This window comes from Aureibaculum flavum (assembly GCF_016406085.1).
GTDB lineage: Bacteria > Bacteroidota > Bacteroidia > Flavobacteriales > Flavobacteriaceae > Aureibaculum > Aureibaculum flavum.
In genome coordinates this window covers 115,344-230,686 of sequence record NZ_JAEHFJ010000004.1, presented here as the reverse complement: position 1 = coordinate 230,686, position 115,343 = coordinate 115,344, and the positions used below count along the sequence as shown (strand labels likewise).

Here is a 115,343-nt window from a genome sequence, read left to right as displayed (position 1 = left end):
GTGATATTGATTTTAATACGACCAATACAGATTCAAATGTTACATTTAATGGAATGGCAGGTAACACAGATTATTCTTGGAGCAAAGGACATTATGTTCAAGTACTCGATGGTTCTGCTAAAATATTAGGAAGAATACGAAACAACACCGACACCAATTCTGGTTGGGATGTTAATTTATACTTTGATACCGTAATGGGTTATGCATTGTGGATGAATGCAGGTGGACAAGCACCAACTGCAGCGGATAAAGACAGACATAAATATGCTAATGTAGATTTTACAAAAACCAATGATTTTAAAGGATTTGGAGCAAATGCAAATGATAATCTTGCATTAGTAAATAGTGATCCACATTATTTAGATATTGGACCTAGAGATCAATTTGGTTATCCAAGTGTTGCTTTCTATTTAGCTTATTCGGGTAATGCAAACGGACAAGCTATTGCTAGTGGCCAGCATATTGAAATGGATGGAGCCTTTACAAAATGTGTGAGAGCGAGAGATGGAGCTGATTTATGGGTAAGAGAATGGACCGTGACTGATGCGGCAGGTAATACGGCAGTATTTGTTCAACGTGTAGAAGTAGAAGTTTATTAAGCCAGTTTTAATTAAATAATTTAGAAAGATGAAAAAATTAAGTTTTATATATATTTTAGTTTGTGTTGGCTTTATAGCAAACGCTCAGTTGCAACACGAAGATTTTAACTCAACAAGTATGCCTGACGGATGGTCAGCTACTAATTCTGCAAATGGTCATAGTTGGACCTTTGGTGATACAACCCCTCTAAAAGGGAGTGGTATGGAAAACCCTGCTTCTTTTGAATCGGGTGGTGTGGTTTTTAATGATTATAACGCAGGTAGCTTCAACCACAACGTGGTAGGTTTAACAAGTCCTTCAATTAATTTGGTTGAAAAAGGTATTGTGGAAGCTTCTATAGAAATCACCTACAATCTAAGATCTTTTGCCAGTGATGGTTCATTCAAAGTAAATGTTTGGGATGGCGAAATTTGGCAAAACATTTTAAATACGGCTGCTGATTCTGGTGATAAAAATAGTGGTGAGCATACTTCAAGTGTTTTAGATGTTACTCCGTATATCAATAGCGATTTTAAAGTTGAATTCGTTTTTGATGATGAAAACTCTTTAACATGGGGTGTTGGTATAGACGATTATAAATTAATGGGTGTACAAGGATCAAGTATTAAAGGTTTGGAAAGTGTTGGTTTTAGGTACTATCCTAACCCTGTGGTAGAAGGTGAATTAACCTTAGAATCTAGTGAAGAAATCTCATCGATAAATGTATATAATAGTATCGGACAAGTAATAATGACAAAAGAAGCGGTTAATTTAGAATCTAAACTTGACATGCAACATTTGGCATCTGGTGCTTATGTAGTAAAGGTTAATATTGGCGAAAACACTGGTGTTTTTAAGGTGATTAAGCCATAATTAATAATAGTTGGTTAATTGAAAAAGGCTCCGTTTTGGAGCCTTTTTTTCGTTTGATATTGTGATAAAATTATTTTAATAGACCTTAAAACTAATAGGCAGTGTATATTTTACATCTATTTTTTCACCATCTCTTGATCCCGGTATCCAATTTTTCATTAAACTAACAACGCGTATGGCTTCCTTTTTAAAGAGATCGCTTTTACTTTTATTAACTCTAATGTTTTTTAGTGCTCCTTCTTTAGAAATAGTGAACTGAACATATACTTTATCCGAAATACCTTGTTGTTGCATTAATTCTGGGTATCGCATTTGTTTTCTTACGTGACTATAAATAGCGTTAACCCCACCTTCATATTCAGGATGAATAAAATAGTCGAAATGTTCAATTTCGTTACCTTTTTCATCAAAACATTGGCCTTCAACGAAAGTATTATTTTTGAAAATATCTTTTCGTCTTATACTTTTATCTTTGTAATAGGTAACTAATTCGCCATTTAATTTATCGTCTTTGTAATTTTCTATGATTTGAAGATACCCTGACGGATTATAAATTTTACTAGTACCATGTCTCGTCCAACGATCAATACTAGAATTCTTTATATTTAAATTTGAATAATAGGATTCAATAATCAATTTTCCAGATTTATCAAACTTTTTTAATACACCAGCACCAGTGATCGTATCTGAAAAAATATAATGTGAACTGGTGACAGCATTTACACTATCCGTTTTAATTCCTAATTGATCAAAATAGTGTTTTTCAATTTTTTGCTGGGCAAATGTGTTGCTCATAATAAAAAATGAAACACTCAATAGCAATACTTTTTTCATAAATCGTTTTTTAATACTCACTTGTAAAATGTAATTTAACGCTTGGGTATTTACTTTGTGTCATTTGCATGGTAAAAGCAGAATCGGCTAAAAATACCAATTGTCCTTGTTTATCCTTTGCCAAATAACGTTGTTTAACACGTTTAAAATCTGCAAATTCATCATTTTTAGGATCTGTAGGTTCTACCCAACATGCTTTATGAACATTTAAGTTTTCATAAGTACATTTTGCACCATATTCATGTTCTAAACGGTATTGAATTACTTCATATTGTAACGCACCAACCGTTCCTATTACTTTTCTACCATTCATCTCAAGGGTAAACAATTGAGCAACTCCTTCATCCATCAACTGGTCTAAACCTTTAGTCAACTGTTTAGATTTCATAGGATCCGCGTTATTTACATAACGGAAATGCTCCGGAGAAAAACTTGGCACCCCTTTAAAGTGCAATACTTCACCTTCTGTTAAGGTATCTCCAATTTTAAAATGTCCGGTATCATGCAAGCCTACAATATCTCCGGGAAAAGACTCATCTACAATTTCTTTTTTCTCTGCAAAAAACGCATTGGGACTAGAAAACTTTAATTTTTTATTATGACGGACATGCAAGTACGGAGCATTTCGCTTAAAAGTACCTGATACAATCTTTACAAATGCCAAACGATCTCGATGCTTAGGATCCATATTGGCGTGAATTTTAAATACAAACCCCGTTAATGTTTCCTCTTTAGAATCTACCAAACGTTCCTCAGCTTTTTTAGGCTGTGGGGAAGGAGCAATTTCAATAAAACAATCTAACAATTCTTTTACGCCAAAATTATTTAAGGCGGAACCAAAAAACACAGGTTGTTGATGTCCCGCTCTATAGGCTTCCAAATCAAAATCTGGATACACTTCTATGGCCAATTCTAACTCTTCACGTAATACATTGGCTGCTTTTTCGCCAATCATAATATCTAATTCAGGGTTGTTTATATCATCGAATTCAACGCCTTCTGAGACCACTTGTTTTTTATCACCAGAAAATAGGTTTAATTTTTTATCCCAAATATTATAAATACCCTTAAAATCGTAACCCATACCAATAGGGAAACTTAAAGGCGTAACTTTTAATCCTAATTTTTGTTCTACTTCATCTAATAAATCAAAGGCATCTTTACCTTCACGGTCTAACTTATTAATAAAAACGATAATGGGTATGTTACGCATTCTACAAACCTCTACTAATTTCTCGGTTTGTTCTTCTACACCTTTTGCCACATCAATTACCACAATAACACTATCTACAGCCGTTAAAGTTCTAAAGGTATCTTCAGCAAAATCTTTATGTCCAGGTGTATCTAAAATATTAATCTTTTTGTCTTTATAGATAAAAGCCAATACTGATGTTGCTACAGAAATACCACGTTGACGCTCAATTTCCATAAAATCCGACGTAGCACCTTTTTTTATTTTATTATTTTTTACAGCACCGGCTTCTTGTATGGCACCACCAAAAAGTAATAGTTTTTCAGTTAATGTAGTTTTACCCGCATCTGGATGCGATATAATTCCGAAAGTTCTTCGGCGTTCAATTTCTTTTAAAAAGGACATGTTTATTTTTTATGGATGGCAAAGATAGTGTTAAGTTTCAAGATTAAAAATTAAAAAACAAAACATGGTCATATGCTTCATAGTAAACAATTTAATACCACCATTTCATATTCTAATGGAATTCTAACCTGAGAATGAATCCTCTTTCACACAATACTATATCTTTGCAGATTATCTAAATTTTATATAAAATCGTAAAGCAAATATTAGTAATAGAAGACGAACCGAATGTTGCGGCATTTATAAGTCAAGGACTTCAAGAATCTGGCTATAAGGTTTTTTTGGACTATAATGGTTCTAACGGTTTAGATTTATTGCAGCAAATGCAAATAGACTTAGTAGTACTTGATGTTATTTTGCCAAAAATGGATGGGAGAGAAGTTGCAAAAAAAATTAGAGAAATGGGATATACCTATCTTCCTATAATAATGCTAACCGCCTTAGGAACTACTGAAAATATCGTTAAAGGTTTAGATTCTGGTGCAGATGATTATCTTATAAAACCGTTTAAGTTTAAAGAACTTTTGGCTAGAATTCGTGCTCGTACTAGAACTAAAGGTGTACCTGTTGTTAACAACCCAAAATTAACCTTAAAAGATTTAGAATTAGATACAGAGGCTAAATTGGTAACACGAGCAGGCGAGGAGATTAGTTTGACTTCAACAGAGTTTCGATTATTGCAATACTTATTATTAAATAAAAACAGGGTATTAAACCGTGTAGATATACTTGAAAAAGTGTGGGATATTAATTTTAATATGGGTACCAATGTGGTAGATGTATATGTCAATTATTTACGAAATAAAATTGATAAAAATTTTGAAGTAAAACTGATACATACAGTAATCGGAATGGGCTATATACTTAAATAATAAGATGATATAAATGCAGATAAGAACAAAAATAACATCCGTTTTTATAGTATTGACAAGCTTGTTTTTAACGGCCGTTTTTATCATTATTTATTTACTGTCTAAAGATTATACAGAACGTGAATTTTACCTGCGTTTAAGTCAACGAGCAACCATTGCTGCAGAAGGTTATTTGGAAGCAGATGAATTAAACAGTGATATTTATGAAGATATTCGGGTTAAACATTTACAAACATTACCCAACGAAAAAGAAGTTATATATCCTGTAGATGCTAAATTTAAAAAACCATTAAAAGCCCTAGATAATAGTCTTCCAGACAGTTTTTATGATAAAATATTTAAAAATGGATATGCAGAACTAAAGCAAAACGAGTATTATTACACAGGTTTATTATATCACGATAATCAAGGAGATTTTATTGTTGTGTTATCAGCAACTGACCTTTATGGATTTGGTAAACTTGATAATTTAAGAGACACGCTAATTTTTGCATTTCTAATCAGTATTGCTTTTATTTCCATATTTGGTACGTATTACGCAAAACAAGCATTAAGTCCTATTTCAAAAATTATAAAGGAAGTAAACACCATACGAGCCGAAAATTTATCATTACGTTTAAATACGGCAGATGGAAAAGATGAATTGGCAGAGCTTTCAACTACTTTTAATAAGATGTTGGATAGGTTGCAAATATCTTTCGATTTACAAAGTAATTTTATCAATAATGCTTCTCATGAACTTCGTAATCCGCTTACGGCAATATTAGGCCAAATAGAAATCGCACTTTATAAGCCAAGAAGTGCAGTTTATTACCTTAGTATTTTGAACAAAATAGATAGAGAAGCATCGCGACTCGATTTTTTGGTGAACGGATTACTTAAATTGGCGAAAACTGATTTTGATTCTAAGGGTTTTGTCATTGACGCCATTAGAATTGATGAATTGGTATTAGATATAAAAAAGAATCTTGACGTTTCAATTCCTGATAACAAAATAAAAATAGATTTTGAAGGGTTACCAGAAAATGAAGATGCTATAACCGTTTTAGGAAGTGACTCTTTATTAAGAGTAGCTCTAAGTAATATTTTAGAAAATGCGTGTAAGTTTTCTGATTATAAAAAAGTAACCTTAAAATTAATATCAGAGACAGGCAACATTATTGTTCTTATAAATGATGAAGGTGTTGGTATTCCAGACGATGAATTAAAAAATATTTTTGAACCTTTTTTCAGAGCCTCTAATGTAAGAGAAATAGATGGTTTTGGTTTTGGACTTCCTTTAGCATACCGTATTATTAAAATGCATTCAGGTGAAATTAGGGTAGTTTCACAAATAAATAGGGGTACAATGGTTAAAATTACACTTCAAAGTAAATCTACCTATACATATTAAGGGGTTTTAAATTCTAATCTCATTCTAATTTGGTTCTTATACGGTTCTAACTTTAGGCAATTAGTTTTGTCCAAAAGTTAAAAACATGAAAAAAATATTAATTCCAACTGATTTTACAACGGAGTCATTACAGCTTGTAGAATATGTTATTTTAAATTATCCAGATAGTTGCATAGATATTATTTTGCTCGCAGGTTACAAATTACCAGATAACCGCATCACGTTAATGCACTTTAATGGCCGCGAGCAAATTAACAAACAACTTAACGATGACTTTATTTCAGCGAAGAAAAGTCTTGTACATCAACATAAAAAGAATATCAATAGTATAAGTATTCAATTATTTACGGGTGTAAACTCTTATGCATTTAAAAATTTCTTAATCAAGTTAAATGCAAATGATGCTATTGTACCAAAAGAAAAATCGCTCTGTTACCATGGTAAAAGATGGTTTGATCCTACAAAATACCTTAAAAAGAATGTAACTAACATTGTTGAAGTTCCTTATAAAGTTTCGACAGAACTACCACAACAAAAATTTTCATTAATAAACATTTTTAACTAGTAACATTTATAAAAGAGATTCAATAATAAAAAATAAATATGAAAAATTTTTCGACAAAATATTTAAAATCAGATATAAAATCTGGATTAGTAGTTTTTTTAGTGGCCTTACCCTTGTGTTTGGGGATTGCATTGGCAAGTGGAGCCCCATTATTTGCGGGTATTATATCGGGTGTAGTGGCAGGTATTGTGGTAGGTATGCTTAGTGATTCGCAACTGAGTGTTTCTGGTCCAGCAGCTGGGTTAACGGCTATTGTACTTGCAGCTATTGCAAGTTTAGGTTCTTTTGAAGCCTTTTTACTTGCAGGTTTTTTAGCAGGTGCAATGCAAATCATTTTTGGCTTTTTAAAAGCAGGGGTTTTGTCTAATTACCTACCCTCTAACGTAATTGAAGGTATGTTAGCCGCTATCGGTATTATTATCATATTATCTCAATTACCACATGCTGTTGGTTTCGATGAAATGCATGAAGGTGACTATTTTTATATCAATGCAACAGGTGAGCATCAAATCTTTCAAACCCTAAGCAATATGGTTAATTATATACATCCAGGAGCTTTAATTGTCGTATTAGCCTCTTTGGCCATTTTAATAGCTTTTATGAAAGTGCCATTTTTGATGAAAATGAAATCTTTACCCGGTGCTTTGATAGCGGTTTTAGCGGGTATCGCTATCAACGAAGTTTTTAAATTAACAGGTTCTTCATTGGCAATTGGACAAGACCATTTGGTAAGTCTGCCAATACCGGAATCTATGAATCAATTTTGGAGTCAATTTAGTCTTCCTGATTTTTCACAAATAGGGAATTCTGAAATTTGGGTGGTGGCCATTACCATTGCTACTGTTGCAAGTATTGAAACTTTATTATGTATTGAAGCAGCTGATAAAATGGATCCGTTAAAAAGATATACACGAACAAATAGAGAATTAAAAGCACAAGGCATTGGAAATATGATTAGTTCTCTGATTGGAGGAATACCTGTTACTTCAGTAATTGTGAGAACGTCTGCCAATGTTGAGTCTGGTGGTAGAACCAAAATTGCTGCCATTTCACATGGTGTCTTTTTAATGATAGCAGTGATTACTATCCCGTTCTTTTTAAACAAAATTCCGTTAGCGTCATTAGCTGCTGTTCTATTAGTAGTAGGGTATAAGTTGGCGAGTCCTAGAATATTTGTACACATGTGGAAAAATAGTAGAAAATTTCAATTTATACCGTTTGTAATCACAGTAGTTGCCATAGTTATGACCGATTTATTAGTAGGTGTTGGTATTGGTTTAGCGGTTAGTATTTACTTTATTTTACGTGGTAATGTAAAATTAGCTTACTTCTTTAAGAAAGATAAACATACCGCTGGTGAAATTATTAATATGGAATTAGCACAAGAAGTATCATTTTTAAATAAAGCGGCAATCAAACAAACTTTTGCACACTTACCAGAAAATAGTGAAGTAGTAATTGATGCTTCTAATACAATATATATAGACTATGATGTATTGCAATTGATAAAAGAGTTTGCAAACGAAGGTTCTAGAGATAAAAATATTTCTATACAACTTGTAGGGTTTCGAAAAGAATATAAGATAGATAACTCAACAACGCATGTTACATCGGTTGTATCAGATAATGAAGGACCTGTCTCTCCAGATAAAATTGTAAATGGAACCAAAGTTCCGTCTAATATTTTAAATGTTACAGAACTGGCTCTTTCAACAATATAGTGGTTAGCAATTATTGTGAGTTGAAGTACTTTTGTTATATTGAAAACTCCCTTTTCAATGTATTCAAAAGTACTTTTTTGATTTTATAAACAATTAAAATTTAACTCCTGTTTAGCTGTTTTAATCTGGTAATGTTTTTATATAAAAACCATTTAACTGAACCAAATCGATAATTTCATTTTCTGTTAGATTATCAGTAGCTTCAATTCTTAGTACATTATCAATATCCTCTAAATCAACTGACCATTGTAAAATATCAGAATGCTTTTTAAATATTGGTCTTAAAGATTTTACCTTTTTTCTAGATTTTATATCGGTTTTAAATATGAGTAGTTCCATAATCGTATTTTAATGTGATTCTGATTGAGTACTATTATCCTCATTTTGAGAATTTTGTTTGTCAACAAATTGCTTAAAAAAAGCATCGCCTTCTTCTTTCCAAAACTTATCATAATGTTTCCATTTTGAAAAATCGGTTTTAGAATCATCTTTACATTCATTTTTTGAATGCTTAGATGATTTACTACTGCCTCCGGTTCCACATCCACCAATAAGAATTTTAAGTAAAATAAATAACCCAACAGCTTGCCAATAGTTGAGTAGTGGCAGACCAAAAATCAGTGGCATTAACCAATTCCATAACCACATGATTACAAAACCAAATAATATTGCCAGCCCCGTAATGGCAATGGCACCAAAAATGATTATTCCAACAATCTCTAAGGGTGATTTTTTTCTAAATTTATGAGTGAAAAAATTTTTCATGATTTCTATATTTAATAATTGTTAATTTTTATTTCTATTTTTTTATATAATATTCCAATGGCTCTATGCCTTCTAGACATTAAAGTTCCTTCAGGAATTCCTGTTTCTTTTGAAATTTCTTTATACGTATACCCTTCAAAGTCTACCGCAATAATGATATCTCTATAAGCAGGCTTTAATTGTTGAATACATTCTTTTAAAACCAATTTCATTTTTTCTGAAGTATACGTTTCCGCAGTAGTGTTGAATACTTCTGCCAACTCTAAATAATGGCTGTCAACATCAAGAGAATGGCTTGGTTTAGAAGTACGCAATACATCAATTATCTTATTTTTTATGGACCTGTACACAAAACCAGCAACATTATTTATAGGAGCATATCGATCTGCACCAGAAAATAATTTTAAGGCAACATCTTGAATAATATCTTCTGCATTTCTGTTTGCGGTATCACTTATTTTTGTGTTCACAAACCGTTTGAGCGATTGATATTCACTTCCAAAAAAATCCTTAAGTTTTTTGTTATTTTCTGTTTCCAAATTCATTTAAAAAACCAGTTTGAAGGTTCTTTGATAGTAAAGACGACACTTTTTTAATCTATTGCATTTATTTTACAATAATTTAAATAAAGGTAAGAATAAAGTTAAATTACAAGTGTTTATGAGAACCGTCACATTTAAGCAGGCATTTAGAGTATGGAAAGTACAATCATTTAAGGCTTTTCCATTAAATATTTTTTCGACCCTTTTTCTATTCTAGAAGTTCGTGTTTTTGACTGTTTGGCTTGTAAGTAATGTAAGAGATAAGTTAGCCAAAATAAACAGACAGTAAACTCAATACAAACTGTTTTTGCAATTTTAGTAAATAGGGTCGCCAAATAATTAATTCTATTTAATAATTTTTATTTTAGAAAAGATATCGCGGGGAAATACCAACTTTCCTTTTCCTTTTTTATTCGTCTCAAATTTTTAAATATTAATGAAAGATTGTATAAATAAAGAATGCCGATAATGACAATATAAATAAGTTGTTTATCAATATTGAAATTAACCAAAGCTGATAGAATATCAAAAATATTAAAATCAAACTTAATATTAGAACCTTTTGTTGCAATTAAAAAAACGGAATAGATTAACAATGTCCAAGTAATTTGAAAACTAATGATTCTTTTCCCATAATTGTCTACAAACTTTATCTTATCCTTTTTAAGTATCCACATTACTAATGGGATTATTATTCCCAATATAGGATGAAATAATAGCCCTGCCATGGCACTTAAATTCAAAAGAGTTAAATAGCCCTTGTCTTGAAGCTCCGCCCATACTAAAAGTTCGTCTGGAGTAACTCCAAGAGCCTGTGTTAATTTAATTAATGTATCTCCACGGGGTATTGACTCACCTTTTTCAATTCGTTGAATAGTTCTTAGACTTAATTTTGATGCTTCTGATAATTGTTCTTGAGAAAATCCCTTACGATTTCGTAAGTCCTTAATTTTAATTGAGAAGTTCTGATTTTTCATTTTAATATATTTTAATGATTACTCAGCAAAGATATTTCAATATTGTTTTAGTGATTGCGTCATTATTATGTCAATCTTATGACATTTTTGCCATTGTTCGGCACAAATGCCAGAATACGTGTTTTTAATATGTCTAATCAGTTTTCCTTTTCCAATTAAATTTTGTTTTTTTTATCAACTTTAAAACTCGATTAAACCCAAAATGATCATTCTTCTTTATCATCGATCAAAATTTCAACAAATTCTCCAATTACCCTCATTTCGGAAGCATTTTCTTCAGTGATAATAATATTTTTATAAGAATTGTCGAACGAATTTGGCCTTAAAACAATAGATTCATGTCCCCAAGTTTCTTCCAAAACAGATTTCTCACTTGAATACGTCTTTATTGTAAAAGCTGAATTAAAATCTTGGTCTTGAATATCTAGGTTTTCCACTAATACAATTTTACCATTTCTACTACCTCCTGTATAAGGTTTGAACAAACAAATTGAACCATTTGGAATAACTCTATTCATTGATTCTCCAACTATTCTACAAGCGAAATAATTACTGTTGACATTGTGATTTACAGGGCCTTCAATTAAAGTGAAATCTTTTTCCGATTGAATCTCACTAAACGTGCCTGCCGCTGCATAAAAATTATATAATGGGATAGGATTTTTTAGTTCTTCTTCAAAACTAATAGTTTGTTGTGATGGTGATACTATTACTTTCTCTAAAGTTTTGGAAATGGTAGCACCTCCTTTTTCTTGTAGATAGTTATATATACTTGTACGTACTGGACTTGCTAATTTAAAACGGATTTTCACAACCGAAACTTGCTTACCCTTATCATTACTCATCGTGGTTTGTTCAACCTGATTTAATTCTGGTAAAACATCACTCATATAATAGAAATCCTGTCCTTCGTCATTATTCTTTTTAATAAATAATGGAAGTCGAATATTCCCATTTTTACCCAGAATAGATTGAACATCGTTGCTATCAATTTTACGATTAGATTTTGACATCCAATCAAATTCTTTATTATTTACAAATTCATCTTCATATTTCGTCGATTCAGAAATCCCCTCTTCTTTATGATAATTCACAAAAATTGGACAATGAGCGTTGTCGGGATTTACAAGATATCCACCCACGTTTTGTGCTACTGGATTTTGCGAAACATTTAGTATTCTAAAAACATCTTTACGAGAATATTTTCTATACAGTACAAATCCATTATGCCAAAGTTTAGAATCAAATAATTTGTCGAATTTATTTATGGAATAATTGGTTGAATCAAGTAGAAAGCTTTTAAAAGAGTTTTGATTTAAGTATGAAAGAAATACTTCTGAAAAAACAAAACTACCTTTATCAATTTTAATTATATCTAATTTGTATATCTCTTTTGCTGAAATCAATTTACCGTTACTTTTTTCTCTAATGAATTCAAAATTTAAATTTGAAACACATGATTTAATTGTTTCATCAGAAATGTAGTAATGATATTTTTTTAAAACATTTTCTTTCAAAGTATTAATGGACAATGTGCCAGTTTCAATTAATAATTTGATTATTAAGCTTTCCTCAACTCTTTTAGAGTTGTTTATTTCTTTAGAAAAAAGCCCTAAAAGTTTAACCTGTTCTGTAGATAGTTTTTCGTTGAATTCCTTTTCAACTTTTACAATGAAATTATAATATGAATTAGAATAATTTACATATAAATAAGGATCTCTTGAGCCATGTTCTATAAAATCCATCATCATTGGAATTTTACCCAACTTGAATTTCAAGAGGTAATAGTCTTTTTTCAAATCCGACAACAACTGCATTTTCGCAGAATCAATAGATTGAAATATTTTTTCTTTGGTGATTTCATCAAAATTAATAGTTGAGGAGCCAGGAATCATTCTGCTGCCTTCAGTAATTAATTTTCTTATAGAGTCTTTATTATAAGAAGTGTCACCATATAATGCAATAGGAATTAAATAATTATTTTCATAGTTTCCTATAAAGTCTATAACGGTTACATAGCTTTTTCCTTCAATTTTTCGTAATCCTCTGCCTAATTGCTGAATGAAAATAATTGCAGATACCGTAGGGCGTAGCATAATTATTTGATTAATTTTTGGAATATCAATACCTTCATTAAAAATATCAACTGTAAAAATGTAATCGAGTTTTTCACTTAAATTATCCGATTCTAATTTTTCAATTGATTTTGCTCTTTCTTCTTCTGTACTATCACCAGTTAAGGCTATAGTTCTATATCCTTTTAGATTTAATAAATTAGAAAGTTCAATAGCTTCGTTTTTTCTTGAACAAAATATTAAACCTCTAGTAATACCGTTATCACTACCGTAAAAATTTGCCTGCTCAATTATCCTATTAACTCTTTCAATAGAAACTAATAGTTTAAAATCAGATTTATTATCGACCACATTATTATCAATTAATAAATCGGTTACTCCATAATAATGAAACGGACTAAGCATTTCTTCTTCCATTGCTCTGTTTAGTCGAATTTCATAAGCAATATTGTGGTCAAATAGTTTGAAAATATCATTCCCATCTGTTCTTTCTGGAGTGGCTGTCATTCCTAAAAGGAAATTAGGTTCAAAGTAATCAATTAATCGTAAATAAGAATCTGCACCTGACCTATGAGTTTCATCAATAATTATGTAATCAAAATGATTTTTTGAGAAATTTTCTAAGTGAGTGGTCTTTGAAATTGTTTGTATAGTTGAAAACACAAAGTCACAATCCAGTTCTCTTTTTTCACCAGAGTATAATCCCATAGTTACAGACTTTCCAAAAACATTTCTAAATGTATTTAATGAATCTTTTGCAATAGTCAATCTGTGAACTACAAACAATAGTTTTCTTGGATTAAAAGCCTTTGCATCAAAAGCAGATAAATAAGTTTTACCTGTTCCAGTTGCAGAAATTATTAATGCTTTATTCTTTTTCTTCGCCCGTAATATTTTTAGGTTTTCCAGTGCCTCAATTTGCATTGAATTTGGAGTAATAACAGTTTGGGGTTGAATTAAGTTTTCAAGATTATATTTTTTGTTTGAAAAAAATTGCTTCTTATATATTTCTTCATATGAGGCAATATATTTTGCAGTTACTGTTGTTCCTTTTTCAAAATCTGAATGAAATTCATTAAGAACTTTTTCAACCAAACCACTTTCATCTAAGGCTGAGACTTTAATATTCCATTCCTTGTTAGTAGATAATGCTTGAGCCGTTAAATTACTACTCCCAACAATTAAATTATAATGCTCTTTATTTTTAAAAATATAACCTTTAGCATGTGCATTGCCAGTTGTTGCAATTCTTAAGTCTATATTCTTAAACTGCTTTAATCTTTTTAAAGCTTCTGGTTGTGTGAAGTTTAAATATTGAGAGACCAAAATTTCGCCTTTAATTTCGCGGTTTTCGAGTTCTTTCAACTTATTGATTATGGTTGCTACTCCACTCGTTGTTACAAAGGCAACAGAAATAAAAAACTGATTGCAATTTTCAAGCTCATGAATAATAGTGGATAGAACTTTTTTAGGCGGGTTTTTCTGATTTACCAATAATTCAGGTTGATAATCAACATTTGATAAAATAGTTCTATCTACATAACCTGTTTGTAAACTAGTATTAAAAATTTCGGTAATTCTATCCATTGTTTACCAATTTATTCACTATTGGAATGTCCGCGGCTGCCCAATCAAGGTTTTCAAGGTTTCCTAATGTTAACCATTCTTGTGCTATATGTTCATTTAGAGTGAGTTCTTTTGTTTTAACTTCACAAATAAAACTGTGCATTGTTAATTCAAAATCTGGGTATTCATGAATTACTGTAAGAAATAAAGATTTGATATTTGTTGTAATATTTAATTCTTCCAAAAGCTCTCGTTGCAAAGCTTCCTTCTTTGATTCACCTTTTTCTATCTTACCTCCAGGAAATTCAAATTTTTTAGATATATATTCTAATGAATTTTCGGCTCTTTGAACACAAAGAATTTCCTTATTACATTTTATAATAGCGGCAACTACTTCTACTTTTTTCATTGGTACATTTATCTAAATCAAACTTAACAAAAATCTACTAAATTATTATGATTAACATAATCACAATTAACACTCCTAATCATTCAACCCAATACACCTTATCAATATCAAACCTCCCCAGTTTTTTGTTTGCTTTTAGTCTTATCGTATTTCCTTTGAAGCATTTGCCATGTTCTTCTTTGTTAAAAAGCCAAGAAGAAATTATAATAGTATCTTTTTCACCCAAGGTATAGTCAAAGAATGCTTCATTTTCATCTATTAAAGCTCTACATTCAGGTGTGTCATTTAATAAAATTTTATATTTAATTCTACTGAACCAATTTAACATTTTTGTTGGCGTAAGTTTATTGTTTTTATAATTAAAGGTATGTACGGTATTTCCATCACCAACAATATCATCAGTTACCACAAAAAAATCATTTTCTGAAAACTTGTAAATGGCCAATAACCAAACACCATCAACCACTTGAATATTTAAATAATTTGGGGTAATATGTTTTATATTATTAAATGCAGCGGTAGAGTCAATTAAATAATTGTTTTTAGCAATAAAGTCTACCGTTTTAATTCTATCGTCATCAGACCATTCCCAACTATCAAATACGTTTATTGGCAACACTTTTAGAATGTCTAATAGGGTCTTATTATCTTGGTAATTAATAGCAATGGTATCCCTAAATTTGGTTTCAGATTGGGCGTTTATAGTAGTAGATAATATTATAAAGGTGAATAATAATATTGGAATTATTTTATTTTTCATGTATTCATTTTTATTAAATAGTTTTTAAAACTAGTACTCGAGTCCCCGAAATATCAGAATTTATCTAAGCTCTCGTTTTAAAGTAAACACTAGAACTTACGTTTTTTTATGCGAAAAAAAACTGCCAATTGGTACTGAAGACTTATTCTATGACTTCAATCTTTGTAAAAACATCTTTTAAGGGCCATTCATCTCTTCCTGTTTTTAACTTTGCAATTTTGTTTAATACATTAAAACCACTAATTACTTCACCAAAAACGGTATGTTCACCATCTATATGGTGGGCCCCATTTTTAGCTTGTATAAAGTAAAACTCAAACGGATTTGATTTTTTACTGATGTTATTTTCCCATTCTCTAGCCGCAGCTAAGGCACCAAATTTATGTTTATGGTTTTTTCTGAACTCAGGCGGAATGGTGTAGTTTTCGTACTTATTTTTAATTTTCACGGTTGAATAGTTTTCTGAATTACCACCTTGCACTATAAAACCTGGTACCACCCTATGAAAACAAGTGGTATTAAAATATCCTGCATTTACCAAAAACAAAAAACTTGCTCGGTGCAATGGTGTATCGTCATACAATTGAACAATCATATCTCCCAAACGTGTTTTAACACGTAATTTATTTTCTTTATGCTCTTTGCCATACGCTATTAAAAAATCTATGGTGTTATCATGCGTAATAGAGTCCCATGGTTTTTGGGCAATAGCTTTCTCTTTTTTAGGCTTCGTTTGTACCGGTTTTTCAATAGCCTCCGGTTTGCTTATTTCGGTTGGCGTTTCTTTTTTACAATTTATAATGCTAAAAGCAATACAAATAAGAATAAGTAATTGTAAAATTCTTCCCTTCATATCCATAGTTAATCTCTTACAAATATAAAAGTATTCAAGTAAATCTTTGTAAATTTGATTCTTATATCTTTATAAATGTCGTTAAAACACACTATTTTCAGTATTCTTTTTATAATAATTATTGGTTGTGCACAGAAAAGTGAATCTACAGCCGACTTTAAAGATCTTGAAGGTAATTCCGTATTACTTTCTGATTTTAAAGGAAAAAAGATCTTGGTAAATTTTTGGGCTACATGGTGTGTGCCTTGCATAGAAGAAATGCCAGCTATGGCTGAGGCTCAAGAATTGTTAGCCTCAGAAAACTATATTTTCTTATTTGCTACTACAGATGAAATGGCTAAGATTGATAAGTTTAAAGAAAAACATCAATTTCCTTTTCAGTATGTACGCTATCAGTCCTCATTAGATAAATTAAATATTCATGCATTGCCAGCAACCTTTATTTATAATACAAAAGGAGAATTGGTAAAACGATGGGATGGAGCTCAAGAATGGAATTCTAAAGAAATGATAAAACAATTAAAAAGCATAGAATGAGAAGATTCGTTATTATTTGTATAATTACTCTAAGTGTATTTATTTCTTGTAAAAAGGATAAAACAGATATCGTAATAAATGATGTTGACATGCTATTGCCTGAAAACAGTAAACACCCTTTTTTATTTGCTAATGGTGATGAATTATTACTTTCATTTACACATCAAATAAATGATTCATTAGCTTCTGTAAATTATGCGGAATATATTAATGGAAAATGGACAAGCCCAATAAAACTGACCAAGGAATATGATTTATTTGTCAACTGGGCTGATTTTACTGCAATAGCAAAGAACAATGATAACATACTTATTCATTATTTGAAAAAATCAGCACCCGCTACCTATGCCTATGATGTTCATTTAATGGTTTCTAATACCAATGGAGATACCTTTGGTTCTGATTTCTTGCTACACAATGACGATACCGCCACTGAACATGGTTTTGTAACCCTTTTACCTTATAAAGACAATTTCTTTGCAACTTGGTTAGATGGTAGAAATACGAGTGGAGGAGCACATGGTGAGGAGCATGAAAGTAGTGGAGCCATGAATATAAGAGCAGCTACTGTATTGTCAACTGGTGATGTTATAGATGACAACTTATTAGATGCCAAAACTTGTGAATGTTGCCAAACAAGTGCCGCCATTACAAGTAACGGACCTATTGTCGTTTATAGAGACCGAACTGATGACGAAATAAGAGATATTTCTATATCAAGATTTGTAGATGGTAGTTGGACGATTCCAAAAACCATCCATAATGATAATTGGGCCATAAAAGGGTGCCCAGTAAATGGACCAAAAGCCGCAGCAATTGATTCTACATTAGTGGTGGCTTGGTTTACCGCAGCCAATTCAGTGCCTAAAGTAAATTTAATTTTTTCTAGTAATAATGGTCGTAATTTTGATAAACCCATTCAGATTGATAATGGAAAACCGATTGGTAGAGTAGATGTGGCCTTATTAGATAAAGATAATGCCTTGGTCAGTTGGATGGAAACTAAGAAGGATGAAGCTGAGATTAAAATTTTAAAAGTTCATAAAGATGGAACAAAATCTGAGCCTATAACAATAGCAAATATATCAGCTGCAAGAGCAAGTGGCTTTCCTCAATTAGAGGTAGTTAAAGGTATAATATATGTAGCTTGGACTGACCTAAACGGAGAAACTACTTCTATAAAAATAAAAAGTGTTGATTCAACTATTTTTATTTAGTAAATTGCGGCATATATTATGGCAGAAGAACAAGTAATTTTAGTAAATGAAAAGGATGAGCAAATTGGCACTATGGCCAAGATGGAAGCTCATGAAAAAGCCTTATTACACAGAGCTTTTTCAGTATTTGTATTTAATGATAATGATCAGTTATTATTGCAACAGCGTGCAGCTACGAAATACCATTCACCATTGCTATGGACAAATACCTGTTGTAGTCATCAACGGGTAGGCGAAACAAATATTGAAGCAGGTAAACGTCGTTTATTTGAAGAAATGGGTTTTGTTACCGAATTAAAAGATGTGTTGTCTTTTATTTATAAAGCACCTTTTGATAATGGCTTAACAGAACATGAATTGGATCATGTTTTGGTGGGCAGTTTTAATGAGAATCCCAACATTAATGTTGAAGAAGTAGAAGCTTTTAAATGGATGACGTTAGAGGAGGTAAAATCTGATATGCAAAAGCAACCTGAACTATACACGGAATGGTTTAAAATTATTTTTGATCGATTTTATACACATATACATAAAGCAAAAGTATGAAAGTAACTGTAAATAGAAAGGCCCATTTTAATGCCGCACATCGGTTATTTAAACCCGATTGGTCTGATGAAAAGAACTTGGAAGTTTTTGGGTTGTGTAGCAATCCCAACTACCATGGTCATAATTATGATTTAACAGTTGCTGTTACTGGAAAAATTGATCCTGATACAGGTTTTGTAATGGATATGAAGGTATTAAAAGACATCATTAAAATAGAAATTGAAGATGCCTTTGATCATAAAAATCTAAACAAAGAAGTTGCTGAGTTTAATGATATTGACGGATTAAACCCAACTGCCGAAAATATAGTAGTTGTCATTTGGAATAAGTTACGTGCACATATCAATAAGGATCATGAGCTTTCGGTGACATTATACGAAACACCAAGAAATTTTGTGAATTATAGTGGTAATTAATTATCTATTTCCTTTATAATTTTAGCAGGATTTCCACCTACAACAACATTCGCTTTTACATCTTTAGTAACTACAGCACCAGCCGCAATTACGGCACCGTTGCCAATAGTAACTCCTGGACACACAATGGCACCACCACCAATCCATACATCATCACCAATCGTAATAGGTTTAGCAAATTCTAACCATGAAGCTCTGGTTTTAGCATCGAGTGGGTGCGTAGCTGTATAAATTTGAACATTTGGACCAAACATGACTCTATTGCCAATAGTAACTTCTGCAACATCTAAAATACAACAGTTGTAATTCATAAAAACCTGATTTCCAAGTTTTATATTGTAACCATAATCACAGTAAAAAGGAGGTTCAATAAATAAGCCTTTTCCTGTTTTTCCAAAAAGATCACGAAATAAGTTATTCGTTAATTTGGTGTCATTATTTGAAATCGTGTTTATTTTTCTAAATATTAAACGGGCTTCGTGTCTTTCTGCACTTAACTCTTTATCACCAGGATTATAGAGTTCGCCCATCAACATTTTTTCTTTTTCACTTTTCATAACTAAATAGATTGTAAACTATAATTATTGTGCAAAATATTTAAAATTAAGACAAAAAAAAGCCTATCAAATTTTGATAGGCCTTTGTAAGTAAAAATTTTAAAAGATATATATTATAATACTTTTACATTTACTGCGTTCAGTCCTTTTCTACCTTCCTGTAAATCGAATTCAACCTCATCACCTTCGCGTACTTCGTCGATTAATCCAGAAATGTGTACAAAATGTTCTTTGTTAGAGCCTTCTTCTGTTATAAAACCGAATCCTTTAGATTCATTGAAGAATTTTACTGTTCCTTTACTCATGTTTAAAAATTATAAATTAATATTAGTCGCAAAGATAATGAATTTTATTGAATTTTAATAATTTTTTTTATTTTTAATAAAATCACGATTAATCTCTAAAAACACCTGGTTTTTTTAGGTTAATAATATTGGCATCTTCCTCATTAAGCAAGCGTTTAGAGCGTAAATATCTATTGTAATTATAGGCATCATAATTGGCTGCATTTTTATCAACACTACTAATGTGAACTCTTCCGGCAGAATGAATAAATTCATTATTCCCTATCCACATACCTACATGAATTACTCTTTCTTTTGAAGTTTCTGTTGCTGGTTTACCAAAGAATAGTAAATCACCAGGTTCCATATTATCAAAACTTTTATCATCATCAATTAATTTACCAGTATGTATTTGCTGAGAAGCATCACGAGGTATTACCATTCCGTTTAAAAAGAATATTGTTTTCGTAAAACCACTACAGTCAACACCTTTTGAAGATGTGCCACCCCATAAATAGGGAAGTCCCATTAACGTTTTTGCAGTTTCTACCATAGATTCTTGCGTCGGGTTTAAACTTGCCAACCAACTATTGTAATTCATAGCTTTGTTTTTTTCAACATAAGCTATCCGACCATCTGGATATTTCACTTTGAAAAATAAGCCAACTTCATCAAGTACTTCAAAAATATCACCAGCTACTACATCAGATACGACAGGACTAAACTTACTTTCTTTTTCAAAAGATTCACCGTAAGTACCTAAAAATATTATTTTATCTGCTAGTTTCCATGTTGCAAAATCAGATTCTTTCATCAATTCAATTCCTCCACTATCTACCCAAGCTAAATAATTGTCTGGTGTTTGAATTAAGTACCAATTGTCTTTTTTTGTATATACATTTAAAGGCGTTCCTAAAGTAGCTTGTGTCGCTAATTCTGCAGAATGTTTAGGGTTACTTCTTAAATTGGCAACAGATATTTTTACAACTGCTTTTATCTTTCCATCTAAAATAGCATCGGGATACATTTGTATACTATCAATAAATGAAATCTCTTCTTTCTTTAAGTTTTCCTTTAGGGTATTAACGGCTTCGGGTAAGTTTGAAGTCCCTTTAAGAATAATCTGATGGTCTGTTTCAACAGAACTAACATCAAATAAAGCGACACGTTTATCAGGAGCAAACTCGGTTTTAACAAGAGTGATTTGATCCTCCAAAGGATTCTCTTTCGTTTTTTCAACATTACTTTCGCAAGATGTTAAAATGAAAATACTAAATGCTAAAAACGTATAAATATACTTTCTTCCTTTCATAAAATATAATTATAATTTTCTTGAAGCAGCAATTGCAGCACCAACAATACCAGCTTCGTTTTCAAATTGCGAAGGTACAACAGGTACATCTACAGTTAACTCATCTTTAAATTTATCTATTTTTTTACTGGCTCCACCACCCAAAATAATTAAATCAGGAGAGGCTAAGAATTTCACAAAATTCAAAAATTCATTAAATCGTTTTCCCCATTTTTTATAGGATAAATTTTCGCGTTTACGCACAGAATCGGCTGCATATTGCTCAAAATTTAAGTTTTTTCTAAATGGAGCCGTCCCTAGTTCAATATTCGGAATAAGTACACCATCATAAAACATTCCGGAACCAATACCAGTACCGATAGTTATCATTATTACTGTGCCTTTTTTATCTTTTCCTGCCCCAAAAGTCATGGCAGCCAATCCCGCAGCATCAGCATCATTAACGATATGAAACTCTAAACCTGTACGTTTTGAAAATAATTCGTCAGCATGTACCTGTTTCCAACTATCGTGAATATTAGTTGCCGTTAAAACTTGTCCGTGATTAATAATTGCTGGAAAACCACAGCCAACTTCTCCTTTCCATTTAAAATGTGCTACTATTTTTGCGATAACATCAGCAACATCATCTGGTTTAGCTCCTTCAGGTGTTGGGATACGATACTTTTTAGACACCAGTTCTCCAGTTTTAATATTTACTATTGCTCCTTTAATACCAGTACCGCCAACATCTATACCTAATATTTCCATTTATGTGGATTTTGATTTAATTTATAGCTTATAAAATTGCTAATAATTGTTGAGTTATGCAACCCTTCCATTAAAACCTTTTCTTAATTTTGTGAACAGCAAGAAACCGAACCTATCATTTTGGGCTAGCTACCTAAAAGTTAAATAACTAACGGCAATTGACAATTAATATAAATAAGAGAGCACGGATGAAAATAGTATTTGCAACACATAATCTTAATAAATTAAAAGAAGTTCAACAATTAATGCCAGAGAGCATTGAATTATTAAGTCTTTCAGATATTAATTGTAATGAAGAAATCTTAGAGACAGCCAATACCTTATTGGGTAATGCAAAAATTAAAGCAGATTATATTACCAACACTTATGGTTATGATTGCTTTGCCGATGATACAGGTTTAGAGGTGACTGCCTTAAATGGTGAGCCTGGTGTGTATTCTGCAAGATATGCAGGACCAGCAAATGATGCTGTTGCTAATATGGCGAAATTATTATCGAATTTAAAAAGCAAAAAAGATAGATCAGCTCAATTTAAAACGGTTGTTGTGTTGAATTTAAATGGAGAACAACATATTTTTGATGGTATTTGTAAAGGTGAAATACTGAAGGCTCAACAAGGAAAAGATGGTTTTGGGTATGATCCTATTTTTAAACCCAAAGGGTTTGATACTTCTTTTGCCGAAATGTCAATGAAAGAGAAAGGTGCAATTAGTCATAGAGGCAAAGCCATTCAAAAATTAGTCAATTTTTTTAAATAAGCAATACTCATTTATAAAATCAAGATAAATTTCGAACGTAATATATAATGTGAGATTTTTATTTTGTTAGAGATATTTACAGCAATTTAGCATCCTATTGATAAAATAAATTCCCCTTCTTGAGTAAGAAGGGGAATTTTAGTAACGTCTTATATTTTTTGAATAAATCTACTAATCCAAAACCAAATGTTCAATAAAAAACTCCATCATTCTATCCACATTGACACGTGTATGCCCTTTATCTGGACCAATTTGTACTTCAAAACTTTTACCAGCTTTTTGTAATGCCTGAATTAGTTGCAAAGAATTTGCTGGATGTACATTATTATCGCTAGTACCAAAAAATATCATTAATTCACCTTTAAGGTTAGGAGCATACGTCATTAAACTAGCCGCATCATAGCCTGCTTTGTTATCTTCAAGCGTATTCATAAAACGCTCGGTGTAAATATTATCATAATTTCTCCAATCGGTTACTGCCGAGTTTGCAACGGCTGCATGATATACTTCAGGAAAACGTAATAAACTTGCTGCCGCTGTTGTACCACCATATGAAGTACCAAACACACCAACATTGTCTTTATCAAAATAAGGTCTATCATATAACGACTTGATCCCTTCAGCAAAATCATCTTGTTCTACAATAGTTAAATTACCATACAATTGATCTAATAATTTTTTACCACGTCCACGTACATTTCTTCCGTCAATATTCGCAACTAAAAAGCCATATTCCGTTAACGCATCAGGTGTTCTAAAGTTTTCTCTAAATGCATTGGTTGCCGGTCCACCATAATTACTTAATAAAAGCGGATATTTCTTATTTGGATCAAAATTTGAAGGAAAATGCAACATACCATGTAATTGCGTTGTACCATCAGCAGAAGTAAACGTGAAGACTTCTATTTTTTTCAAGCCTAATTTATCAAAATCAGTCATGTCACTTTCATATAACTTCTTAATGATTTTACCTTTTGCATTTAATAAATTAGTAGAAGGAGCAATGTCATGTGTTTCAGCTACATCAACAATATATTTACCATTTGGAGATATACTAACACTATGATTATATGCAGGATTTGTCAAACGAACATCACCTTTACCATTTAACTTCACTTTATGCAATTGCATTTTCATGAAGTTGTCACCACTTCTAGCCATATAATATAACAGACCTTTCTTTTCATCGACGTCAACAATACTTGATACTTCAAAATTATGATTGGTTAACGTTTTTAGAAGTTTTCCGTTAAAGTCATACAGATAGTAATTGTTATAACCATTTCGGACAGAAGCCCAAATAAATCGTTTTCCATCTTTTAAAATATGAAATTCGGGTGAATTCTCCGTAAAACTAGGTAACCATTCTTCACGCACAACAACACGACTTTTACCAGTAGCTGGATCAGCTGCTTTAAGTTCCATTATGTTTTGCTTTCTATTGGTGCTATGGTATAATAATTCTTTACCATCAGGTGACCATGAAATGTCATATAAATAGGTGCCTAAATCACCATCATTAAATGATTTTCCATCGCGAGTGTCAAGCGTAATCATTTTTTTAGTGGTTAAATCGTACATCATCAAATCTACTGGCAAATTTTTAGCTCCAACTTTCGGATAGGCTTCTATTTCAACAGAATCTTGAATTTTAGTTTGATCATATAAGACGTAGTATTTTTTAGCTTCTTTTTCATCAAAACGATAGAATGCTATTTTTTTATTATCAGGAGACCACCACATCGCTGTGTTTTGACTTAATTCTTCACCATATACCCAAGTCGCTATTCCATATTTTATTTGATTATCATCATTTCCTTCAGTGGTTATCGCTACTACATTATTTCCATCAATATCACTGATATACATATTCCTATCTTTGGTATATGCTTTTAATTTTCCATCAGGTGAATCAGTAGAAGCATATTGTCTACCACGTTGTGGTCTGTTAGCATATCTTGCTCTCCAATCTGGAACAACGGCGTTTCCAATTTCATTAGTTTCATCTATGGAAATGTCATATAAAAAACGTTTTCCATCTTTATTGTATTCAAAATTAGTTCCATTCTTATGCCAATCTACGCTTATAGCTCCACTTTTCACCGCACCTCTAATTTGAGGAGCTATTTCAGAGTATCGCTCATAGCCAGGCATGCTTTTAAGTTTATCTTGGGCAAAAATAAAAGATACACTTAGGGTAAATGCAAATAATAATAGTTTTCTAAATTGTTTTATTTGAAACATAGAATAAAAATTTCGTTAAAATATTAATGTATAGAATTGTAAAAATAATCAAATTTTTAAAAGTAAGGGACTAAAGTTTAAGTATCATTTATATAAGTAAATACTTCTATTAAATTTATAAGCAATACTTTTAAAAAAAATAAATAACAAACAAACTAAAATGAAATATTACCAACTGATTGCTATTCTTTCAATTATATATTCTTGTGATAGTGAAACTAAAGTAGATGAACCTGTAGATAGTGATGCCATCCCAATTTATAACCAAGCCTATCAAGAGAATTATGCAGTAGATACTATTGATTATATTAAAAATAATGCAGAAAATGGTTATGTTTTACTGGATCCATTTCAAGATGATGTTACAGAACATATTGACGATATAAAAGCTAAGAACAATCAAGTAGGAGCTTATATTAGTATTGGTACAGGTGAAACTTATAGAGATGATTATAATGAAATGCAAGCTTATTTAGTTTCGACGCCTTGGGGAGAATGGCCTGATGAGTTTTTTGTAAAATCTACTACCTCAGGTATTTTAGAAGTTATGAAAGCAAGAATAGATAAAATTGCTACATGGGGCTTTGATTGGGTAGAGTTTGATAATATGGACTGGTTTTATGATGATGAATTAAGAACCACTTATGGAGTGGAAGTGACAGAAAATGAAGGTGTTGATTACTATCAACAACTGTGTAATTATGTTCATTCTAAAGGTATGAAATGTATGGCAAAAAATAGTGTAGAGAATGCCTCTGATTTTGATGGTGTACTTTATGAATCTTATAATGACGATAAAAATTGGTGGGATCAATCTGGAGCACAAAGCTTCTTAGATGCGGGAAAACTTGTTATTATCAATCATTATAATGAATCCAATTGTGGGCAAGTATATTCTGAATATAAGGGGATTTATAACGAAAACCTTTCTTTTATCTGTGAGGATTCTAATCTTAAAAAGTACGTACATTTTAATGAGTAAAATCAGATCTGAATTCAATCAAAATTCATTTCTGTATTTTTGATTACTTTTACAATTAACTATAACTAAACCTCTCCAAATGATGAAAAAACAAATTCTAAACATTTTATTTCTAGTTTTTTTCTTTGCTGTCGGAACCTTTTTCTTACAGGCACAAGAAGAAAATAGTATCTTAAAAGAACTGGAAGAAATAGCAGTCGTTGATCAAAAAGTGATGATGCCAATGCGTGACGGAATTCGGCTAGCAACAGATATTTATCGGCCTAAAGGTGATGGTAAATACCCGATTATATTTTCACGAACGCCTTACAATTTTAACTCATGGGGTGATGGAGAACAACGCACAAGAACAGCTAATAATGCATTATCTGCAATTAAACGTGGTTACGCTTATGTAGTACAAAATGAACGAGGAAGATATTATTCTGAAGGTGAATGGGATATTTTAGGTGTACCCTTAACAGATGGTTATGATGCCTTTAGCTGGATGAAAGATCAAGAATGGTCTAATGGAAAAATAGGAACTATCGGTTGTTCTTCAACTGCAGAATGGCAAATGGCGGTTGCCGCTTTAGATCATCCTTCACATGCCGCAATGATTCCACAAGGTTATGGAGCAGGAGTTGGTAAAGTGGGGCCATTTAATGAGCAAGGTAATTGGTATAGAGGAGGCGTAGAGCAAATGCTCTTTTTTTCTTGGTTATACGGTGTTGAGCACGATAAATTTAAACCTAGAATACCTGCTGGAGCTACACAGGAAGATTTAATTAGAATTTCTAGATTTTATGATTTAGCTCCTGAAAATCCGAAAGTAGATATGGCAGAAGCATTAAATCATTTACCACTACAAGACATTTTAAAAAACATACATGGTAAAAAGGAAATTTTTGATAAAATGATACGTAGAACCCCTAATCATCCAGATTGGGCTAAAGGTGGTATTTATCAAGCCGATGATAATTTCGGAGTTCCAAGTTTTTGGTTTGCGTCTTGGTATGATGTTTCTGTTGGACCAAATATAGCTCTATTTAATCATGTTAGAGAACATGGTAAAGATGCTGAAGTTAGAGATAATCAATATTTAGTTATTGCTCCCACAATGCATTGCGGGTACACGAGAGCTAAAGAAAATACGGTGGTTGGAGAGCGTTCTGTTGGTGATGCCAGACTAAATTATGAAGAACAGATATATGCTTGGTTCGATTTATGGTTGAAAGGAGAAAAAAATGATTTTAAAGAAAAAACGCCTCGGGTTCAGTATTACACCATGGGTATCAATAAATGGCAATCTTCTGAGACTTTTCCACCACAAGGTACTAAACTTTTCACATATTACCTGAATAGTGCAGGTAAGGCAAATACTTTAAATGGAGATGGCGTCTTAGCCACTAAAAAACCGAGTAGTAAAGATCAGCCTGACGGATTTACATATGATCCAATGAGCCCTGTTAATTCTTATGGTGGTAATGTTTGTTGCACAGGAAATGCTGTAAAAGGAGGAGCATTTGATCAAAGTGAAATGGAAAAAAGAGACGATATCTTAGTATATACCTCTGACCCTTTAAAAAAAGGTATCGAAGTGAGTGGATTTATAGAATCTACACTTTATGTATCTTCTGACGCAAAGGATACTGATTTTACCATCAAAATTATTGATGTGTATCCTGATGGAAAGGCCTATAACTTAGATGAAACAATTCAACGTGTTAGATATAGAGAAGGTTATGATAAAGAAGTGTTTATGGAAAATGGTAAAGTTTACGAAGTAAATTTAAGTCCGATGACCACGAGTAATTATTTTGAAAAAGGACATCGTATTCGTATAGAGATTTCAAGTAGTAATTTTCCTCGTTTTGCAAGAAACTTGAATACAGGTGGTAAAAATTACGATGAAACAGAAGGTGTTGTAGCTCATAATAAGATCCATCATTCTAGACAATACCCGTCTCACATTAAACTACCTATCGTATTAAAATAAAGTCTTCGTTTTTTGAAGTATAAAAGTATAGACTTATAGTATTGATTTGTTATTTTTTAGCAAATTGATTTATTTAATTTAAAAACGTAAAATAGTTTGGCTGTATAGCTATACATGTTTTGCGTTTTTTTATCTTTGATCTCTTCAACGATAATTTTATAATTGCATTAGCTATTGATAATAAAATTTTTGCAATAGAACTAAAACTATAATAAAAGTGCAAAAGAACGATCCTTACGCAGCATTGCGTTTTAAAGAGTTTAATATATTTTTAGTAATGCGTTTTGCGATGGTATTTGCTTGGTCCATGCAATTTGTAGTTATCGAATGGCAGGTATATAGTTTAACTAAAGATCCACTTTCATTAGGGATTATTGGTTTAATGGAAGTGATTCCAGCCGTTTCCTTAGCTCTGTTTGCAGGACATATTGTAGATCAAAAAGAGAAGAAAGGACTGCTACTTAAATGTCTATTGGCTTTTTCGGTTATTAGTTTTGGCTTGTTTTTACTAACATGGCCAGAAGTAGTTTTAGGTTGGTCTTCCAATAAAATTTTGTATTCTATTTATTTTTTAGTCTTTTTAGGTGGATTTATTCGTGCCTTTTTAGGACCAACCATTTTTTCTCTATTTGCGTTAATTGTTCCAAAAAAAATATATCCTAATGCCGCAACATGGAGTAGTTCTGTTTGGCAAATGGGTGTTGTTCTTGGCCCAGCGTTGGCCGGATTTTCTATCAATTGGATTGGTGTACATTGGTCGTTGTGTCTCGTTTTTGCGTTTTCAATAATAGCACTAATCAGTTTGTCTTTTATTTCTAAAAAACCGATATTAAATCCCAAAATTGGTGAAAATGTATTTAAAAGCTTAAAAGAAGGAATCAAGTTTGTGTATTCAACTAAAGTAATTTTAGGTGCCATAACCTTAGATATGATCGCTGTTTTATTTGGAGGTGCCGTAGCTTTATTACCCATTTTTGCACAAGATATTTTGCATGTTGGCTCAGAAGGATTTGGTATTCTAAGAGCGTCTCCGGCAGTAGGAGCATTATTGATCATGTTTACCTCGGCCTATTTTCCTTTAACAAAAAATGCAGGTATGAAATTATTAGCTGCCATATTTGGATTTGGCATTTGTATTATCGTCTTTGGCTTGTCTTCTTGGTTTTGGATTTCAGTTGTAGCCCTCTTTTTAAGTGGCGTAACAGATGGTATTTCTATGATTATTAGACAAACCATTTTACAATTAAAAACACCCGACCATATGCGTGGTAGAGTAGCATCTGTAAATTCAATGTTTGTTGGCTCTTCTAATGAGTTAGGGGCGTTCGAAAGTGGACTTACAGCAAAACTTATGGGTACGGTAACTGCGGTTGTATTTGGAGGAGCCATGACTTTACTTACCGTTGGTATGACTGGGGCTTTCTTTCCTAAATTGAGAAAACTAGACCTTCGTAAAGATATTGAAGAACATGAAAAGGAGTAAAATTTAGTTTTGATCTCATTCATATATTTTTTTGAAATTAGATTTAAATAAGACCTTCAAAATTACTTATATCAGTACCTTTGGCAACCTTAAAATCTTTGATGTCAACTACAAATAAATTCTCCTTCGTAAATCCAAATAAAGTTCCATTTTTTTATGGGTATATCGTTTTGTTTATCGGTACTATTGGTGTTTGGGCGAGTATACCAGGTCAAACAGTTGGTGTATCTGTATTTACAGATCCTGTTAAAGATGCCTTAGGACTTACCAGAAATCAGTTTAGTAATGCCTATATGATAGGTACTTTTATGAGTTCCTTTTTTGTGGCAAGGGCAGGTGTACTTTTTGATAAATATGGGGCTCGGTATGTTGCATTCTTTGCGGCCATAGTCTTAGCTATATCTTTATTATTAGCTTCCGTTTCGGTTTCAATTAGTGAATTCTTTAAGACGTTACTCAACAATACCTCTTGGATTATTCCATTTTCAGTAATTTCTTTATTGTTTTTTATGATAAGGTTTAGTGGACAAGGGGTACTAACCATGGCTTCTAGAAATATGATTATGATATGGTTTGATAAGAACCGAGGTAAAGTTAATGCTTTAAGTAGTGTTGCGGTTTCACTCGGGTTTTCTAGCTCTCCTATACTACTCAATAAGCTTATTGATGATAATGGATGGCAACTCAGTTGGCAACTTATAGCTATTTGTTTGTTGATTTTTAGCTTTTTCATTTTACAATTCTATAGAAATAATCCTGAAGATTTTAACATGATACCCGATGGTTCTAAAATAGTAGAGGATAAGGTAAAAGTAAAAAAAGTAGAACATCAATTTACATTAAAAGAAGCAAAAGAAACACGAGCATTTTGGGTGTTCGGACTTACATTAGCATTTAATAGTTTTTTTATCACAGGATTTACTTTTCATATCGTATCCATATTCGCAAATCATGATTATTCTAAAAGTGAGGCTATTTCCATTTTTTTACCCATATCAATTATAGCTATTTCTGTAGGAACGCTTTTTAATATTTTAAGCGATTATGTGCGTCAAAAACTATTACTTTACCTGATGTTGTTTAGCGGGTTGTTAGCAACTGTTGGGTTGTTGTTACTCGGTAATTCAGTTGGAATTTATGTATTAGTTATAGGTTTAGGAGGTATGGGCGGTATGTTTTCAGTAATCAATGCAGTGTCATGGCCTAGATATTATGGCAGATTACATCTAGGGGCTATTAGTGGTAAAATAATGAGTTTTTTAGTGATTGCAAGTGCCGTTGCTCCGAGCTTGTTTAGCTATAGCTATACCACTTTGGGATCTTACAGTTATATCAGTTATCTTAATATTATTTTTTTGATAACGCTTATCATAGCATCTATAAAAGCTAAAAATCCTCAGTAATATCTGTACTGTTATATTAAATAGCATTATATTTATCATTCAAATTAAAAAAGTAAAACAGTACTATGCAATCATATTCAATAGAAGAAATTAATAATATATTGGACGGAGAGCTTGTAGGAAATACAACTTCTCAAATTACAGGTCCAGAACAACTAGATAAAGCTGAAAATAACCACATAACATTCATAGGGAGTACAAAATATATTAAATTTTGGGATTCATCAAAGGCTTCAGCAGCCATTGTAAATGAAAAGTTCAATGTTGAACCCGGAGAGAATCGTGCCTTAATAAAAGTGAAAAATGCAGATTTGGCCATGGCAAAACTTTTAGAAATTTTTAATCCTCCACCTCCAGTTTTTGATATTGATATCCATCCTACGGCAGTGGTACATGAAACTGCAAAACTGGGCAAAGGTTGTCAAATAGGAGCAGGGTGTTATATAGGTAAAGATGTAGTTCTGGCAGATGGTGTTATTTTATATCCAAATGTTACCATAATGGATGAAACCACTATTGGTGCACATACCATTGTTTGGTCAGGTACAGTTATTAGAGAACGTACAGAAATTGGTGCTTACTGTATCTTTCATACCAATGTGAGTATTGGAGCCGATGGTTTCGGTTACAGACCAAGTGATGATGGTAGAGGGTTGGTAAAAATTCCGCAAATTGGTAATGTAATTATTGGTAATGGTGTTGAAATAGGAGCGAATAGTTGTGTAGATAGAGGTAAATTTAGCTCAACCATCATCGGAGATGGATGTAAAATTGATAATTTAGTACAGATAGCTCATAACTGTGTTATGGGCAGATCATGTATAATGGCTGGCCATAGTGGCTTGGCCGGTTCAGTTACCTTGGGGGATGGTGTTATTATAGGAGGTAGTGCTTCTATTAAAGATCATACTACCATTCATTCAGGTGCAACTATTGGTGCTGGATCTGGTGTTATGGGCGATGTAGCAGCAGGAAAAATAATGCTTGGTTACCCTGCTACAGAATCTAGAGAAATGCTAAAACAATGGGTCGCTTTACGAAAATTAGCAAAGCAATAAGTGAAATCGAAAAAAAATTGCAATAAATTCACTATCTTTGCAGTGTAACAGCTTGAAAAAGCATTAAAACAGTTTGTAGATAAAGAATGGCAAGAGCACAAGAAACCTTTGGAAAAAAAGAACGAGAAAAAAAGAGATTAAAAAAACGCGAAGATAAAAAAAAGCGTAAAGAAGCCCGTAAATCTGGTGAAAAAGACGATACATTTGTATATGTTGATGAATTTGGGCAGCTTACAGATACACCGCCAGACCCGGCAAGAAAGTTAAAAGTCGCTGCTGCGGATATTGTTGTTGGTGTACCTAAGAAAGAGGATTACGAAGAAGAAGATCCAATCAGGAAAGGAAAGGTTAATTTCTATGACGATAAGAAAGGTTTTGGGTTTATTGTAGATATGGAGAATAATGAAAAATACTTCTGTCACGTAAGTGGTTTAATAGATGATATTCAAGAAAATGATAAAGTAACTTTTGAACTTGAAAAAGGACAAAAAGGTCTAAATGCAGTTAGAGTAAAACAGCAATAGGCGAAGATTATAACCTTAAAAAAAAGCCCGATGAGTTTCTCATTGGGTTTTTTTATGCTTTTTATTTAGGTCTATGACCATCCACAATTTTAATGATGTTACAGGTATTGCGTTTTATTTAATTAAAAGAAATGTAGCCAACAGCGTATGGGCCAGTTGTGATTCGCATTTAGAGGCTATTTTAAAGTTATTAGGCCTTTAATACCTTTCATGTCATTATGCAAATAGAGCTGTTTAAACTAATTGATATGTGCCAAGCCTTATTTTTTCAAATGTGAAGCAAAAAAAAATACCTGATGAAAATTTCATCAGGCATTTTAAATAATTTATTTAATGAGCTTATTCTTTGTCAGCCATTAATGCGAAGAATTTATCAATATTTGGCATAATAACGATACGAGTTCTTCTGTTTTTTGCTCTGTTCTCTTTAGAATCATTTTCAACTAAAGGTTGGTAGCTACTTCTTCCTGAAGCAATTAATCTTGCAGGATCAACTTTAAATTTATCTTGCATTCTTCTAACTAAAGAAGTTGCACGTAATACACTTAAGTCCCAGTTGTCTTTAATAGCACCTGTATTGATAGTTCTAGAATCTGTATGACCTTCAACCATTAAATCTAAGCTAGGCTCAGAAGCTAATAAATCAGCAATTTTTTGTAAAATACCATCTGCTTTACTATTCATTCTATAGCTAGCAGTTCTAAACAATAAATTGTCAGCAATAGTAATCATTACTACAGTTTCGTTAATGTTAATATCAACTTCTCCGTTAGTATCTTCACCTAATTCGCTACCTGCCATTGTTTTCTTTAAATTATAAGAAACCGCAAGATTCATAGAATCTTTTAATGTTTTCGCACCTTTAACAGCATCTGAATCCATTTTTGAGATGGTAGCTCTCATTTGTTTTTTTGCTTCTGTAGAGATAACACTTCCATCAGAAGTAGTTAACTTAGCATCACTTTCTTCTTTAAGGGCATTTATTTTTGAATTATAAGCATCAACTTTTGCTTCAATTGCAGCAAATTTAGATTGTAATTCATCTTTTTCAATTGCAGTTTTGTGCAATTCACCTTTAATTTGGTCTCTGTCTTGTTCAAGTGCAACATATTTCTTTTTTGATACACATGCAGACAATAATACCATTGTCAATAATAATACTGATACTTTTCTCATAATTTAATGTTTTTAATTTAACTTAGAGTTTAACTAGTGTTTTTTTGTAGGTGCAAATTTATAATAAACTATGAATTAAACAATTATAATTAATAAGTTTTATTAAAAACAGTTCTAAATTTAATAGACTGAAAAATAAGTAGTTACAAGATCTTGTCGTTAATAACATTTTGCTCATGTACTCTTAATTTTAGGAAAGAGTTCAAAAACAGCCCTATTACGGGTGTATTTAAAATTTTGCATAGGGTGCTATTACAATCAATTATAAGATGACTTATGATGGAATTTATTTATAAGACTGTTCAATAATTTGAAACACCTATTATAATATGGAGTTTTCACATTAAAAATAAAATCTATTTAAATTGAATCCAGTATCTTAGTCCTGTTTTGAGTACGAATATGTCTTATGAAATCGAAACTTTAAATTTGTTTAGCAGATGATACCTTTTTATGGTTAAAGACGCAACAATAATAGCATTAGCTTGGCCAGACACCAAAGTCATTCAAGAAGGTAAATGGTATGATATCCCTATGAAATGGGTTGGAGTGCTGAAAGATGGGTATTATTCAGCTGGTCATGCCGCATTTTTACTTATTAACCATAACAATAAGGAGGTCCATTATTTTGATTTTGGAAGATACCAAACACCAATAAAATATGGAAGGGTAAGGAGTAAACTGACCGATCCAGATATTCAAATGAATATAAAAGCAGAAATTAAGAATGGAGAGATTCTCAATTTAGACCAATTATTGTTTGATAGATATCGTAATAAAGCTTGTCATGGTGATGGAAGATTGTTGGCCTCAATTGTTAAGGGGATTAATTTTGAACGTGCTTTTAAAAAAATAAAAGCAATGCAGGATTGTGAAGCCATAAGCTATGGCCCATTTGAATGGAAGGGAACAAATTGTTCCCGATTTGTAGTACAAGTCGTTTTAGCTTCTTCAAAAAATTGGGTAACTAAATTATTAATAAGAGTTCCGTATACCATTTCAGCGACACCAAGGTCAAATGCTAAAGTATTGAATGATTTACCACATTTTTTTGAAGTGATTGATAATGAAATTTATAAGAAGAAAAGCAAGTTTTATTTTTTCAAAAAATGGTTTTTAAATTAAGAAACATATGAATATAATATTTTAATAAAGAGGTAGAGAATGATAATTTTTAAAGAATTACAATGGAATTAACGGGAACACTCTTACCACCGATTTTACCAAATGCCATTCCTGAAAATTCAAAATGGTTATCTGGGCAAGGAGCCGGATGTTGGTTTAGTATAGAAACAAAAACTCTTAGCAATACATATAGAATAGTAAGATATACACCTCAAGGTGTTGTTGATTGTGATCGCATGTTTAAAATGGTTGACAATGGATCTGTTTTTAAAATAGAACAACCGTATGTATTTGTCCATGTTTCACATTGCAACAAGTGTAAGATTAAACAGAACACTAAGCTATTTATTTTTAATTATCATATAAATGTCGATTCGTTGTAGATTAATGTATAATTTTATCGCGAATTATTTTAATCGATGACCAAACCCAACAACAAAGTACTTATAGTATTAGCTTTTTTTTCAATTTATGTAATTTGGGGCTCTACCTATTTACTAAACAAAATTGCGGTAACAGAGCTTCCTCCATTTAAATTAGCAGCGATCCGGTTTTTAGTAGCAAGCATACTTATTTTTATAATCGCTAAAATTTTGGGTATAGGTATTGCAATTACGAGAAAACAGTTTAAAAATACGGTAATAGCCGGATTCTTATTCTTAACTTTTGGAAATGGAGTAGTGGTGTGGGCTTTAAAATATGTAGATAGTGGCTTTGCTGCTCTAGAAATTTCTGCTCAACCACTCGTTGTACTTTTATTAATGCGATTTTTTGAAAGGAAAAAGATTCAACCGATGTCTATTGTAGGAATTGTTCTAGGTATGATAGGAATGTACTTATTAGTCAGTCAAACAGAAATAATTAGTAATGAAAATACAATCATAGGCCTATTAATGATATTTGCTTGTATGATAAGTTGGGGATACAGTAGCATATTTGTAGCCAAAGCCGATTTACCAAGTAATTTTTTTGTAAATACAGGATATCAAATGCTAGCTGGTGGAACTATGTTACTTATTGCCAGTTTTCTATTTGGAGAACAATGGACCAATCCAATAGAATGGAGTGGTAAAGTGCAATTCTCAATGCTCATTTTAATTACTTTTGGCAGTATAGTGGCATTTACATCTTTTAACTACCTTTTAAAAAATGTTTCCCCTGAGAAGGTAGCAACGTCTACGTATGTCAATCCTATTATTGCGTTACTTTTAGGTTGGTACTTTTTAGAGGAACAAATAACGAAGCAATCTATTATTGCAGCTATTGTACTTTTAACAGGTGTATACTTTATTAATACTACAAAGAAATTGACTAGGTATTCTAGATTTAGAAAATAGCATTATCAATTTTTTTTATAGTGAGTCTTTTAAGATCTCAATACGTTTGTATCTTTTAACTACTTTTTTTTGAGCTAAAGATTTAAGCATTAAAGTTAATTCAATAATTTTTTATAGCGTAATTTTACTTGTTAAAGTAGGGAATACTCAATTAGCACTATTCTATTTGAAAGACAAAAATAAAAGTATTAAAAGTCGCATACTAAGAGGTGTAGGTAAACTATGTCTTGGTCTTGTGGTACTATTTATTTTGCTTATTTTATTTATTCGTAGTAAATGGGGACAAGACATCATCGTAAATAAGGTTGTCACATATGTTTCAGAAAAAACACACACTAAAGTTGAAATAGACAAATTATACATCACTTTTGGTGGAAACATCATGCTCAACGGACTTTATTTAGAGGATACTAAAGGTGATACGTTGGTGTATTCCAATTCCCTCGAAGCCAACATGCCTCTTTGGTCAATTATTAATGGAAAGGGGATAGGTATTGATAATTTGGAATGGAATGGGCTTAAGGCAAATATTATTCGAAAAGATTCTCTTGAAGGGTATAATTTTCAGTTTTTGATAGATGCTTTCGCTACTGAGAATGCTGAAGTTGAGAACGATACGACTTCAGGACCTTTGAAGATCATAATTGAATCGGTCGATTTAAATACGGTTGACATTATCTTTAATGATGGCGTTTTAGGCATTGAAAGTCATTTTGTACTCGGAAATTTATCCCTAGCTATGGCTAACGTCGATATAGAAAAAATGGATTTTCGGACTGCATCCATCAACCTAAAAGATGCAACTATTAAATATACCCAATATCCTGTTCTGCCATCAATGTCCAACGAGAACAATGATTTACCTTTTTTAGCTGTTGATAAATTAAATCTGAATAATGTCGTTGCAGATTATAATTCAGAAGTTGATCATAGTCGTTATCATATCAACATTGCACAACTTCGAACAGAAATTCCAAAAATTGATTTAACCAATAATACATTGGAAATTGTAAGATTCCAACTAGATGACTCTAAAATTTTAATAAACACAACGACTGCTAATAAAATTACCGTTAAAAATGATGGTCCCATAGTTGCAACGACATTTGAATGGCCAAATTTTAAAATAAATGTAGGTTATCTCACTATGAAAAATAATACATTTAGCTATGTAAATAACAATGCGATTCCTAAAAATGGAGTTTTTAATGGTGATGCAATTGTTCTTAATAATCTTACTTTTCAAGGAAAAGAAATTTTCCTAAAGGATAAAGAGGTTGGTTTTAATATTGAAAATTTCAATTTTAATGAAGCTTCTGGAAATCAACTAAAAACACTTCAACTAAACGCTAATGTATCAGATAATTCGCTTTCAGTCAATAGTTTTAATTTATCATTAAACGATAATAGACTTCAAGGCAACACGAAATTAAATTTTAATAGCTTGGCTTCTTTCATCAAAGAACCAGATGATGCACAGCTTACCGTTAATATCCCAACTTTTCAGTTTGATATAAAGGATGTTTATCAATTTCAACCAGAGTTGCGTAAGAATGAAATTTTTCAATTACTTTCAAAACAATATTTTAATGGAAATATTGAAGCTTCTGGTACATTATCGTCGTTAACTATTCCAACAATAAAAGTAAACTGGGGAAAGGAAACTGAATTATCACTAACTGGGCAATTAGAAAATGTTACGGACATTGATAAGTTGCAATTTGATATTTTACAGTTTAACGCTCAAACCAATAAAAAAAGCCTATCGCTATTTGTAAATGAAGATAGTTTGGGAATCAGTTTTCCTAAATTAGTTGTTCTAAAAGGGAATACTAAAGGAAGTATAAATGACATCAATACCAGTATCGCATTAAACACTACGCAAGGAAAAGCCAACCTTAAAGGTCATTTTAATAATGAGAATGAATTGGCATTTGATGCAGATCTTAAAATTGATAATTATGAGCTAGGCAATTTGTTAAATGATAGTAAATTAGGTGGACTAACGGCAAGTGTTACTGCAAAAGGAAATGGAAGGAATATCAATCATCTCGATGGGGAAATATTAGCTACCATAGAACATTTTGGTCTTAATAATTATGAAATTAAAGACTTAATAATCGACGGGAAATTTAAAGACGGACTTGGGGAAATCATATCAAATTATAAAAATGATAACTTAAATCTCAATTTACTTGCAGACCTGAGGTTGGATTCTATTTCACCACAAGTTTCCTTAGATTTAGACATCATTGGAGCAGATTTGCAAGCTTTAGGTATTATGCAACGTAATGTGCGAACAGGGTTAAAACTCAATGCTAATTTTAAGGGGAATTCAGATAAATTCAAGTTGAAGGCAAGTGTTGAAGATGGTGTAGTGTTCTATGATGACAAATCATATGTACTTGGTGGCGTTACTATAAACGCATTTGTTGATACAGATACGACTTCAGCGACCGTAAAAAATAAGGTTTTGAATTTTGAATTACATTCCAATAGCAATCCTCAAAATTTCACAACTTCCATAGAACAACATTTGTCAAGCTATTTTTATAGAGATACTATGGTTGCAGATTCGATAAAAAAACCTGTGAATTTGGTACTGAACGGTAAGATCAGTCAAGCTCCTATTTTAAACGAAGTATTGTTGCTCAATTTAAAAGAGTTGGACACCATAGATGTTGCTGTTAATTTTAATGAAAAAGCTAGAAAATTAAAAGCCAAAATTACTGCACCGCATATTAATTATGCTGGAAATGAGATTGATAGCTTAGCCTTTAATATCAATACAGAAATGGACAAGTTTGTATTTGATTTGGGTTTTAAAGAAATCAATAGTGGTCCACTTGCCATCAAAAAAACGAGCATTACGGGAAATCAAGTAAATAATGAACTGGCGTTAAGTTTCACTTCTTTCTATGACCAAAAAAAATTGATAAATATTGAATCTACAATTACCGGCCATCGAGATTCCTTACGTTTTCACGTGTTGAACGATAATCTTATTTTGAATAAAAATAAATGGGAAACACCTAATTCCAACGAAATTCTAATTAACAACAACAAATTATCTTTTAATGATTTTAAGTTTAGCAGAAATGGCGAAGCTGTGGCTATTACAGATGTTGTAAGCAGTTCCAACAAGGATAGAATTGATATCAATTTCGACAATTTTAAACTTAACAAAATCATTAATTACTTAAATCCCGAAAATGAAATAGCTTCTGGGGTTCTAAATGGTGATTTTAGCGTTGAAAATCCTTTTGAAGATTTGGGAATTGTAACGGATTTAAAAATTCAGCAATTGAAATTTTTAAACGTTGATTTGGGAACTTTGTCTTTAGATGCAAAATCGGGAGAGAACAATAAGTATGACTTTAATGTTGGTCTAAATGGTGGGGAAGTAGATTTGACATTGAAAGGTGATTTTCTAGCAGATAATATTGCACCTCAAATAAATCTAGATGTAGAAATTAATAAATTCAATATAAAAGCCATAGAAGGGTTTACCGAAGGTGAAGTAAGCAACACTTCAGGCTATTTTTCTGGAAGTTTTAATTTGAAAGGGAGTTTAGATAAGCCCGAATATTTAGGGAAAATTGCATTTAACAATGCCAATTTAAAAATCACACAACTCAACGAAAGTTTCACCTTAGACAATGATGAGTTAAACATAGAAAACAAAGGCTTGTACGTGGATAACTTTACTATTCAAGATGAAAATAAAAATACTTTTATGCTTTCGGGCTTTATTGGTACTGAAAGTTTTAGCAATCCAACGTTCGATTTAAAAATAAATGCCAAAAATTTTCAAGTCATTAACGCTACAAAAGAAGACAATGATTTAGTGTATGGCAAAGCAGTTTTTGATGCCGACGGCACTATTAAAGGCAATTTGGAAATCCCAAAAATAGATTTGAACCTAAACGTAGGTTCGGAAACAGACATTACCTATATATTACCATCGGCAGCGGTAAATATTGAAGAACAAGACGGTGTGGTTATTTTTGTAAACCGAGAAAATCCTGATGCCATATTAACACGAACAGAAGAAGAATCCGTAAAAATTACCGGTTTTGATGTCAATGCGAATTTAAAAGTAGATAAAAGTGCAAAAGTAAAGGTAATCATTGATGCCGAAACAAATGATAATTTTCAAGTTTCTGGAAACGGGGATCTTAAGTTGAAAATGAGTCCAAATGGTTCCGTAAACTTAACTGGAGTTTATGAAATTGCTAATGGTCATTATGAAATGAACTTATACAATATCGTAAATAGAAAGTTTGAATTAACGTCAGACAGTCGTATTAGTTGGTATGGAGATCCATTTGATGCTAAATTAGATGTTAAGGCATTGTATAAAATAGACGCATCAGCATCACCATTAATGGCATCGCAGACAACTAGTTCTGACGCATCTATAAAAAGCCAATATCAGGAAGTATTGCCATTTTATGTCTATCTGAATGTTGATGGTGAGCTAATGCAACCTGAGATTTCCTTTGAATTAGATATGCCAGAGGAAGAACAAGGTGCTATAAGTGGACAAGTATATGCACGCGTTCAACAAGTCAATAAGCAAGAAAACGAACTGAATCAACAAGTCTTTTCATTATTAGTATTAAGTAGATTTTATCCACAGTCTGATAGTGATGGAAGCAGTGGTGGTTTTGCTTCAATTGCTAGAAATAATCTAAATGATGCACTTTCTGATCAATTGAATGTATTTTCAGACAAATTATTAGGTGATACAGGTGTTGAACTCAATTTTGGTTTAGATAGTTATACCGATTACCAAGGTGATTCTCCAGAAGACCGGACACAATTAGAAGTTGCGGCTAAGAAAAAACTATTTAATGATCGTTTAATTGTAAGTGTTGGTAGTGATATTGATATAGAAGGAAGTAGCAGTTCAGACGAATCTACTCCAATTATTGGTAATGTAAGTGTAGAATATTTATTAACTGATAATGGAAGATATCGGCTTAAAGGATTTAGAAAAAATGAATTTGAAAATGTAATTGATGGTCAAACTATTATTAGTGGTATTGCATTAATTTTTACTCAAGAATTTAATAAGTTTGATGAGCTCTGGTATGCTCTATTGCACGGTCAGACTAAAGTTGAAAAATCAGATAAAAATAAAAAGGAAAAGAAACAAAATTGAGATATAAACATAAAAATATAGCTATAATACAATTTATTAAAACGAATATTTTAATAAAACACTATATAGGATTTATGCTTTCTATGCTATTGATTCTATTTCAATCATGTAGTATACAAAAATATATTCCCAATAATGAACGACTCTACAAAGGTGCTTCCATTGATATAAAATCAGATAGTATCGTTAAAAATGAAAAGGCCTTAGAAGAAAATCTAAAAACGGCCATTCAAAAAAAAACAAATAAAAAGGTTTTAGGATGGTATTATGGTTTGTATTATCATTTCAAATCTCAAAATAAAAACCCAGGATTTATTAACCGATGGCTAAATAAAAAAATAGGAGAGGAACCAGTATATCAATCAGATGTAAATGCTACTGCTATTAAAGAAGTGCTGATAAACCGACTAGAAAATAATGGATTTTATTACAATAACCTTACCTCTAATTGGACTAGTAATGATAAGAAAAAAACAGCGACAATCGATTATAATATTACTGTTCAGCAACCCTATAGAATGGAAAGCTATCAATTAGATACACTGCAACCTCCAATTTATAAAGAAATGCAAGGGTACCTATCGGATACGCCTTTTAAAAAGGATATGCGTTTTAATTTATCTTTTTTAAAATTAGAAAGAGACCGTATAGACAATGGTTTGAAAATGAAAGGTTACTACAATTTTAACTCTAATTTTTTAATTTTTGAAGCGGATACAAATAGATATAAAGACAAACGGTTTGATTTATTTTTAAAATTAAAAAAAGATGTCCCTAAAAAAGCAATAGTACCGTATAGAATCTCTAAAATTAATATCTATTCAAATTATGATCTCCAACAAGATTCATTACCGAATACTGTTATTCGTTATAATAATAAAAACTTCATTGAGCAAAGACCCTATTTTAAAACGAAATTCCTCGACCCTTATATTACTTTAAAAGAAGGGGAGTTATACAATCCGCAAACATCAAAAAATACGGCAAGACGATTGTCCACCATTGGTTCTTATAAATTTGTAAATATTCAGTACAACCAATTGGATACTATTGCTAAAAATGATAGCATCGGATTTTTAGAAACTAATATTTTTCTTTCCCCGTTAAATAAAAGGGCATTTAAAGCCTCATTAGAAGCCGTGTCTAAATCGAATAATTTTGCTGGCCCCACGTTGGCATTTACCTACACAAATAGAAACTTGTTTGAAGGTGGAGAAATCTTGAATCTTAGTTCAAATATTGGATATGAATGGCAAATTGCAGGAGGAAACAGTAATGGAACAAGCATTCTTCAATTAGGATTATCATCTGAATTAATCTACCCAAGAATCATTTTTCCAATAAAAATAAGTAGCAATTACTTTAAATATGCTATCCCTAAGACAAAAATGAGTTTAGGGTTGGATTATTTACAAAGAACGCAATTATATACTTTAGTATCAGGTACAGCACAATTTGGATATTTATGGAATGCCAATAGATACGTTACGCATGAAATTATTCCAATTTCAACTACGTACACTCAATTGTCTAATACCACAGAAGCATTTGACGAAATACGCTCTGAAAATGAGTATTTGAGTAGTAGTTTTGATCAAGAATTTATTTCTGGACTCAATTATTCGTTTACCTATAATGAGATGGTAGACAGTAAGAAAACCCATCAATTCTATGTCAATTCCACATTAGACATTGTGGGTAATTCTATAAGTTTATTTGGTAAAAATAATGGAGAAGATTCTAAAACGATATTCGGTCTTGAGTTTGCACAATATGCCAAAGCTGATCTTGACTTACATTATCACTTTAATTTTGGAAAAGAACAGAAAATTGCAACACGAGTTTTTGCAGGTTACGGTTATGCCTATGGAAATTCTGAGGTATTACCGTTTACAAAGCAATATAATGCTGGTGGACCCTATAGTGTAAGAGCTTTTCAAATTGGGACCTTAGGGCCTGGTCAATATGATGAAGAAGTAGATGGCGGTGATTCTGATTATCTTTTCTATAATTCAGGAAACATTAAACTTGAAGCAAACATCGAATATAGGTTTCCTATCTATTCGTTTGTTAAGGGAGCTGTTTTTGCGGATGCAGGAAATATTTGGACGTCTAAAGAAAATGAGACTTTTCCTAATGGCAAATTCACTGATAATTTTATAAATGAATTAGGTATTGGTGCAGGAATAGGACTTCGTATTGATGTTCAAGGTTTTGTAATTAGATTTGATTTGGCAGCACCCTTTCATGACCCAAAAGAAGATAGTTATAATTTTAAATGGGATGAACCTGTATTCAATTTTGCAATTGGATATCCATTTTAAACCTTTTTATTAAAAAAGACTATTCAATTTCAATTTGAGTGTTGCTTGCATTTATAACATCACCAATAACCAACTTATTCCTTACTCTAGTTTCCACAAGTCCATTTACCAACACTTCTTCATTTTGAATGATAATTTTTGCATGTCCACCAGTTTGTGCAATTCCAACAACCTGAAGTAGTTTGTTTAAAGTAATATAGGGCTGACCTTCTCTTAATTTAAAATTTTTCTTATTCATTATTACTGCTTGATTAGGAGTTAGTTAAATGACTTTTCTCCAGTGTTACTATAATTTTTTTAACGTTTTTTCGTTATTTCAACAAAGTTAACAGGTTTGGTTTGATTAAAAATTATATTACATATCTATTTTTTGCGTTTTCAATAATTATTGTTTCTGCACAGGAGCTTTCAAGTTTACCGTTGTTTAGCATGGATAACCTTGACTATCAAGGTGCCTTCAGAGTAGATGCTGGAACCTATGGAGCATCCAATATGAATTTTGCTCAAGGTCCCTTTGCCTATAATTCTGTAAATAATTCAATTTTTATTGTGGGTCATAGTCATCATCAAGCGATTGCAGAGTTTAAAATACCCAATTTAGTAAATACTACTGTAATTGCTGACTTAAATATCGTGAAAGAACCTATGCAAGTCTTTACCCAATTCCTCAATGAAACTCCAGATGGTAACCCTGAAGGTATGAATAGGATAGGAGGACTGTTTCCGATACTAAATAATGGCAAACAAAAATTAATAGTTAATGCTTACGAATACTACGATGCTCCGGGCGACAATACGGTTTCAACGCTACTTATTGATAATGCGAATAATTTAGAGGATAGTACCCTAAAGGGCTATTTAAAATTTGAAGGAGGATCAGGCCATACTTCTGGTTGGATTTCACCCATTCCAGAAAATTTAAAAAGTGTGTTCGGTGGAACGCATATTACAGGACAGTCGAGTGGAATTCCTATAATTTCAAGAACAAGTGTTGGACCATCAGCATTTGTTTTCAATATAGATAACTTGCTTAACACCGCAAATACCATCAACACAACCAAATTATTAGATTTTAGTCTGACAAATCCACTTCATTCAGATCTTTCAAATGCAAGCTTGGCTAATGATATATGGACACATCTTTCAAGAGCCATTTATGGGTTTATTGTCCCAGGAACAAGGACTTATGTAACTATAGGGAAAAGCGGCGGTCACCAAACAGGTGTTTGCTATAAATGTACACAATCGAATGGTAATCTTTGTGGCGGCTATTGCACCCCTGATTCAAACGATAATTATAATTACTATTGGTTGTGGGATTTAAATGATTTGTTAGAAGTTAAAAATGGGGAACGATTGCCCTATGATGTTCAACCTTATGATTACGGTAAGTTTAATACGCCATTTCAGAGTTCTGCTAACAGCATTAATGGTGGTAGTTTTGACCCCAACACAGGAAATTTATATCTATCTATTGAAAATGCGGATAACGAACAAGGAAGGTATGCCAATCCGCCAATAATTGTAGTGTATCAAACAGGAGCTTTACTTGATATTTCCATGAATACTGCAGAAAACATTCAAATCTATCCAAATCCCACCTTCGGTAATATTAAAATTGACGCACCAGAGTCAATGTATACTTTTAATGTAGTAAACACAATTGGTGCAACTATATATTCTTCTAAGAAAAAAGGGGAAAGTTTTAATATAGACTTAAGTTCTTTTGCTAACGGAATGTATTTTCTTGTAATAGAAAATTTAGACACCCATTTGATTTCTGTCGAGAAAATATTAAAAAAGTAATCTGATTATTTTAAAAACCTATAATTAACCTTTTACCAGGTTTTAGAATAGTTGTTCTTCTAATTTTATTTGCTTTACACAACGCTGAAATTGAAGTGCCATATTTATTTGCTATTCTTGAAAGTGAATCACCCCTTCTAATTCTATGGGTTTTAACTTCAACAACTTTCTGATTTGTTGCTTCTTTAAATGAAGTGGCCACTTGGATATCACTTTGTCGTTTAGAACTATGAAGGTGTGGACTGGTCCATTTATTAGTCACCCATACTTTGTCATTTCTAATTTTATTGCTTTTACCAAAATCAAATAAATACTCAGGGTTAATAAAATTGCCCTTAAAAATAGTTTCTAAATGTAAATGGCTCCCTCTTGCATTTCCTGTAACACCTCCATTACCTATAACTTGCCCTTTTAAAACTAAATCATTTTCTTTCACTATTTGATTGGATAAATGTGCATAAAGCAACTCTAAACCATTCGAGTGTCTAACGATTATACATTTGCCATACCCTCTATTATAACCAACATATCGTACTTTACCGCTTAATATAGCTCTTAAGCTATCACCAGTTACTAAATCAATATCAATACCTTTATGAGGTCGTCTATTTCGCCAGCCATAACGTGAAGTAACCACTTTATCTATTAATACTGGAGATGCAAATGTACTGTCCTTAAAATCAATTTCAAACGGGACATTTTTAATAGGAATAGGGTAAGGTTTTAACTTGTCATTATCCCAATACTCATTTATTAATGGATTTACACTTGAATAATCAACCATTAGATTGAATTCTTCTTTTGATAAAAAGTCAAGATGTGTATTAATTTTTTCTTCTAAACCATGAATATACATAGGATCTATGGCTCTATCTTGACCATATATAGTAGACATTGATATTAGAAAGAGAATGGAGGAGAAAAATATCTTCATAAAGGTGTAACTCAATTTTAATTTCTCATTTATTTTATATCAAGAAATAATAACAATTAAATAGTTCTTAAAATTTTAATAGGAACAAAAGTAAACTTTTTAATTAAATGTTTCTATTTATAGAACTCTCGTTTCAATATTAACAATATTAATTATCACATTTTCAAATATTTACGACTCATATTTAACTTATATTTAACGGGTTTTGAACCATTTTAGTTGCTTGTTAAAAACCAATAAAAAATATACAAATTGTACCATTTTACATATCTTTACAATGAATTATCAAACTTTTTTATATGAAACCATTCTACAATTTGTTATTATTGACAGTTTTGATTACCGCTTGTGAAAATGACAAAAAAAACACCATAAATACGATGAACGCAACAGATAATCCACTAATGGTAGAGAGTACTTTACCCTATCATGCTCCTGATTTTGAAAAAATTAAAAATAGTGATTTTAAGCCCGCATTCTTAAAGGGGATTTCAGAGCAAAAAGAAGCTGTAGAAAAAATAGCTAATTTAGATAATGATCCAACTTTTGACAATACCGTTTTGGCGTTAGAAAAAAGTGGTATTTTATTAGAAAGAGTCTCAAATGTATTTTATGGACTGTCTGGAGCTCACACTAATGATAGTATAAAAGCGATACAAGAAGAAATTGCTCCTAAACTTTCCGAATTAGGAGATGCTATTTATTTGAATGATAAATTATTTAACCGAATTAAAATCATTTACAATAAACGAGACAGTTTAGATTTAGATTCAGAAGCTATAAAACTCATAGAAAATTACTTCGAAGATTTTGAAATTGCTGGGGCCAATTTATCAGCAGAAAAAAAAGAAACTTTAAAAGAATACAATACACAACTGGCAACACTTACTACTAAGTTTAACCAAACACTATTAGAAGCTAATAATGCAGGAGCCTTATTATTTACAGATAAAGAAGCTCTTGCTGGGCTTTCTGAATCACAATTAAAAGCATTAGAAAATAAAGAGAAAAATGGTTGGGTAATCTCTTTACAAAACACAACACAACAACCTTTATTGCAATCGTTGACCAACCGTGAAACAAGAGAAAAACTTTTTAAGTCTTCTTGGAATAGAGCAGACGGTTCTAAGCATGACACTAAAGAAATAATAATAAAAATTGCAGATCTAAGAGCTAAAAAAGCAGGGGTATTAGGTTTTGATAATTATGCAGAATGGAGTTTGCAAAAAACAATGGCAAAAAAAGCGATAAATGTATTTGATATGTTTAAAGGACTTATACCTGCAGCTACAAAAAAAGCACAGTTAGAATCTGAAGAAATACAAAAAATGATTACTAGTAAAGGTGGTGATTTTACATTAGAACCATGGGACTGGAACTATTATGCAGAAATGGTGCGAAAAGCAAAATACGATTTAGACGAAGATCAAATTAAACCTTATTTTGAATTGAAAACTGTTTTAGAAAAAGGAGTGTTTTATGCCGCTGAAAAATTATATGGTATTGCTTTTAAATCTAGAACAGATATTCCTGTTTATCATAAGGATGTACTGGTGTATGAAGTTTTTGAACAAAACGGTGATAAGTTAGGCTTATTTTATGGAGATTTTTTCGCCCGCTCTAGTAAAAGAGGAGGAGCATGGATGAGCAATTTCGTAACCCAATCTAAACTATACAATAAGAAACCTGTAATTTATAATGTGTGCAATTTCTCTAAACCGGCAGCAGGTGAGGCTGCATTAATAACGTTTGATGATGTATCTACCATGTTTCATGAGTTTGGTCATGCGTTACATGGATTTTTCGCAGATCAACAATACCCATCATTATCTGGTACTGCTGTAGCGAGAGATTTTGTTGAATTCCCATCGCAATTCAATGAAAACTGGGCGTTATATCCTGATGTTTTAAAGAATTATGCTATCCACAATAAAACAAAAGAACAAATTCCTCAAGTATTAATTGATAAAATTAAAAAATCAGGAACCTTTAATCAAGGATACAGTTTAACTGAAAACTTAGCAGCGTCTAATTTAGATATGCAATGGCATACTATCGCTGCTGATAGAAAGATTACAGATGCCAATACTTTTGAAAAGGAAGCATTACACAATACAAAATTAGATGTTGTACACGCTGTGCCACCTCGTTATAGATCTACTTATTTTTCACATGTCTTCGGAAGTGGCTATGCAGCAGGATATTATTCTTATCTGTGGACCGAAATGTTAGATCATGATGCTTATAATTGGTTTAAAAACAATGGTGGACTTACACGTGAAAACGGTCAACGTTTCAGAGACATGGTACTTTCTCGAGGGAATACATTAAATCTTGAAAAGATGTATAAAGACTGGAGAGGTAGTGATCCTAAAATTGAACCAATGTTAAAAGCTAGAGGGTTGAAATAATGTTCACTTATTTTGTTTGACCTAAAACTTGTTATATCTATATATTGTAGATATTATTCGGCATATTTTTTGTGGTAAAAAAAGGAAACTATAATTACGGAAAAATGAAAAATCATCCTATTTATCTAATTTTAGTAATGGCATTTTTTAGTAGTTGTGCAAGTACTAAAGTTTTAGATACCAGTAAAATAAAAGAATTAGTAACACATCAAATGTTTACTATTGAATCAGATATAGCTCAGCCTATGGCTACGATAGGTTTATCTAAATTACAAAATTCAGGTATATTAGGTGTGGGAAATTCATCGAGTAATATTAGCCTTATCGGTAACAGTAATTTTTTAACTATTAAAGGAGACTCAATTTCTTCATATTTACCTTATTACGGTGAACGGCAGTCAAATGTTGGCTATGGTTCAAACAATGGTGGTATTGAATTTGAAGGCTTGATTAAAAGTTACGATTCAGAATGGAACGCCAAAAAGCAATATTACACAATAAGCTTTAAAGCGAAAAGCAATAATGAGTGGTTTGATGTTAGAATGAATTTATATCCTAACCTTAAAAGTTATGTTACACTTAATAGTGCATCGCGAACGGGTATAACATATATTGGTAACGTGAGTACTATACTAAAGGAGGAATAACATTCTCATATTGAATAATCTTAAAATTTAAGAATCTTCTACCGTTACTTTATTTGTATTTCGTCTATAACTTCTATTAATAAAAAACTGAAATACAAAAATGAGCACAAATATATAGCGTGCTACATTTGGTAATACAAAAGCCAAAATAGCGGCTAACATCCATACACTAAGGGCGTTTAAACCGGTTAATGTGTGCCATCTAATCGCCAATGGCGTCAATTCAGGGTTGTTTTTTTCCTTTTTAATGATATATCTGATCATCATATAATTTAAAAGTCCAATTGCTGAAAGATTGAAACAATAAAAGACGAACGGAATTACATAACCGAAACCACTCACATAAAATCCTGTAGAAAAGGGCATTAAAACGATAAAAAGTAATAGGAAAATATTAATCCATAATAATTTATTATCAACGGTTGATACTAATCGCATAGAGCGTAAATGTGCTACCCAATACAAGGCTGTTACAAGAAAACTTACGACTAAACCAATAAAATTAGGGATTCTATTCGTCAATATATCCCATGAATTATAAGTAGCAATGGCTTTACTTGAGGGAATTGCAACTTCTAATACTAGCAAGGTCATTGCTATAGAATATACCGCATCACTAAAACTAATAATCCGGTTTTTATCATAGGTTTGATTCATTTTCTTTAAATTTTAATTTCTTTAAAACGAAAATTACTACAATTTAAACAAATATGTCCTAAATGTTCTCGAATATATTTTCACAGCTTATCACTATTGATTGTCAATATATATTTGCGGTATTCAATACATAAAAAAAACATTTATAAAAAACCAACAAAATGAAGAATTTATTAAAAATTACAAGTATTTGCTTAGTGTTTACTTTATTCTCTTGTGGAGGATCAGATGCTCCTCAAATGAATACAAAAGACGGATTAGAAAAAATTAAGACCATTGCCAATGAAAAATTTGGAAGTGATATGGAAGTTTATTCCATGACCATTTATTCACAAGAAGATTTAAATTCTAGTTTAGGTTTAGTAACCATAAAATATATAAAAGATGGAAAACGCTTTTCTAGAATGTATTCTGAAAAAACAGAACACACTGAAGCTAAACTTCAAGATGAAAAAGCAGATTCTGATTCTTTTCAAAAGAAAATGTTTTTAGACAAGGCACAAGGTAAAATGAAAATTGGTGATATTGATACTGATAAAATAATTGCTAATATTGATAAAGCACTTACTATAATGGGAGACGATGTTGACACACATCAATTGAGGAAATATACATTAAACGTTGACCCAAAAACAAATGCGATAACATGTGATTTTGAATTGCATGTAACGCAAAAAGGTGAAGGTACATCAATTGAAGGTCGTAACATTGTTACCAATTTTTATGAAGCCAACTTTGAAGCAGACGCTGAAGGTAATGTTGTAATGACAGACTAAAATTGTGAAAATTGCTATGAAAAAAAGCCCCTAACGTATAGGGGCTTTTCATATTGTAAAATCTAATATTTTTATCATAAAAAATTGTATATGAACAGGTTATTAACATTTATTATTGTAATTTTAAGTACTTTGTTATTGAATTGTCAAAATAAAGAAAAGGAGAACCAATTACTCCCCATTAGTGTCAATGGTAATTTTGGTTTTATCAATTATTCTGGTGAGATGGTTATAGAACCTATCTATGATGATTTTGAAGGCTATTCAAACGGTATTATTGGTGTCGGGTTTAAAGGTAAAGATGGTTTTATTAATGAAAAAGGAGAAGAGATTACTGGATTTATATATGATCGTGTTCGTTATTATAACGATGGCTTAGCAAGTGTACGCCTAAACCGAAAGTACGGATTTGTTAATTTCGAAGGAAAGGTCGTAATTCCAATTAAATATGATTTCGTTTTTCATTTCAGTAATGGCATGGCTGCTTTTAGCAATATAGGCCAGTCCAGAATTTATGGATATCTAAATACAAAAGGAGATGTAATTGTAGAGCCTATTTTTACTGTAGCTAACTCATTTTATGAAGGATTTGCTGCTGTAAAGGTGGATGATAAATATGGTTTTATAAACAAGAAAGGAGAATATATTACAGAGCTTATCTATGACAAAGTGGGTGATTTTTTCCAAGGCTATGCATCAGTGAGTAAAGATGGTAAATGGGGATATATTAACACAAAAGGAGAGGAAATAATACCTTTAACATATTATGAAGTTGGACCATTTTTTAATGGTTATGCAGTCGTTAATGCCAGTTATTTTAAAAACGGAATTATAGATACTTTAAATAATATAATCGTTCCACTAGATTTTGAAGAATTAGAAAATTTTCAAGAAAATTTAGCTTTAGCAACGTATTATAATAAGAAAAAAGGATTTGTAGACAAAAACGGAAAATGGATTATTTCTCCTTTATATGATTATGCTCTAGGTTTCAATGAAGGGTTAGCGGCTGTTGGTATTAGAGAGGGCAAAGAAGGAGAAGGTGGAGACGTTCATTGGGGATATATTAATAAAAAAGGCGAACAGGTAATTGCATCAAAATTTGATGTTGCTCAACCCTTTATTGACGGTATTGCGGTTGTGGCTATAAAAACTGGTAAATATGATTACACATATGGCTATATAGATACAAAAGGTAATTATATTATAGAACCACGCTTTTTTAACGCCACTCCATTTTTTGAAGGTGTAGCGTCTGTGTTTGATAAAAATGCCAATCCCCAAAAAAACTATATCGATAAAAAAGGAAAATTACTTTATTCGGCAGATAAAAAGTAATTTCAAACAATAATTTTGTAACATTTAATTTTTATTAACTTTGAAATCTAACCAACTTTTTATTAAGCCATGCAAAATAGATTTCATTTCATATTTTTATTTTTATTAATTCTACCGCTATCACTTACAGCACAAGATTTTAAATCTTTAGAATATCGCACTGTGGGTCCCGAAAGAGGAGGACGTGTTACAACGGTAACAGGAAATACACATTTCCCAGGTACCTTTTACTTAGGAGCATCTGGTGGTGGTGTATGGAAAACGGAAGATTATGGTACATCATGGAATAATATTTCAGATGGTTTTTTTAATACGCCATCAATTGGAGCTATAGAAGTTGCTTCAAATGACCCCAATATAATATATGTGGGTACCGGTTCTGATGGGTTGCGAAGTAATGTAATTCCTGGTAAAGGAGTCTACAAATCAATCGATGCAGGAAAAAATTGGGAACACATCGGTCTAAAAGAAACAGGGCAGATAGGTGCTGTAGAAATAGATCCTACAGATAACAATACCGTTTGGGTAGCAGCTATCGGAAATGCTTTTGGGGCAAATACCGAACGTGGTATTTATAAAACAACCAATGGTGGTAAAGATTGGGATAAGGTATTGTTTATATCAGATAAAGTTGGTTTTTCTGATTTAGAATTACTTCCAGGAAATCCGAATATTATTTATGCTGCTGCATGGAAAGCAGAACGGAAACCTTGGACTATTATTTCTGGAGGTAAAGCCGATGAAGGTGGAATATACAAATCTATAAATGGAGGTAAAGACTGGGTTAAGTTGGACGATGGATTGCCAAAAGACTTAATTGGTAAAATTGATTTGGCAGTATCACCCGTAGACTCAAGTATATTATACGCTATTATTGAAGCTCCTGGAAAGGAGGGAGGTTTGTACAAATCAATAAATCAAGGAAAATCATTTACACATATTTCCGATAATAAAGGTTTGGTAAATCGTCCGTTTTATTATATAAATGTTGAGTTAGATCCTACAAATCCAGATATCGTTTATTCAAATGCAAACCCATTATTAAAGTCAATTGATGGTGGTAAATCATGGGAACGAATGAGCGTTCCTCATGGTGATAATCATGATATTTGGATAAATCCTAACGATCCAAATTTACTAATACAATGTAATGATGGTGGAGCAAATGTTTCTCATAATGGAGGAAAAACATGGTCAACACAATTTAATCAACCTACAGCAGAATTGTATCAAGTAGAAGTAGATGATCAATATCCATATTGGTTATATGCGGGTATGCAAGATAATTCATCTACTATTGCGGTACCTAGTTTTCCGCCAAGTGGTATTCAAAATCCGGGTACGGGTTGGATAATAAATACAGGTGGTTGTGAAACGGGTCCTGGTGTGCCTAAACCAGGAAATCATAATATCGTATATGCCAATTGTAAAGGACGCTTTAGTGTATTTGATAAACGCACAGGTACTGAAAAAAGTTACTATGTGGGAGCTTCCAATATTTATGGTCATAATCCCAAAGATTTAAAATATAGGTTTCAACGCGTAGCTCCAATTCATGTTTCGCCACACAACCCAGATGTCGTTTATCACGGATCTCAATATCTGCATAAATCGAGTAATGACGGATTAAATTGGGAAACAATTTCTCCTGATTTAACCGCTTTTGAAGCGGATAAACAAGTGATTTCAGGAAGTCCGATTACTAGAGACATTACAGGTGAAGAATATTACAGCACATTATATTCTATTCGTGAATCGAAGGTAAAAGAAGGCCTAATTTGGACAGGTTCTAATGATGGTATAATTTCTGTTACTCAGGATGGCGGCAAAACATGGAAAAATGTTACACCTAAAAAAATGCCAAAAGGTGGACGCGTAGAATCTATTGAGCCTTCTCAATTTAATCCTGCGAAAGCATATATAGCTGTTGATAGACATTTATTAGGTGATGCAAAACCCTATTTGTATAAAACGGATAATTATGGAATAAGTTGGGAATTACTATCTACTGAAACAAACGGTATACCTACTGATTATACAACTCGTGTTTTAAGAGAGGACCCAGTTCGTGAAGATTTGTTGTATACAGGAACAGAATTTGGAATTTTCGTTTCCTTTAATGATGGTAAAACATGGGATAAATTTCAGCAGAATTTACCCGTTACCCCAATTACGGACATCAAGATATTTAGAGGTGATTTAATTTTAAGTACCATGGGGCGTGGCTTTTGGATTTTAGATAATATTACCCCGTTAAGAGAACAAACTATAACTTCATTAACGGATAAACCACACCTATTTAAACCTGATAACACCATACGTTATCGTTATCCTAAAGTAAGCAGCAGAGCTTTTCCTAATTATCCTAGAACGAGCGTAATTATTGATTATTTTATCCCGAAAGGAAATAAAGAAAGTGTCCAATTAGAGATATTTAATGATAAAAATGAATCAGTAGTTGCTATTGTGAGTGATAAAAAACAACTAAAATCAGAGGTAGAAGTTATAGAAAATATGAACTTAAGTAAAACGTTTAGATATGTAGATACCAAATTAGAAGATAAACCAGGTTTAAATCGTTTTCATTGGGATCTTTCATCAAAGGGACCTTGGACAAAAAACGAAAAGAGAAGATATAAAAATGGTCCAATGGTAGCTCCTGGGACATATATGGTGAAACTAATGGTGGGAACGAAATCATTTACACAGCCCTTTGACATTGTAATGGATCCAAGAGTTGAAGCAGCGGGTTTATCTAAAAATGATATTCAAACACAAATTAAAATGCAAAATAAAATAATTGACTTGTTATCTGAAGCAAATCAATTACAATCTAATTTAGAAAAAGAAGTTATCGCTGCGAAAGGAGAAAAATTAGATAAACTAAAGTCCATTTTAAAACAACTAAAGAATGATGAGGGTGCTTACCCTCAACAAATGTTAGTCTCTCAAATTTCATATGTGTTATACATGATAAGTGGTGCTGACCAATTACCTGGGCAAGAAGCTACAAATAGATACGAGGAGTTAAATAAACAATTTAATACACTTAAAACAGAAGCGGGTCACTAATGAATGATAATAATAACCATCGTAGAAAATTCATAAAAATATTTTCAACTGCAATGGCTGGCTTTGCAGTCGTTCCTGCTTTTGCCGCCACTAACTTAAAAAAAGGTAATAATAATAATAATAATAATGACATTTCTCTTGTAAATGATAGTTCAGAAGACTTTTGGGAAAAGGTGAAACAAGAATTTATTTTTGCTGATGGACTTAAATATTTCAATAATGCGTCCTTGGGGTCTTCACCCGTTTTGGTACAACGAGCCACAAGAAATTTTAGAGAAACCTTAGATAGCTTTCCCTCTAAATATATGTGGGGCGGTTGGGACGAAGAAAAAGAAAAAACGCGGAAAGCCGTGGCTGACTTTTTTTCAGTATCTAATGAGGAAATTGCCCTGATACATAATACCACAGAAGGCATGAATCTTATTGCCCGAAGTATGGACTTAAAAAAAGGAGATGAGGTTATTCTTATTGATCATGAACATACGAGTGGTACCATACCTTGGGAAGTATGGCAAGAAACAAAAGGTGTGAAATTAGTAAGACCTAAAGTGCCCCTTCTTCCAAAAAATAAAGAAGAACTCATTGCTATTTATAAAAAAGCAATTACGTCAAAAACTAAGATGATTTCAATGTGTCATATGGTTAACACGAATGGTATGATTTTACCAGTAAAAGAAGTTTCTGAAATGGCTCATAAAAAGGGCATTCTAGTAGCTGTTGATGGGGCTCAAGCAGCAGGTATGTTTCGTATTGATTTACATGATTTAGGTTGTGATTTTTATACTGTAAGTTCTCATAAATGGTTATTCTCACCAAAAGGCGTTGGTATTTTTTATTCAAAAAAAGAGAGTCAACAGTATCTAAAACCTTTAATGGTCTGTAAAGGTTATCAAGATAAAACGATTAGAAGGCTAGAGAATTATAATACACGTAATTTACCTGAAGTCTTAGGTTTGGGAGCGAGTATTAATTTTCTGAATACAATTGGTTTAGAAAAAATTCATAACAGGACTTATGAGTTAAAAGAATACTTTAGAAACAAAGTAGAAGGGAATCCGAATTTAAAACTAAAAACCCCTGCTGACGATAACCTTTCCGCTGCCATTCAAGTAGTAGAAGTTATTGGTAAACCTGTTTCTCGTGTAAAAACGAGATTAATTGACCAATATGGTATTGATTGCCGTCCTATGAGCTCCTTTGGTTTAAATGCGGTACGTCTCTCTTTTGCTATTTACATCACCAAAAAAGATATTGATTATTTGGTCAGTGCTTTGGAAAGTTTTTAGTCTAACTCCACCAAACCACAAAAAATTTTTCCAACGTTCCATTTGGTCGTTTCAACCAACAAAGTGGTGCCTTTTTCTCATGGATAAGTGTATTTATTTGTCCGCAAAAAGAATCGAAATTCAGCCAAGTTACCTGCGTTTGAATAGCCATAAGCCAATTCAATTTTGAGGGTATATAAAATTTACAGTCCGTAAATTTATCTATTTCTGATAGGTGAATATAAAATCCCGCCAAACACTGCCTATTCAGAAGTTTAAATTCTGGAATTTCTGAAGTGTAGGGAACAAACAATTGAGCCTTAAAGTAAACACATTGTTTTATGTCTTTGGCATTGAGTTTTAACTCTTCCAAAATAGGTTTTGTGTGTTCAGAATAGAGTAGTGGGAGTTGTTTTTCCTTTAACTTGGTTAGTTTTTTAACCAAGGTATCATTTCTGTTCGGACCTATCCAATGTTCAATTTCAGTTGTACCTACACGTTCATCAAATAAATAGAATTTGTAAATTACCTCCAAATGTATAGGGGTATCATCTTGTTTTAAGATACAATCCAATTCGCCAATAGTTCTTTTTTCTACTTGAATTTGCTTGTTCTCCAATACTATTTCAATAGTATCATCTTGCTTCAATTCATTACTTACAAAGCGTTCTACACGTTTACCTAATCTTAAATTTGAAGAAAGTTCTTCGTTAAAAACGGTTTCCTCTTTTATACGAAATTCAAATTGTTCTATTCCAAAAACAGAATCTTTCATCCAAAGTGGTGATGTATTTATATAACCTTGATATTGTTTTTGGATGTCTTTTGTTTTAGTATGCATTACATAACAATTCTTATAAAGTAACTTCGTAAAGCCAAAATACTCATAATACTAATGAGTTAAACTGAAATTTTAATGAATTTATAAATTTATGTCCACTATTTATAAGATTGTATAATTTATTCCAGTCTTTGAGTATAATTAATCAAATTGCTCGTATAGTTGTATATATTTCAAATAATATTCAATAATCTTAGATATATAATATTATATTTACCAGATAAGCTAAAGAATATGAAAGACCAAAAACAATTTTCTTCTTATGATCTCGTAGCCAATACATGGGATGAAATGTATAAAAATAGCACCGAGATAAGAACTCACTATGATATAATAAATACTTATTTAAAGAGTGTATCTAAAGAAAAATTAGATAAAAAAGAAGAACTTTCTAAGCAACTATTTATGAGTCAAGGGGTAACCTTTACTGTATATAGTGATAATGAGGGTATTGAAAAAATATTTCCTTTTGATATTGTACCCAGAGTAATTCTAGCTTCAGAATGGGATAAAATTGATAAAGGCATAAAACAGCGTTTAAAAGCACTAAATTTATTTATAAAAGACATTTATCACGATCAATTTATAATAAAAGATGGAATTATTCCCGCTAAATTAATTTTTGATTGTCCCAATTATTTACGAGAAATGATGGGTGTAAATGTACCTCATGATATATATGTACATATAGCTGGCGTTGATTTAATTCGCAATAATGATGGAGAGTTTTATGTGCTAGAAGATAATTTAAGAACACCTAGCGGCGTGAGTTATATGTTAGAGAATAGAGAAATTTCTAAGCGAATTTTTCCTGGAATTTTACCTAAAAACAATGTAAGATCAGTTGCAAATTACCCTGATTTATTATACAAAAAGTTGAAGGAACTCTCAGATCAGAATGATCCTAATATAGTATTGTTAACACCTGGAATTTACAATTCAGCATATTATGAACATACCACTTTAGCAAGGTTAATGGGAATTGAATTGGTAGAAGGAAGAGATTTATTAGTAAAAGACCATCATGTATATATGAAAACCACCAACGGGTTAAAACGTGTAGATGTTATTTATAGACGTGTTGATGATGAATTTTTAGATCCATTAGAATTCAATGCAAGCAGTACATTAGGTGTCGCGGGTATTATGGCTGTGTACAGAAAAGGTAATGTAGCCATAGTAAATGCTCCTGGTACTGGTGTGGCAGATGATAAAGCTATTTATGTCTATGTTCCAGCCATGATTAAATACTATTTAAATGAAGAGCCACTGCTTAAAAATATTGAAACGTATCAGTTGGCAAATCCTGAAGAATATAAATATGTAAAGGACAATATTAAAACCATGGTCATCAAAAAAACAGATGGAAGTGGTGGTTATGGAATGCTGATGGGGCATGAAGCCGATGATGAAGAAATAAAAGATTACCTTAATACAGTAGATAAAAATCCTGCAGGTTTTATTGCACAACCTATTTTAAGACTTTCAACCGCACCCTGCAGTATTGATGGACAATTGACACCTCGATGTGTAGACTTAAGGCCATTTGCACTAAACGGAGTAGATGGCGTTGACATTACTCCAGGAGGCCTTACTAGAGTAGCATTGAAAAAAGGTTCTTTGGTTGTAAATAGTTCGCAAGGTGGTGGTAGTAAAGACACTTGGGTAATTGAATAAATTTAAATAGAAAAACATGTTAAGTAGAGTAGCAAATAACCTGATTTGGTTAGATAGATATATGGAAAGAGGTTATGGTATTTTAAGTTTACTTAAAGTAAACTATTATGCCAATCAAGACTCACCAGAGCTTTTTTCATGGACACCCATCATTCATAATTATGATGTAGATGGTACCAATTTCAGTACAGAAGATGCCATTGAATGTATTCAGCATATGGTCTTTAATACAAACAATAGCAATTCCATTTTAAATATAATTACTAAGGCGAGAGAAAATGCAAGAAGTGTACAAGAGCATATTTCGAGAGAAATGTGGTTAAGTATTAATGATTATTACTTGTTTTTAATAGACAAAAATTTGCCTAAAAAATTGAAAGAAGAAGATCCGTTAGAATTTCTAGACAACCTTAAGTTTTTTCATTTAAATTATTATGCTAATATGGAGATCACTCAAGGTAGAGGTCCGTCTTACTATTTTTTAAATGTGGGTCGTTATTTAGAACGGGTTATATTAATTTCTGAATTTACGGCTCTTAAACTAATGGAAATTAGCAAGACCACTGATAAATTAGAACAAAGTTTCTATTGGAAAAATCTTTTATTAAGCATAGGGGGTTACAGACATTATTTAAAAACACATAAATCATCTTTTGAACAAGAAAATATCATTACTATGATTTTTCAAGATGAATTATTTCCAAAATCTGTATACTATTGTATCAATAAATTGAATAAACATATTAACAGCTTGATATTAAGTAATGAATTGGAAAAAAATAATTTAGAATTCTTACTCGGAAAGCTTGAAAGTACAATAAAATACACTACTATTGAGAGTATTAACAATCAAGGTCTTGATAATTTTATCAAAGATATTAAGGAGGACATAAAAAACATCTCTTTAACCGTAAATACTGTTTATTTTTCACAAGTTAACTAAGTAAAGTTATGCCAACATTTTTTATTAAGCACCTCACCAAATACAGTTACAGTCACGCTGTTATAGATGGTGCCAATCAGATCAAGCTTTATCCAGTTGCTAATGATTTTCAAGAAATTATATCACAAAAAATAACTATCAGTAATAAACCTAATATCGCTACTTATTTGGATTTTTACAACAATTTAGTAGGTACATTTATGGTTACAGAACCTCATAATTTTCTGTCAATTGTTTCTGAAATTGAGGTAAGAAAAACACCTAAACCTTTTCCAGATGAAAACGTAGATGTAAAATTACAGTGGGAAGCCTTAAAAGAGTTAAAAAATAAACCACAATTTATAGATTTCTTAAAGTTCATCACTTTTGATGGTACTCCTGAAATTTATGAAATGATACATTCTAAAGACCTTACTCATAGTTCTCCTTATCAATTAGTGATGGAATTTTGTGAGTATATCTATAGCAATTTCAAATATATTCAAGGTATTACGCATGTAAATTCTAAGTTAGATGAAGTCTGGCAAATGAAAGCAGGAGTCTGTCAAGATTTTACTTATATCTTACTACAAATGGTGAGGATGTTAGGAATACCAGCCAGATATGTTAGTGGTTATATTTGCCCTAGCGATGAAGCCTCTAGAGGAGAAGGAGCCACGCATGCCTGGATAGAAGCGTATATTCCCAATTATGGATGGCTAGGTGTTGACCCGACTAACAATTTAATTGCTAATCTATATCATGTGAAATTAGCCGTTGGGCGTAGCTATAAAGATTGTGCCCCTGTAAAAGGTGTTTTTAAAGGGAACGTAGAAGAAGATTTGTTTGTAAAAGTAAAAGTAAGTACGGTAAAAAGCAACATTGATACTATTGAATTTCCATATAGTGATGCTCCTATTATTGACAAAAACAGCTATCGTCATAATTTAGCATTGATACAGCAAGAACAGCAGCAACAGCAATAACGGTTAAGTTTACTAACTATTATAATTATTTTTTTCAATTGTTATCCCTCTTAATTTTCATTTTAATTATCGATAGCATTCGTATTCGTAAATAACAATCATTTGATTATTTTTGCAAATATTAAATACTATGAAAATATTTCAATGTGGTTATTGCGATCATTCTTTATATTTCGAAAATTATAAGTGTGATAACTGCGGACATTTATCCGGTTTTAGAGATATTGACCGTAAAATGCTCACCTTTAATCCTTCCGATGATACGCTCATTTCAGATCGAGAACATATTCAATATAAATATTGTAAAAATAAAGAATATGATGTTTGTAATTGGTTAATTAAGAAAGACAGTCCACATGAATATTGCAGAGCCTGTCAATTAAATAGAACCATACCGAATCTTTCGGATATAGAAAATTTTGAAAGGTGGCAACATTTAGAAATAGCAAAACACAGACTTATTTATCAACTTCAGAAAATTGGGTTAATTTTAATAAGTAAAGAAGATAATGATGCCGGATTTTGTTTTGATTTTGTTGCACAACAAAACAATCCTAATTTAATGACAGGCCATGCCAATGGAGTAATTACGGTTCTGTTAAGAGAAGCTGATTCTGTACATAGAGAGCAGATGAGAAAACAGTTTTCAGAATCGTATCGCACTTTGATTGGTCATCTTAGACATGAAGTAGGTCATTATTTTTGGGAACGATTGGTATTGAGTAATACGAAAATTTTGAAAGCATTTAGAGAAACTTTTGGAAATGAAGAAGTTGATTATGGAGATGCATTACAACATTATTATAAAGAGGGTGCTCCTGAAAATTGGCAAAAGTCATTTATTAGTAAATATGCAACCTCTCATCCATGGGAAGATTGGGCTGAAACTTGGGCTCATTATCTACATATTATGGATATGGTAGAGACTTCTTTTTTCTTTGGTTTAAAGGTAAATCCAAAAGGTTATGAATCAGAGATGAAAGCAAATGTTTCATTTGACCCTTATACTATAAAAGATTTTAATGTTATCATAGACACCTGTGTTCCATTAACTTTTGCCGTAAACAGTATTAATAGAGCCATGGGATTGCCTGATGTTTATCCATTTGTTATATCACCCGCCGTAATTGAAAAATTGAAATTCATTCACCAATTATTATTACCCAAAAGGTAAATAATAATTATAAAAGTATAATATTGGTTAAACGTACTAGAAAATACTCAGTTCTGAGTGGGTTGTAACCTCTTCGAGTAATTTCATTCCTCTGTATGAGTTTCCATTTGGGTTTAATTTTGGACTCCAAACAGCTATGGCATAATTATTTGGATATAAAGCAACAATACCACCTCCAACACCACTTTTACCTGGCAAGCCCACTTTAAAAGCAAACTCACCAGATTCATCATAAAAACCGCAAGTAAGCATTAATGCATTTATTCTTTTTGATTTCGCATTGGAAATAATTTTTTTATTATCGGAAATTTTGTTTCCGCCATTTGCTAAGAATGTAAAGGTACGTGAGACTTGCTCACAATTCATTTCTAAGGAGCACATATCAAAATAGAAGTCTAAAACCTCCGATGGTTCATTGTCTATATTACCAAAAGATTTTATAAAATTACAGAGTGCTACATTTCTATACCCCGTAGCTTTTTCTGAATCAGCTATTTTATCGGAATAAGTAAGGTCTGGTAAATCACTTATATCTCTAACAAATGATAGAAATTCTTTACTAGCATTTTTTAAATGGGTAATTAAAATATCACAAATGACAATGGCTCCCGAATTTACAAACGGATTTCGTGGTATACCATTATTTATTTCCAATAATAAGAGCGAGTCAAATTTGGTTCCAGAAGGCTCTACATCGATACGCTTCCAAATTTTTTCACCTAATATTTTATAAGCCAACGTCAATGAAAGTACTTTAGCTATACTCTGAATTGAGAATTTATCTAAATGGTTACCCATTCCGAAATTAGTGCCATCAACTTTTGTCATATGAACCCCTAACATAGAGGGGTCTACATTCGCTAATTCTGGTATATAGGTTGCTAATTGACCATTATCTTTTTGAGATTTAGTCAATTTGTAGGCATTTTTAATAATATGTTTATAATTAGATTTCATATTTTTAAATTAATTGAAATATATTTTAGCCAAGCTAACTTTTAATTACGTTCAGTAAGAGAAACTCATAGGTTATAACTTCAGTTACCAATTAATAGTATACTTTAATTTTAGTCCTATATTTTCTTTTACAATCCATATCAAAGAAAATAGCTAAATTTGCTTTTTTTAATGCCGTTTCTTTACATCAGATAATTACTGAAAATTAATAAAATCTATCAATGGATAACCTGCTTACTTTTGCAATTACCGTATTTACTGGTTTTTTTGCTATTGCAAATCCGATTACAAATATGACGATTTTTTTAACATTGACTGAAGGTGCCGATAAACAAACAAAGCGTAGTATAAATAAAAGAGCCACTTTCATTGCCTTTATAATTGTCACTGTCTTTGTTCTATTAGGAACTTTTATTTTTGAAATGTTTCAAATCAGTATACCAGCATTTAAAATTGCTGGAGGTATTTTAGTGTTTTTTGTTGGATTTGAGATGTTACAGTCCAAAAAATCTAATGTAAAACATATAAATAATGTTCACATTGATGAAAACATTGCTGTTTCACCTTTGGCCATACCCATTATTTCTGGTCCAGGTACTATCGTAACCGCAATGAATTTTAGTTCAAATGCGAGTAATATTAAAACGCTAATCGTTATTTTAATGTTTGGTTTACTTTGCTTCTTAACCTTTCTAACCTTTCGAGTAAGCGACCTCGTAGTAAGGAAAATAGGGAATAATGTAATTTCAGTTATTGGAAAGATAATGGGATTGATTATATCTATAATCGGAACAGGAATGGTAATACAAGGAATAAAGATATCATTTAATTTAGTGTCATAAAAAGAGAGATTGTTATTTACTTTTCTTTAGATTTTCTAAATGGTATTTGAAGTCAGAATAAATGAATTTTATTATTCTGAATATCGTTCTATTTTTCAAGGCTACCAACCATCGAGTACACATTGTAATGTATATGGCTCCGTATCACTTAGTGGAAGTTCTTCCAAATCATCTCCTAAATAATTACCGCTTGCAAAACCTCTAGCATTTTTAAAGCGATAAGACCAACAGTATCTCAAATTGGTATGTTCCTCAGAATAGGTAACTAAGTTATCAACTAAAATAACATTATCAAAATCAGAAAACGCTAAAAAGTAACCTAGAAATTGGTTGCGTCGTACATCGGCATCAGAACTCTTATACATATACATTCCGCAATTATTCATTACATTATCATGTACAAATGTTGCTCTATTATGACCTTTATCACCTCCATGTGAGTATTGAATATATCCCAAACGACCATTGGCAGAACCATTTATCATGGTAACTGTGTTTCTTGCAATAATGTTATGTGTTTTATGCCAACTAACGATGGGTCCATCTGTATATTTACTGTCCTCACCTTGCTCCATTACATTATCTAGAATATAAACATTTTCACCAGTTGCATTAACAATATCTCCACCAGCATTGTGGTGAAAATAATTATCTTGTATTAATATATCTTCATCTACACGGCCTGGACCTTCTATATCAATACCAAATTGAGGCGAAGTACCATTCATATGATGGAATTCATTATTTCTAATTTCAACACGTACACCTCCAACAATTGAAATACCTTGCCGTCTATTATTATAAATAGTATTATCAATAAAAGTAACATCATTCGAGTCTAATAATAAAGAGCCATCGCCTGTTAGACTATGCAATTCCATATTTTGTATGAGCACATTATTATTCCCCTTCAAACAAATACCATGTCCTTCATCATGAGCCGTTTTACCATCTTCTCGAGCGGTAAAAACATGTGTGTCACGTTCACCTTTTATTATACCATCACGTACAATAATATTATCACCATTTAAACTTAAAACACAGTAATTCCATTTGTCATTTGTGTTAATTGTTAATACAGCTCCTTCGCTAAACACAAATTCGGTATTACCATGAACTTCAATACCACCATAATAGATATCGTTTACATCTTCACCTACCAAATATTCTCCAGTTGGCAATATAACGCGACTATAACCTTCGTCATGAGCCCAATCTATAGCTGCTTGTAAATTGGCTGTAGTTTTAGCAAAATCAGTATTTGTATTCGGAATATCCCATCGTTCTAATTCAATAACATATTCTTTATTTCCTGTTATGATAGGCAATTGTGAACTAAAAAGTCGCACAGGTAAACCGTCTGCATCTAAATTTTCAACATCTGCCCCATACACAGCATTAGTATCGGTAGTATTATCAGTACCAGAATCACCGAGTCCCTCAATATCAACATCATCACCAGGGAAATTAGTTTCACTACAAGAGGTATTGAAAATACAAATTAAAAATAAAACAGCATACGAAAGGCTTTTCATGAGTAGACTTTAAAATCAAGTTTAGTTGAAAATAAGCGTCTTTAATCATGATTTAGATGTATTGATCTCCAACGTTTACAATGATATTAAAACGATTAGAAGGATGTTATAGTATAACGTATTCCATTTTTTGGGATTTTAAATGGTTTCAATAGAGATTATAAATCAAAGTAATTACCATCTATAGTTAAATACAGCTCATAAAAAAAAGGTTGCCTAAATTAAGACAACCTTTTTATTAAACAATAATTAATCAATTTAGCTCAAACTAGCCAACAATTTTTCAGCCACTAACTCAGATGAAGCAGGGTTTTGACCTGTTATTAAATTCCCATCTTGTATGGCATATGGAGCCCAATCTTCTAAATTAGAATAAAACCCACCGTGCTCTATAAGCATATCTTCCACTAAAATTGGAACTATTGCAGATAAGCCAACTGTAGTTTCCTCTGAATTTGAAAATCCTGTAACTTTTTTACCTTCAACCAATGGATAGCCTTCTTTGTTTTTAACTTTTAGTAAGGCAGCTGGTGCGTGACATACAAAAGCAATAGGTTTGTTTTGATTATTAAAATTTTCTATTAATGCTACTGAATTAGCGTCATTCGCTAAATCCCATAAAGGACCATGACCACCAGGATAAAAAACAGCATCAAAATCATCAGCATTCATATCTGCCAATACTTTTGTATTTGCAATTTTATTTTTGGCTACCTCATCATTATTAAAACGTTCTGTATCTTTTGTTGCAGCATCTGGTGAATCACTACTCGGATCTATTGGAGCGGCACCACCTTTTGGAGTTGCAAGAGTTATCTCAGCTCCTTTATCTAATAATGTATAATATGGATTTGCAAATTCTTCAACCCAAAATCCTGTTTTTTTTCCTGTGTCTCCCAATTTATCATGAGAGGTTAATACAAATAATACTTTCATTTTTTTAATTTTTTATGTGTTATACTTAAAATTAGTAAGCCATTTTTACAATTTTTTCAACCTTGTCAGGTGATAACGTTTTATACTCACCTAAACCTAACCAACCGCGATCTGTAAAACGTTGTGCTATTTTTTCAGCAGTACCTTCAAAATCTTTAGTGTAGTCAGATAATTTCGTATCAATGCCTAATTGATGAAAAAAGTCAACTGTTTTTTCAATTGCAGCATATGCTTTATCATCAATACTACCATCCGTTATATTCCAAACACGTTCACCATATTGTGCTAATTTTTCTTTTTTGGCCTCAAAATTATACTTGTAATGACTAGGTGCAATCACCGCCAAAGTACGTGCATGATCTATACCAAATAAAGCTGTTAGCTCATGTCCCATGGCATGTACAGCCCAATCGCTAGGTACACCTTGTTGAATTAATCCGTTTAAGGCCATCGTACAACTCCACATAAAATTAGAAGCGGCGTCATAGTCTGATGGATCTTTCAATACTTTTGGAGCTACTTCTACAATTGTTTGTAGAATACTTTCTGCAAAACGGTCTTGTAATAACGCTCCAACAGAATAGGTTAAGTATTGTTCTAACACATGTGTAAACGAATCCGCTAAACCATTTGCCAATTGACGTGTTGGAACCGAAGCAATAACTTGAGGGTCTAGTATTGAAAATATAGGAAATAAGCCTGGACCACCCATTGCCAATTTCTCTTTGGTTTCAGATCTGGTAATCACAGAACCAGAATTCATTTCAGAACCTGTTGCAGGTAATGTTAACACTGTACCAAAAGGCATTCCTTTTTCTGTTCTTATACTTTTAGCTAAAATATCCCAAGGAGTATCACCTTCATATAAAGCAGCCGCAGATAAAAATTTGGTACCATCAATAACAGAACCACCACCAACAGCTAATAAATAGGTGATTTCCTCCTCTTTTATTACTTTCAAAGCCTTCAATAATACAGCATATTCTGGATTGGCGGGAATACCACCGAACTCAATCATATCTACATCTGCTAATGCCGATGTTACTTGTTCGTAAATACCATTTTTCTTTATACTTCCACCACCATAAAGTAATAATACTTTGGCATCTTGAGGAATTTCATTTTTTAATTTTTCTATTGAACCTTTCCCAAAAATAATTTTGGTAGGATTTCTAAATTCAAAATTGTTCATCTTCTTATTTTTTTAAATTTTTACAATCATTTTTCCTTTGTTTTTACCTTCAAATAAATCGATAAAAGCTTGGGGTATATTATCAAAACCATTTACAATAGTTTCTGTATATGTCAACTTACCATCAGCCAACCATGTTGATAATTGTTTCATAGCTTCTGGAAATTTATCCGCATAGTTAGAAACAATAAAGCCTTGCATTAACGCACTGTTTTTTACTAAGAAAGGTTGTACACTAATACTTTTAGGCAATTCTTTGTTATTATAAACAGAAATGGCTCCACAAATAATCATCCGTGCAAAGCGGTTAATATTGAAAAGAACGGCATCTGAAATAGGGCCACCGACATTATCGAAATAGATATCTACACCGTTTGGTGCTGCTTTTGCAATATCTGCGGTCATATCTTTACTGGTGTTGTAATTGATACCGGCATCAAAACCAAATTTGTTTTTCAGCATTTCTATTTTTTCATCTGTACCTGCGATACCGATTACTGTAAGCCCTAGAATTTTCCCTATTTGTCCTACCACACTACCTACGGCACCAGCAGCCCCTGAAACGACTAATGTTTCTCCTGCTTTAGGTTTACCAATTTGTTCTAAACCTAAATAGGCCGTTAAACCAGTCATTCCTAAAACACCTAGATAGGTACTTAAAGGAGCTTTTGAACCATCAACTTTTAACAAGCCATCACCATTAGAAACTTGTTTTGTTTTCCAAGCTAACATTCCAGATACAAAATCGCCCACATCAAAATTTTTATTCTTAGATGCAATTATTTTTGCAATAACTCCTGACTGTATAGGTTTGTTCAACTCAAAAGACGGAACGTATGACTTAGCAGCACTCATTCTTCCTCGTAAATAAGGATCTACAGAAACGTATGTTGTTTCTAAAAGTAGTTCGCCTTCTTTTATATTTAAATCAGATTCCTCATTAACAAATTCAAAATCTGACAATGAAGGTTTTCCTTCTGGTCTGTTTTTTAATAAAATTGTTTTTATCATCATCTTATTTTTTTTATTCTATTACAGTCACTAAATCTCCCATAGGTTTTCTAACCTTTTCGAGATTTACCAACCAATCTTCATCTTGTTTTCTGTACCCCAATGGCAACATTACAGCACTACGCAATCCTTTTTCTCTTAAGCCTAAAATCTCATCTACAGCAGCAGGATCAAAACCTTCTAATGGTGTGGAATCTACGCCTTCAAATGCCGCAGCAATTATGGCTTGTGAAAATGCAATATATGCTTGTTTGGCAGCGTGGTTAAAGTTTTCTTCCGCATCTTTTTGTGGATAGGTACTTAATAACATTTTACGGTAATTTTCCCATCCTTCATTTTTAAATCCACGAATATCATTTGTAAGATCGAACATATAGTTTATTCTTCCTTCTGTATAAGTATCCCAAGCGGCAAAAACAAGCAGGTGAGAGCAGTCTGTTATCACAGATTGATTCCATGCTACAGGTCTTATTTTTTCTTTAATAGCTTGATTTTTAATAACAATAATTTCAAAAGGTTGTAAACCACTAGAGGTCGGTGCTAAACGAGCCGCTTCTAATATTCGTTCAATTTTATCTTCAGCTACTTTTTCGCCATTCATTGCTTTAGCTGCATATCTCCAATTTAATTTGTCTAATAATTCCATTTAATTAATTTTTAATTACTATTTTTTTGCTAATTTTTTAATATCATCTGAAGTAATTATTACTTCCGCATTACTTGTTCTATTTGCTAAATTCAACATTGCTTGTGCAATGCTTTCTGGATTTATAATTTTATATTGTTTAAATTTTCCAATAAATAGAGGTTGTATAATTTTAAAAACAACCAAACTCACTTTTTCTACTATTCTTCTTTCTTTTCGTTCTCCACCAATTAAAGAAGGGCGTAAAATATAGGTGTGTATAATGTTTTGCTCTAGTACATCATGTTCCATTTCACCTTTTGTTCTATTATAAAACACACTACTTTCTTTATTTGCTCCCATAGCAGAGATTACTAAAAAAGTAGGAATATTATTCTCTTTTGAAAGCTTTGCAGCTGCAACTGGAATTCCATAATCTATTTGTTTATATAATTCTTTGTCTGGTGTTTTTTTAGCCGTTGTACCAATACAACAATACACTTCATCTCCTTTAAAATCTTCTTTAAACTGTTCTAAGTTTAAAAGGTCTCCTACAAATTGAGTCACTTTATTCGGTAAACCTTCAATTTTAGTACGAGAAAACAACTTTATTTTTTCATACCTAGTATCCTTCAATAATTTATGAAGTATAATATTACCAGTTAAACCAGTAGCTCCTAATAGTATTGCTGTTTTTTTCATATGAAAATTTTATTTACATTCTTTTATGCTGCTCCATGCTGATTGATAGGCTTCTTCAATATGCGTTTTATCCAATTGAAATGCTCCTCGTTTTTGAATCATCATTAAAAAGGATAATGGGTTTATGGAATAGGCATACAAAAGATAATCAGAGATGTTTTTAATAATTCCTTCCTTTTTTCCTTTCTTCCATAGGTCGAGTAGGGGTTGCAAATGTTTTATTCCTTCTTGTCTACTCGGTTCATCAATCATTGGAGTATTATCGCATTGTGCTAAAAACATAGCATTTTCACATTCTTTAAGCTTAAAATCTGCAATCCGTTTCCATATCATTTCAAAACCTTCTTCCACAGTCATATCTTCTTTATAGGTTGCAAAGGCATAGTCTGTATATTCAGATTTTACTTTTAAGTAGGTCTGATTTACAAGATCTTGCTTGTTTTCAAAATAAATATAAATGGTAGCAGGTGATACATTTGCCATTTTAGCAATTTTACTCATAGGTGTTGCGTGAAAACCATTATTATTTACCAACTCAATAGTTGCTTTAATAAGAGCATTTTGCTTATCTATACTTTTCTGAAGTTTAGCCATGATATTTCTAATTATGGGACAAAGCTATGAAAAAAGAATGAACATTCATTTTTATTAATAAATATTTAACATTATAAAACTTTATTGCGTCATCATACAAATAGGCTATTGTCTATATCTCATAATTTAACAGTACAACTTCAATTCAAACTTATTTTAATATTACTATATTTGGTTTTTTAATTATTTACGATGGCTTTTGACAACCCGATACTGTTTTTTATCTGTTCTATTGGGGTCTTTAATGGATTTTTAGCCAGTTTCTATTTCCTTTTCTTTAGTAATCAGAAACGTGTACAGAATTTCTTTTTTGGACTCTTGCTTTCAATGCTTAGTCTTAGAATAGGAAAGTCTGTTTATATTCTTTTTACAGAACGCATTGAGCGTGATTTACTAATTTCTCAAATTGGTTTATCCGCATGTTTTTTAATTGGAATATCTTTGTTTTACTATTTAAAGTCGTCCGTAGAAAACAGAAAAACCATACCACAAACTTGGAAAATACACTATTTAATTCTTGCCATTGTTGTTCTTTTAATAGGTATAATATTGCCTTATAGAACCAATGTAGATTTTTGGCATCAGTATTTTATTCACTTTATTTATGGGGTTTGGGGTATTTATATCTTATTATCTGCTTTTATTTTAAGGGACATCTTTCAAAAGCTATTACAAAAGAATGAAAAATGTACTACTTCAGAATTGTGGTTAGTAGCTGTTTTTATTGGAAATGTATTGATCTTTTCAGCCTATATTATAGGTTATTTCTATCTCTATTTAATAGGAACCATTACCTTCTCTGTAGTCTTTTATGGATTACTCATCTTTTTATTATTTAAAAACAATCGTGAAAATGTATTTCAAGATATTCCAGAAAAATATGCTGCTAAAAAAATAGAAGATGATAAAGCCAAATCTTTAACAGTTGCTTTGCATCAGATTATGCTAAAAGAACAATTTCATAAAAACACCAATGTAAAATTAAAAGACATTGCTGACGCATTAGACATTTCTTCACATAAATTATCGCAATTATTAAATGATAATTTAGGTAAAAGCTTCACTTTATTTATAAATGAATATAGAATCGAAGAAGCCAAACAACTACTCCTAGAAAACAAACAATACACGTTAGAAGCCATTGGTTTTGAGGCGGGTTTCTCGTCGAAATCCACATTTTACGCCACCTTTAAGAAGATTAATGGTCAAACACCTTCCGAATTTAAAAAGCAATTTTCTTAGTTTTTTATCCGAATTTATAATTCTGGACACCTCGTTTATAATCCCTCACTACTTTTTTCTACTGATTATAGAGATTTGACAAAATCTTCAAAAATCTATTATGAAAAATAACATTTTACTATTTACCGTCTTCATTACATTTCAATTTGCCCCTGCACAATCAGAATTAGCCGCTGTTGAAAAACCACTTCAAAATTATATGGAAGGTAGTTCCTATAATAAACCAGAATTATTAGAAAGTGCATTTACAGAAAATGCCACCTTGTATTTAACAGGTAGAGATGGTGAATTTAAATTGTATAGCCCTAAAGAATATGTAGTTTTTTTTAAGAATGCAGCAAAAGGAACATTTAATGGTCGTTATGCCAAAGTTTTGGGAATAGAAGTTTCAAAGAATATTGCAACCGCTAAAGTTGAAATATCCTTTCCTGAAAAAAACATGCTTTATATCGACTTGTTCTTACTAAAGAAATTTGATGCCGGTTGGAAAATAATTAGTAAAACGGCTACAAGAACAGATGATAACGATCAGAAAGAAGAAAAAACAGAAATTAATAGTCCTGTTATAAGATTAACAATTTTAAATGATAAAAATGAAATTTTAATTAGAAAAACCAAGTATGGATGGATGACACCAGCACACCGTTTTTACAGTAAACAGAATATTAATCGAGTTTTAGACAGTATGGCAACTAATTATGGTGTCACAATCAAGGATATAGAGCTTGCAGGCATGTTTACCTATAAATACACATTTAAAGATAAGGCGGACACACGTCAATTTTATGTTGCTAAATACAAATCTGGCACCATTAAATCTATAAAAGATGAAGGACTCTTCTGGTTACCAAAAGATGAAGCTATAAAAAAACTTGATTCTACAGTTTCTTCATTGGGATTAATGACAAATCAAATTTTAGAATACCCAAATACACTTTGGGGTGGTTCATTTATTCTAGATAAGGTAGATGGAAAACTTCAATCAAAGGTTGAGGAAAAGTTTTATCCATTAAGAAAGGAGTTATAGGATGAAGTATTTTTTAACAGCTTTTGTTTCGTTATTATGTTTTAGTGCATTTGCACAAATATCAACCATTAAATTCATAGACACTTATATTAAAGTTGACGGACAGTTTAACGAAGGTGTTTGGCAACAATTACCAGAACATACGGGATTTTATAATTATTTACCTACAGATGTTGGTTTGGCAAAAAATCAAACAGTGGTAAAGCTATTTCATAATGGTGAGTTTTTATATGTGAGTGCTATTTATAAAGATTCAACAGAAGTAACACAAGTTAGCACATTAAAAAGAGATGTATCTATTTTTAATAGTGATTCCTTTATCATGATATTAGATACACAAAATCAAGAACAAAACGGATATTTCTTTGCGGTCAATTCGCTAGGTAATCAAACAGACGGTTTGGTAGGGCGTGTAAATGGTGGTTATGATCTAAGCTTTAGTTGGAATGCCATTTGGCAGTCGAAAGCTCTTTTAAATGGAAAGCATAAGCAATATGAAATCGCCATTCCTTTAAAATCTTTAAATTTTAATAGTGACAATTCAACTTTTGGGATTCAATTTTATGTTAGAGATGTTAAAAATAATTCTTGGACCATTCTAAAAAATGTAAAAAGGAATTATGCCAATTTAGACTTGCGTTTTACGGAAAAATTCCGAGTAGATAATCTTCCTAAAAAATCGGCTTCACGTTTTGCCGTAACACCTTCAATAACGGCAAATTATCAAAATAAAGTTACTGACAATACAGAAGAAACCAATTTTAAACCCAGTTTAGACGTACAATACAATCTCACTTCATCATTAAAGTTAGATGCTACTGTAAATCCTGATTTTTCACAGATTGATGTAGATCAACAAGTGACCAACCTAACCAGATTTGAAGTCAACTTTCCAGAACAACGTAACTTTTTTCTAGAAAACTCTGATTTATTTTCAAATTTAGGGGTTGATGGCGTAAATCCGTTTTATTCCAGAAGGGTAGGAGCTAATAATCCCATTCAGTTCGGATTAAAACTATCAGGAAACATATCTCCAAAAACCAGAATTGGGATATTAGATGTGCAAACAGATTCAGAAAATGACAATCCCACACAAAATTTTGGGGCATTGGTGGCAGAATATCAATTATCTAGAAATTTCACAACTACGGGCTTTCTCATTAACCGACAAGAAACGGATGGTTTTGAATTTATAAATGATTATATCCGTGTTACGGGGCTCAATCTAAACTACAAATCAGACAATAATAAATGGTTGGGTTTGGCCAATGTGGGTAAAAGTTTTAATGATGATTTTGCTAATGATAATAGTTTCTACAACGCCGGAATCTGGTTTAATAAACGAGGGTTAAGTGCCAATGCCAGCGTAAAAAATGTAGGTAAAAACTATATTACAGATATTGGTTTTACCCCCAGATTGTATCATTATGATGCTATCAATGACTTAATAATCAGAACGGGCTATACTGAAGCAAGCACAGGAATAGAATATGAAAAGTTTTATAAAAGTTCTAGCAAGATAAATTCTATACGTGTCGTTAACTTTAGCAACAATACCTATTTTGATGAAAATGGCAATTTAGATCAATCTTCATTTTTTTTAAACTCTGCGGTATTTTTTAAAGACCTTTCTGCCATTTACTATGTGTTTAATTACGATTATATCGATTTAAATTATGGTTTTGACCCTTTAGGAAAAGGAAATTCCTTAACTCCGGGTGAATACCGTTTCGGAATATTAAAAATAGGTTACAACTCCGCTAACAACCAAAAATTAAGATATCGCATTAATATACAACGAGGAACTTATTATAGCGGAAAAAGAACCGTTGCAGGGGCGTATTTAAACTACCAGTTATTGCCATTTGCCAATTTAGAATTTTCTTATGATATTAACAACATAGATTTGAATGACTTAGGCAAAGAAACGTTTCATTTAACCCGTTTTACAGGAGAAGTATTTTTTAACAACAGACTCAATTGGACTACCTATTTACAATACAATACCCAACGCGATAATTTTAATATTAACAGCCGTTTACAATGGGAATACAAACCTCTTTCTTATATTTATTTGGTAGTTTCTGATAATTATAATCAAGACATTACCCGTAAAAATTTGGGCATTGCCTTTAAAATGAACTATCGATTTGATTTTTAGATTCTCCGGAACCTTCGACTTCGAATATAAAAAACAGTATAAAAACCAACAGGGTTTTCCTACTATAATTTAGTTTTTTTTCTTTTTTAAATTTCTTTTGAAATACTTATTTAGTAACTTCATGAAACAGGTAAAGCATTTATAAATAAAACATTCAAAGGAGAATAGTGATATGAGTTTTTAATAAAAAAAAATTAAATTTACAACGATTAATAGATTAACTATTTTTATTGAGTCTATTCAAATTAGACTATAAATTACCAATTGAACAGAGGCAATAGAAAATGGTTTACATGTTATTATAAGTTTTATAAACAGTAACTTTGAACGTCAGATAAAACAAACTAAAGTTTAAATGAAAAACGAAACGCAAATAAAATGTCCCAATTGTGGCACTTCAATAGATGTTCAAGATATTCTATCACATCAATTAGAAGAAGAAATAAAACAAAAATACCAGTCGCAAATTGCTGAAGAAAAGAAGAAATATGAGCGTGAACAAGATAAATTAAAACAAGAAAAGCTTGATTTTGAACAAAAGAAAAGGAAAGAAAATCAACTATTTCAAGAACGCTTAGAAAATCAATTGAAAGCGGATAAAAAAGAAATAGAAGCGAAATTAAAACTAAAATTAAAAGAAGAACAGTCAGAGCAATTTGATGCGTTGCAAAAAGAATTAAATGAGAAATCTGAGCAGGTAAAAGAATTAAATCGATCTAAAGCTGAGATTGAAAAATTAAAGCGTGAAAAAGGAGAATTAAAAGAGGCTGCTGAAGCTGAGGCTCAAAAAAAACTTAATGAAATTCTTATTGGTGAAAAGGAGAAGATTAAAAAATTTGAAGAGGATAAAAATGAATTGCGTTTTAAAGAAATGCAAAAACAATTAGAAGACCAGAAAAAGCTTACCGAAGAAATGAAACGTAAGCAGGAACAAGGTTCCATGCAATTACAAGGAGAAGTTCAAGAATTAGCAATAGAGGAGTGGTTGGCATCAAAATTTCCTTTAGACACCATTGAAGAAATAAAAAAAGGAGCAAGAGGAGGAGATTGTATTCAAATTGTTCACTCTAGGACAGAACAAAACTGTGGTACCATTTATTACGAAAGTAAACGAACTAAAGATTTTCAACCGAGCTGGATTGAAAAATTTAAAGCTGATATACGAGATCGTGGTGCAAACATAGGCGTTCTAGTAACTGAAGTTATGCCCTCTGATATGGATAGAATGGGCTTAAAAGATGGCATTTGGATTTGTAATTATGATGAGTTTAAAGGTCTGTGTACCGTTTTAAGAGAAGGTATCTTACAAGTAAATAATGCCATTATTTCGCAAGAAAATAAAGGTGATAAAATGGATTTACTATATGATTATCTTACCAGTAGCACCTTTAGAATGCAGATAGAAGCTATTGTAGAAGGCTTTACTCAAATGAAATCTGATTTAGATAGTGAAAAGCGTTCCATGCAAAGAATTTGGAAACAAAGAGAAAAACAAATTGAAAAAGTGGTGACCAATACGATAGATATGTATGGTTCAATTAAAGGTATTGCGGGTAATGCCATACAATCCGTAAAAGCCTTGGAATTACCCGAGGGTGACGATGAATTGGACTTATAATCTAATTAAAAAAAATATTTTTTTGCTTAAAAAGAAATGCTAAAAACAACTAGAATCTTGCGGTAAGTCTACTGATATCTTGTTGTAAATCCGCTCTTTTTTCTAACATATTACCATATTCCAATAAATTACCATCGATAAAATAAGGCCTTCTGTCTAGTCAATATTCCAAAACGTCTATTACTGTTTTATTAATATAGATATAGGTTCACATTTGTAGTGTTAAACAAAACACACAAAAAATGAAAATCTATTTAATAATTGCAAGTTTGTTATTTACCCTCTTCAGTTTTGGGCAAGAAACGACATCAAACGCTACTAAGGTTTGGTCTTTGGAAGAATCCATAGCTTATGCTTTAGAACATAATATTACTGTAAAAGATGCAGCATTAAATACCACATTGGCAGAGGTGGATTATAACAGGTCTAAATCATCTAGATTGCCTAATCTATTTGGTAGTGCTTCGCAAAGTTTTTCTAGTGGAAATACTATTGATCCAATTACAAGTGATTATGTAACTGATCAAATTCACAGTACAAATATGGGGATTAATAGTTCTATGACATTGTTTCAAGGGAATCAATTAACCAATCAGATCAAACAAAACAAACTGTTTTTAGAGCAAAGTGTTTATCTAGAAGAAGTGGAAAAAAACAACATTGAGTTGGCTATTTTAGAAACTTATTTACAAGCTTTATATAGTAAAGAAAGCATAGTTATTGCTGAGAATAATTTAAAAACTTCTGAACAGGAAGTTATTCGAGCAAAAACGAGATTGGATGCAGGTACTATCGCATTAAATGATTATACCGATGCTCAAAGCCAAGCGGCCACCAACAAGTACAATATTATTACTGCAAAGAATAATTATCAACAATATATTATAGAGCTTAAGCAATTGTTGGAATTGGCTCCTACGGATACTTTAGAAATAGAATCTATTGATGAAAACATGGATCTAGTAAATCTAGAACTCAACCAAGTTGAAATCTATAGTAAAGCCTTAAAAGTTTTACCTGAAATTAATGCTAGTGATCTAAGTGTTGCGGCGAATGAAAAAGAATTAGATATAGCTAAAGGTGCGTACTTACCTTCATTGTCATTATCAGGAAGCTTAGGTTCTGGTTACACTAGTATTAATGACAATACATTTTCAGATCAGTTTGATATCAACTTCAATCAAAAATTAGGACTCTCATTAACGATTCCAATTTTCAATAGAAATCAAACAAAGGCGGCTGTACAAACGGCAAAAATAAATATTGAAAAAGCAGAAATTAAAAAGCAAACTACAGAAAAAGAACTCTATAGAAAAATAGAAACTGCATATCAAAATACAATATCGGCTCAAGAACAACTCATTGCAGCAGAAGCTTCTATGTTAGCCGCTGAGCAATCTTATAAATTGGCTCTAAAGAAATATGAATTAGGAGATTTAAGTACAACAGATTTAGTCATCAATCAAAACACTTATACAAATGCTCAGCAAAATTATTTACAATCAAAATATTTAAATATTCTATATCATCAATTATTACAATTTTACCAAGGAAACGATATCAAACTTTAATCTCAGAACTCATGAAAAATAAAAAGAAAATCATAATTACCAGTATCGTATTAGTCGTACTTGCAATCGTAGCTTATAGCTTTTTTAAAGGCGACGATGCTGTAATTATAGAAGCACAAACTGTTTTGGCCAAGAAAGGCAATGTTACAACTATGGTGACTGCTACAGGAACTATAGAACCTACTAATCAAGTCGATGTTGGTACACAAGTTTCAGGTGTTGTAGAGAAAGTCTTTGTGGATTACAATTCCGTAGTAAAGGAAGGGCAATTAATCGCAGAGTTAGATAAAACGAACTTACAAGCGTCACTTACACAAGCACAAGCTGCGTATGATAATGCCGTAAGTCAGAAAAATTATACGAAAACGATCTATGACAGACAGAAAACCTTATACGATAATCAAGTGATTAGTAAATCTGACTATGACGATGCAACGTATAATTACGAAACTGCAAAAGGAACCGTAACACAACGTTTATCAGATTTGCAAAAAGCAAAAACAAATTTAAGCTATGCCGATATTTATTCACCTATTGACGGAGTGGTATTATCAAGAGCCATTGAAGAAGGCCAAACCGTTGCAGCAAGTTATAGTACTCCAACCTTATTTACTATTGCACAAGATTTAAAAGAAATGCAAGTAGAAGCAGATGTAGATGAGGCAGATATAGGGCAAGTTAAAGAAGGGCAACGTGTAGAATTTACAGTAGATGCTTATATCGGTGAAACCTTTAGTGGTGAAGTAACACAAGTGCGTTTAGACCCTACAGTGACTTCAAATGTAGTAACTTATACAGTTGTCGTTAAAGCAGATAATGAAGATTTAAAATTGAAGCCAGGCTTAACAGCAACCATTTCAATTTTCACCTTAGAGTTGAATGATGTATTAACTGCAGAGGCTAAAGCCATCAACTTTAAACCAGAAAGAGAGGTGTTTGCTTCATATAATCAACAAAATGGCTTAGAAACAAAAAATAGCGAAAGATCTAGAGAAGCTACTGCACTTTGGGTGTTAGGTACTGATGGATCAATTACACCGAATATGGTAACACTTGGTGCTAGTGATGGTGTTAATGTGCAAATTTTAAGTGGCATTTCCGAAGGTGATAAATTAGTGTACAGTTTAAAAGGAGTTTCTAAATCGGAAGCTGGAACTGCAGAAAAAAGTGAAAGTCCTTTTATGCCACAACGACCAGGAGGTAACAGAAAATAATAGAGAACGATGAGTAAAGAAATCATAAAAATACAAGATTTAAAACGTGAGTTTACCATGGGCTCCGAAACGGTTCATGCGTTAAGAGGTATTTCCTTTGACATTAAGGAAGGTGAGTTTGTAACGATTATGGGATCTAGTGGATCTGGTAAAAGTACTATGCTAAATATTTTAGGATGTTTAGACCAACCTACTTCAGGAACTTATGAGATTGATGGTGTAAAAATGAAGGACTTAAGTAGAAATCAATTGGCAACGATAAGAAATGAAAAGATAGGATTTATTTTTCAATCTTATAACTTATTAGCTAGAACATCTGCCTTAGAAAATGTTGAGTTACCATTATTATATAATAGTAAAGTATCTACTGAAGAACGAAGAACTCGTGCTATTAAAGCTTTAGAAATGGTTGGTTTGTCTGATAGAATGGATCATACCCCTTCTGAACTTTCTGGAGGACAACAACAACGAGTTGCAATAGCCCGATCTTTAGTGAATAATCCAGTAATGATATTGGCCGATGAAGCTACGGGAAATTTAGATACGAGAACCTCTTATGAAATTATGTCGCTATTTCAAGAGTTAAACAAAAAGGGAATAACAATCACTTTCGTTACACATGAACCCGATATTGCCACTTTTAGTAGTAGAACTATTGTCCTAAAAGATGGAGATATTATACAGGACTATAATAATGAAAATGTTCAATCTGCAGCGGCAGAACTAGCAAAATTACCTAAACAAGACCATTAATTATGAGAGTATTAAACTTATTTAAAATCGCGACAAAGGCAATTATTCTTAATAAAACAAGAACATTGTTGACAATGTTAGGCATCATCATTGGTGTAGCATCTGTAATTGCAATGCTAGCCATTGGGGAAGGTTCCAAGGAAAGTATTCGTACTACAATTTCTGCTATGGGTTCTAATATGATTACCATTCAGCCTGGTGCAGACAGTAGAGGTCCGGCAAGAGGTAGTGGAGGAGATGTACAAACGTTAACATTAGAAAATTACGAGACTATAAAAGAACAGTCGGACTTAATTAGCTACATAACACCAGTAGTAAATGGTAGTGGACAAATTATCAACGGTTCTAACAACTGGCCTTCTTCAATTTATGGTGTAAACCCAGAATATTTAGACATTAAAGTGGTTGGTTTAAAAAGTGGAAGTATGTTTACAGATGCTGAGGTTAAATCGGCTTCTAAAGTGGCAGTAATTGGACAAACAGTTGTAGAAAATGTGTTTCCTGATGGACAAGAACCGGTAGGGCAAATGATTCGTTTTAATAATATTCCGTTTAAAGTAATTGGTGTATTAGAAGAAAAAGGAGAAAATACTTTTGGTCAAGATCAAGATGATGTTGTAATAGCTCCTTATACGACAGTACAAAAACGTATTCTAGCAATAGATCACTTAAACCAGATTATAGCATCGGCAATTAGTGAAGATGATGCACCAGCTGCCGTAGAACAGATAAGTAATATATTACGTACCGAACATAAATTATTAGATAGTGAAGAAGATGATTTTAGTGTGCGTTCTATGGAAGAATTAATTTCAACGTTTAGTTCAACTAGTGAAATGTTAACTATTTTATTAGTAGCTGTTGCCAGTATTTCTTTATTGATAGGTGGTATTGGAATTATGAATATTATGTATGTATCTGTAAAAGAGCGTACCAAAGAAATTGGTTTACGTATGGCTGTTGGTGCTAAAGGTGCTGATATTTTAATGCAATTTTTAATTGAAGCTATTTTAATAAGTATAACTGGCGGACTTCTAGGTGTTTTGTTAGGACTTGCAGCTACGGTATTTATTGAAGAATTCTTGAATTGGCCTACAAGTGTAGCCTTGTATTCTATTGTCATTTCATTTGCTGTATGTGCGGTAACTGGTATATTTTTCGGATGGTACCCCGCAAGAAAAGCATCAGCTTTAGATCCTATAACAGCATTACGTTATGAATAATAAATTAATAGTATTATAATGAAAATTTTTAAAAAGAACTCTCTTTTAGCTATTATTATAAGTTTGCTTTTTGTCACAAGCCTACAATATTGCTCTGATAAGAAAAAGGAATTGAAAACGGTTAAAACTGAAGTAAACAACTATGTACAAATAGCAACTGGTCAAATTTCCTCATATGGAGAAGATGGACAAGTAATTGCAACGTTGCAACAAGGTGATTCACTTTATGGTCAAGATGCCAATTATTTAAAGGGCAAGAAGATGTCTTATCAAAAAAGGGAAGATGGTATAACAACCGATGTAAACACGGGGTTGATGTGGCAAGAAATTCCAACATCAGAAGGATTCGATTGGCAAGGTGCTAAAGATTATGCAGAAAATTTAGAATTGGGTGGTTATGATGATTGGAGACTACCAACAGCTAAAGAATTGTACTCTATTAGTAATTTCAGTGAAGGATGGCCCTATTTAGACACCACCTATTTTTCGTTAGTAAATAATGATTTTGTTGATAAAAGTGAACAATATTGGACGAGTATTAAATATGTTGGTCATACCGAAGAAGGACAGTATACTGCTGTATTTGGTGTAAATCATGCTACTGGCCATATTAAAGCGTATGCAGGAGAAGAACCAAAAGACATGAAAGACCGAAAAGGACCACCTCCAAGTGGTGAAAATTCACAAGGACAAGAAAGACTAGAAGGTAAAGATACAGAAGGTAACCGACTGCTACCGCCAGGAAATGGAGAACGTCCAACTGGAAACCCGATGTTGAAACACGTTCGAGCAGTTCGTGGTGCTGTATATGGTAGTAATGATTTTAAAGATAATGGAAATGAAACCATTACAGATAAAGCAACTGGCTTAATGTGGTCTAAAAATGATAGTGGAATAGGTTTAGATTGGAAGAATGCATTAGTTTATGCAGAAGATTCTAAATTGGCTGGGCATTCAGATTGGCGTTTGCCAAACATTAAAGAGTTACAAGGAATTGTAGATTATGATTACGCTCCAGGAGCACAAGATACTTCAAAAGAAGGTCCAGCTATAGATCCTATTTTTAATAGTTCTGAAATTACCAATGAAAACGGTGATAAAGATTATCCTTACTTTTGGTCAAGTACATCTGCACGGTTCCAAAAAGGAAAACCATACTATTATGCTTGGTATGTGGCCTTTGGACGTGCGGTAAATAACGAAGGATTAGATTTTCATGGAGCAGGAGCAGTTCGGTTCGATACAAAACACGAAAATGGACCAGCTAGTGAAGGTGGAGAAAGGTATTACAACTATATTCGAATGGTTAGAAATGTTAAGTAATTATTCAAATTAAAAAACATGAAAAAAGATATAGACTTCGGTTTGTTGCTATTGAGAGTAGTAATTGGAGGACTAATGCTATTTCACGGAGTAGCAAAATTGAGTAACCTCGATGGTATTAAAAATATGCTTATAGAAGCTGGTTTACCAGAAATGATAGCATATGGTGTTTATATTACAGAATTAATAGCACCTGTGCTCATTATAATTGGGTTTAAAACCAGGTTAGCATCATTAGTCTTCTTCATTGGAATGATTACAGCTCTAGCTTTGGCACATTCAGAACATCTTTTTGCTATATCAAAAACAGGAGGTCTAGAAATTGAATTACTTTTGTTATATGCATTTGGAGGAATGGTACTCTTTTTTACGGGTTCAGGACGATATGCAGTGACCAGTTCTAATAATTGGGATTAATAATAAATAATACAAAATGCACAAAAATAAAAAAATAAGCATCCTTTCACATCTACTAGTTTGGCTTGTTCTATTTAGTATGCCTTATCTTTTATCTTATGGACAAGAACAAGATATTAATAGAGTTATTATTCATTTTTGGATTCCTTCCGTCTTATATGCTTTCATTTTTTATCTAAATTATTTTGTATTTATTGATAATTTTTTATTTGTAAAAAAAACGATTCAGTTCATTTTAATTAATATTATTATAATTACTTTTTTGATATTTTTCAAAGAGCAAATTGAAGTTTTATTTTTTGATGAACTTATCAAAAGACCTAATGATAAAAATGGAGATGGTCCTCCGTTTAAAATGTTTGTTTACATTCAAATGCTCACTTATATGGCTCCTTTACTTTTTTCGATTGCTATAAAAACAACCAAAAGATGGGTGAAAACAGAAGCGGAACATAAAGAAGCTCTTAATTTTAAGTTACAGTCTGAATTACAGCATTTACACTACCAACTACAACCTCATTTCTTTTTTAATTCATTGAATAACATTTATTCCTTGGTGGATATTTCACCAGATCAAGCTAAAAAATCGATACATAGCTTAAGTAAATTAATGCGGTATATGCTCTATGAAACGAATATGGAATTGGTACCGCTTTCAAAAGAGATTGACTTTTTGAAAAAATATATTGATTTAATGAAGTTACGTGTGTCTGATAAAACCGTAGTTAATTATAGTTTTCCATCAGAAGAAACAGGTATTAAAGTAGCTCCATTACTATTTATTTCATTAATAGAAAACGCTTTTAAACATGGTGTGTCTGCAAGTAAAGCGAGTGAAATTGAAATAAAAATGACAAAAAAAGATAGTACCGTATTATTTACCATTGAAAACGATAATTTTCCTAAAAAGACAGACGATAAAAGTGGATCTGGCATTGGACTTCAAAATTTAGAGAAACGGTTACAATTATTGTATCCAAATAAACATAGCTTTAAATCAAGTGTCATAAACAATCGTTTTTTAGTACATTTAGAAATTGAAACCGCTTAAGTTATGAGTAACCTAAAAATCACCTGTATTATTGTAGATGATGAGCCTATGGCTTTGAACTTAGTAGAGAGTTATGTTAAAAAAACACCTTTTTTAAGCTTAAAGAAAAAGTGTAGCAGTGCTATTGAAGCTATGGAGTATATCAAATCAGATCCGGTAGATTTACTTTTTTTAGATATTCAAATGCCAGATTTAACAGGTATTGAATTTTCTAAAATGTTACCCAAAACTACACGTGTAATTTTTACAACGGCCTTTGACCAATATGCGTTGGAAGGATTTAAGGTTGAAGCATTAGATTATCTCTTAAAACCCTTTGATTATGCTGAATTTTTAGCAGCAGCAAATAAAGCCAGTAATTGGTTTTCATTGATTAAAGGAAAACAACACACTGAAGTGTCTGAAGAAAAAGAATTTCTTTTCGTAAAATCAGAATACAAACAATTGCGTATAAAATTAGCAGATGTTCTTTATTTTGAAGGTTTAAAAGATTACATAAAAATATGGCTGAAAGACAATCCGAAGCCAATTTTAACATTGATGAGTTTGAAATCTTTACAGGAAGAATTACCAGAAACTCATTTTATGCGTGTACACCGTTCATTTATTGTTTCCTTAAAAAATATTGAAGTCATTGAACGTAGTCAGATTATTATCAATAACCAACGTATTACAATATCTGATCAATACAAACCCAAGTTTTTAACTTTTGTAAATAACAATTCACTTAATTTTTAATCTATAAATATCTCATATTAATAGATGAATTATGATATTTGGTCTATTTCACTTTTCGGTGGAAGTTCATTCTCGTAATTTCGCCGAAATTTAAAAACAATACATTATGAAGAAATTAACATTATCATTAGTAGTTCTAGTTACAATGGCAAGTTGTAATAGTCTAAAGAGTACAAATACATCGAGTATTGCTGATGCAGCAACATTGTTAGGTTCATTGAGTTCTAACTCAACTTTACAACAAATATCTAGTCTTTTCAGTTTATTAGATACTGATAAAAGTGAATCAATTAGTTCGACAGAAGCTATTGGCTCAGTTGCTGACAATTTTAACGTTTTAGATACAGATAATAATTCAAGCTTAAACCTAACTGAATTACAAGGTATACTTGGTTTTTTAAAATAATAAAGCATTTTGTAATAGAAAAGGGAAATACTTATTGGTATTTCTCTTTTTTTTTTAAAATCTTTAAACTAAAAAAAACATACGAAGTATATAATATTAGCACAAGCGTCGATAAAAAATATCAATCTATCGATTATCGTATTTTTTGGCTTAAAAGTTGAAATACAATTAAACGATTAATACAATGAATAGTCTAAGTATTAAATAAGTTAAATTAAAAACATTAATTATGAACTTTTCAAAGAAAAATCACAAACACAAAAAAACAAATAATTATTTGGTGAGTAAATCAATTATTAAAACATCAGTATTAGCTTTATTATTTTTAATGGCGTTTGCAACCGAGGTGTCCGGACAATCAAAAAGAAGTAGTACAACAACTACAACAGTTAAAAAAAAGACACCAGTTAAAAAAACAATACCTACAAAAAAAGTATCTCGTACTAAAGTAACATACAAAAAACCTACTAAAAAGGTTGTATCTGTACGAAGTGTACCAAATAAAAAAGTGATAAGCCATAATGGACAAAAATATTATTATGGTAACAATAAGTTCTATACATATTCTAGTGGACGTTATATAGCTATAGCTCCAAAAATTGGTTTTAGAATAAGTACTTTACCATCTAATTATAAAACAATTCGTTACAATAATTTTAATTATTATAATGTTGGAGGTATATTTTATACCCGAATAAATAATCAATATGAAGTTGTAGATCCAGAAATTGGTACTATCGTTTCTGAATTACCAGATGGTTATGAAAAAGTAGAAATAGATAATCAAACCTATTATGAATATGCCAATATTCTTTATGAAAAAGTTCAGGTAGATGGTACAAGAGCTTATGAGGTTGTAGGTATTATTGATATGGACTAAAGCGTTGGGTTTTTAGTAAATAATAACATTAAAATTTATAAATATGAAAAGTAACACAATTAAAGTAGGATTATTAGTTTTAGGATTAACGGCATTTGTTTCGAACAGTTCTTTTGGACAAGAAGGAAAACAAGACAGAAAAAAACCGACTTACAGTGAATTATTAAAAAAGATGGATGCTAATGAAGACGGCAAACTTGCTAAAGCCGAGGTCAAAGGTTTATTAGAAGAAAATTTTGATAAAATCGACACTGATAAAGATGGTTTTATTTCTGAAAAAGAATTTGAAAATGTACCAAAGCCCGAAAGAAAAGGGAAAAGGAAACAAAATTAAAATTAAGTAAAAGTAAGTTGAATTATTTGAGTCGTTTTGTTAAAAGTTTCGTAAGCAATTGCGAGGCTTCTTTTAAACTAGCACAAGTTTTTTTAAATAATACATCTAAACTTATAACAGAAAAAATAATATCATGAAGAATTACAATTTAAAAATCACACTTACCATTTTATTTACACTTTTCTATGTCTCCATTTATGCACAAAGACGTGGTGGACAACGTGGAGGGAATAGAGGAGGGCAAAATGGTGGGCAACAAGATGCTGCCCAAATCTTTAAAAAACTAGACACTAATAACGATGCTAAAATTGACGTTGACGAAGCCTCAAAAGCAAAAAGAGGTAATATTTCTCAAAATTTTGACAACATAGATACCAATGATGACAAGTTTATTGATCTAGCAGAATTAGAAGCATCTTTAAATGGTAGAGCCAGGAAAAAAGAATCTGCAGAAAATATAATGAAAGCAGCAGATGATAATAAAGATGGAAAATTAAATAAATTGGAAATAGCCGCAAAAGAACAACTTTTTCTAACCAATAATTTTGATGCTATTGATACCAATCGAGATAACGAAATCGATTTGGAAGAATTAAAAGCATACATGGCAAAATCAGACACAAAAAAAACCAAAAAACGTAAAAAAAATTAATGAAATAAAATACTGCCACCATATTAAAAGCATTATAAATATCAGTGTTTAGTGGGTATAACGGTTAAAAAAGTGTTGCCACAATCTATTTTATAACTGGAGGTAAAGACAAAATCTAAAATTTGGCACGAACATGTTATTTTGCTAGGAAGACTTCAAGAAAACATGGATGATAACGATTGTAAAAATTTTAATGCTAAAGGTGTGGTAAGATTATGAAAAAGGTTTTGTAAAAGAAAAGTAAAAGGTAAAAGGTTATTCACAACTATTAGATTTACAATCAAATAACACATTTAGGTTGGAGATAAAACGTACGGCTACTTTCCAATACAATATATAATAATCCTAATAAACTAAAGGATTGAGGAGTTTAGGTGTTAGAAAGATGTACTCTTTTGTTATCATCTGATTTGGCTAATCTTGCTTATAAAACTAGAAGTTGTTCTCTATAATTCGCTTTATCTATGGAAATATTTTTTTCATCGATAAATTTAGTGAATTGTTATATTTTTATTTTCAATACAAAGAGGTAGCAGTACTTTCGAGGAAATTTAAAAATATAATAGTATGAAGAAAATCACATTATCATTAGTAGTGATGGTTACAATGGCAAGTTGTAATAGTCAAAAGAGTACAAATACATCAACTATCGCTGATGCGGCAACACTATTAAGCTCATTGAGTTCAAAAGCTACTGTACAACAAATATCAAGTCTCTTCAGTTTATTAGATGTAGACAAAAACGAAGCCATAAGCTCAACAGAGGCTATTGGATCATTTGCAGATAATTTTAACGTACTAGATACTGATAATAATTCAAGTTTAAATCTTACTGAATTACAAGGTTTACTTGGCTTATTAAAATAATTAAGCATTTTGTTATAAAAAAGAGAATTACTTTAGGGTATTTCTCTTTTTTTTAAAACAACTTAAGAGAAAAAATTGTTGAAGTATAGAGAATTATCATAAACGTCGATAAAAAGTTACCATCTATCGATAATCAGATTTTTTGGCTTAGAAATTGAAATGGATTAAACGATTAATACATTTTATAGTCTAAGTATTAAGAAGAAGTTAAATCAAAAAACATATATTATGAACTTTTCAAAGAAAAATCACGAACACCAAAAATCAAATAATTATTTGGTGAGTAAAACAATATTAAAAGCATCTATTTTGACATCACTATTGTTGATGGCATTTACAACCGAAGTTTCGTCACAATCGAGACGAAGTAGTACCACTAAAAAAGTTACCAGAACAACAACGGTAAAAAAAGCGACACCAAGTAGGAGAATTTCTAGTACTAAGGTAACCTATAAAAGACCCACACGAAAAGTGGTATCAGTACGTAATGTACCTAATAGAAAAGTGATTAATCATAACGGTCAACGATATTATTATAACAATAACAGGTATTATACCTATTCAAGAGGGCGTTATATTTCCATTGCACCTAAAGTTGGGTTTAGAATTAGAACAATGCCTGCTCATTACAAAAGAGTACGTTTTAATACCATCAATTATTATTATGTGTCAGGTATATTTTACACACAACTAAATAATGAATATGAGGTGGTAGATCCAAAAGTGGGAACCATAATATATGAATTGCCAGATGATTATGAAAAAGTAGTCATTGATGGACAAACTTACTATGAATACGCTAACATTCTTTATGAAAAAGTTCAGGTATATGGTACAAGAGCTTATGAAGTGGTTGGTGTCATAGAATTAGATAATTAAAAAAGATAAATTAGTATTTTGAGTTAGTTTAAAAGGCTTCGTGTTTTATATAGGAGGCCTTTTATTTTTTTCCACTTAAAATAGCATATACCAATTCCTTCGTCAATGGCTGTTCACCCGCTTTTTCTCTAATTTCTTTAAATGAGAATCTAAAATCACAGCCTGACTTATAAGCACTACAACCATAACTTTCCTTGCCTTTTATAATCGTTCCTTTTTTACATTTAGGACAAATTAAGGCATCTGAAGTTGGTTTTTTAGTCGTTTTCTTTTCTTCTAAAACCAAATTAAACTGGTTATCAAAACGTACAAGACCTTCCACAGTTCCATGATCAGATCTAAACCCTTTTAAGTTTACAGTAGATTCTTTTAGAAGTAAACGAATCCATTGCTTTTCTGAAATTTTCTTATCCATAAAGGAAAACGGAAGTACAAAATTACATCCATTTTTGTAATTGCTACAACCATAAGCACTCTTACCTTTTAAGAGTGTTCCTTTTTTACATTTCGGACAAGTTTCTGCTGTAATTCCCGATACTTTTTTAATCTTTTTCTCTTTTTCGCGATTTTGCAATACTGTATTTTGAGAAATGTTAGCACGTTTAGTTTCACTTCGTACTTCATAAACCAATTGATCTACCATACGTTTCATATTCTTTATAAAAGTACCCGCACTAAATTCTCCTTTTTCAATATCTTTTAATTGTTTTTCCCATTTACCCGTTAACTCTGCTGATTTTAACAATTCATTTTGAATGGTTTCAATCAATCGAATTCCTGTAACTGTTGGAATCAACTGTTTTTTATTTCGTTTAATATACTGTCTTCTAAACAGTGTTTCAATAATATTTGCTCTTGTTGAAGGTCTACCAATACCATTGTCTTTCATTAGATCTCTCAACTCATCATCATCTACTTGTTTTCCGGCTGTTTCCATAGCACGTAGGAGGGAAGCCTCCGTAAATTGATTCGGTGCTTTGGTTTGTTTTTCCAAAAAAGAGGGTTCATGTGGCCCTTTTTCACCCTTAACAAAATTAGGAAGCATACCACTTTCATTAGTTGTTGTTTCCGCATTTTTATTTTCAAAGACAACTCGCCATCCTTTTTTTAAAATTTCCTTTCCTGTAGTTTTAAAATTAACTTCAGCAGCTTTACCAATTACAGTCGTGTTTGAAACAGAACAATCTTCATAAAAAACAGCAATAAAACGTCTCGTAATAATGTCATAGACTTGTTGTTGATTGTATTGCAAAGGAATTTGTACACCAGTTGGAATTATAGCATGGTGATCGGTTACTTTTTTATCATTAAAAACTCTACTCGATTTCTTTATTTTTTTTCCTAATAAGGGTTGTGTTAATTCTGCGTATTTGGTTAGATTCTTAAGAATACCTGCGACTTTAGGATACACATCATTTGGTAAAAAAGTAGTATCCACACGAGGATAAGTAACTACTTTTTGTTCATATAATTTTTGGACTATTTTTAAGGTTTCATCTGCTGAAAAGCTGAATCTTTTATTACAATACACCTGCAATCCTGTTAAGTCGAACAGTTTTGGTGCATAATCTTTTCCTTTCTTTTTTGTGGCCGAAACAATTTCAAACTCATCTTCTTTCACCTTATCGGCCAATATTTGTCCATCTTCCATGTTGAGAAAACGACCTTCTTCGTAACTAAACAATGTTTCACGATACAATGTTTGTAATTCCCAATAAGCTTGAGGTTTAAAGTTTTCAATTTCTAAGAATCGATTGACCACCATAGCCAAAGTTGGTGTTTGTACGCGTCCTACAGAAAGAACTTGCTTATAACCTCCATGTTTTACAGTGTATAAACGTGTAGCATTCATTCCTAAGAGCCAATCGCCAATTGCTCTAGAAAACCCTGCATAATAAAGATTATCATAATCTTCTGAAGGTTTTAATTTTTGGAACCCCTCTTTTATTGCTTCGGTAGTTAAGGAAGAAATCCACAATCGTTCCACTTTCCCCTTATAACCCGCTTGATCTAAAACCCATCGCTGAATCAATTCTCCTTCTTGACCCGCATCCCCACAATTGATAACTACTTCCGCTTTATCAAATAGACTTTTAACAATATTAAATTGCTTTTGAATACCCGTATTATCAACAACTTTAGTCATAAATTTTTCGGGAAGCATGGGGAGATTATTCAAATCCCAACTCTTCCAATGGGGTTTATAATCGTTGGGCTCCATTAATGTACATAGATGGCCAAAGGTATAGGTTACTGCATATCCATTACCTTCATAATAGCCATCATGTCTTGTTTTTGCACCTAATACTTCCGCAATTTCTCGGGCTACACTTGGTTTTTCGGCAATACAAACCTTCATTTAAATAGTTGTTTAAAGTGTTGCAAAATAATCATAAAAAAGAGTAGCGGCAAGAATAATTAAAATTAAGGTTTTTGATTAGAAAACAAGCACTAAAACAATTTTCTTATGACTGATATAAATCATTGTGTTACAAATAATAAGATTATAAATTGAAGTAAAATTAATTTTAATAGTAAATAATAATTTAAACTATAATTTCAATAACAATGTAAAATTTATCAACATGAAAACCTCAAATCATATATCCCGTTTTTTTCAAGTAACCATTAGTTTTTTAGTCCTTTTTGTTTTATTTGTGCTTGTAAGTTTTAAAGATAACGGAAAATTAGCTGCTATTAATGATAAAGTGCAATCTGCTCAAGAAACTAAAGGCAAAATTGAGGCCGTATGGCACGTTAAAGGTATTTATCCTGATGGTAGGCTATTAAATATTATTGCTGTAGATGCTTACGGAGAATCATATAAAGTAAAAGCCCTTCAAAGAGGAGATCAAAGAACGCTTATGAGTATTAAGGCTTTGGTTAATGATAAAATTATTTCTGTTAAATTATTGGTAAATGAAGGCAAACAGACTCCACTTGTAGCCATCGCTAAAGATAGTAGTGTATATCAAATTAAAGCAGTGGCACCCAATGGTGAACGTTTAAGTGTTAGGGGTGTATTACGTTCTGGAAATATTATTCATATAAAAGTAATAGGTAAAAATGGTGAATTCTACGGTCTAAAAGCAATTTCTCCAGAAGGTCAACTACACGATATAAAAGGTGTTAAAACCAAGAAAGAAGATTTAGAATATACCCTTTTTGGAGCAAATGTTTATGCTCATGTTAAAGCGATACCGCAAGCTGCAGCCGCTGATGACAATTTTCTTTGGCATATTGTAGGAGTGCACCCTGAAGGATATTTCCTAGAAGTCAAAGCATTAGATGATAAAGGAAATACATTTGATGTCAATGCTATTTTAGATTCAGACCAACGAAGTTTAATAAACATAAAAGCTTTTAAAAGTGATACAGAAATATTGCCAGTTAAAATAGTGTCAAGTAAAGATAATTATAAAACAGTAGCAGCCATAGGTGAAAAAGGATCTATTTACAAATTGGTGGCCATTGATAAAAATGGAGATCAATTGGAAGTAAAAGGAGTTCGTGAATTTGAGAATATAATTGATATAAAAGTAATAAATAAAAAAGGTGAATATTATGGCGTTAAAGCCATTTCTCAAGCAGGTCAAATGAATGATGTAAAAGGAATGAAAATGTTAAATGAACCTATTGAAATGAAAATAGACACCGTGGCCATATATGCTCATGTAAAAGCTTTTCAACAAGTATATTAAGTAGATCAATAAGTGTTATTTTTTACAATTATATTACTACTTTTTTATATAAATAATTCTTTTAAGAATAGTTCATTACTATTCTAAAATGATTGTTAGTTTTGTCGGCAATTAAAAATTCAAAACTAAATGTCATTTAAAGAAAAGTTAACAGTGCTATTGTTACTAATTGTTGTGCAATTATCATTTGGACAAATTAAAGGAAAAATTGTAGATGCATCTGATAATTCTCCATTAGAATTTGCAACCGTAGCCCTTTTTAATTCTGAAGATGGTACTGCCATAAATGGTGTAATTACAGAAGCAGATGGTGCTTTTTATTTCGCTAATATAAAAACAGGAACCTATTATATTGAAGCTTCATTTTTAGGTTATACCACACTTAAAATTAAAAGCATTGTGGTTTCTAAAAAGGGGGTATTGGTAGATTTAGCTACTGTCAAACTAACGATGGGCAATGAATTGAATGAAGTAATAGTAAAAGGAGAAAAAGCGACCGTGGTTCATAAAATTGACCGTCAAGTATTTGATACTAAAAAATATCAAAGTAGTGAAGGCGGTAATGCTGTAGATATTATAAAAAACTTACCATCTGTTAGTGTAGATGGCCAGGGAGCTATTAGTGTTAGAGGAAGCCAAGGATTTGCTGTTCTGATTAATGGTAAGCCTACACAAGGCGATGCAAGTGCAATATTAGCACAATTACCAGCAAATGCCTTACAAAGTGTAGAATTGATTACTGCTCCTTCTGCAAAGTATGATCCGGAAGGAAAAGGTGGTATTTTAAATATTATTACTAAAAAAGGTGCTACTGATGGGGTTTATGCTCAAGTTAATGTGCGTGGCGGATTCCCTTCTATAGAACCTTATGACACGAAAGTTGATGCCCAACGTTATGGCATAGATGCTACTGTCAATAAAAGAAATGACAAGTGGAATCTTTCTTTTGGAGCCAGCTATCAACGTAACGATAAATCGGGTAGGCGAGAAGGCGATATGTTCATTGTTAACGATGCCGAAAATAAAACTACTTTTCTCCCTTCTGATGGAGAACGAAGCTTTGATGAAATTACTTATAACGGTCGCTTCAATGTTGTTTTTACACCCAACGATGCTGACACCTATTCTCTAGGTTTATTTGCAGGAAAACACACGAAAGATAGATTAGCTGATATAGTATATTACGATAATCATGCGGTTTCGCCTATTGGAAGTGACAACAGAATTTATACATTGCAATATTATAATCACAATTTAAGAATTAGAAAAGGAGACTTTGCCTTAGGTAGCTTTGACTATACTCATAAATTTAAAAACGAATCTAAAATAGCTGCGTCTATATTATATGAATACACTTTTTTAGGTGGCCCAACGGTTAATGACAATTTAGGATACCCCGATAACAATATTATTTATCAAGAAGAGTATAATACCAATGACAATCCACTCTACGGTACACGTATTAATTTAGATTATTAATGGAAACCGTTTGTTTTCGGAACCATAGAAACAGGATATCAATTTCGTAATTTAGATCACTCTGGAGAGTTTGTATACGAGCGAAACGGAAATTTGGTCTCTGAGTTTTCTTCAGATATTGAAATGAAAAGAACCATTCATTCCGGTTATTTACAATTAACAGGAGCCAAAAATAAATGGGATTATGCTGCAGGTATACGTTTAGAATCTATGGATAGAACTTATGAAGAATCTTTAAAAAGTGTAGCTACCGCAAACATTTACAAATATGATTTCTTTAAACTATTTCCATCGGCCTCTGTTCAATATAAAGTGAATGACAAAACCAATCTTAAGGCGGCATATAGCAAAAGGTTAGAACGCACTACTACTTTTAAAATGAACAGTTTTGCAGAACGTGAACATTCAGAGGTTTTTGAACAAGGTGATAACACATTATTACCAGAATTTATCGACTTGGTAGAATTGGGTATCACAAAAAATATGGGGAAAGGTAATTCCGTATATGCCACAGCCTATTATAGGCATGTAGATAATGTTATCAATCGTGTCAACACCTTGGCTTATGAGCCGAATGGTGCTGTAATTGATAGTATTATTAATAGAGTGTATTCTAATGTAGGTAAGAGTAATGCTGTTGGATTGGAAATAGGAGCAACGATAAAGCCCACTAAAAATTGGACTAATTTTGTAGGTTTTAACATTTACAATTATGCCATAGCTGGTGCTTTAAATTTCAACCATAGAGATGGTATAGAAAGAACCTATACCATTGATTCTAAAGCTACTATTTATTCAGTCAATCTAAATTCTACCTATTCTTTTTGGCAAAATGCATCTGTTCAACTCTCTTTTAATTATTTATCAGATAGAAATACAGCCATGGGTGAAGATTCTAGATTTTATGCTCCAAACTTAACCCTTAAAAAATCATTTTTAGATAATAAGTTAACAGCAACGTTGCAATGGCAAAATATAGATATGGGCTTATTAAACACCAATGAGCAACGTATTACAACGTCAAGACCAGGTCAATTTTATACAACCACCAATTATGTTTATGAAGTAGATATGGTATCGTTAAACCTATCATATACATTTAATGCAGCTAAGAATAAAGCTAAATTTATTGATAGTGAATTTGGAAAGCGAGAATTTTAAAACTTAATTTCCACCTGTTTAGAAACATAAGAAGTAATTTAAAAATAATAAAATTGATATGTTATACCAGTATGCTTGGTGGTAAATAAAGTCCAATCATTCATCCACTATTTATGTACTTTTTAGTGTGTTTTAGTAGTCTATCATTCTGATTTTACTCCTAAAATAAATTCAAAAAACATAACAAATGTAAATATTCATATCTTTGAGAAAACTAAACCTCATAATTTATGAAAAACATTTACTATTTATCATTGTGTTTACTGATCTTGTTTTCATGTAAAAATGAAAGTAATACGCTAAATGATCCTGAAATTAAACCTGTTGTTTTTAATGGGATTGATAGTACGATTAAACCTGGTGACGATTTCTTTAACCATGTAAATAAAACTTGGTTTAAAAATGCAGTAATTGCTGATGACCAGATAGGCGTAGGGTCATATCGATTTTTAAATATTCCACAGCAAGAACTACTTAAAAACATTTTAGAAGAAGTTTCTCAAAAAGAACATTCAAAAGGAAGTGTTGAGCAATTGGTAGGTGACTTTTTTGCCTCAGGAATGGATACCGTTAGTATTAATGAACGTGGTAGCAAACCTATTCAACCCATATTAGATAGAATTAATGCGATTACCGATGTTTCTTCCATAACAGAATTCGCAGCTACCCAAATAAAGTCTGGAGATTATTCAATTTTTAGCCCTTATATTTCTCCAGATCAAAAAAACAGTACGCTAAATATTTTACACTTCTCGCAAACGGGATTAGGATTACCAGATCGCGACTACTATTTTAAGGACGATCCTTCAGTAAAAAATATTCAAGAAGCCTACAAAACCTATTTAACCACCTTATTTGAATTGGTAGAAGAATCAGATGCAAAAGAAAAAGCTGACATTGTTTATGGCATTGAAAAGCAAATGGCAACATCTCATAAAACACGTATCGAACGCAGAGTTGTTAAAGAAAATTACCACAAGCTTGCTGTCGCTGATTTGAACACAAAACATCCAAACATTGGTTGGTCTGCTTTATTGAAAAACTTAGGCACAGCAGTAGATTCCGTAGATATTAGACAAACGGCTTATTATGATGCATTAAATACGATGCTAACTTCTGTTCCTTTAGAACATTGGAAACTGTATCTAAAAGCAAATTCTATTGGAAGTCATGATAACATATTGAGCAAACCTTTTCAAGATGCTTCATTTGAATATTCTAAAGTTATTTCTGGTCAATCCGTACAACAACCACGTACAAAACTAATGGTACGTCGTGTAGATCAGCAAATAGGTTTTGCTCTAGGTCAATTATATGTAAAGCGGTATTTTAATGAAGATGCCAAAAAGCGTGCTTTAGATTTGGTAAATAATTTTCAAACAACATTAGAAAAGCGAATTGACAAGTTAGACTGGATGAGTGATAGCACCAAGGTAAAAGCAAAAGAGAAACTCTTTGCCATCAGTAAAAAAATTGGCTATCCAGATGTATGGAGAACCTATGATGCTACTATTAACAGGGCACAATTCTTTGAAAACGTAGTTGCCCTAAATAAAGATGATTATCAATACCAACTAAAACAATTAAATAAAGCTCCAAATAGAGATGAATGGCATACCACACCCTCTACAGTAACTGCATATTACAATCCCTCTTTAAACGAAATTGTATTTCCAGCAGGTATTTTACAAGCCCCATATTTTGATTTATATGCTGATGATGCTGTAAATTATGGTGGTATTGGTATGGTTATCGGTCATGAGTTTACACATGCTTTTGACGATCAAGGAGCTCAATATGATAAAGATGGAAATGTAACCGATTGGTGGACGGAAAATGATTATACTAAGTTCAAGGCTAAAACGCAACAAATTATTGATCAATACAGTGCCTTTACGGTATTAGATAGTGTGCATTTAAAAGGCGGATTAACGGTTGGTGAAAACACTGCAGATAATGGTGGAATCTCAATTGCCTTTGATGCATTTAAAATGACAGATCAAGGTAAAGACACTATTAAAATTGGTGGCTATACACCTAACCAACGCTTCTTTTTATCTGTGGCAAACATATGGCGTGTAAAAACACGTGATGCCTATTTACGTAATTATGTTGCCACAGATCCACATTCACCTCCAATTTGGCGTGTGAATGGCCCATTAATGAACTTTACTCCTTTTTATGAGGCTTTTAATGTACAGCCGGGTGAAGCGAATTTCAAAACAGAAGAGGAGCGTATAAAAATTTGGTAAAACAAGTGATTTAAACCCTTTATAAAAATAAATAAACCAGAGAACTTATAAGCTCTGGTTTTTTTATGGCCTAAAGTTTTACAATAATGAATATCACGATTTAGTATTAATAAAATCGAGATCTAATACATTAAAATTATTTGCTGCTTTTACCAACAAGGCGGAACCAATCGTTTCAAATAACTGATTGGCACTTACAATATACGCCGCTTGTTGTTCTATTTTATAATTTGGAATACCAATAATAGTTAAGTTTGTATTTGCTGAATAGTCTTTAATAATATCAAAAAATGGAATTTGTTCTTTTACATTTTCTATTATCTTTATTTCAACAATCACTCGTAAGTCATCTACTAGCTTAGCTATTTTATTGTGGATGATTATAGGATCTATATCCGTATTATTTATAAATAAAACACGAATGGAGGTATGATCCCATTTGGGAGATGATAAAATAAAACGGGCAATGTTTAGCATCATTTCAGCATTTTTACTATCTGTTTCTCTCCACCATAAATCCACCGTTTTATAATTGCCAAACTTTTTTTGAATATCAAAATCTAAGTACAACAAATTATAATCAAGGTGTAATAGATTTTCGGTCATTGTTTCATACTCGACAGAATCTTCAAGTCCTTTAGGCCATCCCATCATAATGGTATTGGGCTCAACTCCTGAAAACCCAAACGTCATGGCAATATTTGTAATACCACTATATAAGTTCTCTATTTTAATCCGCCTAGCAAAAATTCCTAAATCTTTATAGATGCCATCCCTTACCGTTTGTTCCGACCTTTTTAAGGGTATTTTATTCTTATTGTCAATAATCAGGTCAAAATTGGTAACAATTCCTGTACGACCAGAAACTGCTTTACTCAATTCTAATAAATACGATTGATGGTCACTCTCTCTACTAAATAAAATTACATTTGGGTTCCAACTCGAATTTACATTTTGCTTATTATCAATTCTTTTCAAACCTTTATTTACTACATTTTCCCAAACACTTTTCCATATATCGGTAGATTTAATTTTCACTTCCTTTCGTTGAAGCCAAAAATATAAACCTCCAATTACGGCCAATGCTCCCATCATGGCTACCATATCTAGCTTAAACATCACTAAAAAACACGCTATAAATCCGAGTAGGCCAATCCATCTTTTTACTTTAAAAGAGGGTTGAAAATCAGGATTTGCCCAACTTTCTAAAAAAAATGTAATATTTATAAACGCATAGGCCGATAAATAAAACATGGACACCACGCGTGCAATTACATCCAATTCTCCAATTAATATTCCTGCTTCAGCAATTAAAAACACCAATAATAGAGCATTCACGGGTTCTCTATTTTCGCCGCGTCCTTTAGCGAATATTCTCGGAGTAACTCTATCAACAGACATGGCTTGCAACATCCTAGGACCACCTAATATACCACCTAGAGCAGAGGATAGTGTGGCTCCCCAAATTCCCGCCACTACAGCAGGTGCAAAAATTGCTATTTTCATTAAAATATTATAATCCGACTTTAAAATTTCAGAGTCCACCGTATATGCCATAAAAATGGCAACACTTATATATACAACTAAGCCCACTCCAATGGCCCATAATGTACCATTTGGTATGGAGCTTTTAGGGTTTTCTAGGTCGCCACTCATGGCAATACCTGCCGTAAATCCAGTAACTGCAGGAAAAAAAATAGCAAATACAATTTCTAAGGATGCAGCCCCTTCTGAAGGCAACAATTTAACCGAATTTGGGGTAAATTCATGTGTTCCTAAAAATATAGAAACTAAAGAAACTGCGATAGCAGCCAATATAAAAAACTGAGATTTTAATGCTACAGAAGTACTAATAAGAGCTAGAGCAGTCAATGAAACCAATGCAATGGTTCCGGTAATTCTTAAGTCGTTAATACCCATTCCAAAATTGAAATACCCATTAAAACTCTCCGCAAAACCTACCAAATATAACGCAATTGAAAAGGCGGTACCCACATACAACGCAATACCAATGGCTCCTCCAATGGGAATTCCCATACTACGTGAAAGTACATAATAAATTCCTCCAGCTCCAATTTTTTTGTCGGTGGCTACAGATGAAATACTCAATCCAGTAGATATAGAGATTACGTGTGCTATAAGTATGATTATAATGGCACCAAAAAGGCCGGCGTTACCAATAACCCAACCCAAACGCATATATAAAATAACACCTAAAATTGTAAGTAGAGAAGGTGTGAAAACACCTGCAAAAGTTCCGAATTTTTTAATGTCTGGCATGCTTTATAAATACAATTTCAATCAATTAATTAGTGTAAAAAAGTCTATAGCCAAATTTATAAAAAATAAAGCGGGGTTACATCATGCATAATAACTTCATTTGGTATAAACTAAATTAAGTTATGTAATAATGCATCTATTCCACAACTTTTACCAGAACGTCCCAAACAGTCTTTGCCACAATCTTATGGCCTTCAACCGTTGGATGAATACCATCTTCTTGATTTAATTCAACCACACCGCCTACATCTTTTAATATAAAAGGTATAAAGGGCAACTCGTTTTCGGATGCTAAATCAGAAAAAACGGTTCGGAACTCAGACGTATATTCCGGGCCCATATTAGGTGGAAGTTCCATGCCTGCTAAAATAATAGTAGCCTCTGGTAATTTTTCTTTTACGGTATCGATTATCGATTGAAGATTAGCTTTAGTTTCTATCAATGGAATACCTCGTAAGCCATCATTAGCTCCTAATTCTAGTACAAACACATCCACTTTTTGTTTCAATACCCATCCAATACGGCTTTTACCTCCCGCACTAGTCTCTCCACTGACACCAGAATTTATAATAGTATAGTCGAGTCCTAAGGAATCTATGGTAGATTGAATCAATGCAGGAAAAGCATCATTTACATCATCAAGGCCATAACCAGCTGTAAGACTATCGCCAAAAAATAGAATTTTTTTAGAATCTGTTTTTTCCGCAACTACACCTTCTGCTGTTTTCACTTCCTCATTGTTTTCTTTTTTAGCAACATCACCACGGCAAGAGATTAATACTGTAGCTATCATAAAATAACAAAACTTTAAGAAAATTGGATTGAAGGAGTCATATATTTTTGTAATCATTTGCTTATTTTGCGACTTATCCCTGAACAGGTTCATATAAAAGAATTTTATTAAAAGTATGTCAAAGATATTAAAGATTAGCGAGCTTGAGAAAACATATTCAAGTGGTTCAAAAAAAATAACAGTTTTACAAAATATCTCATTTGAAATTGAAAAAGGAGATACCTTCTCAATTGTAGGTCCTTCTGGTAGTGGAAAAACAACACTTCTCGGCCTTTGTGCTGGTTTAGACGCACCAGGCTCGGGTAGTGTGGAACTGTGTGGGCAAAATTTAAATGACTTAAATGAAGATGAACGTGCTCAGTTGCGGAATAAAGAAGTGGGCTTTATCTTTCAAAATTTTCAATTACTCCCCACACTAACTGCTATTGAAAATGTAATTGTTCCCCTAGAGTTGCAAGGAGCTAAGCATGCAAAAAAAATAGGTATGGATTTACTTGAAAAAGTAGGACTTTCTGACCGTTACGATCATTATCCTTCGCAATTATCTGGAGGTGAGCAACAACGAGTTGCCTTGGCTAGAGCATTTTCGACAACACCTTCCATTTTATTTGCTGATGAGCCCACTGGTAATCTGGACGAAGAAACAGGAGAAAAAGTTATACAATTACTTTTTGAATTGAATAAAGAAGCAGGAACTACATTGGTAATAATTACACACGACTTAGAATTGGCCAATAGAACCCAACAAATTTTAAGATTAAAAGGAGGGAAGATTATTGCTAACGAAAGAACAACTAACGTTTAATGAAGAAATCTAATTCAAATGCAGGCGTCTCATGGCTGATTAAAATGGCATGGCGAGATGGCAAAGCAAGTAGTTCGAGACTGTTACTGTTTATGGCGGCTATTATTTTGGGTATTGCTGCGGTAGTTTCCATTCAGTTATTTAGTGAAAACCTAAAGCAAAATATTAAGTCACAGTCTAAGGCAATGATGGGGGCTGATTTTATTATTGACAGTAGGCAAATCCCTAATGAAAAAGTACAAGCCATAATAGACTCACTTGGACCAGCAGCTTCAGAAGTTAATTTTTCTTCGATGGCAGCCTTTCCCAAAAATGATGACAGTAAATTAGTAAAAGTAAGAGGCATTGAAGGTGACTTTCCTTTTTATGGAACGTTAGAAACGGTACCTGTTTCTGCTGCAACTACATATCAAGAAACAGGTGGAGCATTGGTTGATGCTACGTTAATGCTACAATATGATTTAAAACCAGGGGATTCTATTAAATTAGGAAAGCTGAATTTACCAATTGTAGGGTCCCTAAAATCCATTCCCGGTGGTACGGCTATTGCTACTTCTGTGGCACCAACAGTATTGATACCTTATCGTTTTATAGAAAAAACCGAATTGTTACAATTTGGAAGCCGCAAAGAATATCAATACTTTTTTATTGCTCCACCAACTATGGATTTAGAGGCGTTAGATAAAAAGTATGACCCCATTTTAGATGCTGAAGATGCTGATTTAGATACGCATACGGGTACAAGCCAGCGTGTAGGAAGAAGTTCAGAAAATGTAAGCAAATTTTTAAATCTAGCAGCATTTATTGCCTTATTACTAGGTTGTATTGGTATAGCCAGTTCAGTACATATCTATATCAAAGAAAAATTAACTGATGTTGCGGTACTTAAATGTTTAGGAGCGTCTAGAAAACAGACTTTTTTAATCTATCTGATTCAAATTGCAGGAATTGGTTTGTTAGGCGGAATTCTAGGTACGGTTGTTGGTATTGGGCTTCAACAAGCCTTTCCATTATTGTTACAGGAGTTTTTACCCTTTGAGGTTGAAATTTCAATTACACCGCAACCCATTGTCATGGGAGTTTTATTAGGACTATTAATGTCTGTATTGTTTGCATTATTACCCTTATTGAATACGTGGTATGTATCACCGTTGGAAGTATTACGGGTGAGTGAAGACAATAGTAAAAAACCAAGAAGAGCAAGAGCTTTTACCTTTATAGCCATCATTATATTTATCTATCTGTTTTCCTATTGGTTATTAAGAGACTTTCTTTTTGCATTTGCATTTGTAGTAGGTGTTTCCATCACTTTTGCAATCTTGGCAGGTATTGCCACTCTTTTTATGAAAGCCATAAAGAAGTATTTTCCAACCTCTTGGGGATTTACAGCACGACAAAGTTTATTAAATCTATTTCGTCCTAACAATCAGACCATGGTATTGATATTGTCGATAGGTCTAGGTACATTTTTAATCAGCACACTCTATTTTACAAAAGATATATTGTTAGCAAAAACCGCCTTAGAATCAAGTGCTGAAAACGCAAATATCATATTGCTAGATGTGCAACCTGACCAAAGAGAGGCCGTAGTAAATGAGGTAACAACTAAAGGATTGACTGTTTTGGATAACATTTCGCTAATTACTATGCGAATGCACAGTATAAAGGGAGAATTAGCCAATGACATTCGTAAGGACAGCACCTCAAAAGTAAATGAATGGGTCTTGAATCATGAATTTAGAACTACTTTTCGTGATTCATTAATAGCCTCAGAAGAAGTGATTAAAGGGAAGTGGGTACCTGAAATAAAATCAGGTGAGCCCATAATTATTTCACTGGATGAAGGACTTGCCAAAAGAGCACAAGTAGATGTAGGAGATCAAATTGTTTTTAACGTACAGGGCGTATTGATGGAAACTACTGTAGGAAGTCTTAGAAAAGTAGATTGGGCAAAAATGCAAATGAATTTTACAGTTGTTTTCCCAAAAGGCGTATTAGAAAGTGCTCCGCAATTTCATGTGTTAAGCACACATGTTACTGACGACGCTAGTGCCGCATCGCTACAACGCGATTTAGTAAAAAAATTTCCAACCATATCAGTAATCGATTTACGACAATTGTATTCTGTAGTTGAAAACATACTTGATAAAATTTCGTGGGTAATCAATTTTATGGCTTTTTTCAGCATCCTCACAGGTATTATCGTATTGATTGGTTCTGTACGCACCAGTAAACGTCAGCGTATAAAAGAAAGTGTTTTGTTACGGACTTTGGGAGCTAAGAGTAAGCAAATCTTACAAATTACGGCGTTGGAGTACTTGTATTTAGGTATCCTCGGTAGTTTGGTCGGAATATTATTATCTTTAATTGGAAGTCAAATCTTAGCAACCTGGCTGTTTAAAGAACCATTTATACCTTCTATAATTCCGTTTTTAGTGTTTTTACCAGGCATTACAATATTGGTTTTATTGATCGGATTAAGTAATATTAGAAGTGTATTGAAAAGTCCGCCATTAGAGGTGTTACGGCGGGAAGGGTAATCCATTTGAACCTATGTAGATGTTCAAAATTAGTTGCAGTTTATAATTCTATATCAAATGAATTAACCATTAGAAGTAAACCTCAATTTTAATTAGCAATTGTATAAAGGTATATTTCGCACTTATAATAAATTGAAAATAAACAAATTAAAGTGTTGTATGTCATAAAATAGTTCCATATTTGCAATTCAAAATAATATTATAATTTTAATTACATTACAATGAGTAAAGGAACAGTAAAATTTTTCAATGATTCTAAAGGATTTGGATTTATCACAGAAGAAGGTGTAGATAAAGATCACTTTGTACACATCTCTGGATTAATCGATGAAGTAAATGAAGGTGACGAAGTAGAATTTGATTTAGAAGAAGGAAAAAAAGGATTAAATGCAGTAAACGTAAAAGTTATCTAATTTTATATACTTTAAGATTTAAAAGTCCATCATTTATGATGGACTTTTTTTATGCTCAATTTTTAAATTTTATAGATATTATTCAATTTTATATTTCTTCAAGTGTTTTCTTTGAAGCGATAGCTGAAAAGGATCCTGATGTGTCGGGAGTATCGAGTAGCAGTTTCAAGTATACTAGAACGAACTAGGTAGGTTTAAATTTAGTTACAATCATAAATTTAACGTCTCTTCGAGTGCTTTTCATAATGCGTTGGCGTTATAAAAAATGTATCGAGAATTCATTTAACGCTATATCTAACAATAGTTCTCGATACTCTCGAAGTATCGATACTCATACTTCAAAATTACTAGAACGGACAACAACGTTCTATTCAAAGATAGAAATGTTTTAACTCAACCCTTATTTCACACTTTCATGCGAATCTAGGTAATGCTTTAGCACTTGCTTTAAACTCCCTAAATAATCCTTCATCACTTTTACATCAATTTCAGGATGGTCATCGGCTCCAATAGTTAATGGATCTTCTCCTAAAAACTGATACAACTCTGGGTATTTGGTTTCTATGGTACTAGTGAGTTCTGTTATTTCATTTAATATGCGGTGTAAGTCTTTCATAATCTGGATACTTATATATTTATTAACAAATTTCAAATATAACCGTCTATTGATCAATCAACTATAAACATGTATATGCTTCAAATTTAAACAATTAAGATAGGTATTATACTACTAATTAAAAATGATTTATATCAGCTAAAAAAAGTAACGTATACTGACTCAGGTCATTGGAGAGCTAACACAACCATACTACTTTTATATGATCAATAATCATAAAAGCTACACGATGAAAACCATAATTCACGCTACCGACTTTTCAGAAAATGCAATTGCTGCATTAAAATACGCCCATGCACTAAGTTCTAAACTCAACGCCAATTTATTGGTGGTTCATGTCTTTGATTATCCTACTATTTTTGATACTGAAGTTGAAGAGCCCGTACTAGACTTTGAAAAAGTAGCCTATCAAAACAACAATGAGCTACTTGTCGAATATTGCACAAAACATTTGGGAAACGATTTAGACCGTATGAATGTGAGAACAGAGGCTATTGAAAATATGTCTGTTACAAAAGCCATTATTGCGAAAGTAATAGAATTAGATGCTTTTCTTTTAGTTACCGGAATGAAGGGCACCAGTGCTTTCAAAGAATTTATCATGGGTAATACCACAAAACAGCTAATTAAAAAAGCCCCTTGCCCTGTGTTGGCTATTCCTGAAGATGCCACACATAAAGACATCAATACCATTGTATATGCAACTGATTTTGAATATAAAGATTTACATGCCATTCTTACCTTGGTAGAAATTGCTAAACCATATAATGCGGAAATTAGGGTAGTACACATCTCTCCTTCAGAAGAGTTTGACCCCATAATTCGACTTCAAGAATTTGAAGATCATATTAATAACAAAGTAGATTACCCAAACATTATCTATGAAAACATTCCTTCAGACCATACTTTTGAAGATTTAAAACTCTATTTAGGCGAAGTAAATGTGGATATTATTGCGGTACTAAAACGGAAAAGTAAAGGACTGTTTAAACAATTATTCCACCACGACTTAGTCATTAAAATGGAGTCATACGGTAGACTTCCACTATTAAGTTTTAACAAAACCTACTACTAATTTTAAAAACAATATCATGGCAAGAAGACTCTATAGTATCTGTATTGTAATTTCTATATTATTAGGTATTTACCTAAATATATTTAAACAAACACATTCAACATTATTTATAATAATAATTGCGACATTATTGTTCTTCTTATTGTCTTTGGGTGTTCATGGTTTGATAGCTCATACCATAAAACCAAGTATAAAAGATTCGCTCGTTGCTTACCCATTACTGATGGGTGCCCTTTGGGCAATTATGTTGCTTATATTTATATTTTTTATTATTCCCTTATTCTGTCCACATTTTGTGTATGGATTGTAATTGAAATGAGTACTAAAACAAATACTATAATTTGCTTTTTCAATTGTTTACCTAGAGATGAAAGTTGAATAAGAAATTAGATAATAAAGTTATTATTATTAGGAATCCTAATTCTTGATAGGCTTTGTTTTCAATTTTAAAAAGTTATTTTTGTATTCGATCGCTAAATTAGAATAATGAAAATTTTCAAAAAAGTTTTTTTTTTACTTCATATTGTCACAACCTCAATTTTGTATGCTCAGATTGAATATCCTGAAACTGAAAAGAGACCAGTAATTGACAGCTATCATAATGTGGAAATTATTGATAATTATCAATGGTTAGAAAAAACTGGAAATCCAGAAGTTGAAAATTGGGTAGGTGCACAAAATAAAGTTTCCTTAAAATACTTAAACCGCCTTCCAAATACAGTTCGTTCTAAATTAAAAATAGCTGAATATTATCGTTTTAAAATGAATTATGATAGTTTAGCTACAGTTAAAAAGAATAACAATTTCTATTACAGGTTAATGTATCCTAGTAAAAATGCACCATTATCTGTGTATTATGCAAAAGGAAATACATATAATTATAATAAGTTGGTAGATCCCAGTTCAATCTCTAAAAAAGATAGGATTATTTTTACAAATCTGACACCTTCCGCTGATGATCGGTTTTTAGCTTATCAATACAATAGAAATGGAAGCGATTGGAAAGAAATTAAAATTGTTGGAATTAAGAATAGACACTTTTTTAAAGAAACATTGACAGAAATTATTTCCCCTCAAATTAGATGGTACGGACAAGGATTTTTTTATATAAAGTATAAATATAATACCGAGAATGTTAAGCGAATTTTTCCTGAAATTAAGTATCATACACTGGGGACTGAACAAAGTGAAGATAAAACAATTTTCAATGTTAATAATGAGCAGGAGTCATTAAGCATATATGGAACGAACAATCAAAGTTTATATATTATAAAAAAGTCAGATGATTTTAAAAAACAACACAGTTATTATTATTTAAAGCCTAATGTTGATAAAAAAGAATTCAACCCTTTGTTTTCAAATATAAAATATGATATAAATATTATACATTTTGAATCTGATACTATAGTAGCTTTAACGAGCATAAAAAATAAAAAACATTTAATTAAGTTTCCTTTTGATAAACCAGCTCAGTGGACCCTTTTAACTCCTTCATACAAAGATGCTATTTTTACAGATTATGAATTTGCTGATAAAAAAATAGTTACTGCATTTCAATCAGAAAATTCATCCATACTCACAGTTACTAATCTAAAAGGCAAAGTATTAGGCGAAGTTATAACACCAAATGGAATGAGTGTTACTAAATTATTTTATAATGAGAATAACAAAAACTTTACTTTTAGATTATCGTCATATACAGTACCCCCAGTAACTTGTCAATTAGATTTGACAAAATACAAATTTAAATATTTAGGAAAGACCAATGTTTCTTTTGATGCTTCAAAATATAAATTCATAAGAAAAAAAATAACTTCTCACGATGGTGTAAAAGTTCCCATTTTTATAGTTTTTAAGGATACTCTTCTTAAAAATGGAAAAACACCTTTCTTATTAGAAACATATGGCGGTTATGGTACCATTGCTAAACCATCTTTTGATCCTGGCGTTATTTATTTTATAGAAAGAGGAGGTGCTTATGTATATGTCCATATTCGAGGAGGTGGTGAGTTTGGTTTTGATTGGTGGCAAGATGGTAGAAAGTTTAAAAAGAAAAATGGAATTTTAGATTTTACGAAGGCGGCAGAATATTTAATAGATGAAGGATATGCAAAACCAAGTGGAATAGGTATTATGGGGAGTTCTCATGGTGGATTGATTACCGCAGCGGCAATGTTAGAAAAACCAAATCTTTTTGGTGCAGCTGTGATAAATGTCGGAGCCTTAGATATGTTACGTATGGAAAGAACAGAAGTGGGTGCAAAATATGTGAATGTTAATGAATTTGGTACTGTAAAAAAGAAAGATGAATTTCTGAATATATTATCTTATTCACCATTCCATAATATTGATGAAACTGTAAATTACCCTTCCACATTAATAGTTACAGGAAAGAATGACACTCGAGTACCACCATACCAATCTTATAAATTTGCAGCAAAACTTCAAAATGGACTTCACCAAATGAATCCAATTCTCTTGTGGTCTCAAGATAAATTAGGACATTATGGAGCTAATCAATACAATAGTATACTGCAAGAATCTTCTTTTATCTATAATTTTTTATTTAATGAATTAACCCATTAAAACAAATTTAAGGTAGCAATTGGTTAGTATTTTAATTGATAATTACACATTGTATATCTCTTCAAATGTTTTCTTTTAATGACATTAAAACAGAAACGAATTTAGATATAAATTTATCAAACAGTTCTGAATATTTCTGAAACGTCGAGACGCATTCTTCTTGATCACTCGAACGGACAAATAAAATAATTTATAATAAAAATATCAGTAAAACTTCTCTTCGAACGTTTTCACTTTGCAATAGCAAACTGAACCCTAAAATGGCAGGAGCATAGAAAGCAAGTCTTACTACAACAAACGCTCGCCTATCTCTAACCATGATGCCACACGTGTATAACCGTTGTCATGACTATTATGTGGTGAGTTAAAAAGTAAGGTATCACCTTCAAATTTTTCTAAATTATAAGTTCTATCATCAATCAATAAATCGCCTTTTAACACAAACTTATGTCCACAATAAATACGGTGTTGCCATGTAATGAATGGAAAATGTTCATCTAACCAATCACTCTTTTCTTTTAATGAAGTGGGAAACTGAGTGGCTGCAGTGGCAATGTACACCTCATGTTTATCATATAACGCCTTCATGATCTCTTGACTGTGTTCAATTACATCTAAATTTCTAAAAAAGCCAGGCATTACTGCATGTGCTCTAATACTTTCTACATGTATTTCTGGTACATTTTGCCAGACTTCACCGGAAGAAATTTGGTTTACACTTAATTCTTTTTCATGTTCTTTATTATACAACTCGATATGTTTGCCATAAGTATCGGCTATCACATCATCCATGTCTACAAAAATTGTCATTGTTAAGTTTTTTACGAAGTTCTACATTATTCTAATAAAAATCAAGAAGTAGCGAAACATTTAATACTAATTTAATGAACCATTAACCTTTTTTAATATTATTAATAAGAATAGAAAGTTCATATTAATATTAATCCACCATTTTATAGCTTCCCTGTAAAGAGGTTCATTATCTTTGCCAAAATTATTTTTTATGTCAAAGGGTTTTTCCAATCTCGGAATTAATGCACAGTTACAAAAAGGGTTAGCTGATTTACAAATATCTGTTCCTACAGATATTCAAGAAAAAACAATACCTGTAATATTGCAACAGAAAGAAGATGTTGTGGCTTTAGCAAAGACTGGTACCGGTAAAACGGCTGCTTTTGGCTTGCCATTACTGCAATTAATAGATTTAGAAAATACTGCTATACAAGCTGTAATCTTGGTGCCTACCAGAGAATTGGGTCAACAAATCACGAGTAATTTAGAATCTTTTTCGGCACACATGCCATCCGTTTCTATAGCTACGGTTTGTGGTGGTATTCCCATTAAACCTCAAATAGAACGTCTAAAAAGCACTACACATATTGTGGTAGCTACACCAGGCCGTTTAGCTGATTTGGTAGAAAGAAATGCCATTGACATTAAAAATATTTCGTATTTAGTGTTAGATGAAGCCGATGAAATGGTAAGTGCTTTAAAAGAGGGTTTAGACAGCATTATCAAAATAATTCCTAAAAAAAGAAGAACATTATTGTTTACGGCAACGATGCCTGGAACTATAAAACAATTGGTTCAGAATTATATGTCTAAACATGTGGTGCATATTGAAGCGGACATGTCAACCGTTGGACATCAAGGAATAGACCATCAATTTGTGGTGGTTGAACCTATTGAAAAATTAGAAGTGTTGTTGCATTTCTTAAATACGAAACAAGGCAAGCGTGGTATTATCTTTTGTAAAACCAAGGCTGCGGTTAATAAATTGGCAAAAAACTTAGCCATTAATAAATTTTCCTCAGGTGCCTTACACGGAAGTCTTACCCAAGGAATCCGTGACCGCATCATGGGTCAATTTAGAGAAGGTTATATTGACATTTTGGTAGCTACAGATTTAGCAGCCAGAGGAATTGATATAAAAGAGATTGAATATGTTGTCAATTACCATTTACCAGACACCTATGATGCATATGTGCACCGTAGTGGTAGAACAGCTAGAGCAGGAGCGAAGGGCCTTTCATTAACCGTACTCCAAAAAGAAGAAGTAGCAGATATTACTCTTTTTGAGAATGCATTGGGTATTAACTTTAACCGATTTAAAAAAGCAGATGCAGAGAGTATTGAAGAAAACAATACCTTGCTGTGGGCGAAAAAAATATTTAAAACAAAGCCCAATCATGCCGTTTCTGAAGACTTAAAGAAACAAATAAGAACAATATTCCATCATTTAACCAAAGAGGAATTGGTAGAAAAAATACTAGCAAATTATTTGGATTCCAAAAAAGTAGCTATTCCGGCAGCTGGAACTTCAAAAAAGAAAAAAAATAAAAAATAGATATGGCAAATATCATCAAAGAGCAACAAGACATTCTTGAGAAATTAAAAATTTATACCCTCAACCCAATGCAAGAAGAAGCGTTGGAGGTTATTGAAAACAATCATAATACCATCATTTTATCACCTACAGGAACCGGTAAAACTTTAGCGTTTTTATTACCTTTAATTGCACGACTGAACCCTGAATCAAAAGAAGTACAAGCCTTGATTATTGTACCTTCAAGAGAGTTGGCTATTCAGATAGAACACGTGATTAGGAACATGGGGTCTGGGTATAAAGCCAATGCCATATACGGAGGAAGATCTATTGCAAAAGATAAAATTGAACTAAAACATACGCCTACTATTTTAATAGGAACGCCCGGCAGACTTTTTGATCATTTTGAACAAGAGCGTTTTACTACAGACGAAATAAAAACCTTAGTAGTAGATGAATATGACATCTCATTTGAAGTAGGAGCTGATGGTGAAATGAAAGATATCATAAGCTATTTACCAAATATTGATAAGCGTATTTTTACATCCGCTACCAAAGGAGCGGCTTTACCTAAATATCTAAATATAGGGAAACCAATAACCCTAAATTACCTCGATGATACTTCAGGTTCAAAACTAGTGGTAAAAACAATTGTTTCGTCTTCTAAAAACAAACACAATACAGTTGTGGCTTTACTACATGAATTGGGTAATGACCCTGGTATTATTTTTTGTAATAAAAAAGAGCGATTGGAAGATTTGAGTGTCTTTTTAGACAAAAAGAACATTGCACATACACGTTTTTATGCTGACATGGAGCAGCAAGAAAGAGAACGTGCCTTAATAAAATTAAGAAACGGAAGCGTTTCTATTCTACTTGCCAGTGATTTAGCATCACGTGGAATTGATGTACCAGAGATGAAATTTATTATTCATTATGAAATTCCCAAAACAGAAATGGCGTATACTCATAGAAATGGTAGAACGGCCAGAGTAAATGCAAAGGGAACCGCATATTTGATAAAAGGTGATGGTGAGGTCTTTCCTGATTTTGTAGGGAAAGTACCCGTGGAGAAATTAACAAATACAGGCGAACGTAAAGCTCAATTTTGGACGACCTTATTTATTTCAGGTGGTAGAAAAGATAAAATCTCTAAAGGTGATATTGCAGGACTCTTTTTTAAACAAGGTGAAATTAATAAAGACCAATTGGGTATTATAGAATTAAAGCCTGATTGTGCTTTTGTAGCTGTTCCTGCTTCTATTGCAACTCAATTGTGTGATAAATTAAATAACACTCGATTAAAAAAGAAAAAAGTAAGGGTTTTTAGAATTTAATTCTCATATTTTTGTCGATTAGCAAAACATAATCAGTTTTCATACCTAAAACCGTCTCACAAATAGCAATATATTAAAGCGTAGTGAGATATTGAAACTAACGATGTTTCAAAAAACATGATGTTATGCTAAAATGTTAATTGACTATACTAAAATTATTATTTATATCAACAATTCGTAAATGCAGAAAGAGCATAAAGAAAAAGATACTTCCTCAGAAATTTCATCAGAAGAAATTGATAAGTGTATTGCTATACTTGAACGATTAGTTACAGATACTGATCAGATTTTTGACATACCTAAAGTAAAGCGTACCGCATTATTAAAAGCTTCAGGAATGCTCTCTAGACCGAGTAGAGAAGAATTTTCTCGTAGAAAAAAGGATGGAAAGAAAGCTGCAAAACGTAAACAAGCCGCAAGAGATAGAGCTGCCCGTAAAGAAACAGGAATAAGAAGTGCCCGTGAAGCAGTGGTATTTACTGCACCTAAATTATTAGGAGCTGCCGCCTTAGAAGAAAAAGAGCAATTAGAATTAGAATCGCCTAGAAACTGTTACGTATGTAAAGCTGTATTTACAAAATTGCATCATTTTTATGACACCATGTGCACCGAATGTGGCGATTTCAACTATGCAAAACGTTTTCAGAATGCCGATGTTAAAGGTCAAGTGGCTGTTATTACCGGTTCTCGTTTAAAAATTGGTTATCATATTACGTTGATGTTATTAAGAGGAGGTGCTACCGTTATTGCTACCACTCGTTTTCCAGTAGATTCTGCCTTACGGTTCTCCAAAGAAGCCGATTTTACGGAATGGGGACATCGTTTAAAAATTCACGGACTCGATTTACGACATATTCCAAGTGTTGAAATTTTCTGTAATTATATTGAGCACAACTATGATAGCTTAGATATATTAATTAATAATGCTGCTCAAACAGTGCGTCGTCCTGCAGGTTTTTATTCCCATTTAATGGAAAATGAAGAACGACCAATTGAATCTTTACCAAAATTTGCTAGAGATTTATTGCAAGATCATGTAGGTTGTTTAGACGAATTAAAAGTATTGACTTCAGGAGCATCTCCTAATAAAAATATGCCCGTAACATGGCATGGGCCTGAACCCGGAATTGGACTAAGAGCTTCTGCAAAGTTGTCTCAAATACCGTATAGTTTTGATAACACACTGGTTGCTCAGGAGGTTTTCCCTGAAGGGGAATTGGACGCTGATTTACAACAAGTAGATTTAAGAAAAACCAACAGCTGGCGTTTAAAACTTGGTGAGATAGAAACCACTGAGATGATAGAAGTTCAGCTAGTGAATTCCGTAGCACCATTTGTGTTATGTAATCGCCTTTCAGAATTGATGAAAAAAAGTAATACGGGTCAAAAACATATTATTAATGTTTCTGCAATGGAAGGAAAGTTCCACCGCTTTTTTAAGGAAAGTCGACACCCGCATACCAACATGGCAAAAGCAGCTTTAAATATGTTAACACATACTTCCGCACGAGCCTTAGCCAAAGATGGTATTTTTATGAATGCCGTTGATACGGGATGGGTAACCGATGAAGATCCTGCAGAATTAGCCAAAAGAAAACAAGATTTACATGATTTTCAACCACCATTAGATATTGTAGATGGTGCTGCACGAGTTATGGATCCTCTTTTCGATGGCATAAATACAGGTAAGCATTGGTGTGGTCAGTTTCTAAAAGATTATAAACCTATTGATTGGTAATATGAGTACAGAACAACCTAACAATCCGTTACACGGTTTAAAGCTCGCTAAAATATTAGATGACCTTGTAGACCACTATGGCTGGGCAGGCTTAGATCAACGCATTAAAATCAACTGTTTTCATTCCAATCCCACGGTAAAATCAAGCTTAAAGTTTTTACGTAAAACACAGTGGGCACGAGATAAAGTAGAAAGATTGTATTTAAATACGAAGTTTAAGAGTAACGATTAACCATTTACAACAAATTTATTGAGAGTAATAAGAGATCTTATGAATAGGAATTCGACTGTGAAATTTTAAATAGTAAAGAGACTTTCTTTTCAAATTATTCTAATAGTAGAACTATTATATATTAAAAATTAAAAGCTATGAAATTCGCCATACTATCTGCCAATCCCAATTTATATTCAACAAAAAGAATAAAGGAAGCAGGTGAAAAAAAGGGTCATGAAATGATCATTATCGATCATACAAAATGTGACCTTGTTATTGAAAAAAAGAAACCTATTGTAATTTATAAGGATAAAGAAATTACAGATGTACATGCTGTAATTCCACGAATTGGAGCTTCGGTAACCTTTTTTGGTACTGCCGTTGTACGTCAGTTTGAAATGATGAAAATTTTTACTGCTACAGAGTCACAGGCATTGGTAAGATCTAGAGATAAACTAAGAAGTCTTCAAATTTTAGCTAGAGCTGGTCTTGATTTACCAAAAACAGTTTTTAGTAATTACTCAAAAAATGTGAGTAATATTATTGATAAAGTAGGTGGAGCACCACTTGTCATAAAACTATTGGAAGGCACACAGGGTCTTGGTGTTGTGTTGGCTGATAATAGAAATTCAGCGGAATCTATTTTAGAAGCTTTTAATGGCCTACAAGCTAGAGTTATTGTTCAAGAGTTTGTAAAAGAAGCAAAAGGGGCTGATCTACGTGCATTTATTGTAGACGGAGTAGTTGTAGGTGCTATGAAAAGACAGGGCAAAGAAGGTGAGTTTAGATCAAATTTACACAGAGGCGGATCTGCAAATATTATTGAATTAACAGATGAAGAAGAAAATGCAGCATTGAAAGCAGCCCGCGTAATGGGATTGGGCATTGCTGGTGTAGACATGTTACAATCTGAGAGAGGTCCATTAATTTTAGAAGTCAATTCTTCACCTGGACTTGAAGGAATTGAGAGTGCGACGGGTAAAGATATTGCTACTCAAATAATTAAATATATAGAAAGAAATGCAGATCACTAAATTTGTGATTTTAAGTAATTTTGTTTTAAAAGTGAAGCTATAATTTAAATCTCAATGGTAGATTAATTATAATATAAATAGATTAAAAGATTGGAAATAGAAAAACTGAAAGTAATAGGAAGTGAAGAATGGTGTTCATTTGACGAATTAAAAATTCCGGCTATTCTTGCAAGGATCG

102 protein-coding genes and 1 pseudogene (2 of these 103 cut by a window edge) are annotated in these 115,343 nt (G+C 32.1%); 70 read left to right on the top strand and 33 right to left on the bottom strand.

Translation table 11 applies throughout. The features are described 5' to 3' along the window. Nucleotides 1–599: the 3' end of a hypothetical protein gene (locus tag JBL43_RS09815; protein WP_198841273.1), read on the top strand. Its footprint begins 1,015 nt before the window's first position; 599 of the gene's 1,614 nt are visible here — the last part of the coding sequence; the start codon falls outside the window, past its left edge; it ends in the stop codon at nt 597–599. 28 nt (nt 600–627) lie between these two features. Further along, nucleotides 628–1,452 (top strand): T9SS type A sorting domain-containing protein, encoded by an 825-nt coding sequence (locus tag JBL43_RS09810; RefSeq protein WP_198841272.1) that lies wholly within the window; start codon nt 628–630, stop codon nt 1,450–1,452. 75 nt (nt 1,453–1,527) lie between these two features. On the opposite strand, the gene JBL43_RS09805 is transcribed toward JBL43_RS09810, so the two are convergent. Continuing rightward, nucleotides 1,528–2,286: an energy transducer TonB gene (locus JBL43_RS09805; RefSeq protein ID WP_198841271.1), complete on the bottom strand. Its 759-nt coding sequence runs from the start codon at nt 2,284–2,286 to the stop codon at nt 1,528–1,530. Between the two features lie 10 nt (nt 2,287–2,296). Beyond that, the gene (locus JBL43_RS09800; protein WP_198841270.1) at nt 2,297–3,883 is read right to left on the bottom strand and encodes a peptide chain release factor 3; all 1,587 of its coding nucleotides are present in this window, start codon (nt 3,881–3,883) and stop codon (nt 2,297–2,299) included. A gap of 191 nt (nt 3,884–4,074) precedes the next feature. On the opposite strand from JBL43_RS09800, the gene JBL43_RS09795 reads away from it, so the two are divergent. The 4 genes from JBL43_RS09795 to JBL43_RS09780 all read left to right on the top strand — a co-directional run bounded on the left by JBL43_RS09795 (nt 4,075) and on the right by JBL43_RS09780 (nt 8,434). Next, nucleotides 4,075–4,755 carry a response regulator transcription factor gene (locus tag JBL43_RS09795; protein WP_438839433.1) on the top strand — a complete coding sequence of 227 codons (681 nt, stop codon included), beginning with the start codon at nt 4,075–4,077 and terminating at the stop codon, nt 4,753–4,755. Nucleotides 4,756–4,768: 13 nt separating this feature from the next. Continuing rightward, nucleotides 4,769–6,148, top strand: coding sequence for a HAMP domain-containing sensor histidine kinase (locus JBL43_RS09790; protein ID WP_198841269.1), 1,380 nt, complete (start codon nt 4,769–4,771; stop codon nt 6,146–6,148). An 85-nt stretch (nt 6,149–6,233) separates the two neighbouring features. Beyond that, the gene (locus JBL43_RS09785; protein ID WP_198841268.1) at nt 6,234–6,713 is read left to right on the top strand and encodes a hypothetical protein; all 480 of its coding nucleotides are present in this window, start codon (nt 6,234–6,236) and stop codon (nt 6,711–6,713) included. A 38-nt stretch (nt 6,714–6,751) separates the two neighbouring features. Continuing rightward, nucleotides 6,752–8,434, top strand: a complete 1,683-nt coding sequence (locus tag JBL43_RS09780) for a SulP family inorganic anion transporter (RefSeq protein ID WP_198841267.1) — start codon at nt 6,752–6,754, stop codon at nt 8,432–8,434. 120 nt (nt 8,435–8,554) lie between these two features. Here JBL43_RS09780 and JBL43_RS09775 read toward each other — a convergent pair whose 3' ends face one another. The 8 genes from JBL43_RS09775 to JBL43_RS09740 all read right to left on the bottom strand — a co-directional run bounded on the left by JBL43_RS09775 (nt 8,555) and on the right by JBL43_RS09740 (nt 16,381). After that, the gene (locus JBL43_RS09775; protein WP_198841266.1) at nt 8,555–8,773 is read right to left on the bottom strand and encodes a hypothetical protein; all 219 of its coding nucleotides are present in this window, start codon (nt 8,771–8,773) and stop codon (nt 8,555–8,557) included. 9 nt (nt 8,774–8,782) lie between these two features. Continuing rightward, nucleotides 8,783–9,199 carry a hypothetical protein gene (locus JBL43_RS09770; RefSeq protein ID WP_198841265.1) on the bottom strand — a complete coding sequence of 139 codons (417 nt, stop codon included), beginning with the start codon at nt 9,197–9,199 and terminating at the stop codon, nt 8,783–8,785. Between the two features lie 11 nt (nt 9,200–9,210). Continuing rightward, nucleotides 9,211–9,744 carry an RNA polymerase sigma factor gene (locus JBL43_RS09765; RefSeq protein WP_198841264.1) on the bottom strand — a complete coding sequence of 178 codons (534 nt, stop codon included), beginning with the start codon at nt 9,742–9,744 and terminating at the stop codon, nt 9,211–9,213. Between the two features lie 356 nt (nt 9,745–10,100). Beyond that, on the bottom strand, nt 10,101–10,718 hold the full coding sequence (locus JBL43_RS09760) for a helix-turn-helix domain-containing protein (RefSeq protein ID WP_198841263.1): 618 nt from the start codon (nt 10,716–10,718) through the stop codon (nt 10,101–10,103). 206 nt (nt 10,719–10,924) lie between these two features. Further along, the gene (locus JBL43_RS09755; RefSeq protein ID WP_198841262.1) at nt 10,925–14,380 is read right to left on the bottom strand and encodes a DUF3427 domain-containing protein; all 3,456 of its coding nucleotides are present in this window, start codon (nt 14,378–14,380) and stop codon (nt 10,925–10,927) included. Further along, complete coding sequence (locus tag JBL43_RS09750) at nt 14,373–14,768, bottom strand: (deoxy)nucleoside triphosphate pyrophosphohydrolase (protein ID WP_198841261.1); 396 nt, start codon at nt 14,766–14,768, stop codon at nt 14,373–14,375. The genes JBL43_RS09755 and JBL43_RS09750 overlap by 8 nt, the downstream gene beginning before the upstream one ends. Nucleotides 14,769–14,847: 79 nt before the next feature. After that, the gene (locus JBL43_RS09745) at nt 14,848–15,528 is read right to left on the bottom strand and encodes a hypothetical protein (protein WP_198841260.1); all 681 of its coding nucleotides are present in this window, start codon (nt 15,526–15,528) and stop codon (nt 14,848–14,850) included. A 142-nt stretch (nt 15,529–15,670) separates the two neighbouring features. After that, the gene (locus tag JBL43_RS09740; RefSeq protein WP_198841259.1) at nt 15,671–16,381 is read right to left on the bottom strand and encodes a peptidylprolyl isomerase; all 711 of its coding nucleotides are present in this window, start codon (nt 16,379–16,381) and stop codon (nt 15,671–15,673) included. Nucleotides 16,382–16,456: 75 nt separating this feature from the next. On the opposite strand from JBL43_RS09740, the gene JBL43_RS09735 reads away from it, so the two are divergent. Genes JBL43_RS09735 through JBL43_RS09720 form a run of 4 tightly spaced genes read left to right on the top strand, consistent with a single transcriptional unit; the run spans nt 16,457 to nt 19,097 of the window. After that, nucleotides 16,457–16,918, top strand: a complete 462-nt coding sequence (locus JBL43_RS09735; protein WP_198841258.1) for a TlpA family protein disulfide reductase — start codon at nt 16,457–16,459, stop codon at nt 16,916–16,918. Beyond that, nucleotides 16,915–18,135 (top strand): hypothetical protein, encoded by a 1,221-nt coding sequence (locus JBL43_RS09730; protein ID WP_198841257.1) that lies wholly within the window; start codon nt 16,915–16,917, stop codon nt 18,133–18,135. The genes JBL43_RS09735 and JBL43_RS09730 overlap by 4 nt, the downstream gene beginning before the upstream one ends. A gap of 18 nt (nt 18,136–18,153) precedes the next feature. Next, complete coding sequence (gene idi / locus JBL43_RS09725; protein WP_198841256.1) at nt 18,154–18,681, top strand: isopentenyl-diphosphate Delta-isomerase; 528 nt, start codon at nt 18,154–18,156, stop codon at nt 18,679–18,681. Continuing rightward, nucleotides 18,678–19,097: a 6-pyruvoyl trahydropterin synthase family protein gene (locus JBL43_RS09720; protein ID WP_198841255.1), complete on the top strand. Its 420-nt coding sequence runs from the start codon at nt 18,678–18,680 to the stop codon at nt 19,095–19,097. The genes idi and JBL43_RS09720 overlap by 4 nt, the downstream gene beginning before the upstream one ends. Here the strand turns inward: JBL43_RS09720 and JBL43_RS09715 are convergent. From JBL43_RS09715 to ppgK, 4 genes are all read right to left on the bottom strand, one after another. Further along, a complete protein-coding gene (locus JBL43_RS09715) occupies nt 19,094–19,654 on the bottom strand; it encodes a sugar O-acetyltransferase (RefSeq protein ID WP_198841254.1) in 561 nt (186 codons plus the stop codon). The two genes, JBL43_RS09720 and JBL43_RS09715, sit on opposite strands and share 4 nt — an antisense overlap. Nucleotides 19,655–19,767: 113 nt before the next feature. Beyond that, entirely contained in the window at nt 19,768–19,959 is a 192-nt protein-coding gene (locus JBL43_RS09710; protein WP_117880748.1) for a cold-shock protein, read from the bottom strand. Nucleotides 19,960–20,047: 88 nt separating this feature from the next. Continuing rightward, nucleotides 20,048–21,250 (bottom strand): C40 family peptidase, encoded by a 1,203-nt coding sequence (locus JBL43_RS09705; RefSeq protein WP_198841253.1) that lies wholly within the window; start codon nt 21,248–21,250, stop codon nt 20,048–20,050. Between the two features lie 9 nt (nt 21,251–21,259). Further along, entirely contained in the window at nt 21,260–22,000 is a 741-nt protein-coding gene (ppgK, locus tag JBL43_RS09700; protein ID WP_198841252.1) for a polyphosphate--glucose phosphotransferase, read from the bottom strand. A gap of 188 nt (nt 22,001–22,188) precedes the next feature. Here ppgK and JBL43_RS09695 point away from each other — a divergent pair, with 188 nt between their 5' ends. Continuing rightward, a complete protein-coding gene (locus JBL43_RS09695) occupies nt 22,189–22,758 on the top strand; it encodes a non-canonical purine NTP diphosphatase (RefSeq protein ID WP_198841251.1) in 570 nt (189 codons plus the stop codon). Nucleotides 22,759–22,929: 171 nt separating this feature from the next. On the opposite strand, the gene JBL43_RS09690 is transcribed toward JBL43_RS09695, so the two are convergent. Beyond that, nucleotides 22,930–25,002 carry a S9 family peptidase gene (locus tag JBL43_RS09690; protein WP_198841250.1) on the bottom strand — a complete coding sequence of 691 codons (2,073 nt, stop codon included), beginning with the start codon at nt 25,000–25,002 and terminating at the stop codon, nt 22,930–22,932. Between the two features lie 160 nt (nt 25,003–25,162). Between JBL43_RS09690 and JBL43_RS09685 the strand changes: the two genes are divergently transcribed. From JBL43_RS09685 to JBL43_RS20360, 7 genes are all read left to right on the top strand, one after another. Beyond that, on the top strand, nt 25,163–25,984 hold the full coding sequence (locus JBL43_RS09685; RefSeq protein WP_198841249.1) for an endo alpha-1,4 polygalactosaminidase: 822 nt from the start codon (nt 25,163–25,165) through the stop codon (nt 25,982–25,984). Nucleotides 25,985–26,063: 79 nt separating this feature from the next. Beyond that, on the top strand, nt 26,064–27,962 hold the full coding sequence (locus tag JBL43_RS09680) for a CocE/NonD family hydrolase (protein WP_233098746.1): 1,899 nt from the start codon (nt 26,064–26,066) through the stop codon (nt 27,960–27,962). 217 nt (nt 27,963–28,179) lie between these two features. Then, nucleotides 28,180–29,445 (top strand): MFS transporter, encoded by a 1,266-nt coding sequence (locus tag JBL43_RS09675; protein ID WP_198841248.1) that lies wholly within the window; start codon nt 28,180–28,182, stop codon nt 29,443–29,445. A gap of 101 nt (nt 29,446–29,546) precedes the next feature. After that, nucleotides 29,547–30,848 (top strand): MFS transporter, encoded by a 1,302-nt coding sequence (locus JBL43_RS09670; protein ID WP_198841247.1) that lies wholly within the window; start codon nt 29,547–29,549, stop codon nt 30,846–30,848. Between the two features lie 65 nt (nt 30,849–30,913). After that, a complete protein-coding gene (gene lpxD, locus JBL43_RS09665; protein WP_198841246.1) occupies nt 30,914–31,906 on the top strand; it encodes a UDP-3-O-(3-hydroxymyristoyl)glucosamine N-acyltransferase in 993 nt (330 codons plus the stop codon). Between the two features lie 86 nt (nt 31,907–31,992). After that, on the top strand, nt 31,993–32,430 hold the full coding sequence (locus JBL43_RS09660; RefSeq protein WP_117880768.1) for a cold-shock protein: 438 nt from the start codon (nt 31,993–31,995) through the stop codon (nt 32,428–32,430). A gap of 73 nt (nt 32,431–32,503) precedes the next feature. Then, nucleotides 32,504–32,632 carry a hypothetical protein gene (locus tag JBL43_RS20360; protein ID WP_262896267.1) on the top strand — a complete coding sequence of 43 codons (129 nt, stop codon included), beginning with the start codon at nt 32,504–32,506 and terminating at the stop codon, nt 32,630–32,632. A 137-nt stretch (nt 32,633–32,769) separates the two neighbouring features. On the opposite strand, the gene JBL43_RS09655 is transcribed toward JBL43_RS20360, so the two are convergent. Beyond that, nucleotides 32,770–33,606, bottom strand: a complete 837-nt coding sequence (locus tag JBL43_RS09655; RefSeq protein ID WP_198841245.1) for an OmpA/MotB family protein — start codon at nt 33,604–33,606, stop codon at nt 32,770–32,772. Nucleotides 33,607–34,059: 453 nt separating this feature from the next. On the opposite strand from JBL43_RS09655, the gene JBL43_RS09650 reads away from it, so the two are divergent. The 5 genes from JBL43_RS09650 to tamL all read left to right on the top strand — a co-directional run bounded on the left by JBL43_RS09650 (nt 34,060) and on the right by tamL (nt 43,559). Beyond that, complete coding sequence (locus JBL43_RS09650) at nt 34,060–34,731, top strand: DUF6695 family protein (RefSeq protein WP_198841244.1); 672 nt, start codon at nt 34,060–34,062, stop codon at nt 34,729–34,731. 62 nt (nt 34,732–34,793) lie between these two features. After that, the gene (locus tag JBL43_RS09645; protein ID WP_198841243.1) at nt 34,794–35,114 is read left to right on the top strand and encodes a DUF6695 family protein; all 321 of its coding nucleotides are present in this window, start codon (nt 34,794–34,796) and stop codon (nt 35,112–35,114) included. Nucleotides 35,115–35,150: 36 nt separating this feature from the next. After that, a complete protein-coding gene (locus tag JBL43_RS09640; protein ID WP_198841242.1) occupies nt 35,151–36,068 on the top strand; it encodes an EamA family transporter in 918 nt (305 codons plus the stop codon). Between the two features lie 166 nt (nt 36,069–36,234). Next, nucleotides 36,235–41,235: a translocation/assembly module TamB domain-containing protein gene (locus JBL43_RS09635; RefSeq protein WP_198841241.1), complete on the top strand. Its 5,001-nt coding sequence runs from the start codon at nt 36,235–36,237 to the stop codon at nt 41,233–41,235. Beyond that, a complete protein-coding gene (gene tamL, locus JBL43_RS09630; protein WP_498371149.1) occupies nt 41,232–43,559 on the top strand; it encodes a translocation and assembly module lipoprotein TamL in 2,328 nt (775 codons plus the stop codon). Before JBL43_RS09635 ends, tamL begins: the two co-directional genes overlap by 4 nt. A 19-nt stretch (nt 43,560–43,578) precedes the next feature. On the opposite strand, the gene JBL43_RS09625 is transcribed toward tamL, so the two are convergent. Beyond that, entirely contained in the window at nt 43,579–43,797 is a 219-nt protein-coding gene (locus JBL43_RS09625; protein WP_198841240.1) for an RNA-binding S4 domain-containing protein, read from the bottom strand. 191 nt (nt 43,798–43,988) lie between these two features. Between JBL43_RS09625 and JBL43_RS09620 the strand changes: the two genes are divergently transcribed. Continuing rightward, the gene (locus JBL43_RS09620) at nt 43,989–45,365 is read left to right on the top strand and encodes a T9SS type A sorting domain-containing protein (RefSeq protein WP_198841239.1); all 1,377 of its coding nucleotides are present in this window, start codon (nt 43,989–43,991) and stop codon (nt 45,363–45,365) included. A gap of 10 nt (nt 45,366–45,375) precedes the next feature. Here the strand turns inward: JBL43_RS09620 and JBL43_RS09615 are convergent, their stop codons facing one another. Then, nucleotides 45,376–46,260 (bottom strand): M23 family metallopeptidase, encoded by an 885-nt coding sequence (locus JBL43_RS09615; RefSeq protein ID WP_198841238.1) that lies wholly within the window; start codon nt 46,258–46,260, stop codon nt 45,376–45,378. Nucleotides 46,261–46,598: 338 nt separating this feature from the next. On the opposite strand from JBL43_RS09615, the gene JBL43_RS09610 reads away from it, so the two are divergent. Both JBL43_RS09610 and JBL43_RS09605 read left to right on the top strand, forming a co-directional pair. Continuing rightward, nucleotides 46,599–48,710 (top strand): M3 family metallopeptidase, encoded by a 2,112-nt coding sequence (locus tag JBL43_RS09610; protein WP_198841237.1) that lies wholly within the window; start codon nt 46,599–46,601, stop codon nt 48,708–48,710. A gap of 104 nt (nt 48,711–48,814) precedes the next feature. Then, a complete protein-coding gene (locus JBL43_RS09605; RefSeq protein WP_198841236.1) occupies nt 48,815–49,357 on the top strand; it encodes a DUF4251 domain-containing protein in 543 nt (180 codons plus the stop codon). Between the two features lie 27 nt (nt 49,358–49,384). Here JBL43_RS09605 and JBL43_RS09600 read toward each other — a convergent pair whose 3' ends face one another. Beyond that, a complete protein-coding gene (locus JBL43_RS09600; protein WP_198841235.1) occupies nt 49,385–50,014 on the bottom strand; it encodes a TMEM175 family protein in 630 nt (209 codons plus the stop codon). A gap of 161 nt (nt 50,015–50,175) precedes the next feature. Here JBL43_RS09600 and JBL43_RS09595 point away from each other — a divergent pair, with 161 nt between their 5' ends. From JBL43_RS09595 to JBL43_RS09580, 4 genes are all read left to right on the top strand, one after another. Then, nucleotides 50,176–50,790 (top strand): hypothetical protein, encoded by a 615-nt coding sequence (locus JBL43_RS09595; RefSeq protein WP_198841234.1) that lies wholly within the window; start codon nt 50,176–50,178, stop codon nt 50,788–50,790. A gap of 90 nt (nt 50,791–50,880) precedes the next feature. After that, entirely contained in the window at nt 50,881–52,128 is a 1,248-nt protein-coding gene (locus JBL43_RS09590) for a WG repeat-containing protein (RefSeq protein WP_198841233.1), read from the top strand. A gap of 69 nt (nt 52,129–52,197) precedes the next feature. Further along, nucleotides 52,198–55,200 (top strand): WD40/YVTN/BNR-like repeat-containing protein, encoded by a 3,003-nt coding sequence (locus JBL43_RS09585; RefSeq protein ID WP_198841232.1) that lies wholly within the window; start codon nt 52,198–52,200, stop codon nt 55,198–55,200. Further along, a complete protein-coding gene (locus JBL43_RS09580) occupies nt 55,200–56,486 on the top strand; it encodes an aminotransferase class V-fold PLP-dependent enzyme (RefSeq protein WP_198841231.1) in 1,287 nt (428 codons plus the stop codon). The genes JBL43_RS09585 and JBL43_RS09580 overlap by 1 nt, the downstream gene beginning before the upstream one ends. A 1-nt stretch (nt 56,487) precedes the next feature. Here JBL43_RS09580 and JBL43_RS09575 read toward each other — a convergent pair whose 3' ends face one another. Beyond that, complete coding sequence (locus JBL43_RS09575) at nt 56,488–57,306, bottom strand: DUF1853 family protein (RefSeq protein WP_198841230.1); 819 nt, start codon at nt 57,304–57,306, stop codon at nt 56,488–56,490. Nucleotides 57,307–57,540: 234 nt separating this feature from the next. Between JBL43_RS09575 and JBL43_RS09570 the strand changes: the two genes are divergently transcribed. The 4 genes from JBL43_RS09570 (at nt 57,541) to JBL43_RS09555 (ending at nt 62,065) form a co-directional block, all read left to right on the top strand. Then, nucleotides 57,541–58,983 (top strand): circularly permuted type 2 ATP-grasp protein, encoded by a 1,443-nt coding sequence (locus JBL43_RS09570; protein ID WP_198841229.1) that lies wholly within the window; start codon nt 57,541–57,543, stop codon nt 58,981–58,983. Between the two features lie 16 nt (nt 58,984–58,999). Beyond that, the gene (locus JBL43_RS09565; RefSeq protein ID WP_198841228.1) at nt 59,000–59,926 is read left to right on the top strand and encodes an alpha-E domain-containing protein; all 927 of its coding nucleotides are present in this window, start codon (nt 59,000–59,002) and stop codon (nt 59,924–59,926) included. A gap of 8 nt (nt 59,927–59,934) precedes the next feature. After that, nucleotides 59,935–60,891 carry a transglutaminase family protein gene (locus tag JBL43_RS09560; RefSeq protein ID WP_198841227.1) on the top strand — a complete coding sequence of 319 codons (957 nt, stop codon included), beginning with the start codon at nt 59,935–59,937 and terminating at the stop codon, nt 60,889–60,891. 130 nt (nt 60,892–61,021) lie between these two features. Further along, nucleotides 61,022–62,065, top strand: a complete 1,044-nt coding sequence (locus JBL43_RS09555; RefSeq protein ID WP_198841226.1) for a zinc-binding metallopeptidase family protein — start codon at nt 61,022–61,024, stop codon at nt 62,063–62,065. Nucleotides 62,066–62,101: 36 nt separating this feature from the next. On the opposite strand, the gene JBL43_RS09550 is transcribed toward JBL43_RS09555, so the two are convergent. After that, nucleotides 62,102–63,022 (bottom strand): glutaminase, encoded by a 921-nt coding sequence (locus JBL43_RS09550; RefSeq protein WP_198841225.1) that lies wholly within the window; start codon nt 63,020–63,022, stop codon nt 62,102–62,104. A gap of 221 nt (nt 63,023–63,243) precedes the next feature. Here JBL43_RS09550 and JBL43_RS09545 point away from each other — a divergent pair, with 221 nt between their 5' ends. Beyond that, nucleotides 63,244–63,864: a MarC family protein gene (locus JBL43_RS09545; protein WP_198841224.1), complete on the top strand. Its 621-nt coding sequence runs from the start codon at nt 63,244–63,246 to the stop codon at nt 63,862–63,864. 101 nt (nt 63,865–63,965) lie between these two features. Here the strand turns inward: JBL43_RS09545 and JBL43_RS09540 are convergent, their stop codons facing one another. From JBL43_RS09540 to JBL43_RS09510, 7 genes are all read right to left on the bottom strand, one after another. Continuing rightward, nucleotides 63,966–65,399: a right-handed parallel beta-helix repeat-containing protein gene (locus JBL43_RS09540; protein WP_198841223.1), complete on the bottom strand. Its 1,434-nt coding sequence runs from the start codon at nt 65,397–65,399 to the stop codon at nt 63,966–63,968. Between the two features lie 258 nt (nt 65,400–65,657). Next, entirely contained in the window at nt 65,658–66,335 is a 678-nt protein-coding gene (locus JBL43_RS09535; protein ID WP_198841222.1) for a type 1 glutamine amidotransferase domain-containing protein, read from the bottom strand. Between the two features lie 31 nt (nt 66,336–66,366). After that, a complete protein-coding gene (locus JBL43_RS09530) occupies nt 66,367–67,527 on the bottom strand; it encodes an iron-containing alcohol dehydrogenase (protein WP_198841221.1) in 1,161 nt (386 codons plus the stop codon). A 12-nt stretch (nt 67,528–67,539) separates the two neighbouring features. Continuing rightward, nucleotides 67,540–68,538 carry an NADP-dependent oxidoreductase gene (locus JBL43_RS09525; RefSeq protein ID WP_198841452.1) on the bottom strand — a complete coding sequence of 333 codons (999 nt, stop codon included), beginning with the start codon at nt 68,536–68,538 and terminating at the stop codon, nt 67,540–67,542. A gap of 13 nt (nt 68,539–68,551) precedes the next feature. Continuing rightward, nucleotides 68,552–69,184, bottom strand: coding sequence for an NAD(P)H-dependent oxidoreductase (locus JBL43_RS09520; protein ID WP_138949797.1), 633 nt, complete (start codon nt 69,182–69,184; stop codon nt 68,552–68,554). A gap of 18 nt (nt 69,185–69,202) precedes the next feature. Then, a complete protein-coding gene (locus JBL43_RS09515) occupies nt 69,203–69,865 on the bottom strand; it encodes an NAD(P)H-binding protein (RefSeq protein ID WP_198841220.1) in 663 nt (220 codons plus the stop codon). Nucleotides 69,866–69,874: 9 nt separating this feature from the next. Next, nucleotides 69,875–70,459 (bottom strand): TetR/AcrR family transcriptional regulator, encoded by a 585-nt coding sequence (locus tag JBL43_RS09510; RefSeq protein WP_198841219.1) that lies wholly within the window; start codon nt 70,457–70,459, stop codon nt 69,875–69,877. A gap of 192 nt (nt 70,460–70,651) precedes the next feature. Here JBL43_RS09510 and JBL43_RS09505 point away from each other — a divergent pair, with 192 nt between their 5' ends. The 18 genes from JBL43_RS09505 to JBL43_RS09420 all read left to right on the top strand — a co-directional run bounded on the left by JBL43_RS09505 (nt 70,652) and on the right by JBL43_RS09420 (nt 88,815). After that, entirely contained in the window at nt 70,652–71,701 is a 1,050-nt protein-coding gene (locus JBL43_RS09505; protein ID WP_198841218.1) for an AraC family transcriptional regulator, read from the top strand. A gap of 100 nt (nt 71,702–71,801) precedes the next feature. Then, nucleotides 71,802–72,728, top strand: a complete 927-nt coding sequence (locus JBL43_RS09500; RefSeq protein ID WP_198841217.1) for a nuclear transport factor 2 family protein — start codon at nt 71,802–71,804, stop codon at nt 72,726–72,728. Nucleotide 72,729: 1 nt separating this feature from the next. Beyond that, nucleotides 72,730–74,889 carry a DUF5916 domain-containing protein gene (locus JBL43_RS09495; RefSeq protein WP_198841216.1) on the top strand — a complete coding sequence of 720 codons (2,160 nt, stop codon included), beginning with the start codon at nt 72,730–72,732 and terminating at the stop codon, nt 74,887–74,889. A 355-nt stretch (nt 74,890–75,244) separates the two neighbouring features. Then, complete coding sequence (locus tag JBL43_RS09490) at nt 75,245–76,507, top strand: DUF2130 domain-containing protein (RefSeq protein ID WP_198841215.1); 1,263 nt, start codon at nt 75,245–75,247, stop codon at nt 76,505–76,507. Between the two features lie 242 nt (nt 76,508–76,749). Further along, on the top strand, nt 76,750–78,078 hold the full coding sequence (locus JBL43_RS09485; RefSeq protein ID WP_198841214.1) for a TolC family protein: 1,329 nt from the start codon (nt 76,750–76,752) through the stop codon (nt 78,076–78,078). Between the two features lie 11 nt (nt 78,079–78,089). Next, nucleotides 78,090–79,292, top strand: a complete 1,203-nt coding sequence (locus JBL43_RS09480) for an efflux RND transporter periplasmic adaptor subunit (protein ID WP_198841213.1) — start codon at nt 78,090–78,092, stop codon at nt 79,290–79,292. A gap of 9 nt (nt 79,293–79,301) precedes the next feature. Next, nucleotides 79,302–80,045: an ABC transporter ATP-binding protein gene (locus JBL43_RS09475; protein ID WP_198841212.1), complete on the top strand. Its 744-nt coding sequence runs from the start codon at nt 79,302–79,304 to the stop codon at nt 80,043–80,045. 2 nt (nt 80,046–80,047) lie between these two features. After that, nucleotides 80,048–81,268, top strand: coding sequence for an ABC transporter permease (locus JBL43_RS09470; protein WP_198841211.1), 1,221 nt, complete (start codon nt 80,048–80,050; stop codon nt 81,266–81,268). A gap of 18 nt (nt 81,269–81,286) precedes the next feature. Further along, nucleotides 81,287–82,591 carry an Lcl C-terminal domain-containing protein gene (locus JBL43_RS09465; protein ID WP_198841210.1) on the top strand — a complete coding sequence of 435 codons (1,305 nt, stop codon included), beginning with the start codon at nt 81,287–81,289 and terminating at the stop codon, nt 82,589–82,591. Between the two features lie 18 nt (nt 82,592–82,609). Further along, complete coding sequence (locus JBL43_RS09460) at nt 82,610–83,008, top strand: DoxX family protein (RefSeq protein ID WP_198841209.1); 399 nt, start codon at nt 82,610–82,612, stop codon at nt 83,006–83,008. A gap of 16 nt (nt 83,009–83,024) precedes the next feature. Next, nucleotides 83,025–84,059: a sensor histidine kinase gene (locus tag JBL43_RS09455; RefSeq protein WP_198841208.1), complete on the top strand. Its 1,035-nt coding sequence runs from the start codon at nt 83,025–83,027 to the stop codon at nt 84,057–84,059. Nucleotides 84,060–84,062: 3 nt separating this feature from the next. Next, nucleotides 84,063–84,797 carry a LytR/AlgR family response regulator transcription factor gene (locus tag JBL43_RS09450; RefSeq protein WP_198841207.1) on the top strand — a complete coding sequence of 245 codons (735 nt, stop codon included), beginning with the start codon at nt 84,063–84,065 and terminating at the stop codon, nt 84,795–84,797. A 106-nt stretch (nt 84,798–84,903) separates the two neighbouring features. Then, entirely contained in the window at nt 84,904–85,203 is a 300-nt protein-coding gene (locus JBL43_RS09445) for a hypothetical protein (protein ID WP_198841206.1), read from the top strand. A gap of 229 nt (nt 85,204–85,432) precedes the next feature. Continuing rightward, nucleotides 85,433–86,083: a DUF6515 family protein gene (locus JBL43_RS09440; RefSeq protein WP_198841205.1), complete on the top strand. Its 651-nt coding sequence runs from the start codon at nt 85,433–85,435 to the stop codon at nt 86,081–86,083. A 43-nt stretch (nt 86,084–86,126) separates the two neighbouring features. Then, complete coding sequence (locus JBL43_RS09435) at nt 86,127–86,417, top strand: EF-hand domain-containing protein (protein WP_198841204.1); 291 nt, start codon at nt 86,127–86,129, stop codon at nt 86,415–86,417. Between the two features lie 133 nt (nt 86,418–86,550). Continuing rightward, complete coding sequence (locus JBL43_RS09430; protein ID WP_198841203.1) at nt 86,551–87,069, top strand: CREC-EF hand family protein; 519 nt, start codon at nt 86,551–86,553, stop codon at nt 87,067–87,069. Between the two features lie 567 nt (nt 87,070–87,636). After that, nucleotides 87,637–87,936, top strand: coding sequence for a hypothetical protein (locus tag JBL43_RS09425; protein WP_198841202.1), 300 nt, complete (start codon nt 87,637–87,639; stop codon nt 87,934–87,936). A gap of 228 nt (nt 87,937–88,164) precedes the next feature. Continuing rightward, the gene (locus tag JBL43_RS09420; RefSeq protein ID WP_233098745.1) at nt 88,165–88,815 is read left to right on the top strand and encodes a DUF6515 family protein; all 651 of its coding nucleotides are present in this window, start codon (nt 88,165–88,167) and stop codon (nt 88,813–88,815) included. 61 nt (nt 88,816–88,876) lie between these two features. On the opposite strand, the gene JBL43_RS09415 is transcribed toward JBL43_RS09420, so the two are convergent. Beyond that, a complete protein-coding gene (locus tag JBL43_RS09415) occupies nt 88,877–91,174 on the bottom strand; it encodes a DNA topoisomerase 3 (RefSeq protein WP_198841201.1) in 2,298 nt (765 codons plus the stop codon). Between the two features lie 226 nt (nt 91,175–91,400). Here JBL43_RS09415 and JBL43_RS09410 point away from each other — a divergent pair, with 226 nt between their 5' ends. The 4 genes and pseudogenes from JBL43_RS09410 to JBL43_RS09400 all read left to right on the top strand — a co-directional run bounded on the left by JBL43_RS09410 (nt 91,401) and on the right by JBL43_RS09400 (nt 97,408). Next, nucleotides 91,401–92,516: a DUF7486 family protein gene (locus JBL43_RS09410; RefSeq protein ID WP_198841200.1), complete on the top strand. Its 1,116-nt coding sequence runs from the start codon at nt 91,401–91,403 to the stop codon at nt 92,514–92,516. Between the two features lie 129 nt (nt 92,517–92,645). After that, a complete protein-coding gene (locus tag JBL43_RS20255) occupies nt 92,646–93,995 on the top strand; it encodes a TonB-dependent receptor (protein WP_233098744.1) in 1,350 nt (449 codons plus the stop codon). A gap of 18 nt (nt 93,996–94,013) precedes the next feature. Next, nucleotides 94,014–95,156 (top strand): annotated as a pseudogene (locus tag JBL43_RS20250) (outer membrane beta-barrel family protein); the annotation flags it as partial. Between the two features lie 230 nt (nt 95,157–95,386). After that, a complete protein-coding gene (locus JBL43_RS09400) occupies nt 95,387–97,408 on the top strand; it encodes a M13 family metallopeptidase (RefSeq protein WP_198841199.1) in 2,022 nt (673 codons plus the stop codon). Between the two features lie 93 nt (nt 97,409–97,501). Here JBL43_RS09400 and JBL43_RS09395 read toward each other — a convergent pair whose 3' ends face one another. Together JBL43_RS09395 and JBL43_RS09390 are read right to left on the bottom strand one after the other, a co-directional pair. Next, nucleotides 97,502–99,688: an amino acid permease gene (locus JBL43_RS09395; protein WP_198841198.1), complete on the bottom strand. Its 2,187-nt coding sequence runs from the start codon at nt 99,686–99,688 to the stop codon at nt 97,502–97,504. A 136-nt stretch (nt 99,689–99,824) separates the two neighbouring features. After that, nucleotides 99,825–100,481: an arylesterase gene (locus tag JBL43_RS09390; protein ID WP_438839432.1), complete on the bottom strand. Its 657-nt coding sequence runs from the start codon at nt 100,479–100,481 to the stop codon at nt 99,825–99,827. Nucleotides 100,482–100,596: 115 nt separating this feature from the next. Between JBL43_RS09390 and JBL43_RS09385 the strand changes: the two genes are divergently transcribed. The 4 genes from JBL43_RS09385 to JBL43_RS09370 all read left to right on the top strand — a co-directional run bounded on the left by JBL43_RS09385 (nt 100,597) and on the right by JBL43_RS09370 (nt 104,427). Next, on the top strand, nt 100,597–101,286 hold the full coding sequence (locus JBL43_RS09385; RefSeq protein ID WP_198841196.1) for an ABC transporter ATP-binding protein: 690 nt from the start codon (nt 100,597–100,599) through the stop codon (nt 101,284–101,286). Between the two features lie 44 nt (nt 101,287–101,330). Next, the gene (locus JBL43_RS09380; protein WP_198841450.1) at nt 101,331–103,826 is read left to right on the top strand and encodes an ABC transporter permease; all 2,496 of its coding nucleotides are present in this window, start codon (nt 101,331–101,333) and stop codon (nt 103,824–103,826) included. A 221-nt stretch (nt 103,827–104,047) separates the two neighbouring features. Beyond that, nucleotides 104,048–104,239 (top strand): cold-shock protein, encoded by a 192-nt coding sequence (locus JBL43_RS09375; RefSeq protein ID WP_117880895.1) that lies wholly within the window; start codon nt 104,048–104,050, stop codon nt 104,237–104,239. Nucleotides 104,240–104,274: 35 nt separating this feature from the next. Then, entirely contained in the window at nt 104,275–104,427 is a 153-nt protein-coding gene (locus JBL43_RS09370; RefSeq protein ID WP_198841195.1) for a hypothetical protein, read from the top strand. Nucleotides 104,428–104,639: 212 nt separating this feature from the next. Here JBL43_RS09370 and JBL43_RS09365 read toward each other — a convergent pair whose 3' ends face one another. Next, entirely contained in the window at nt 104,640–104,855 is a 216-nt protein-coding gene (locus JBL43_RS09365) for a hypothetical protein (RefSeq protein ID WP_198841194.1), read from the bottom strand. Between the two features lie 229 nt (nt 104,856–105,084). On the opposite strand from JBL43_RS09365, the gene JBL43_RS09360 reads away from it, so the two are divergent. From JBL43_RS09360 to JBL43_RS09350, 3 genes are all read left to right on the top strand, one after another. Further along, nucleotides 105,085–105,930 carry a universal stress protein gene (locus JBL43_RS09360; RefSeq protein WP_198841193.1) on the top strand — a complete coding sequence of 282 codons (846 nt, stop codon included), beginning with the start codon at nt 105,085–105,087 and terminating at the stop codon, nt 105,928–105,930. Nucleotides 105,931–105,946: 16 nt separating this feature from the next. Then, nucleotides 105,947–106,240 (top strand): hypothetical protein, encoded by a 294-nt coding sequence (locus JBL43_RS09355; protein WP_198841192.1) that lies wholly within the window; start codon nt 105,947–105,949, stop codon nt 106,238–106,240. Nucleotides 106,241–106,416: 176 nt separating this feature from the next. After that, complete coding sequence (locus tag JBL43_RS09350; protein WP_198841191.1) at nt 106,417–108,516, top strand: prolyl oligopeptidase family serine peptidase; 2,100 nt, start codon at nt 106,417–106,419, stop codon at nt 108,514–108,516. 288 nt (nt 108,517–108,804) lie between these two features. Here the strand turns inward: JBL43_RS09350 and JBL43_RS09345 are convergent, their stop codons facing one another. Further along, on the bottom strand, nt 108,805–109,326 hold the full coding sequence (locus JBL43_RS09345) for a 5' nucleotidase, NT5C type (RefSeq protein ID WP_198841190.1): 522 nt from the start codon (nt 109,324–109,326) through the stop codon (nt 108,805–108,807). 193 nt (nt 109,327–109,519) lie between these two features. On the opposite strand from JBL43_RS09345, the gene JBL43_RS09340 reads away from it, so the two are divergent. From JBL43_RS09340 to JBL43_RS09315, 6 genes are all read left to right on the top strand, one after another. Continuing rightward, on the top strand, nt 109,520–110,863 hold the full coding sequence (locus JBL43_RS09340) for a DEAD/DEAH box helicase (RefSeq protein ID WP_198841189.1): 1,344 nt from the start codon (nt 109,520–109,522) through the stop codon (nt 110,861–110,863). A 2-nt stretch (nt 110,864–110,865) separates the two neighbouring features. Continuing rightward, nucleotides 110,866–112,179 (top strand): DEAD/DEAH box helicase, encoded by a 1,314-nt coding sequence (locus JBL43_RS09335; protein WP_198841188.1) that lies wholly within the window; start codon nt 110,866–110,868, stop codon nt 112,177–112,179. A 181-nt stretch (nt 112,180–112,360) separates the two neighbouring features. Further along, a complete protein-coding gene (locus tag JBL43_RS09330) occupies nt 112,361–113,917 on the top strand; it encodes an SDR family NAD(P)-dependent oxidoreductase (RefSeq protein ID WP_198841187.1) in 1,557 nt (518 codons plus the stop codon). Nucleotide 113,918: 1 nt separating this feature from the next. Beyond that, the gene (locus JBL43_RS09325; protein WP_198841186.1) at nt 113,919–114,149 is read left to right on the top strand and encodes a VF530 family protein; all 231 of its coding nucleotides are present in this window, start codon (nt 113,919–113,921) and stop codon (nt 114,147–114,149) included. A gap of 137 nt (nt 114,150–114,286) precedes the next feature. Continuing rightward, nucleotides 114,287–115,165 (top strand): 30S ribosomal protein S6--L-glutamate ligase, encoded by an 879-nt coding sequence (rimK, locus tag JBL43_RS09320; RefSeq protein WP_198841185.1) that lies wholly within the window; start codon nt 114,287–114,289, stop codon nt 115,163–115,165. A gap of 90 nt (nt 115,166–115,255) precedes the next feature. Next, nucleotides 115,256–115,343, top strand: partial view of an ATP-dependent zinc protease family protein gene (locus JBL43_RS09315; protein ID WP_198841184.1) — the 5' end (the start) only. The gene runs 383 nt beyond the window's last position; the window shows 88 of its 471 coding nt (coding positions 1–88); the start codon lies at nt 115,256–115,258; its stop codon lies beyond the right edge, outside the window.

Bases quoted from the DNA above. Each gene is read 5' to 3' on its own strand.
- JBL43_RS09810 (WP_198841272.1), top strand. From the start codon at position 628: ATGAAAAAATTAAGTTTTATATATATTTTAGTTTGTGTTGGCTTTATA.
- JBL43_RS09805 (WP_198841271.1), bottom strand. From the start codon at position 2,286: ATGAAAAAAGTATTGCTATTGAGTGTTTCATTTTTTATTATGAGCAAC.
- JBL43_RS09800 (WP_198841270.1), bottom strand. From the start codon at position 3,883: ATGTCCTTTTTAAAAGAAATTGAACGCCGAAGAACTTTCGGAATTATA.
- JBL43_RS09790 (WP_198841269.1), top strand. From the start codon at position 4,769: ATGCAGATAAGAACAAAAATAACATCCGTTTTTATAGTATTGACAAGC.
- JBL43_RS09785 (WP_198841268.1), top strand. From the start codon at position 6,234: ATGAAAAAAATATTAATTCCAACTGATTTTACAACGGAGTCATTACAG.
- JBL43_RS09780 (WP_198841267.1), top strand. From the start codon at position 6,752: ATGAAAAATTTTTCGACAAAATATTTAAAATCAGATATAAAATCTGGA.
- JBL43_RS09775 (WP_198841266.1), bottom strand. From the start codon at position 8,773: ATGGAACTACTCATATTTAAAACCGATATAAAATCTAGAAAAAAGGTA.
- JBL43_RS09770 (WP_198841265.1), bottom strand. From the start codon at position 9,199: ATGAAAAATTTTTTCACTCATAAATTTAGAAAAAAATCACCCTTAGAG.
- JBL43_RS09765 (WP_198841264.1), bottom strand. From the start codon at position 9,744: ATGAATTTGGAAACAGAAAATAACAAAAAACTTAAGGATTTTTTTGGA.
- JBL43_RS09760 (WP_198841263.1), bottom strand. From the start codon at position 10,718: ATGAAAAATCAGAACTTCTCAATTAAAATTAAGGACTTACGAAATCGT.
- JBL43_RS09755 (WP_198841262.1), bottom strand. From the start codon at position 14,380: ATGGATAGAATTACCGAAATTTTTAATACTAGTTTACAAACAGGTTAT.
- JBL43_RS09750 (WP_198841261.1), bottom strand. From the start codon at position 14,768: ATGAAAAAAGTAGAAGTAGTTGCCGCTATTATAAAATGTAATAAGGAA.
- JBL43_RS09745 (WP_198841260.1), bottom strand. From the start codon at position 15,528: ATGAAAAATAAAATAATTCCAATATTATTATTCACCTTTATAATATTA.
- JBL43_RS09740 (WP_198841259.1), bottom strand. From the start codon at position 16,381: ATGAAGGGAAGAATTTTACAATTACTTATTCTTATTTGTATTGCTTTT.
- JBL43_RS09735 (WP_198841258.1), top strand. From the start codon at position 16,457: ATGTCGTTAAAACACACTATTTTCAGTATTCTTTTTATAATAATTATT.
- JBL43_RS09730 (WP_198841257.1), top strand. From the start codon at position 16,915: ATGAGAAGATTCGTTATTATTTGTATAATTACTCTAAGTGTATTTATT.
- idi (WP_198841256.1), top strand. From the start codon at position 18,154: ATGGCAGAAGAACAAGTAATTTTAGTAAATGAAAAGGATGAGCAAATT.
- JBL43_RS09720 (WP_198841255.1), top strand. From the start codon at position 18,678: ATGAAAGTAACTGTAAATAGAAAGGCCCATTTTAATGCCGCACATCGG.
- JBL43_RS09715 (WP_198841254.1), bottom strand. From the start codon at position 19,654: ATGAAAAGTGAAAAAGAAAAAATGTTGATGGGCGAACTCTATAATCCT.
- JBL43_RS09710 (WP_117880748.1), bottom strand. From the start codon at position 19,959: ATGAGTAAAGGAACAGTAAAATTCTTCAATGAATCTAAAGGATTCGGT.
- JBL43_RS09705 (WP_198841253.1), bottom strand. From the start codon at position 21,250: ATGAAAGGAAGAAAGTATATTTATACGTTTTTAGCATTTAGTATTTTC.
- ppgK (WP_198841252.1), bottom strand. From the start codon at position 22,000: ATGGAAATATTAGGTATAGATGTTGGCGGTACTGGTATTAAAGGAGCA.
- JBL43_RS09695 (WP_198841251.1), top strand. From the start codon at position 22,189: ATGAAAATAGTATTTGCAACACATAATCTTAATAAATTAAAAGAAGTT.
- JBL43_RS09690 (WP_198841250.1), bottom strand. From the start codon at position 25,002: ATGTTTCAAATAAAACAATTTAGAAAACTATTATTATTTGCATTTACC.
- JBL43_RS09685 (WP_198841249.1), top strand. From the start codon at position 25,163: ATGAAATATTACCAACTGATTGCTATTCTTTCAATTATATATTCTTGT.
- JBL43_RS09680 (WP_233098746.1), top strand. From the start codon at position 26,064: ATGATGAAAAAACAAATTCTAAACATTTTATTTCTAGTTTTTTTCTTT.
- JBL43_RS09670 (WP_198841247.1), top strand. From the start codon at position 29,547: ATGTCAACTACAAATAAATTCTCCTTCGTAAATCCAAATAAAGTTCCA.
- lpxD (WP_198841246.1), top strand. From the start codon at position 30,914: ATGCAATCATATTCAATAGAAGAAATTAATAATATATTGGACGGAGAG.
- JBL43_RS09660 (WP_117880768.1), top strand. From the start codon at position 31,993: ATGGCAAGAGCACAAGAAACCTTTGGAAAAAAAGAACGAGAAAAAAAG.
- JBL43_RS20360 (WP_262896267.1), top strand. From the start codon at position 32,504: ATGACCATCCACAATTTTAATGATGTTACAGGTATTGCGTTTTATTTA.
- JBL43_RS09655 (WP_198841245.1), bottom strand. From the start codon at position 33,606: ATGAGAAAAGTATCAGTATTATTATTGACAATGGTATTATTGTCTGCA.
- JBL43_RS09650 (WP_198841244.1), top strand. From the start codon at position 34,060: ATGGTTAAAGACGCAACAATAATAGCATTAGCTTGGCCAGACACCAAA.
- JBL43_RS09645 (WP_198841243.1), top strand. From the start codon at position 34,794: ATGGAATTAACGGGAACACTCTTACCACCGATTTTACCAAATGCCATT.
- JBL43_RS09640 (WP_198841242.1), top strand. From the start codon at position 35,151: ATGACCAAACCCAACAACAAAGTACTTATAGTATTAGCTTTTTTTTCA.
- JBL43_RS09625 (WP_198841240.1), bottom strand. From the start codon at position 43,797: ATGAATAAGAAAAATTTTAAATTAAGAGAAGGTCAGCCCTATATTACT.
- JBL43_RS09620 (WP_198841239.1), top strand. From the start codon at position 43,989: ATGGATAACCTTGACTATCAAGGTGCCTTCAGAGTAGATGCTGGAACC.
- JBL43_RS09615 (WP_198841238.1), bottom strand. From the start codon at position 46,260: ATGTCTACTATATATGGTCAAGATAGAGCCATAGATCCTATGTATATT.
- JBL43_RS09610 (WP_198841237.1), top strand. From the start codon at position 46,599: ATGAAACCATTCTACAATTTGTTATTATTGACAGTTTTGATTACCGCT.
- JBL43_RS09605 (WP_198841236.1), top strand. From the start codon at position 48,815: ATGAAAAATCATCCTATTTATCTAATTTTAGTAATGGCATTTTTTAGT.
- JBL43_RS09600 (WP_198841235.1), bottom strand. From the start codon at position 50,014: ATGAATCAAACCTATGATAAAAACCGGATTATTAGTTTTAGTGATGCG.
- JBL43_RS09595 (WP_198841234.1), top strand. From the start codon at position 50,176: ATGAAGAATTTATTAAAAATTACAAGTATTTGCTTAGTGTTTACTTTA.
- JBL43_RS09590 (WP_198841233.1), top strand. From the start codon at position 50,881: ATGAACAGGTTATTAACATTTATTATTGTAATTTTAAGTACTTTGTTA.
- JBL43_RS09585 (WP_198841232.1), top strand. From the start codon at position 52,198: ATGCAAAATAGATTTCATTTCATATTTTTATTTTTATTAATTCTACCG.
- JBL43_RS09580 (WP_198841231.1), top strand. From the start codon at position 55,200: ATGAATGATAATAATAACCATCGTAGAAAATTCATAAAAATATTTTCA.
- JBL43_RS09575 (WP_198841230.1), bottom strand. From the start codon at position 57,306: ATGCATACTAAAACAAAAGACATCCAAAAACAATATCAAGGTTATATA.
- JBL43_RS09570 (WP_198841229.1), top strand. From the start codon at position 57,541: ATGAAAGACCAAAAACAATTTTCTTCTTATGATCTCGTAGCCAATACA.
- JBL43_RS09565 (WP_198841228.1), top strand. From the start codon at position 59,000: ATGTTAAGTAGAGTAGCAAATAACCTGATTTGGTTAGATAGATATATG.
- JBL43_RS09560 (WP_198841227.1), top strand. From the start codon at position 59,935: ATGCCAACATTTTTTATTAAGCACCTCACCAAATACAGTTACAGTCAC.
- JBL43_RS09555 (WP_198841226.1), top strand. From the start codon at position 61,022: ATGAAAATATTTCAATGTGGTTATTGCGATCATTCTTTATATTTCGAA.
- JBL43_RS09550 (WP_198841225.1), bottom strand. From the start codon at position 63,022: ATGAAATCTAATTATAAACATATTATTAAAAATGCCTACAAATTGACT.
- JBL43_RS09545 (WP_198841224.1), top strand. From the start codon at position 63,244: ATGGATAACCTGCTTACTTTTGCAATTACCGTATTTACTGGTTTTTTT.
- JBL43_RS09540 (WP_198841223.1), bottom strand. From the start codon at position 65,399: ATGAAAAGCCTTTCGTATGCTGTTTTATTTTTAATTTGTATTTTCAAT.
- JBL43_RS09535 (WP_198841222.1), bottom strand. From the start codon at position 66,335: ATGAAAGTATTATTTGTATTAACCTCTCATGATAAATTGGGAGACACA.
- JBL43_RS09530 (WP_198841221.1), bottom strand. From the start codon at position 67,527: ATGAACAATTTTGAATTTAGAAATCCTACCAAAATTATTTTTGGGAAA.
- JBL43_RS09525 (WP_198841452.1), bottom strand. From the start codon at position 68,538: ATGATAAAAACAATTTTATTAAAAAACAGACCAGAAGGAAAACCTTCA.
- JBL43_RS09520 (WP_138949797.1), bottom strand. From the start codon at position 69,184: ATGGAATTATTAGACAAATTAAATTGGAGATATGCAGCTAAAGCAATG.
- JBL43_RS09515 (WP_198841220.1), bottom strand. From the start codon at position 69,865: ATGAAAAAAACAGCAATACTATTAGGAGCTACTGGTTTAACTGGTAAT.
- JBL43_RS09510 (WP_198841219.1), bottom strand. From the start codon at position 70,459: ATGGCTAAACTTCAGAAAAGTATAGATAAGCAAAATGCTCTTATTAAA.
- JBL43_RS09505 (WP_198841218.1), top strand. From the start codon at position 70,652: ATGGCTTTTGACAACCCGATACTGTTTTTTATCTGTTCTATTGGGGTC.
- JBL43_RS09500 (WP_198841217.1), top strand. From the start codon at position 71,802: ATGAAAAATAACATTTTACTATTTACCGTCTTCATTACATTTCAATTT.
- JBL43_RS09495 (WP_198841216.1), top strand. From the start codon at position 72,730: ATGAAGTATTTTTTAACAGCTTTTGTTTCGTTATTATGTTTTAGTGCA.
- JBL43_RS09490 (WP_198841215.1), top strand. From the start codon at position 75,245: ATGAAAAACGAAACGCAAATAAAATGTCCCAATTGTGGCACTTCAATA.
- JBL43_RS09485 (WP_198841214.1), top strand. From the start codon at position 76,750: ATGAAAATCTATTTAATAATTGCAAGTTTGTTATTTACCCTCTTCAGT.
- JBL43_RS09480 (WP_198841213.1), top strand. From the start codon at position 78,090: ATGAAAAATAAAAAGAAAATCATAATTACCAGTATCGTATTAGTCGTA.
- JBL43_RS09475 (WP_198841212.1), top strand. From the start codon at position 79,302: ATGAGTAAAGAAATCATAAAAATACAAGATTTAAAACGTGAGTTTACC.
- JBL43_RS09470 (WP_198841211.1), top strand. From the start codon at position 80,048: ATGAGAGTATTAAACTTATTTAAAATCGCGACAAAGGCAATTATTCTT.
- JBL43_RS09465 (WP_198841210.1), top strand. From the start codon at position 81,287: ATGAAAATTTTTAAAAAGAACTCTCTTTTAGCTATTATTATAAGTTTG.
- JBL43_RS09460 (WP_198841209.1), top strand. From the start codon at position 82,610: ATGAAAAAAGATATAGACTTCGGTTTGTTGCTATTGAGAGTAGTAATT.
- JBL43_RS09455 (WP_198841208.1), top strand. From the start codon at position 83,025: ATGCACAAAAATAAAAAAATAAGCATCCTTTCACATCTACTAGTTTGG.
- JBL43_RS09450 (WP_198841207.1), top strand. From the start codon at position 84,063: ATGAGTAACCTAAAAATCACCTGTATTATTGTAGATGATGAGCCTATG.
- JBL43_RS09445 (WP_198841206.1), top strand. From the start codon at position 84,904: ATGAAGAAATTAACATTATCATTAGTAGTTCTAGTTACAATGGCAAGT.
- JBL43_RS09440 (WP_198841205.1), top strand. From the start codon at position 85,433: ATGAACTTTTCAAAGAAAAATCACAAACACAAAAAAACAAATAATTAT.
- JBL43_RS09435 (WP_198841204.1), top strand. From the start codon at position 86,127: ATGAAAAGTAACACAATTAAAGTAGGATTATTAGTTTTAGGATTAACG.
- JBL43_RS09430 (WP_198841203.1), top strand. From the start codon at position 86,551: ATGAAGAATTACAATTTAAAAATCACACTTACCATTTTATTTACACTT.
- JBL43_RS09425 (WP_198841202.1), top strand. From the start codon at position 87,637: ATGAAGAAAATCACATTATCATTAGTAGTGATGGTTACAATGGCAAGT.
- JBL43_RS09420 (WP_233098745.1), top strand. From the start codon at position 88,165: ATGAACTTTTCAAAGAAAAATCACGAACACCAAAAATCAAATAATTAT.
- JBL43_RS09415 (WP_198841201.1), bottom strand. From the start codon at position 91,174: ATGAAGGTTTGTATTGCCGAAAAACCAAGTGTAGCCCGAGAAATTGCG.
- JBL43_RS09410 (WP_198841200.1), top strand. From the start codon at position 91,401: ATGAAAACCTCAAATCATATATCCCGTTTTTTTCAAGTAACCATTAGT.
- JBL43_RS20255 (WP_233098744.1), top strand. From the start codon at position 92,646: ATGTCATTTAAAGAAAAGTTAACAGTGCTATTGTTACTAATTGTTGTG.
- JBL43_RS09400 (WP_198841199.1), top strand. From the start codon at position 95,387: ATGAAAAACATTTACTATTTATCATTGTGTTTACTGATCTTGTTTTCA.
- JBL43_RS09395 (WP_198841198.1), bottom strand. From the start codon at position 99,688: ATGCCAGACATTAAAAAATTCGGAACTTTTGCAGGTGTTTTCACACCT.
- JBL43_RS09390 (WP_438839432.1), bottom strand. From the start codon at position 100,481: ATGATAGCTACAGTATTAATCTCTTGCCGTGGTGATGTTGCTAAAAAA.
- JBL43_RS09385 (WP_198841196.1), top strand. From the start codon at position 100,597: ATGTCAAAGATATTAAAGATTAGCGAGCTTGAGAAAACATATTCAAGT.
- JBL43_RS09380 (WP_198841450.1), top strand. From the start codon at position 101,331: ATGGCATGGCGAGATGGCAAAGCAAGTAGTTCGAGACTGTTACTGTTT.
- JBL43_RS09375 (WP_117880895.1), top strand. From the start codon at position 104,048: ATGAGTAAAGGAACAGTAAAATTTTTCAATGATTCTAAAGGATTTGGA.
- JBL43_RS09370 (WP_198841195.1), top strand. From the start codon at position 104,275: ATGATGGACTTTTTTTATGCTCAATTTTTAAATTTTATAGATATTATT.
- JBL43_RS09365 (WP_198841194.1), bottom strand. From the start codon at position 104,855: ATGAAAGACTTACACCGCATATTAAATGAAATAACAGAACTCACTAGT.
- JBL43_RS09360 (WP_198841193.1), top strand. From the start codon at position 105,085: ATGAAAACCATAATTCACGCTACCGACTTTTCAGAAAATGCAATTGCT.
- JBL43_RS09355 (WP_198841192.1), top strand. From the start codon at position 105,947: ATGGCAAGAAGACTCTATAGTATCTGTATTGTAATTTCTATATTATTA.
- JBL43_RS09350 (WP_198841191.1), top strand. From the start codon at position 106,417: ATGAAAATTTTCAAAAAAGTTTTTTTTTTACTTCATATTGTCACAACC.
- JBL43_RS09345 (WP_198841190.1), bottom strand. From the start codon at position 109,326: ATGACAATTTTTGTAGACATGGATGATGTGATAGCCGATACTTATGGC.
- JBL43_RS09340 (WP_198841189.1), top strand. From the start codon at position 109,520: ATGTCAAAGGGTTTTTCCAATCTCGGAATTAATGCACAGTTACAAAAA.
- JBL43_RS09335 (WP_198841188.1), top strand. From the start codon at position 110,866: ATGGCAAATATCATCAAAGAGCAACAAGACATTCTTGAGAAATTAAAA.
- JBL43_RS09330 (WP_198841187.1), top strand. From the start codon at position 112,361: ATGCAGAAAGAGCATAAAGAAAAAGATACTTCCTCAGAAATTTCATCA.
- JBL43_RS09325 (WP_198841186.1), top strand. From the start codon at position 113,919: ATGAGTACAGAACAACCTAACAATCCGTTACACGGTTTAAAGCTCGCT.
- rimK (WP_198841185.1), top strand. From the start codon at position 114,287: ATGAAATTCGCCATACTATCTGCCAATCCCAATTTATATTCAACAAAA.